This window comes from Paenarthrobacter aromaticivorans, from assembly GCF_019038615.1.
In the GTDB taxonomy this organism is placed as follows: domain Bacteria; phylum Actinomycetota; class Actinomycetes; order Actinomycetales; family Micrococcaceae; genus Arthrobacter; species Arthrobacter aromaticivorans.
This window is the reverse complement of record NZ_JAHOPC010000014.1, coordinates 57,672-142,299: the sequence shown is the minus strand read 5'-3', so window position 1 is coordinate 142,299 and position 84,628 is coordinate 57,672. Positions and strand designations below refer to the sequence as shown.

Annotated in this window: 90 protein-coding genes (1 of these 90 running past the window's edge); 52 read left to right on the top strand and 38 right to left on the bottom strand. The window is 61.1% G+C overall.

Features of this window, described 5'->3' with window-relative positions:
* Positions 1-469 precede the first annotated feature (469 nt).
* Complete coding sequence (locus tag KSW38_RS19505) at positions 470-919, top strand: SRPBCC family protein (protein ID WP_216926601.1); 450 nt, start codon at positions 470-472, stop codon at positions 917-919.
* An 87-nt stretch (positions 920-1,006) separates the two neighbouring features.
* Entirely contained in the window at positions 1,007-1,408 is a 402-nt protein-coding gene (locus tag KSW38_RS19500; protein ID WP_216926600.1) for a YccF domain-containing protein, read from the top strand.
* A gap of 71 nt (positions 1,409-1,479) precedes the next feature.
* Here the strand turns inward: KSW38_RS19500 and KSW38_RS19495 are convergent, their stop codons facing one another.
* From KSW38_RS19495 to KSW38_RS19475, 5 genes are all read right to left on the bottom strand, one after another.
* Entirely contained in the window at positions 1,480-2,238 is a 759-nt protein-coding gene (locus tag KSW38_RS19495) for a 2-phosphosulfolactate phosphatase (protein WP_216926599.1), read from the bottom strand.
* On the bottom strand, positions 2,235-3,104 hold the full coding sequence (locus KSW38_RS19490) for a DUF4031 domain-containing protein (protein ID WP_216926598.1): 870 nt from the start codon (positions 3,102-3,104) through the stop codon (positions 2,235-2,237). Before KSW38_RS19490 ends, KSW38_RS19495 begins: the two co-directional genes overlap by 4 nt.
* A 224-nt stretch (positions 3,105-3,328) precedes the next feature.
* Complete coding sequence (locus KSW38_RS19485; RefSeq protein WP_216926597.1) at positions 3,329-4,210, bottom strand: hypothetical protein; 882 nt, start codon at positions 4,208-4,210, stop codon at positions 3,329-3,331.
* 86 nt (positions 4,211-4,296) lie between these two features.
* On the bottom strand, positions 4,297-4,947 hold the full coding sequence (locus KSW38_RS19480; protein ID WP_216926596.1) for a response regulator: 651 nt from the start codon (positions 4,945-4,947) through the stop codon (positions 4,297-4,299).
* Positions 4,944-6,119 (bottom strand): sensor histidine kinase, encoded by a 1,176-nt coding sequence (locus KSW38_RS19475; protein ID WP_216926595.1) that lies wholly within the window; start codon positions 6,117-6,119, stop codon positions 4,944-4,946. Before KSW38_RS19475 ends, KSW38_RS19480 begins: the two co-directional genes overlap by 4 nt.
* Positions 6,120-6,349: 230 nt before the next feature.
* Between KSW38_RS19475 and KSW38_RS19470 the strand changes: the two genes are divergently transcribed.
* The 4 genes from KSW38_RS19470 to KSW38_RS19455 are packed head-to-tail and all read left to right on the top strand — an operon-like array spanning position 6,350 to position 9,460.
* Complete coding sequence (locus tag KSW38_RS19470) at positions 6,350-6,760, top strand: TOBE domain-containing protein (protein ID WP_216926594.1); 411 nt, start codon at positions 6,350-6,352, stop codon at positions 6,758-6,760.
* Positions 6,757-7,551 (top strand): molybdate ABC transporter substrate-binding protein, encoded by a 795-nt coding sequence (modA, locus tag KSW38_RS19465; protein WP_216926593.1) that lies wholly within the window; start codon positions 6,757-6,759, stop codon positions 7,549-7,551. The genes KSW38_RS19470 and modA overlap by 4 nt, the downstream gene beginning before the upstream one ends.
* Positions 7,552-7,559: 8 nt before the next feature.
* Positions 7,560-8,384 (top strand): ABC transporter permease, encoded by an 825-nt coding sequence (locus tag KSW38_RS19460; protein ID WP_216926592.1) that lies wholly within the window; start codon positions 7,560-7,562, stop codon positions 8,382-8,384.
* Entirely contained in the window at positions 8,381-9,460 is a 1,080-nt protein-coding gene (locus KSW38_RS19455) for a sulfate/molybdate ABC transporter ATP-binding protein (RefSeq protein ID WP_216926591.1), read from the top strand. Before KSW38_RS19460 ends, KSW38_RS19455 begins: the two co-directional genes overlap by 4 nt.
* 3 nt (positions 9,461-9,463) lie before the next feature.
* Here the strand turns inward: KSW38_RS19455 and KSW38_RS19450 are convergent, their stop codons facing one another.
* Positions 9,464-10,081 carry an MSMEG_1061 family FMN-dependent PPOX-type flavoprotein gene (locus KSW38_RS19450; protein WP_216926590.1) on the bottom strand — a complete coding sequence of 206 codons (618 nt, stop codon included), beginning with the start codon at positions 10,079-10,081 and terminating at the stop codon, positions 9,464-9,466.
* Between the two features lie 175 nt (positions 10,082-10,256).
* Here KSW38_RS19450 and clpB point away from each other — a divergent pair, with 175 nt between their 5' ends.
* Positions 10,257-12,914, top strand: coding sequence for an ATP-dependent chaperone ClpB (gene clpB / locus KSW38_RS19445; RefSeq protein WP_216926589.1), 2,658 nt, complete (start codon positions 10,257-10,259; stop codon positions 12,912-12,914).
* 8 nt (positions 12,915-12,922) lie between these two features.
* On the opposite strand, the gene KSW38_RS19440 is transcribed toward clpB, so the two are convergent.
* Positions 12,923-13,834 (bottom strand): hypothetical protein, encoded by a 912-nt coding sequence (locus tag KSW38_RS19440; RefSeq protein WP_254186713.1) that lies wholly within the window; start codon positions 13,832-13,834, stop codon positions 12,923-12,925.
* 243 nt (positions 13,835-14,077) lie between these two features.
* Here KSW38_RS19440 and KSW38_RS19435 point away from each other — a divergent pair, with 243 nt between their 5' ends.
* From KSW38_RS19435 to KSW38_RS19415, 5 genes are all read left to right on the top strand, one after another.
* Complete coding sequence (locus KSW38_RS19435) at positions 14,078-14,302, top strand: DUF3073 domain-containing protein (protein WP_024818182.1); 225 nt, start codon at positions 14,078-14,080, stop codon at positions 14,300-14,302.
* Between the two features lie 284 nt (positions 14,303-14,586).
* Positions 14,587-16,239: an amidohydrolase gene (locus tag KSW38_RS19430; RefSeq protein ID WP_216926587.1), complete on the top strand. Its 1,653-nt coding sequence runs from the start codon at positions 14,587-14,589 to the stop codon at positions 16,237-16,239.
* Positions 16,240-16,315: 76 nt separating this feature from the next.
* Positions 16,316-17,587 carry an MFS transporter gene (locus tag KSW38_RS19425; RefSeq protein WP_216926586.1) on the top strand — a complete coding sequence of 424 codons (1,272 nt, stop codon included), beginning with the start codon at positions 16,316-16,318 and terminating at the stop codon, positions 17,585-17,587.
* A 137-nt stretch (positions 17,588-17,724) separates the two neighbouring features.
* Positions 17,725-18,507, top strand: coding sequence for a VOC family protein (locus KSW38_RS19420; RefSeq protein ID WP_216926585.1), 783 nt, complete (start codon positions 17,725-17,727; stop codon positions 18,505-18,507).
* Entirely contained in the window at positions 18,504-19,274 is a 771-nt protein-coding gene (locus tag KSW38_RS19415; RefSeq protein WP_216926584.1) for a VOC family protein, read from the top strand. Before KSW38_RS19420 ends, KSW38_RS19415 begins: the two co-directional genes overlap by 4 nt.
* 233 nt (positions 19,275-19,507) lie before the next feature.
* Here the strand turns inward: KSW38_RS19415 and purM are convergent, their stop codons facing one another.
* The 6 genes from purM to KSW38_RS19385 all read right to left on the bottom strand — a co-directional run bounded on the left by purM (position 19,508) and on the right by KSW38_RS19385 (position 24,690).
* Entirely contained in the window at positions 19,508-20,665 is a 1,158-nt protein-coding gene (gene purM, locus KSW38_RS19410) for a phosphoribosylformylglycinamidine cyclo-ligase (protein ID WP_216926583.1), read from the bottom strand.
* Positions 20,662-22,287, bottom strand: a complete 1,626-nt coding sequence (gene purF, locus KSW38_RS19405) for an amidophosphoribosyltransferase (protein WP_216926582.1) — start codon at positions 22,285-22,287, stop codon at positions 20,662-20,664. Before purF ends, purM begins: the two co-directional genes overlap by 4 nt.
* Before the next feature lie 134 nt (positions 22,288-22,421).
* A complete protein-coding gene (locus KSW38_RS19400) occupies positions 22,422-22,766 on the bottom strand; it encodes a hypothetical protein (RefSeq protein ID WP_216926581.1) in 345 nt (114 codons plus the stop codon).
* A gap of 90 nt (positions 22,767-22,856) precedes the next feature.
* Complete coding sequence (gene uraH / locus KSW38_RS19395; RefSeq protein WP_216926580.1) at positions 22,857-23,198, bottom strand: hydroxyisourate hydrolase; 342 nt, start codon at positions 23,196-23,198, stop codon at positions 22,857-22,859.
* Positions 23,195-23,704, bottom strand: coding sequence for a 2-oxo-4-hydroxy-4-carboxy-5-ureidoimidazoline decarboxylase (gene uraD, locus KSW38_RS19390; protein WP_216926579.1), 510 nt, complete (start codon positions 23,702-23,704; stop codon positions 23,195-23,197). Before uraD ends, uraH begins: the two co-directional genes overlap by 4 nt.
* Before the next feature lie 155 nt (positions 23,705-23,859).
* The gene (locus KSW38_RS19385) at positions 23,860-24,690 is read right to left on the bottom strand and encodes a phosphatase PAP2 family protein (RefSeq protein WP_216926578.1); all 831 of its coding nucleotides are present in this window, start codon (positions 24,688-24,690) and stop codon (positions 23,860-23,862) included.
* Positions 24,691-24,858: 168 nt separating this feature from the next.
* Between KSW38_RS19385 and KSW38_RS19380 the strand changes: the two genes are divergently transcribed.
* Positions 24,859-25,953: a pyridoxal-phosphate-dependent aminotransferase family protein gene (locus tag KSW38_RS19380; protein WP_216926577.1), complete on the top strand. Its 1,095-nt coding sequence runs from the start codon at positions 24,859-24,861 to the stop codon at positions 25,951-25,953.
* A 110-nt stretch (positions 25,954-26,063) separates the two neighbouring features.
* On the opposite strand, the gene KSW38_RS19375 is transcribed toward KSW38_RS19380, so the two are convergent.
* The 14 genes from KSW38_RS19375 to KSW38_RS19310 form a co-directional block, all read right to left on the bottom strand.
* The gene (locus KSW38_RS19375; RefSeq protein WP_216926576.1) at positions 26,064-26,336 is read right to left on the bottom strand and encodes a hypothetical protein; all 273 of its coding nucleotides are present in this window, start codon (positions 26,334-26,336) and stop codon (positions 26,064-26,066) included.
* 8 nt (positions 26,337-26,344) lie between these two features.
* Entirely contained in the window at positions 26,345-27,424 is a 1,080-nt protein-coding gene (locus KSW38_RS19370) for a C2 family cysteine protease (RefSeq protein ID WP_216926575.1), read from the bottom strand.
* Positions 27,425-27,508: 84 nt separating this feature from the next.
* Positions 27,509-28,063: a hypothetical protein gene (locus KSW38_RS19365; RefSeq protein WP_216926574.1), complete on the bottom strand. Its 555-nt coding sequence runs from the start codon at positions 28,061-28,063 to the stop codon at positions 27,509-27,511.
* Between the two features lie 226 nt (positions 28,064-28,289).
* A complete protein-coding gene (locus tag KSW38_RS19360) occupies positions 28,290-28,709 on the bottom strand; it encodes an ATP-binding protein (protein ID WP_216926573.1) in 420 nt (139 codons plus the stop codon).
* Entirely contained in the window at positions 28,702-29,034 is a 333-nt protein-coding gene (locus tag KSW38_RS19355; protein ID WP_216926572.1) for an STAS domain-containing protein, read from the bottom strand. The genes KSW38_RS19360 and KSW38_RS19355 overlap by 8 nt, the downstream gene beginning before the upstream one ends.
* Complete coding sequence (locus KSW38_RS19350) at positions 29,024-31,030, bottom strand: glycosyltransferase family 2 protein (RefSeq protein ID WP_216926571.1); 2,007 nt, start codon at positions 31,028-31,030, stop codon at positions 29,024-29,026. Before KSW38_RS19350 ends, KSW38_RS19355 begins: the two co-directional genes overlap by 11 nt.
* Before the next feature lie 17 nt (positions 31,031-31,047).
* Positions 31,048-32,214: a PP2C family protein-serine/threonine phosphatase gene (locus KSW38_RS19345; protein WP_216926570.1), complete on the bottom strand. Its 1,167-nt coding sequence runs from the start codon at positions 32,212-32,214 to the stop codon at positions 31,048-31,050.
* A gap of 178 nt (positions 32,215-32,392) precedes the next feature.
* Positions 32,393-32,860: a thioredoxin-dependent thiol peroxidase gene (bcp, locus tag KSW38_RS19340; protein WP_216926569.1), complete on the bottom strand. Its 468-nt coding sequence runs from the start codon at positions 32,858-32,860 to the stop codon at positions 32,393-32,395.
* A gap of 99 nt (positions 32,861-32,959) precedes the next feature.
* Positions 32,960-33,694: a winged helix-turn-helix domain-containing protein gene (locus KSW38_RS19335; RefSeq protein ID WP_216926568.1), complete on the bottom strand. Its 735-nt coding sequence runs from the start codon at positions 33,692-33,694 to the stop codon at positions 32,960-32,962.
* Between the two features lie 11 nt (positions 33,695-33,705).
* Positions 33,706-35,055 carry an allantoinase AllB gene (gene allB, locus KSW38_RS19330; protein ID WP_216926567.1) on the bottom strand — a complete coding sequence of 450 codons (1,350 nt, stop codon included), beginning with the start codon at positions 35,053-35,055 and terminating at the stop codon, positions 33,706-33,708.
* Positions 35,048-36,223 carry a glycerate kinase gene (locus KSW38_RS19325; protein WP_216926566.1) on the bottom strand — a complete coding sequence of 392 codons (1,176 nt, stop codon included), beginning with the start codon at positions 36,221-36,223 and terminating at the stop codon, positions 35,048-35,050. Before KSW38_RS19325 ends, allB begins: the two co-directional genes overlap by 8 nt.
* A 37-nt stretch (positions 36,224-36,260) precedes the next feature.
* On the bottom strand, positions 36,261-38,036 hold the full coding sequence (gcl, locus tag KSW38_RS19320) for a glyoxylate carboligase (RefSeq protein ID WP_216926565.1): 1,776 nt from the start codon (positions 38,034-38,036) through the stop codon (positions 36,261-36,263).
* Positions 38,037-38,164: 128 nt separating this feature from the next.
* Entirely contained in the window at positions 38,165-39,133 is a 969-nt protein-coding gene (locus KSW38_RS19315; protein ID WP_256449756.1) for a 2-hydroxy-3-oxopropionate reductase, read from the bottom strand.
* Positions 39,134-39,204: 71 nt separating this feature from the next.
* Positions 39,205-40,008 carry a hydroxypyruvate isomerase family protein gene (locus KSW38_RS19310; RefSeq protein ID WP_216926563.1) on the bottom strand — a complete coding sequence of 268 codons (804 nt, stop codon included), beginning with the start codon at positions 40,006-40,008 and terminating at the stop codon, positions 39,205-39,207.
* A gap of 374 nt (positions 40,009-40,382) precedes the next feature.
* Here KSW38_RS19310 and KSW38_RS19305 point away from each other — a divergent pair, with 374 nt between their 5' ends.
* The 3 genes from KSW38_RS19305 to KSW38_RS19295 are packed head-to-tail and all read left to right on the top strand — an operon-like array spanning position 40,383 to position 41,910.
* Positions 40,383-41,042, top strand: a complete 660-nt coding sequence (locus tag KSW38_RS19305; protein WP_216926562.1) for a hypothetical protein — start codon at positions 40,383-40,385, stop codon at positions 41,040-41,042.
* Positions 41,043-41,083: 41 nt separating this feature from the next.
* Complete coding sequence (locus tag KSW38_RS19300; RefSeq protein WP_216926561.1) at positions 41,084-41,359, top strand: hypothetical protein; 276 nt, start codon at positions 41,084-41,086, stop codon at positions 41,357-41,359.
* Positions 41,356-41,910, top strand: a complete 555-nt coding sequence (locus tag KSW38_RS19295) for a hypothetical protein (protein WP_216926560.1) — start codon at positions 41,356-41,358, stop codon at positions 41,908-41,910. The genes KSW38_RS19300 and KSW38_RS19295 overlap by 4 nt, the downstream gene beginning before the upstream one ends.
* Before the next feature lie 171 nt (positions 41,911-42,081).
* Here the strand turns inward: KSW38_RS19295 and KSW38_RS19290 are convergent, their stop codons facing one another.
* From KSW38_RS19290 to KSW38_RS19275, 4 genes are read right to left on the bottom strand one after another with little or no spacing between them, the layout of a single operon-like run.
* Positions 42,082-43,236, bottom strand: coding sequence for an N-6 DNA methylase (locus KSW38_RS19290; RefSeq protein WP_216926559.1), 1,155 nt, complete (start codon positions 43,234-43,236; stop codon positions 42,082-42,084).
* Complete coding sequence (locus KSW38_RS19285) at positions 43,237-44,211, bottom strand: hypothetical protein (protein ID WP_216926558.1); 975 nt, start codon at positions 44,209-44,211, stop codon at positions 43,237-43,239.
* Positions 44,204-46,084, bottom strand: coding sequence for an ORC-CDC6 family AAA ATPase (locus KSW38_RS19280; RefSeq protein WP_216926557.1), 1,881 nt, complete (start codon positions 46,082-46,084; stop codon positions 44,204-44,206). The genes KSW38_RS19285 and KSW38_RS19280 overlap by 8 nt, the downstream gene beginning before the upstream one ends.
* Before the next feature lie 2 nt (positions 46,085-46,086).
* On the bottom strand, positions 46,087-47,010 hold the full coding sequence (locus tag KSW38_RS19275) for a phosphoribosyltransferase-like protein (protein ID WP_216926556.1): 924 nt from the start codon (positions 47,008-47,010) through the stop codon (positions 46,087-46,089).
* A gap of 482 nt (positions 47,011-47,492) precedes the next feature.
* Between KSW38_RS19275 and KSW38_RS19270 the strand changes: the two genes are divergently transcribed.
* The 7 genes from KSW38_RS19270 to KSW38_RS19240 all read left to right on the top strand — a co-directional run bounded on the left by KSW38_RS19270 (position 47,493) and on the right by KSW38_RS19240 (position 55,066).
* Positions 47,493-48,488 carry a LacI family DNA-binding transcriptional regulator gene (locus tag KSW38_RS19270; RefSeq protein WP_216926555.1) on the top strand — a complete coding sequence of 332 codons (996 nt, stop codon included), beginning with the start codon at positions 47,493-47,495 and terminating at the stop codon, positions 48,486-48,488.
* Between the two features lie 200 nt (positions 48,489-48,688).
* Positions 48,689-50,002 (top strand): ABC transporter substrate-binding protein, encoded by a 1,314-nt coding sequence (locus KSW38_RS19265; protein ID WP_216926554.1) that lies wholly within the window; start codon positions 48,689-48,691, stop codon positions 50,000-50,002.
* 2 nt (positions 50,003-50,004) lie between these two features.
* Positions 50,005-50,946 carry a carbohydrate ABC transporter permease gene (locus tag KSW38_RS19260; protein WP_216926553.1) on the top strand — a complete coding sequence of 314 codons (942 nt, stop codon included), beginning with the start codon at positions 50,005-50,007 and terminating at the stop codon, positions 50,944-50,946.
* Positions 50,943-51,842 (top strand): carbohydrate ABC transporter permease, encoded by a 900-nt coding sequence (locus tag KSW38_RS19255; RefSeq protein ID WP_216926552.1) that lies wholly within the window; start codon positions 50,943-50,945, stop codon positions 51,840-51,842. Before KSW38_RS19260 ends, KSW38_RS19255 begins: the two co-directional genes overlap by 4 nt.
* A gap of 64 nt (positions 51,843-51,906) precedes the next feature.
* A complete protein-coding gene (locus tag KSW38_RS19250; protein WP_216926551.1) occupies positions 51,907-53,010 on the top strand; it encodes a Gfo/Idh/MocA family protein in 1,104 nt (367 codons plus the stop codon).
* Position 53,011: 1 nt separating this feature from the next.
* Positions 53,012-53,758, top strand: coding sequence for a ThuA domain-containing protein (locus KSW38_RS19245; protein ID WP_216926550.1), 747 nt, complete (start codon positions 53,012-53,014; stop codon positions 53,756-53,758).
* A 33-nt stretch (positions 53,759-53,791) separates the two neighbouring features.
* Positions 53,792-55,066 (top strand): Gfo/Idh/MocA family protein, encoded by a 1,275-nt coding sequence (locus KSW38_RS19240; protein ID WP_216926549.1) that lies wholly within the window; start codon positions 53,792-53,794, stop codon positions 55,064-55,066.
* Between the two features lie 206 nt (positions 55,067-55,272).
* Here the strand turns inward: KSW38_RS19240 and KSW38_RS19235 are convergent, their stop codons facing one another.
* The 3 genes from KSW38_RS19235 to KSW38_RS19225 form a co-directional block, all read right to left on the bottom strand.
* Positions 55,273-56,184, bottom strand: a complete 912-nt coding sequence (locus KSW38_RS19235; RefSeq protein ID WP_216926548.1) for a nucleotidyl transferase AbiEii/AbiGii toxin family protein — start codon at positions 56,182-56,184, stop codon at positions 55,273-55,275.
* Positions 56,181-56,717, bottom strand: coding sequence for a type IV toxin-antitoxin system AbiEi family antitoxin domain-containing protein (locus tag KSW38_RS19230; protein ID WP_216926547.1), 537 nt, complete (start codon positions 56,715-56,717; stop codon positions 56,181-56,183). The genes KSW38_RS19235 and KSW38_RS19230 overlap by 4 nt, the downstream gene beginning before the upstream one ends.
* Positions 56,718-57,067: 350 nt before the next feature.
* Positions 57,068-57,445, bottom strand: a complete 378-nt coding sequence (locus KSW38_RS19225; protein WP_216926546.1) for a hypothetical protein — start codon at positions 57,443-57,445, stop codon at positions 57,068-57,070.
* Between the two features lie 102 nt (positions 57,446-57,547).
* Here KSW38_RS19225 and KSW38_RS19220 point away from each other — a divergent pair, with 102 nt between their 5' ends.
* The 14 genes from KSW38_RS19220 to KSW38_RS19160 all read left to right on the top strand — a co-directional run bounded on the left by KSW38_RS19220 (position 57,548) and on the right by KSW38_RS19160 (position 67,514).
* Complete coding sequence (locus tag KSW38_RS19220; protein WP_216926545.1) at positions 57,548-57,727, top strand: hypothetical protein; 180 nt, start codon at positions 57,548-57,550, stop codon at positions 57,725-57,727.
* 28 nt (positions 57,728-57,755) lie between these two features.
* Entirely contained in the window at positions 57,756-58,076 is a 321-nt protein-coding gene (locus tag KSW38_RS19215; RefSeq protein WP_216926544.1) for a hypothetical protein, read from the top strand.
* A 145-nt stretch (positions 58,077-58,221) separates the two neighbouring features.
* Positions 58,222-58,572, top strand: coding sequence for a DUF5655 domain-containing protein (locus tag KSW38_RS19210; RefSeq protein ID WP_216926543.1), 351 nt, complete (start codon positions 58,222-58,224; stop codon positions 58,570-58,572).
* A gap of 219 nt (positions 58,573-58,791) precedes the next feature.
* Positions 58,792-59,811, top strand: coding sequence for a daptide biosynthesis RiPP recognition protein (mpaB, locus tag KSW38_RS19205; RefSeq protein WP_216926542.1), 1,020 nt, complete (start codon positions 58,792-58,794; stop codon positions 59,809-59,811).
* Complete coding sequence (gene mpaD / locus KSW38_RS19200; RefSeq protein ID WP_216926541.1) at positions 59,808-61,088, top strand: daptide-type RiPP biosynthesis aminotransferase; 1,281 nt, start codon at positions 59,808-59,810, stop codon at positions 61,086-61,088. Before mpaB ends, mpaD begins: the two co-directional genes overlap by 4 nt.
* A complete protein-coding gene (gene mpaC / locus KSW38_RS19195) occupies positions 61,085-62,299 on the top strand; it encodes a daptide-type RiPP biosynthesis dehydogenase (protein WP_254186712.1) in 1,215 nt (404 codons plus the stop codon). Before mpaD ends, mpaC begins: the two co-directional genes overlap by 4 nt.
* Positions 62,300-62,303: 4 nt before the next feature.
* Positions 62,304-62,447, top strand: coding sequence for a daptide-type RiPP (locus KSW38_RS19190; RefSeq protein ID WP_216926540.1), 144 nt, complete (start codon positions 62,304-62,306; stop codon positions 62,445-62,447).
* A 49-nt stretch (positions 62,448-62,496) separates the two neighbouring features.
* Positions 62,497-62,622: a daptide-type RiPP gene (locus tag KSW38_RS23655; protein WP_256449754.1), complete on the top strand. Its 126-nt coding sequence runs from the start codon at positions 62,497-62,499 to the stop codon at positions 62,620-62,622.
* Between the two features lie 63 nt (positions 62,623-62,685).
* The gene (locus KSW38_RS19185) at positions 62,686-62,823 is read left to right on the top strand and encodes a daptide-type RiPP (RefSeq protein ID WP_216926539.1); all 138 of its coding nucleotides are present in this window, start codon (positions 62,686-62,688) and stop codon (positions 62,821-62,823) included.
* An 82-nt stretch (positions 62,824-62,905) separates the two neighbouring features.
* A complete protein-coding gene (gene mpaM / locus KSW38_RS19180) occupies positions 62,906-63,724 on the top strand; it encodes a daptide-type RiPP biosynthesis methyltransferase (protein ID WP_216926538.1) in 819 nt (272 codons plus the stop codon).
* Positions 63,721-64,938: a YcaO-like family protein gene (locus KSW38_RS19175; RefSeq protein ID WP_216926537.1), complete on the top strand. Its 1,218-nt coding sequence runs from the start codon at positions 63,721-63,723 to the stop codon at positions 64,936-64,938. The genes mpaM and KSW38_RS19175 overlap by 4 nt, the downstream gene beginning before the upstream one ends.
* A gap of 11 nt (positions 64,939-64,949) precedes the next feature.
* Entirely contained in the window at positions 64,950-66,647 is a 1,698-nt protein-coding gene (mpaP, locus tag KSW38_RS19170) for a daptide biosynthesis intramembrane metalloprotease (RefSeq protein WP_216926536.1), read from the top strand.
* 55 nt (positions 66,648-66,702) lie between these two features.
* Positions 66,703-66,888, top strand: coding sequence for a hypothetical protein (locus KSW38_RS23755; protein ID WP_216926535.1), 186 nt, complete (start codon positions 66,703-66,705; stop codon positions 66,886-66,888).
* On the top strand, positions 66,885-67,514 hold the full coding sequence (locus KSW38_RS19160) for an NUDIX hydrolase (protein WP_216926534.1): 630 nt from the start codon (positions 66,885-66,887) through the stop codon (positions 67,512-67,514). The genes KSW38_RS23755 and KSW38_RS19160 overlap by 4 nt, the downstream gene beginning before the upstream one ends.
* A gap of 8 nt (positions 67,515-67,522) precedes the next feature.
* On the opposite strand, the gene ggt is transcribed toward KSW38_RS19160, so the two are convergent.
* Positions 67,523-69,364, bottom strand: a complete 1,842-nt coding sequence (gene ggt / locus KSW38_RS19155; protein WP_216926533.1) for a gamma-glutamyltransferase — start codon at positions 69,362-69,364, stop codon at positions 67,523-67,525.
* Positions 69,365-69,462: 98 nt separating this feature from the next.
* On the bottom strand, positions 69,463-70,257 hold the full coding sequence (locus tag KSW38_RS19150) for a GntR family transcriptional regulator (RefSeq protein ID WP_216926532.1): 795 nt from the start codon (positions 70,255-70,257) through the stop codon (positions 69,463-69,465).
* A gap of 219 nt (positions 70,258-70,476) precedes the next feature.
* Between KSW38_RS19150 and KSW38_RS19145 the strand changes: the two genes are divergently transcribed.
* From KSW38_RS19145 to KSW38_RS19135, 3 genes are read left to right on the top strand one after another with little or no spacing between them, the layout of a single operon-like run.
* Positions 70,477-71,514 carry a succinylglutamate desuccinylase/aspartoacylase family protein gene (locus KSW38_RS19145; protein ID WP_216926531.1) on the top strand — a complete coding sequence of 346 codons (1,038 nt, stop codon included), beginning with the start codon at positions 70,477-70,479 and terminating at the stop codon, positions 71,512-71,514.
* The gene (locus KSW38_RS19140; protein WP_216926530.1) at positions 71,511-72,698 is read left to right on the top strand and encodes a M24 family metallopeptidase; all 1,188 of its coding nucleotides are present in this window, start codon (positions 71,511-71,513) and stop codon (positions 72,696-72,698) included. Before KSW38_RS19145 ends, KSW38_RS19140 begins: the two co-directional genes overlap by 4 nt.
* A gap of 31 nt (positions 72,699-72,729) precedes the next feature.
* Positions 72,730-74,046, top strand: a complete 1,317-nt coding sequence (locus KSW38_RS19135; protein WP_216926529.1) for an MFS transporter — start codon at positions 72,730-72,732, stop codon at positions 74,044-74,046.
* 135 nt (positions 74,047-74,181) lie between these two features.
* On the opposite strand, the gene KSW38_RS19130 is transcribed toward KSW38_RS19135, so the two are convergent.
* On the bottom strand, positions 74,182-74,763 hold the full coding sequence (locus KSW38_RS19130; protein ID WP_216926528.1) for a dTMP kinase: 582 nt from the start codon (positions 74,761-74,763) through the stop codon (positions 74,182-74,184).
* Between the two features lie 331 nt (positions 74,764-75,094).
* Between KSW38_RS19130 and KSW38_RS19125 the strand changes: the two genes are divergently transcribed.
* From KSW38_RS19125 to KSW38_RS19090, 8 genes are all read left to right on the top strand, one after another.
* On the top strand, positions 75,095-75,253 hold the full coding sequence (locus tag KSW38_RS19125; RefSeq protein ID WP_216926527.1) for a hypothetical protein: 159 nt from the start codon (positions 75,095-75,097) through the stop codon (positions 75,251-75,253).
* A 572-nt stretch (positions 75,254-75,825) separates the two neighbouring features.
* A complete protein-coding gene (locus tag KSW38_RS19120) occupies positions 75,826-76,317 on the top strand; it encodes a hypothetical protein (RefSeq protein WP_216926526.1) in 492 nt (163 codons plus the stop codon).
* Positions 76,314-77,543, top strand: a complete 1,230-nt coding sequence (locus KSW38_RS19115) for an Nramp family divalent metal transporter (protein WP_216926525.1) — start codon at positions 76,314-76,316, stop codon at positions 77,541-77,543. Before KSW38_RS19120 ends, KSW38_RS19115 begins: the two co-directional genes overlap by 4 nt.
* On the top strand, positions 77,540-77,968 hold the full coding sequence (locus KSW38_RS19110) for a hypothetical protein (RefSeq protein WP_216926524.1): 429 nt from the start codon (positions 77,540-77,542) through the stop codon (positions 77,966-77,968). Before KSW38_RS19115 ends, KSW38_RS19110 begins: the two co-directional genes overlap by 4 nt.
* Positions 77,955-78,290, top strand: coding sequence for a PRC-barrel domain-containing protein (locus KSW38_RS19105; RefSeq protein ID WP_216926523.1), 336 nt, complete (start codon positions 77,955-77,957; stop codon positions 78,288-78,290). The genes KSW38_RS19110 and KSW38_RS19105 overlap by 14 nt, the downstream gene beginning before the upstream one ends.
* 126 nt (positions 78,291-78,416) lie before the next feature.
* Positions 78,417-78,788 carry a hypothetical protein gene (locus KSW38_RS19100; RefSeq protein ID WP_223946910.1) on the top strand — a complete coding sequence of 124 codons (372 nt, stop codon included), beginning with the start codon at positions 78,417-78,419 and terminating at the stop codon, positions 78,786-78,788.
* A gap of 148 nt (positions 78,789-78,936) precedes the next feature.
* The gene (locus tag KSW38_RS19095; protein ID WP_216926521.1) at positions 78,937-79,422 is read left to right on the top strand and encodes an SRPBCC family protein; all 486 of its coding nucleotides are present in this window, start codon (positions 78,937-78,939) and stop codon (positions 79,420-79,422) included.
* A gap of 99 nt (positions 79,423-79,521) precedes the next feature.
* A complete protein-coding gene (locus KSW38_RS19090; protein ID WP_216926520.1) occupies positions 79,522-81,051 on the top strand; it encodes a CYTH and CHAD domain-containing protein in 1,530 nt (509 codons plus the stop codon).
* Positions 81,052-81,057: 6 nt separating this feature from the next.
* Here the strand turns inward: KSW38_RS19090 and KSW38_RS19085 are convergent, their stop codons facing one another.
* Entirely contained in the window at positions 81,058-81,894 is an 837-nt protein-coding gene (locus KSW38_RS19085; protein WP_216926519.1) for an alpha/beta fold hydrolase, read from the bottom strand.
* A gap of 173 nt (positions 81,895-82,067) precedes the next feature.
* Between KSW38_RS19085 and KSW38_RS19080 the strand changes: the two genes are divergently transcribed.
* The 4 genes from KSW38_RS19080 to KSW38_RS19065 form a co-directional block, all read left to right on the top strand.
* Positions 82,068-83,105 (top strand): AvrD family protein, encoded by a 1,038-nt coding sequence (locus tag KSW38_RS19080; protein ID WP_216926518.1) that lies wholly within the window; start codon positions 82,068-82,070, stop codon positions 83,103-83,105.
* Complete coding sequence (locus tag KSW38_RS19075) at positions 83,102-84,076, top strand: beta-ketoacyl-ACP synthase III (protein ID WP_216926517.1); 975 nt, start codon at positions 83,102-83,104, stop codon at positions 84,074-84,076. Before KSW38_RS19080 ends, KSW38_RS19075 begins: the two co-directional genes overlap by 4 nt.
* A gap of 90 nt (positions 84,077-84,166) precedes the next feature.
* Positions 84,167-84,412 carry an acyl carrier protein gene (locus KSW38_RS19070; protein ID WP_216926516.1) on the top strand — a complete coding sequence of 82 codons (246 nt, stop codon included), beginning with the start codon at positions 84,167-84,169 and terminating at the stop codon, positions 84,410-84,412.
* A gap of 45 nt (positions 84,413-84,457) precedes the next feature.
* On the top strand, positions 84,458-84,628 hold the beginning of the coding sequence (locus KSW38_RS19065; protein WP_216926515.1) for a flavodoxin family protein. Its footprint extends 441 nt past the window's final position; the window shows 171 of its 612 coding nt (coding positions 1-171); it begins with the start codon at positions 84,458-84,460; its stop codon lies beyond the right edge, outside the window.

Below are 84,628 nucleotides of genomic sequence, written 5' to 3'. Positions count from 1 at the left end.
ACCCACACCGATTCCGACAACGCCCCACAACACCAGCACCGCAAACCTACGTAGGAATCAACCTCCCCGAACCAAACAAACAACCAACCCACTGACTCCACACAGCTTGACAGCCTGCGCTTTTGGCGCGTTCCTCTCTCACGTCCTGCAGGTTTTGGCGCGTTCCTCTCTCACGTCCAACGGCTTTTGGCGCGTTCCTCTCTCACGTCCTGCCGCTTTTGGCGCGTTCCTCTCTCACGTCCTACAGCCGAAAACCCTGGATGGGGTTCATGATGTGAGAGAAGGTTGGGCAATTCGGGTGATGATGTGAGAGAGCATCCGACTTGGCACTGGCAGCCTGGACTCGCTGACGGCAACACGATTCACTGGAACACGCCACTGGACTTTACACACGTAACCAAACACGGAACCAAAACGGAACCAAAAACGGAACCCAGCCAACGGACCACACGGAACCAGGAGCCACGCAATGAGCACGGAACAGCACACCCTGACCATGATCCGCGAGTTCGACGCCCCGCGTGAGCGGATCTTCGACGCCTGGATGGACCCCGATCAGCTGACCAAGTGGTTCGGGCCCGTGGAAGTGGACGCGCCACGCGACAAGATCATCGTGGAGCCCCGCGTAGGCGGAATCTGGCAAGTGGTCATGGCATGGACGGACGACGAGGGGGAGCAGGAAGCTCCCATCGAAGCTGTCATCACGGAGCTGGACGCTCCTGCCCTGTTGGTGGCAAGAGCAAAGGCTGCTCCCGACGCAGATCATGAGTACGAGGAAATGCACCTCGAATTCGAAGACCTCAATGGACGCACCCGGATGCATCTCACCCAAGGCCCCTTCGCATCGGAAGAATGGGTGGAAATGACACGGGACGGCTGGGGAACCTCGTTCGACAAGCTGGACGCGTTGTTGGACTAAATCGCTCTTGATACGTCATCAAAGTCAGGGCCGATTCAGGGCAGACCCTTAGGCTTAATGTCGGTCCGGCAAGGGAGAATTGAGACTATGAAAACGCTGCTCAACATCATTTGGCTGGTCTTCGGTGGTTTCTGGTTGGCATTGGGCTATTTCGCAGCAGGCATTATCTGTTGCGTGCTCATTGTGACCATTCCTTGGGGCATCGCTTCGTTCCGGATCGGCGCCTATTGCTTGTGGCCGTTTGGCCGGATGGTGGTGGAGAAGCCCGGCGGAACGGGTGTCTTCGCACTTCTGGGCAACGTGATTTGGTTGCTCGTGGCGGGTATCTGGATAGCGATCGGCCACGTGGTCACTGCTTTCGCCATGGCCATCACCATCATCGGTATTCCGCTGGCAATCGCCAACCTGAAGCTGATCCCGGTGTCGCTGATGCCTCTCGGCAAGCAGATCGTGCCGACCAACCAGCCGTTCGTCAGCACCTATCGCTGAGGTGATCCGCTCCATTTAGACGACTCGCAGCCCGGCAGACGATTCCTACCGTCTGGCCTGCAGCGAGTCGTCTAACCGGTGGCACGAACGCCCTGAAAAGCCCCATCCGTCAGCAAGGCGACCATCGTGCTGCCATCCAACTCGGCGGCGATTGCCACGTCCTCAACGAAGCCCCCATCGATCAGTTCCCGCCCGCTGGAGCAGCCGCGCAGCACCGAGGCCAGCTTGGGCTCGGCGGCGTCGAAGGCCGCGGCCGCAGATCCGGCTTCCGGCGAGAAATTGCCGCGCCCCGATCCTGCTAGTCCGGCGATGAAGGCTCCGAGCTCGTCCTCCAAAGCTGGCCGCAACGAACCGTTGGTCCACTTCTCACCTGCGGCGATGACAGCAATTACGGCGTCATCCGGCAGGTTCGCATGGACCCAGTCGGCGGTCGCCGCGGCGTTGCGTAGGCACACAGCCACTACTTGCCGGGCCGAGTCGGCGAGCTCATGGCTGAGCGTCGAGCCGTTGGGCGAGGGCAGGACCACCCGCTCAAGATGCGGCGCATGACGCAAACTCGCTGGAGACAAACTCAACCCCTCCCCGCCACGCGGCCCGGCCAAGGCAGCGTGATGATGAGCGGCGAACTCACTCGCGGCAGCATCCCTCATCGGGTAGGGAAAAACGGCAGCCCCACGATCCACGGCGACGCTCACGCACGTCGTGAACGATAGAACGTCAACCACCACCGCAAGGTCCGCCCGAGGCACTATGGCGCGGGCGCCGTCGAGACCCCATTCAAACCGGACCGAGTACGGCAACTGCCGCTGGGGCGCTCCGGCTTCGCTCATGCGAGTTCGGCCGTGAGGTTGCGGCGGGCCGCATCGAGCCAAAGCGCCCTGGCCCGTTCGCCATGGAAGAGCGGGTCAAGTGACAGCAGATGACGCACGACGGCGGCACGCCCCTTGGCGAAGTCGTCGTCACTGACGTGAACGTAGTCTTCCCGGACGGCGGCCAGGTAACGGGCGTAAGACTGTTCGTCGCCCCCGAGGACGGAGAGATCAGCGTCGCAGAGGAGGGCTCCGGCATGGTCGTCGGGTTTGGGATTATGTTCGGATGTGAGCCGAACCAGTCGGGCTACCTCGGCGACGTCTTCCGGGGCAAGCCGCGCAGCAGTCAGCCGGTCCTCGGCAAGGAGTGCGGACTCTTCCTCGTCCTGCCCTGCGACGCCTTCATAGACGGCGTCGTGGAACCAGGCCGCGAGTGTGACTGTGCGGGCAGGGAGGGCCGGCTCCGTCAAAATGTCCAGGGCTTCGAGGACGGCGAGCAAATGGGTCCGGCTGTGGTACTTACGGCTGGCGTCCCCCCACCTTTCCAGGAGCTCCAGGCCGAGTTCCTCGTGTCCCGGGTAGGTACTGTTCCAGCGCTCCATCAAGGGAACGGTGAGGGCTTTGCTGCGTTCGCGCGCTGGTATGCGAAGGCCGCTTGCGATGAGTTTCCGCACCAGCACCCTTGCCTCCACGGGAATGGCGCCAGCCGCGACGAGGTCATTGTAGCGACGTTCAGGAACGTCGTAGTGGTCGCCGTCGAACGCCCTTTCGGGAACTCCGGCCGCCGCGGCGAAAGCGTGGAGCTCGTCCAAGGACTTGTCCGATACCAGATGCGAAAACACTGTGCCGTGGGCGGGCCAAAGGGGCGGATCGACATATACGGCCATGGCCAAAGTGTAAGCCAAACGATCCTTCCCAGTTACCGGTCATCGGAGCGGCTACCGCCGAGCGTCCGCCCCGGAAACACAGGCTTCACTGCCGGTGTGGTTCACAGCAACTGGGAAGGAGCGTAGGAGTTCCTTGGCAACAGGGTACGGCTATGGCTCCGTCCCGGATAGACCACGACGGCGGCAGGTACCGCGCGCACGCCGCGAGCTTGCAAGTTGGCCAGCTATCCCATCATGGCTGCAGCCCTGGCCGAGGCCTCACGACGGATCTGTTGAACCGCGGCCACCTCGCTATCCAGCTCTTGCATCCGGGTGGTCAAGTATTTGTCCAACACCGTGTTCAGCTTGGCATCGAAGCCTGTGCTCTCCCGGCATGTCGCGTCGGTAACGGCAATCTTGAGTTCTTTCTGTCCACCTGCCGCGAGCCCGGCCGAAACTGCTTCACCCGGTGTGCTGTATGGAAATGCGGTAGTGGACATGCAGTCCTTCCAGCCGTTCACGGCAGCTTGGATGCCCGGGTCCTCCACGGCGGCCTGGGTTGCTACCAGGACAGAGTTGTAGGCCAGGCCTGTTGCCCGCATGTAGTCGTTGGCATTGGCGTAGATGGCCGTGATGCCCTCCCCTGTGCACCCCCCGGCAAGCATGCCCGTTCCACTTGAGGACTGAACCATGTTTTCTTCCTGGGGTTCGCCGCCATGCAGTGCCTTCTGGAAGCCAGGATCCGCGAATAGCTTGCCCAAATCGGAATCCGGGGCAGGCTCACCCGGTCCCCTCGGCTTCGTCACCGAGTATCCGGAGGCCCTGGCGTCCTCAACTGTGAGGGTGTTGAAGCCAATGGCGTTTTTCAGATCGACCTTTTCCTGCCCTGCAGAGGCAGGCGTGTAGTCGTAGCCCGCCTTTGCCATGCACCGCCGGACGGCTTCCGCCAGCCCCTTCTCGGCCATGGCGTCGGCTGAGGCAAACTGCTCCGCAGTCCAAGTGATCCCTGAGACCGGACGCTCTGCAGCCTTGGTAAGTATGGACGAGACTCCCGGAGTTGCGGCGGCTGCGAGCGTTGCCGCTGCACCGGCTGCAAGAATCAGTGCCCCCACGGTTTTCTTTTTCACTGTTTCTCCTTGGTACGGGGAATGATCGATTTTTGGCAAAGCTGTAGCAGGACTCTGGCGGATGCCAGGACGTGAGCCCGGTTGAATTAACCGAGCAAGCTGTTTTCGTAGGCGAACGCGACGAGCTGGATCCGGTTTTTGAGCTTGAGCTTGGAGAGGATGCTGCCGACGTGGGACTTCACGGTGGCGTCACTGAGCACCAGTGATGTGGCAATTTCTCCGTTGGCGAGTCCTTTCGCCGCCAACATGAAGACGTCGCGTTCCCGCACGGACAGGGGCTCAAGGACTGTTAAGTTGGCCCGCGACGGCGTGGTGTAGTCGCGCAGGAGTTCGTTGGTTGCAGCTGGCGCCATCACAGCGTGGCCCGCATGCACTGTCCGGATTGTTGCCAGCAGGAACTCGGGCGTCGCGTCTTTGGTGAGGAATCCGCCAGCTCCTGCCTGGATGGCTCGAACCACGGCTTCATCGTGCTGAATGGTGGTGAGCACTATGACTTTCGTTCGCCCGGTCTCTTCTGTGATGCTTCGGGTCGCACTGATCCCGTCCATGACCGGCATGCGGATGTCCATGAGCATCACGTCGGGCTCCACCTGCGCCGCTAGTTTAACGGCCTGCTTACCGTCCGTGGCTTCTCCCACCACTTCGAGGTCGGGCTGGCTGCGGAGGATCATCTTCAGCCCTGCACTGAACAACGGCTGATCGTCCACCAAGGCCACACGGATCTTGTTCCCATTCACGGTAGGATCGCCTCCACTTCGAAGAGTTGGCCTTCGGTGACCGTTGTCAGTTTGCCGCCGGCCGCCGTCGCGCGTTCCCGCATCCCGGGCAGGCCCCTGCCGGTTCCCGACGCCGGAACTGAAGTGCCGCCGACTACCAGCCTTGAGCGGATCCTTAGACGCAATCCACTTGCCTCGCGCTCGGCCGTGACGGTAGCGCCCGCTGAGCGGTCACCGTGTTTGAACGCATTCGTCAGGCTCTCCTGGACGATTCTGTAAACAGTGAGGTTCTCCACGGGTGAGAGTCCTTCCAACCCGGCAGTCTGGATTTCCACCGGCATCCCGCTGTCTTTGAGCCGTTCCACGAGTGCGTGGAGATCCGCGGCACCCGGAGCTGGTTCCTCAAGTTCGGAACCGTAGCTTTGGACCAGTCGCCGGGTTTCCTGCAGCGCGGTCCTGGCCGCCGACGCGATGATTCCGGCAGCTTCTTCCACCGATTCCGGTTCCGTCCTGTGCGCGTACCGGATGCCTTCGGCCTGTGCGGTGATGACGGCCAGCGAGTGGGCCAGGACATCGTGTAATTCCCGGGCGATCCTGTTGCGCTCCTGTTCGATGGCAAGGGCCACGGCGGTTGACTCCAGACGCAATTCGGCGCGTTCCTTGGCCTGCCGATTGGTGGCTGCCTGCCGTGCCGCCGCCGCCGCTGCCCACCCGGCCAGGTTGAGCGCGGAGAAGGAGGCGAAGACGAGGAAAGCGTAGACCGCGATGCGCAGCGTGCCTGCCTCCGCCAGTTGCTTCCCGAACACGAAGTTGATCCATGTGGTGTCTGCGAACCAGTTCACTGTAATCAAAGCCGATGCGGCCAAGGCGGCAAGCGGCACGGGCCACCGCTGCGGCTCCCGCCAGGCGAGTGTTGCGAAGAAGAAGAGGAGAGGTAGGGCGACGTAGGGCGTGGCCCCCGAGAACATGACCGAGGGGAAGGCTCCCATCGCCTGAAGCCCCAAGGCCCCGAAAGCGAAGATGATTGCCGGCACCGGAATGAGTTCGGCTGCTGCTACTGCCGCCGTCAGGGCGATCAACATGGCACTGGCAGGGTTGAAGCCGCGCTCCTCAAGAATCATCAGCGCAACCAGCATGGCAACGGCCGCACCTGGAGCCGCTGCGGGGCGGAGTGACTGACTTCTCGTGAGCATGTCTCCAACCCTAGGGTGCCGGCTGCATGCGCTGGCGCAGTTTTGGCCAGGTTCAACCGCGCGGGGGAGCAAGTTCGTCCGATGTGCTGACATGAGCATTTACGAGGGCGACCCTCACCGGGAGCTGCTCAGTGAATCCATGGCGGTCCAGCCTGCGACCCAACTGTCATATTGCGTTTTACGGAGGAATCACCCACCAAGATCCGCATCTGCGGAACTAGACTCATTCCATGCCGCAAATACGGATTTCCGAAGCAGCCCGTTTTCTCGGTGTCAGCGACGACACTGTGAGGCGCTGGACCGAGAACGGAACACTCACGGCCCGGAAGGATGCCGCGGGCCGGCTCGCCGTGGACGGGCTGGAACTTGCCAAGGTTGCCCGCGATCAGTCCCACCTTCCGGATGACCCCGCCCGCACAGGCAGTTCGGCCCGGAACCGCTTCGTCGGACTGGTCACGGGCATCACAGCAGACAAGGTCATGGCCCAGGTCGAACTCCAATGCGGGCCCTTCCGGGTGGTGTCGCTCATGAGCAGCGAAGCCGTGCGCGAGCTGGGCCTGGAACTTGGGTCAGTGGCTACGGCGGTTGTGAAGGCCACTACTGTCATCATCGAAACGCCGCAGGGAAAGAGCATCGTATGAAGCTCACACGCACCACAAGCGCCCTCTTTGCCGCGGTAGCCGCAGTAGCCCTGGCGGCAGGCCTTGCCGGCTGTGCTTCCAACACCACAGGCCCAGCGGCAACCGGGAATCAACCCGGTGGCACGATCACAATCTTCGCTGCGGCGTCCCTCAAAGCAACGTTCACCCAACTGGCCCAGGACTTCGAAGCCAAAAACCCTGGCACAACAGTGAACCTCAGCTTCGCCGGTTCCTCAGACTTGGCCACGCAGATCACCCAGGGCGCCCCGGCTGATGTGTTTGCCTCCGCTGACAACAAGAACATGACGAAACTGGCCGACGCGAAGCTCCTGGATGGCACAGCCCAAAACTTCGCCACGAACGTACTGGAGATCGCCGTCCCGCCCAGCAACCCGGCGTCGATCTCTTCCTTCGCGGACCTGTCCAAACCAGGCGTCAAAGTTGTGGTCTGCGCCAGCCAGGTTCCTTGCGGTGCGGCCACGGAGACCATAGAGAAGGCCTCGGGGACCACCCTGGCCCCCGTCAGCGAAGAGTCGTCAGTCAGCGACGTGCTCGGCAAGGTGGTCTCGCAGGAAGCGGACGCCGGACTGGTTTATGTCACGGACATCAAGGGTGCCGGGAGCAAGGTCAAGGGCATCCCATTCCCGGAGTCCGCCAAGGCCGTCAACACCTACCCGATAGCCACAGTGGGCAGTAGCAAGAACAAGGAGCTCGCCCGCGCCTTCATTGCCATGGTCGCCGGAAGCGAAGGCCAGAAGGTCCTCAGCGACGCTGGCTTCGGCCCCTCATAGGGATGTCAATGAGAAATCCCGCCTCCGGCTACCAGGGCATCCCACGGTGGATCTACGTGATCGCCACTGTGGGCGGATTGTTGGTGGTACTTCCCCTGCTCGCGATGCTGGTGCGCGTGAACTGGTCCCAGTTCCTTCCGCTCATCACCTCCCAGTCGTCCCTCGATGCGTTGGGCCTGAGCCTTAGGACGTCAGCAGCAAGCACTCTGTTGTGCATAGTGCTAGGTGTGCCGTTGGCCCTCGTCCTGGCCCGCGGGGAGTTTCCCGGGCAGAGGCTGTTGCGCTCCTTGGTGCTGTTGCCGCTCGTGCTGCCGCCCGTCGTCGGAGGTATTGCGTTGCTCTACACATTCGGGCGGCAAGGCTTGCTGGGGAAGTCGCTCGAAATGGCCGGAATTCAGATCGCGTTTTCCACTACCGCCGTGGTGCTTGCACAAGCATTCGTGGCGTTGCCCTTCCTGGTAGTGAGCCTCGAAGGCGCCCTGCGGACCGCCGGAAGCAAGTACGAGGCCGTGGCGGCGACCCTGGGCGCCCGGCCAACCACGGTGCTGCGCCGCGTCACACTACCCTTGGTGCTGCCAGGGCTCGCGTCGGGCGCCGTTTTGTCCTTCGCGCGCAGCCTCGGCGAGTTTGGCGCTACCCTGACCTTCGCCGGCAGCTTGCAAGGCGTCACGCGCACCCTCCCCTTGGAGATTTACCTTCAGCGCGAAACTGACGCCAACGCCGCCGTCGCCCTGTCTCTGGTTTTGGTGGCGGTGGCCGCGGCAGTAGTCGGCCTCAGTTATGGTCGGCGCCCCAGCGCTGGTGGAAGCGCCCGTCCGGACGTCCAGCCATGACGTTTGAACTGGAAGCGAGCCTTCGATCCCGCAACTTCGACATGTCGATCAAACTTTCCGACGGCGAAACGCTAGCCATTCTCGGTCCCAACGGCGCCGGAAAATCAACGCTTCTTGGCGTGATTTCGGGTCTGCTGCGGCCGGATTCGGGACGTGCACAAATTGGCGGCAGGCAGCTTTTTGACCTCGACGGCGGCAACCACCGGTGGAGTGCCCCGCACCTGCGCGGTACTGCGCTGCTCGCCCAGGAGGCGTTGCTGTTTCCGCACCTGAGCGTGCTGGAAAATGTCGCCTTTGGGCCGCGCAGCAAGGGCGCATCGAAGGCTGCGGCCGGCGAAACCGCGCGGCTGTGGCTGACAGAGGTGGAAGCCATTCACCTCGAATCCCGTAAGCCGGCAGAGCTGTCTGGTGGTCAAGCGCAACGCGTGGCCGTAGCCCGCGCGCTCGCCGCCGAGCCCGAGTTGCTGCTCCTCGATGAGCCAATGTCAGCCTTGGATATCCACGCGGCGCCGCTGCTGCGCCGCGTCCTCAAACGGGTCCTGGCCGGACGCAACGCCATCATCGTCACGCACGACGTCCTGGACGCCTACATGCTCGCCGATCGCGTCGTCGTCGTAGAGAACGGGCGCATTTCCGAGGAGGGCCCAACCCGCCAAGTTCTCGAACGCCCTCGAAGCCACTTTGCAGCCGGACTTGCGGGGCTCAACCTCGTCAGCGGAATGATCACAGAGCAGGGAATCACGACGCCGGATGGCCGGCTTTTCGCCGGACAACACGATCCCGAGTGGTCACCTGCTCCCGGCCAGGAAGGCGTGGCGGCCTTTCCGCCGTCGGCCGTTTCCGTTTTCCTTGGCGACGTCCACGGAAGCCCGCGCAACTCGTTTCCCGTAACGATCAGGGATCTGGAGCCGCACGGCGACCAGATCCGCGTCAGGGCGGCCGGTTCGGGTACGGGGGAGCGCGGCACGTTGTCAGCCGATATCACTCCTGCGGCCTCTGCCGATCTCGGTCTGGTGCCCGGCATGAACGTGCGGTTCGTCGTGAAGTCCGCGCTGGTTTCGATCTATCCCGCCTGAGGCCTACTCCCGGTACAGACGCTCCGCGTAACCGGGCCCGTAGTAGGTTTCAAGGTCCTCCAGGGGAGCCTCGGGCTGGACATAGGTTTTGGAGAGCATCGCGATGCTCGGCAGGCCCTCGGAGTCCCAGGTTGCCGGTTCCCACAAGCCGCTGCGCATGAACGCTTTGCCGCAGTGCGTGAATACTTCTTCCACGGAGACCACGACGGCGGCGCGCGGCCGGTGGCCTTTGACCGTCATCTTCTCGAAGAAGTCGGCGTCGCTGACGACGCGTGCCGTTCCGTTGATTCGCAGCGTGTCCGTGCGTCCAGGAACCACGGACAAAATCCCGACGTTCGGGTTTTCCAGGATGTTGCGAAAGCCGAAGGCGAGCTTGTTTCCTGGGCGCTCCGGGATGGCAATAGTGGAGTCATCCAGGACCTCGATGAATCCTGCAGGGTCGCCCTTTGGTGACGCGTCCACCCGGCCTTGGGCATCCGCCGTCGAGATGACGCAGAAGGGACTGGCGGCCAGCCACTGCCGGTCGAAATCACTCAGTGAAGTGCGCACTTTTCGGCGCACGCGATCCAGGGGTAGACCGATCAATTGTTCCAGTTGTTCCACGGTGGAGATTGATTCCATGGCCTCAGCCTACGGGTGAGGGCTTCTGGCCCCCTGTTATTCACATAGCTCTGGTTTTGTCTGGACAGGGGTTTCGCCGTGGGCAAACATGGAAGGCAGTGGACCACAAAGCAAAGTTGAGCGTAGTAGACTCAACTTTAAAAGTATTGGTCTCACTCCAGAAAGGGAGCTCTCTTTGGACGTCAAATTCACTACCAAAAGCCAGGAGGCCCTTTCTGCGGCCGCCATGAACGCTTCCACTGCGGGGAACCCGCAATTGGAGCCGGCGCACCTGCTGAAGGCCCTCATGGACCAACGCGAGGGCGTTGCTGTTGCTCTCCTGCGCGCCACAGGTGCTGATCCGGATGCTGTCAGTGTTCAGGCCAGTTCGGCCATCAAGGCGCTGCCGTCCTCGTCGGGAAGCTCGGTCCAGCAAGCCCAGCTCTCCCGGCAGTCCATGCAGGCCATCCAGGCTGCCCAAAACGAAGCCGACAAACTCGGTGACTCCTTCGTCTCCACCGAGCACCTGTTGCTGGGGCTCTCCGCCGGTAGTGACGCCGTCGGAAAGTTAATGCGCGACGCCGGCGCCTCCCATGAAGCGTTACTCGCCGCCCTGCCGGGTGTCCGCGGCGACCGAAAGGTCAACTCGCCGGATCCCGAGAATACGTTCCAGGCCTTGGAGAAGTTCGGCACGGACCTTACTGCCATCGCCCGTTCCGGGAAGCTGGATCCGGTGATCGGGCGCGACAGCGAGATCCGACGCGTGGTTCAGGTCCTGAGCCGGCGCACCAAGAACAATCCTGTGCTCATTGGTGAGCCTGGCGTTGGCAAAACCGCAGTCGTTGAAGGCCTCGCCCAACGCATGGTTGCGGGCGACGTCCCGGAGAGCCTCCGTGGCAAGACCCTCATTGCCTTGGATATGGCCTCCATGGTTGCTGGTGCCAAATACCGAGGCGAGTTCGAGGAGCGGCTCAAGGCGGTTCTTGAGGAGATCAAGAACTCCAATGGCCAGATCGTCACGTTCATTGATGAAATCCACACGGTTGTTGGCGCTGGTGCAACGGGTGACAGTGCAATGGATGCGGGCAACATGCTTAAGCCGATGTTGGCCCGTGGCGAGCTGCGCCTCATTGGTGCCACCACGCTGGACGAGTACCGCGAAAACATCGAGAAGGACCCTGCCTTGGAGCGCCGTTTCCAGCAGGTCTACGTGGGCGAGCCCAGCGTCGAGGACACCATCGGCATTCTGCGTGGGCTGAAGGAACGGTACGAAGCTCACCACAAGGTGGCTATCGCCGACTCCGCCTTGGTCGCAGCAGCAACCCTGTCCAACCGCTACATCTCTGGCCGTCAGCTTCCGGACAAAGCGATCGACCTCGTGGATGAGGCCGCATCCCGGCTTCGCATGGAGATTGACTCAGCGCCGGAGGAGATCGATCAGCTCCGCCGTTCCGTCGACCGCTTGACCATGGAAGAACTGGCCCTTCAGGGCGAGACCGATCCTGCTTCCGTTGAGCGGCTGGCCGCCCTCCGCGCGGACATGGCGGACAAGAAGGAAGCACTCCGGGCCCTCAACGCCCGTTGGGAAGCCGAGAAGGCCGGACTCAACCGGGTCGGTGACCTCAAAGCGAAGATCGACGAGCTGCGATCTGCCGCCGAAAAGTACCAGCGCGAAGGCGACCTTGAGTCGGCCTCGCGGATACTTTATGGCGAGCTGCCTGCCCTTGAACGTGAGCTCAATGCGGCTGCCGAGGAGGAGTCCGCCCGGGGCGATGCAAAACCGGACCTCATGGTTGCGGAAGATGTGACCGCAGACGATATTGCCGAGGTCATCTCCGCGTGGACTGGCATCCCCGCCGGGCGCATGCTGCAGGGTGAATCCCAAAAGCTGCTGCACATGGAAGAAGAACTCGGCAAGCGCCTGATCGGCCAAACCAAGGCCGTGCAGGCAGTTTCGGACGCCGTCCGCCGTGCGCGAGCGGGCATTAGCGACCCCAACCGGCCCACGGGCTCCTTCCTGTTCCTGGGTCCAACCGGCGTCGGCAAGACCGAGCTGGCAAAGGCCTTGGCCGACTTCCTCTTTGACGATGAACGCGCCATGATCCGGATCGACATGTCCGAGTATGGAGAGAAGCACTCTGTAGCGCGCCTGGTCGGTGCCCCTCCGGGATATGTCGGCTACGAGGAAGGCGGCCAGCTGACGGAAGCCGTTCGTCGTCGCCCGTACTCTGTTGTGCTTCTCGACGAGGTGGAAAAGGCCCATCCAGAGGTGTTCGACATCCTCCTGCAGGTTCTGGATGATGGCCGCCTCACAGACGGTCAAGGGCGGACTGTGGACTTCCGCAATACGATCCTGGTGCTGACGTCCAACTCCGGAAGCCAGTTCCTGGTGGACCCGTCCCTGGATGACAAAGCCAAGCGTGATGCCGTCATGGCGGTGGTGCAGGCCTCGTTCAAGCCGGAGTTCCTGAACCGTTTGGATGAGATCGTTCTGTTCGACCCCCTGTCCGTGGACGAGCTTGCCCGGATCGTGGAGCTGCACGTTGCCGAACTCACCAAGCGACTGCGGGACCGCCGCCTGACCCTCGAGGTAACCGACGGAGCCCGCGCCTGGCTCGCGATGTCCGGCTATGACTCCGCGTACGGTGCACGACCCCTGCGGCGCCTTGTCCAGCGCGAGATCGGCGATCGCTTGGCCAAGGAAATCCTTGCCGGAACGATCACCGATGGCGACACCGTTTTGGTCGATACTGCGGCCGACCTTGATGAACTCACCATTGATGGACTCGAGTCACTGACAGGTCCCGACGGCGGTCCGTCCGTGGGCACAGGCCTACTGGTTCGGAAGAAGTAACTCGGGAGCTACCTACTGAGGAGGTCTTCCTTGATGGTGTTGCCCGAATCCACAACGATGAAGCAATCAACGCGGCGGTCGCCCCGATCCCAACTGGTGGTGCTCGGGTAGACGTTCTGCTGAAGCAGTACGTACTTATCGGCCGCCTCGTGATTCAGCTTTACGTTGCCGCAGACTTCACGGCCCTTGTCCTTCAGCGCGTTCGTGCCGGGAAAGGAATCATCCGCAGGGTATATGTGGACGGCGCCCAGTTGGGCTGAATGCTCCGTGTCACAGGGAACGGCCCTGGCCTTGGGAGCATTGGGGTCGAAGTCTGCAAAGCAATCGCCTACCTGGAAGTCCTTGGCTTCTGTATCCCGTGGTAACGGGCCAAGGCTCACGGTGGGGCTCGGGGTAGTGACCACAGCCTGCGGCCGGGTACCCAACAGGTTCAACAGCACCCAGATCACGACACCGATGAGCACCAGGACACCCACCACGATTCCGCCGATGACAAGCCGCTGGCGTTTCACAGGGTCCCCGTGCGGAGGGTTTTGAGGATCCTGGGCGGGATCCCCTGGCTGGTAGGGACCGGGTGGCTGGTAGGGGCCTGCTGGCTGGGCCGGATGCTTTGGCTGGTCAGGATATTCTGGCTGGCCTGTGGGCTCTGGCTGGCCGGAATAAGCGGGCAGCGCAGGATCAGGCTGGTCGCTGGGATTGGGCACGAAGTCCGGGTCAAGGTCGGGCGCAGGATCGGGCTGGAGGCCTGAAGCCTCGGGCTGTGTTCCCGAAGGTTGCTTCGGCTGCTCTCCGGGGGCCTGCGGCGGCTGCTCTCCGGGGGCCTGCGGCGGCGTGGGCGGTACCTTGGGCGCAGGCGGCACTCCGGCCTCGCCTTTATCCCGCGGTGAATCATCACGTGGTGGGGTGTTGTCCTCGCTCATATCCCGGAGTCTGCCTTCCTGCTTTGGAGCCGCATTGAGGCAGACTCTACCCAATTTTTGGGTGTATTGGAGGTGGTGGGGAGCGGTTTGGGGTGCAGTTGTACTCGACGTAGGCTCAAGGTGGCACACAGGCACCCCCGAAAGCATGTAATCTAGACATACGACAAATTGACCAAACATTCCGGGGCCTCACCGATAGCCAAGGTGACCACCTCCGGTCCAAGTACAAAAGGGGGTCACGCCATGGGGCGCGGCCGTCAAAAGGCAAAAGCTACCAAGCAGGCTCGGGACATCAAGTACTACTCCCCGAACACTGACTACTCGGCACTTGAGCGTGAGCTCACGGGCCCATCCAGTCGTGTAAAGAGCCACTTCCCCGAAGATCCCCCGGAGCCGGACTACTCGGCTTATGAGGACAAGTACGCGGAAGACGATGACGACGAGGTAGACACCCGCCGTATCGGCTAGCTGTCGCAAACAATCGGTGCCTCTGGCGCTGACATGCGTACCGCCGTCGTACATTAAGGTCGTCGCGCATCTCCGGATGCCGAATATCTCTGAAAGAGGCCCGTAGGGCACGCCAGTCGTTGGTGTACCCGCGGGCCTCTTTTTTGTCTGGAAATTTGGTATACCAATTTGTAAAAACCATTGCACGCAACCCCTGTCGGGTCTACAGTCTCTCTCAGGTATCGACTCTTTATGACGGTCATGAGGATTTCGAAATACCAGGCTGCGGCCGGTAGGAGGCATAAATGGGACGGACGATACACATTGAGGACAAGTTTCCCGATGTCATCTTTCATAACGGAAACGTTCTGGCGGGGCCGTCGAGCACAAAGGGGCCAGTATCGGCCATTGCCATAGCCGACCAATGGATTGTCTATGCAGGCAATGACATTGAAGCGCTGGGCATGGCAGGACCTGACACCAGGAAAGTGGATCTACGCGGTCGGTTTGTCTGTCCGGGTTTCCACGACTCCCACAACCACATGTTGTCCACAGGTATGGGGATGCTGCTGCCTTCCTTGGCCCGCGCCAGTACAGTCGCGGAACTCTTGGATGTCGTTCAGCGGCAAGTAGAAACCGTCGAATCCGGGGCGTGGGTAGCAACCGCAAGTGACTGGCATGAAAGCGGATTGGCTGAGGGCAGAATGCCAACGCGGATCGAGCTTGATGCCGTGGCCCCCAAGAATCCGGTGATCCTCCGCCGGGGAGGACACAACGTTGTGCTGAACTCCCTGGCCATGTCGTTGTTCGGTATAGGGGACGACAGCCTTGCGCCCGAGGGCGCCAGCTACATTCGCGACAACGGGAAGCTCACCGGCCAGATCGTAGGGAGCGCGCACGTTGCAGGTTTGCTGAACCAGTTGCCTAAACCGAGCATGGATGACTATCGTGCAGCGCTGGAGGAAGTCCAGAAACGGTATGCCGCGGCGGGCATTACTTCAGTCATCGATCCCGGGCTGACCTTGGATGAAATGGCTGCCTATAAAGCTATCTACGGGGAGGGAGCGCAGAAGGTCCGGGTATCCATGATGTGGAAGCTTCCGACGCCGGCTGGCACAGCTGACGAGGCAGTCGACCTCCTCGATTCCGGTGCGGTAACAGCACAGCTCGATGACGTCTGGCTTCGTACCTTGGGCGTGAAGGTTTGTGTGGATGGCGGTGTAGAAACGGGCTTCTACCGCGATCCTTATGAACGGCAGGACGACCCCGAATTCCCGCGTGGCAAATCGTTCCAATCGGCAGCTGAGCTGGAAGCCATTTGCGTGGCGGCCAATCGTGCGAACCTTCCAGTAGGTGCGCACTGCGTTGGCGACGCTGGTATTGATATGGCCCTTGATGCCTTTGAGGCAGCCCATGCGTTGAGCCCCATCTCTGATGCCCGATGGACCCTCATTCACATGCTGTACCCCAACGATGATCACTGGAACAGGTTGAATGCCTTGGGTGTGGGGGTGGCCGCACAGGAACCGCTCCACTTTGCCCTGGGTGGCGGATTCGTCGAGTATCTGGGACGGGAAAGAGCGGCAAATATCGCGCCCCTGTCGCAGTATCTTTCCCGCGTCAACGTGCCCGTTGGTGGAGGTTCGGATAGCCCCGTGGCGCCCTTCGAGCCTCTTCGCGGCATGTCGAGTTCCGTCACCCGGCGTAGCCGCTCGGCGGGAGTGCTGGGCCTCGAATGGGCCATCAGCACATCGGAAGCCTTAGCAATGTATACCCACGGCAGCGCTTGGTGCGCAGCCGAGGAGCACAGAACGGGAACTCTCCGCGCGGGAATGCTCGCGGACCTCGTCGTCCTCTCCGACGATCCGCGGGCCGTGGAACCCGAGGAAATTCCAAGTATTGAAGTGGAACTGACCATGGCGGCCGGCACCATCACCCACGGTTCGCTGGGTTACTAGTCCACAACCACTCTTCCCCAACGCTGCCGGACATCCGCACGGCGGCTGATCTTCCGCGCCCTCGAAAGGAATCATCATGCTTGAATCCAGTACGCCCACTGGGACGCCCTTTCCGCCAGTGGCGACAGGCAAGGGTCTGTCACGCTGGCTGGTCATTATTCTCGCTTTTCTTGCCGTGCTGCTCGACGGTTTCGATACAGCCTCCTTGGGCCTTGCGGTGCCGGGCTTGGCCAAGAACTGGTCTCTGTCGCCCGCAGCCTTCGCTGCCCCACTGATCGCCACAAACGCCGGAGTGGTGGCGGGCTATATGCTCTCCGGACGGCTATCCCTTCGGTTTGGGTTGCGTCGCATGTTGCTTGCGGGTGTGGTGGTATTTGCCCTGGGGTCCGCTCTGACTGCCGTGTCTTCAGGGATTCCCTTCATGACGATTGCCCGTTTCTTGACAGGGGTCGGATTGGGAGCTGTCCTACCGTCAGCTATCTCGCTCGCGACAACAGGCAGGGACGGAGGTCAGCGCGAAAGGATTGCCGTTTTCGTGACCATGGGCCTGTCTGCGGGGTCTTTGGCGGCCGGTTTGAGCGGAGGAAAGCTGATCAGTGAGCTGGGATGGCAGTCCATCTTCTGGCTCGGGGCGGTGCTTCCCATCATCCTGGTGCCTGTCATGTGGTTTGGGATCAGCGAGGCGGATGCGCCCAGACCGTCGCCGAAGGCAGGCCAAGAGACTGTCCAGAGCCTGTTCCGGCGTGGTTTCGCGTTGCCCACTGTGCTTCTCTGGCTCTTTGCTTTTCTGATCTTCGCCACGTTCTACGCGTTCTCGTCGTGGCTCCCAACTCTGCTCACAAACTTCGGGCTGGATCTTGCCATGGCTCCCCTCGGGGCAGCCTCGCTGGGTATTGGCGGAATCTTGGGAGCGCTCTTACTCATGATCTTTTCGGTGCGATTCAAGACCAGTTGGATGCTGGTCGTGGCGGCGTCTGTGGCCATTGGCTTCCTGCTCATGATTGCCTTGGGGCAACCCGGCCAATGGCAGCTCCTACTCCTGTTCGCGGGAGTCGGCATGGGGCTGGCCAGCAGCATGGTGGGGCAAGCTGCGGTGGCCGTGTCCGTTTATCCCGCCACGTCACGTACTTCCGGCGTCGCATGGGCCGCTGCGCTGGGCCGTTTGGGATCGATTGCCGGGCCCGCATTGGGCGGCATCCTGCTGTCGGCAGGCCAATCACCGCAGAATATCGTCCTTGCGGTCTGCGTTCCAGTTTTTCTGGCCGTAGTCGTCATGACGGCGTTGTCCAGGCGCCTGTCGCGCCAGACCACGGAAGACGCCGTCGAACCTGTTCGGCTGCCCGGGTAATCAGGCGCACGTCTGGCGCAAGCAGTGGAAGCGCCATAGCGTAGTCCCCATGGACTCCGACGCGGGGTCACTTAGGGCCCATTCCAGGCCTCAACATGGGCCGTATGTGACCCCGCGTTGCTAGGAAAGGGAACGGCATGCCGGTGGTCGAGAGTTACAAGCAGGGGACTCCGTGTTGGGTGGACCTGTCCTCCACCGACGTCGAGGTCTCCAAGAAGTTTTACACTGAGCTCTTTGGCTGGGAATTGGATCCCATGGACGCCGGTAACGGCATGACATACTACATGGCGAAGCTCCACGGACGGAAGGTTGCCGGCATGATGCAGCAAATGCCGGATGCTCCGGAGGGAATGCCGTCCTATTGGGCCAACTACATAGCCGTCGACTCCGCGGATGACGCGGCGGAACGGGCTGTGGCCGCTGGAGGGTCCATCTTGTTCGAGCCCGACGACGTGCCGAACGGCAGCGGTCGGATGTTCTTCGCCATAGATCCTACGGGGGCACAGATCGGCTTCTGGGAAGCTGGAACCCATCCCGGATCCGGCCTGGTCAATGAGCCCGGCACCATGATTTGGAATGAACTACAGACTGACGACGTCCCCAAAGCCGTGAAGTTCTACGAGGCCGTGACGGGGTGCAGCAGCGAAACCGCACCAGCAGGAGATCTTCAGGAATACACCAGCCTGCTGGTGGATGAAAAGCGGATTGCCGGTGCCCTGAAGTTGCCGATTGAAGGACTCTCGCCTTTCTGGATGACGTATTTCGGCGTCGAGGACGTGGATGCCGGAGTGGCACGGGCTGTTGAGCTTGGAGCACACGTCATCGCTCCGGCTTTCGATGTTCCAGGCATCGGGCGAATGGCTGTGCTCATGGACCCGGCCGGCGCCGCATTCAGCATCATGACAGGACTTGCCGTATGACTTCCCGGACCCATTATTCAAGCGGAGAACCCTGCTGGGCCGATCTGCAGACCCCCGATGTTTCCGCGGCCAAGGAGTTCTACGGCAAGCTGTTCGACTGGACCTTCACTGACCTGCCCACCCCTGACGGCCGAAGTTACGCGCAGGCGTTTGTCGGCAAGGATCTGGTGGCGGTCATCGCTCCGCAGAATCCCATGCAGGAGGCTGCCGGCAAAATTGGCCAATGGAACATCTATCTCGCTGCAACGGACGCTGAGGAGATAGCGGAAGACGCCGTCCATGCTGGTGGGAAGCTCGCATTCGGCCCGGAGCAAGTGGCCGATACAGGCGTCCTGGCATTCATCGAGCCACCCGGCGGCGGGACCACGGGGATCTGGCAAGCGGGTACCCACATTGGAAGCCATCTGTTCAATGAGGCCGGCGCCCTGGCTTGGGCTGAGCTGCTGACTCCAGAACCTCAAGCAGCCATCGCGTTTTTCCAGGAGCTTTTCGGACATGAAGTCACCGAATATCCCCAGGACGACGGCGGCAGCTACAGCACGCTGATGGTCAAAGGCGGGGAAGTGGCGGGGGTTGTCCCTGCCGAAGAGGGCGAAGAAGCCGGTTGGCAGATCTATTTCGGCGTGGCGGATGTTCGTAAAGCCGCCGAAGCAGCGCTAGCCGCAGGTGGAGTGGTGCTCGTGGAGCCGGAAGACAAGCCTGAACCAGGATCTCTGGCTACCATCCAGGATCCCCAGGGCGGCGTTCTCAGCTTGATCCAGGTCTGAACGTCCAGGCGCCGGAGGGAAATCCCGGCAGCTTTGGGATGTCGGCTCGGGGGAGGATGTGGCGTTCTGACCGTGTTTGAGCCAGGACATCCCAGGACTCGCCGGGGGGTGCGGCGTGTCGGCAGGCCTGAACGATCAAAAAGGGTCAGGACCATACAAGCAGCAAAAACAAAAGAGCGGCCGTGCAGTTGAGTTCAACTGTCCGGCCGCTCTTTCACTAAGAGGAAACGCGCCTAGGCGTAGGCGTTCACCAAACGTACGGCACCGCCGTCGACACCCTTGGCGCCCTGGACGTAGTCCGGTCCGGTCTTGTCGATGGAGCCTGAATCCGCAGTAACCGTACCCATGATCCAGGACGGCAGGCCGCGCTCGTTGAGGCGTGCCACGGCAGCGTCAGCGGCTTCCGGGGACACGATGGCTACCATGCCGACGCCGAGGTTCAGCGTGCGCTCAAGGTCGGCGAGGGGCACGTTGCCAAGCTCGGAAACCAGCTTGAAGATCGCCGGCAGTTCCCACGTGTTGCGGTCAACTGTGGCCACCAGACCCTGTGGGAGGACACGCGCCAGGTTGGCAGCGAGGCCACCACCGGTGACGTGGCTGAAGCCGTGGACAGCCGCTCCGGCCGAAACCGGGAAGGTGCGGGCCAAGTCCAGGCAGTCGGCCGCATAGACGCGGGTCGGCTCAAGGAGCTCTTCGCCAAGTGTGCGGCCGAGCTCGGAAACCTGGCGGTCCAAGGCCCAACCGGCGTGGTTGATAACGCGGCGGACCAGGGAGTAGCCGTTGGAGTGCAGACCCGAGGAAGCCATGCCGATCACCACATCGCCGGCACGGACGCGGTCCGGACCGAGCAAGGCGTCAGCTTCGACAACACCCGTAGCGGCACCGGCGACGTCGTATTCGTGCTCACCCAGCAGGCCCGGGTGCTCAGCGGTCTCGCCGCCAACCAGGGCGGTGCCGGCAACGGAGCAAGCAGCTGCGATACCGCGGACGATGTCCGCAATGCGTTCCGGGACAACCTTGCCGCAAGCGATGTAGTCCGTCATGTAGAGGGGCTCAGCACCAACCACAACGATGTCGTCCACAACCATGCCCACGAGGTCGAAACCGATGGTGTCGTGGATGTCCATGGCCTGCGCAATGGCAACCTTGGTTCCCACGCCGTCAGTGGACGTGGCCAGCAACGGCTTCTTGTAGGTGAGCAGCTTCGAGACGTCGTACAGGCCAGCGAAACCGCCGACGCCGCCAATCACCGAGGCGTTGTGGGTCGCCTTGACGGCGTCCTTCATGAGCTCGACTGCGCGGTCTCCCGCTTCGACGTCGACACCCGCGGAGGCGTAGGTGATGCCTGTTGAATTCGGTGTGCTTCCAGCGGCGGGGTTTGCGGAGGTCATACAGACTCTTTCTTGTCGGCGTCGGTCAAACGATCAGCGTCGGTCAGCAGGTTCTCGAATTCAGCGTCCGGGCCCGGATCGCAGCCCGTAGCTCCGGGCTTCTCGGCCGGATCCTCGATGTCATCGGTGGACTCAGCAGCGGGGGGCAAACCGCCGAGGTCCGTGCGCTCCAGCAGGTTCTTGCCCAGCTTGTCAGCATGCGGCAGCTCAATCGGGTACTTGCCGGTGAAGCAAGCCGTGCAGAGGCGCTCGCGCGGCTGCTGGGTTGCGCCGATCATGCCGTCTTCGGAAATGTAAGCCAGCGAGTCGGCACCGATTGCCTGGGAGATTTCCTCGATGGTGGCGCCGTTGGCGATCAGCTCTGCACGCGAGGCGAAGTCGATGCCGTAGAAGCAGGGCCACTGGACCGGGGGAGAAGAAATCTTCACGTGGACAGCCGCGGCACCTGCTTCGCGGAGCATCCTTACGATGGCGCGTTGCGTGTTGCCACGGACAATCGAGTCATCCACCACAACAACGCGCTTGCCCCGGATGACTGATTCCAAGGCGTTGAGCTTCAGGCGGATGCCCAACTGGCGCAGGGTCTGCGATGGCTGGATGAAGGTGCGCCCCACGTAGGCGTTCTTGACGAAGCCATGTGCGAAGGGGATGCCGGACTGCTCGGCATAACCAACTGCGGCTGGCGTGCCCGATTCCGGGACCGGAATGACGATGTCGGCCTCGTGGGTGTTCTCGCGGGCCAGCTGGCGGCCCATTTCAACACGGGCTTCGTACACGGAGCGGCCGGCAATAGCAGCATCCGGCCGGGCAAGGTAAACGTATTCGAAGACACAGCCAGCGGGGGTTGCCTCGGCAAAACGCTGGGAGCGGACTCCGTCCTCGTCGATGGCAATGAACTCGCCGGGCTCGATCTCACGGATGAAGCTCGCACCAACCGTGGCAAGGCCAGCTTGCTCGGAAGCTACAACCCAACCGCGCTCCAGGCGGCCCAGGCACAGCGGCCGGATGCCGTACGTATCGCGGGCGGCGTAGAGGGTTCCTTCATCCATGAAGACGAAGCAGAAGCCACCCTTGATCTTCGGCAGCAGCTCCAGAGCGGTCTGCTCCAGGGTTTTGCCCTCCTCGCCCTCAAGGAGTGCGGTCACCAAGGCGGTGTCCGAGGTGTTGCCCTGCTTCATTTCACCGGTCAACTGGCCATCGTTGCGCTCGAGGATCATTTCCCGGAGTTCAGCAGTGTTGGTCAGGTTGCCGTTGTGGGCCAAGGCAACCGTGCCGGTCGCGGTTGCGCCCAAGGTGGGCTGCGCATTGGCCCAATGGCTTGCACCAGTGGTGGAGTACCGGCAGTGGCCAACGGCCAGGTGTCCGGTAAGGGTGTTCAGGGTTGTCTCATCGAAGACCTGGGATACAAGGCCCATGTCCTTATAGACATTGATGCGCTTGCCGTCACTGGTAGCAATACCAGCCGACTCTTGTCCGCGGTGCTGCAGCGCATACAGCCCGTAATAGGTGAGTTTTGCTACTTCTTCACCGGGAGCCCAGACCCCAAAGACGCCACAAGCGTCCTGAGGGCCTTTTTCGCCGGGGAGAAGATCATGAGAAAGTTTTCCGTCGCCACGTGCCACTGGTCGATTGTCTCATGTTGTGGCCGTGGTAAGTTCCCGCTCCGGCTTTGTGACCCCATGAACACGCCCGATTCGGCCAAAATGCGGTGTGTCTCACAGTGGTACCCCCGAAAGCGGTGCGCTGGGCTGGGTGCCTAGCGACCGCCGTCGTGCTCTGGACCCTCATCCGGGACCGAATCCGGAACGGCCTCCACTACTGCCCGCTTGGACCGCTTGACGCTGATCCGGTCCAGGACCAGGGCGAGGATGGAGAACAGGATGACGCCGCCGGAAACGCAGGCCACCAGGAAGAAACCGAAGACGGTGTTGGCGTCGAAAGCGGGGTCCGCGGGACGGCCGTACGCGATGAAGGCGGCGGCGATTGCACCCACAATGGCACCGAGAATCATGAACGGAACGAACCTGGGTGCGCGGCGAACTGTAATTTCGCGGCGGGCAGTGCCATTTCCGGATTGGGCGTTGGTGTCCTCAGAAGCCATGCCTTCCAGCCTACCGTTCCGGGTTTGTGTACAGATAATGCCCCTCAGATTGCTCTGGCGGGGCATTAGCTGCAAACAAATTGGGCAGAGTCAGCTGCCGCGGTACGTCGAAAACGCGAAGGGGCTCAGCAGCAGCGGCACGTGATAGTGCTCGCCGGCATCCGAAACCGTGAAGTTCAAGTCGACTTCAGGGAAGAATGTTTCCGTGCCAAGGCCCTCGTAGTAGGCGCCAGTGGCGAAGTTCAGACGGTAGGCGCCGCCGGGAATCCGCTCCGGACCGAGATCCTTGATACGGCCGTCGGCGTCGGTCTCGCCCTTTGCGATCAGAGTCCAGTTGTCACCTTCGCGGACGTAAAGTACGACGGCGACCCCCGCCGCCGGGCGGCCGGAACCGGTATCCAGGATGTGCGTGGTTACCTGTGAAACAGTCATGCATTTTCTCCTTCGCTGATCACGCCTGCGAGTCGCAGCAATGCGATCTCCCGCAGCTGGCCAGCCACGATTGCGTCTTCTTCTTCGGGGGTGTGGGTGAGCCGCTCCTGAAGGGAACCGAGGATCTCCTGGGCGCTGCGTCCTGCCGCGCGGATCAGAAAGACCCTGCCGAACTTCTCTTCGTAAGCGCGGTTTCCCTCAGCGAGGGCGGCGGCTGTGCCGTCGTCGCTGGGGTCCACTCCGGCCTGTTCCGAACGGGACATGGCCGCTTCGGTGGTTTGGGCCTTGGGCCTTTCGCCGATCCGGGGGTGGTGGGCGAGCGCGGACTCCACCTCTTCCGGCGTGAACGGCTCGGCTGCTTGGCGGGCCTGCCCCAGCAGTTCGTCGACGCTCGTGAAGGGGCGGGCGTCTGCGACGTCCTCAACCCAGCGGCTGATGTCCAGGCAAGGGGTCAGGGTCCTGATGGCCTCGTCCCGGTCAACACTGTTGAATACTGCAAGCTCCATGCTTGTGTCATCCTCGTGCAAATGCTGGCATCCATGGTGTGGGCTATGCGGAACTCCTGCTTTCCAGCAGGAGGAAGCTTGCTTCTAGTGCTTCCGCATCATGGAACTGTTATTTCAGCATACGTAAATAGTTAAGCCGAGCACTTGGGCTGGTGTCAAGAGAGTACCGCGTTGGAGCGCCGCGTTCTCACGGTGAGATAGAGGCGGTGCGCCGTGATGACCAAAGCAAGCCAGGCTATCCCGAGAATCCAGGCGGCCAGGACATCAGTGAGCCAGTGGTGCCCGAGGTAGACGCGACTCAAGCCCATAGTGGCGGCAAATGTTGATGCAAGCACTACCGTGATGATTCTGGCCTTGGCCGTTTTGAGGCGAAGAATGATCAAGTAAGCCACGATCCCTGCGATCACTATTGAATTCAGGGAGTGGCCGCTGGGGAACGACGCCGAGTGCTCGTACGGCGGAATGGCATCCGCGAGGTCAGGGCGGGTGCGGCCAAACAGGGGCTTGCCCAGGACAGTCATGAGGAGTGAGCCCAGCCCCGCTGTCAGCATCAGGATGACAGGAGTCCAAGAGCGGCGCTTGGTGGCCAGGGCGATCATGATCCCCACCGCGATGATGGGCATGCCAACCGTGCCACCGACGTTGGTGTAGGCCGTCACTGCGAGGTCCAGGCCAGGGGATCGAACGGACTTGGCGGCGTCAAGGACCGGGTGGTCAAGACCCGCAACCCCGTCGGCTTCTGTCACCGACTCGTAGACCTCACCGAAAGCCACCGCAAGGGACACGGCAATGACAAGCCCCACGGCCAACGTGATGATCAGCGCTGCATACGGGCCCAGCAGTGTGGTGATGCGCTGTGCAGCTCCCGCGATGACGCGGCCTACAGGGGATTTCCACCGTGTGAGGTCCTTCCCTGCGACGAACCGGTCCTGGCTTACCTCGCCGCGGACGCCCTGCTCCGGCTGCTCTTTTCCTTCAGTCGTCACCTTGTCCCCTCACCGGAGGCTTCCCCTCACCGTGGTGGCTGCCCCCACAGCTGCTGCCTCCGTATTGGTGAGCAACCTTAGCAGTCTGGGCTGGAGGATTGGCGGCCACGGGCTCGCCCCGGACAACAGGCTGGGGCAGAATGACGAGAACCAGCTGAAGGAGTGCACATGCCAGACATACTGACGTCCAGGTTCCTGTTCGGTCCCGGCCCGAGCAATTGCTACCCCGAGGCCATGGCCGCGCTGGCCTACCCGGTGCTCGGGCATTTGGATCCGGTCTTTATCGAACGCTTGGACCGGACGTGCGAGGGCTTGCGGGCCGTCTGGGGTACTTCGAATGCGCGCACGCTCCCGCTGAGTGCCACAGGTTCAGGCGGCATGGAGGCCGCTTTCGTGAACACCGTGTCCGACGGCGACGTAGCAGTGATCGCTGTCAACGGACTATTCGGGGCGCGCATGTGTGAGGTGGCGCGGCGTTGCGGGGCAACTGTCGTCCGGGTTGACCACGAGTGGGGTCAACCGGTGGATGCAGATCGGGTGCTGTCGGCCCATCCGAATCCGAAGGTGATCGCGGCCGTCCATGCTGAAACGTCCGTCGGCGTTCTCTCGGACATCGCTGCGCTCGGGGCAGGGAAGGGCGACGCCTTGCTGATCACCGACGCCGTGACGTCTATCGGCGGACTGGAACTCCTGGCAGACGACTGGGGGATCGACGTCGGATATGCCGGGACTCAAAAGTGCCTGGGCGTTCCGCCGGGCCTCTCGCCGTTCACTGTCTCGGACCGAGCGTTCGAACAGCGCGTTACGGATCCCCGCTCGTGGTACCTGGATATCGGCCTGCTTGGCGGATACGTCGGGGCTGCCAGCGGCGCCCGCACGTATCACCACACGGCGCCGGTCACCATGATCGCGGGCCTCGAAGCCGCCCTCGACCGCATCCTCGCCGAGGGGCTCGACGTCGTCCAAGCCCGCCACCGCGCTGCCGGCGCCGCCTTGCAGAGCGGACTGCAGGAGATGGGACTTGAGCTGTTTGCCGCTGAAGGCGCCCGGCTGCCCAGCCTCACCACGGTGAAAGTGCCCGACGGCGTCAACTCGTCCGCCGTCCGCTCTTACCTTCTGGAGAACTTCAGTATGGAGATCGGTTCCGGCGTGGGTGAGTTCGCGGATACGGTCTGGCGCATCGGAATGATGGGGCCGAACGCGAACAGCGCCTCGGTGACCCTGGTGCTGGGCGCCCTCAAAGAGGCCATCGACAAGGCGTAAGTGAGCGAGCGTTCCGGGAAATCGGCAATTATTTGAGAGAACATCGGTCCTCGCTCACATCCCGACGGTTTTCTGGCGGATGCTCGCTCACATCCGCACGGCGCCGACGATCAGTCGGTGACTTGACCGGCGTCGTACGCCAGAGTCGCGGAAGCCGGGGTGGTGCCATCGGCGGGCTGGATCGAAGCGACCGTCAGGAGGCCAGCCCCCGGAAGGGCGACCGACTGACCTGCGCGGAAGGCCTGCTTTCGTTCCTGTTCGGCGGTCCGGATCCAGAACTGGATGGCGGGAGCACCGTCGGCAATACCGATCTTCACAACCCCAACCCTGACACCGTCAAAAGTGGGCTGCATGCCTTGCTTGACTGTAACTAGCTGTTCCACGGTCATCCTTACTTCACGCCCACGGAGTACACGGAGTCAAAGTTTTCCTTGTACTCATCCTCGGTCAGTTCCAGGGTTCCGGCCTTCTGCTCACCATTAAGCTCCCCACCTGCAGGACCCCAAGGGTTGGCCAGAACAACGACTTTCTCGCCGTCGTCGTTGGTCTTTACGTCCACCACGATGTAGGCGTGGTTGGGGACGACATCGGTGCGGCTGACCTCGTCCGGCTCCCAGAACCAGTCAAAGTCGTCGTCCTTGACGTCTTGGGTGCCAACCGAGACCGCCTGACCGTCAGCTAGTTTGTCTTCGATCTCCTCAAGGTCCAGTTCGCCGTCCTTGTCCGCCGACTGTCCCGTCATGAGCTCCATTGCATCGTTGCTGAACCCGCCATCAATGTCATCGTATGAACCGCCACGGTGCTCGGCCGCAGCACGTTCATAAATGGAAAGCCAGTTCGGCTGGCCGTCGGCGCCTCGGACTCCGCCCTCAGTGGACTTGGCCTCCACCGTCACTTCGACGGGTTTGCCGTCTTCGTAGAGAGTCACAACCCAGTGAGTTGGGGGATCTCCTACGGGACGCATATGGGAGGCAAGGAATTCATCGAGTTTGCCTTCGCGCTCCAACGTCTGCGCCACAGAGCCAATGCCTGCCAAGAGCCAGCAGTCGCCGATTTGCCCTTGGTGGATATCGGCCGGATCACCTGCATCGGGGTCTTTACGGACGTCGCCTGGAACATCCACATCCGAAGTATTCGGATCCAACGGCCCCGGATCGCCGGGAGGATTTGAATCCTGTTTGCCTGCGTCGCCGGAACGGGTGCCTTCGGAACTGGTCTTGTCCTGCTCGTCCGCATTGCGGCTCAGCTCGTTGGCCTGGCTTTGCAACTCGCCGGAAATCAGCTTCAGCATCGGGCGGTGCTCCGACTCCCAAGTCGTCCGGAACATCACTGCGTCACGGCCGTCCCATGGCGCGCTGGATATGAGCTGGCCCAATTCCAGCGAAAGCGTGCTCATTTTTTCCGAGTGCCGGGACATTGTCTTGGCGAGCGCCCGAAGTTGATCAATGTCAGCACCGTAGAATCCCGGCATCTTTCTGTCCCCCTATGTTTGAACCTGAAGCCTTAGTCAAGTTACCCGTGGGAGCTTGCGCATGGCGATGGGTAGAACTTCCCCTTAGCTCGCGGGAATCTCCGTAGGCTCGCAGGTCTTGGAATCCACGGGAACGTTCATGCGCAGATATGCCGGGCTTTTGGACTCAAGGATTACTGTGGCCCCGGTTGCGTCCGTGCTTCGGGTTACTGTCCAGCCGCCGGGAACCGGATCAATTCCACCGAAGGCGGGGAATTCGTGCTGCTTGAGGATGGGATCGGCCGTAGCGAAAACGGCTTCATAATTCTTGGACGGCTCCACAATATCTGCACTGCTCTTCATGCTCGCGGGGTGGAAAATGCACCGGCCGTCGTTGGTCAGGGTCATGGTGGCGGGCTTGTCCACAGCCCAGGTGATTGCCGGCATCGTCTTCTCCAACGCCGCGATCAGCTCCCTGCGCAGGGCGTCGTACTTTGCGAAGCTCTCTGCAACAGGGGCAGGCTCGGCAGTCACGGGAGGGGGACTGCTGGGTTCCGTATGGGGGCCGTCGGGAGCGGAGCAGCCCACCATGATTGCCGCCCCAAGTATCAGAACTGCTGCCAGTACTTTCCCTGAAGTGTGGCCCTTTCGGCGGTCCATGTCATCCCCCAGTTTCATCAAGCCCTCGACGGCGGGCGCTCACGGAATGCTTTCACAGTTGCGTCATGTCTGGCGATGGGCAGAACACCCCACCCTGCGTCCGGGACGTGGCGCGGGAGGTGAGAGAGGATTGCTTGAAAGCCTGTGGGATGTGAGCGAGGATCGCCCGAAAGCCTGTGGGATGTGAGAGAAGATCGCCCGAAAGCCTGTGGGAAGTGAGCGAGGATCAGGTTTCGCGGGTCAGGATCCACGTGTTGGTGCCGTCCTGGCGCTCGAAGGTCACTGTTGTCACCAGCATCTCGATGAGCGCCAGCCCACGGCCGGACTCGGCTTCTTCGTCCGGCAAGTCTGCCTGCATGTCCTCGGCGAAGGGCTCCCGGGCATTGTGGGCACTGACCCTTGCCACGAGACGGGTGGGCTGCACGGTGATGTCGACGTCGATCTCCACCGGCTTCTCGCCCACGGGCTGCGCGTGCTGGACGATGTTGGCGGCGGACTCGATGACGGCGGTTGTGAACGTCATCCGGTCCATCTCCGGCACGAATGAGGCGTCATCCCACAGAGCGTCCAGCTCGGTGTGGATGGCCTCGATCGCGTCGTCGTCGGAGGGTCCCCTGTAGCCCCTGCGGGCGATTACTTCAGTCATTTCCGAACGCCTCCTCCGCTGAGGAGTACGCGGTCAATACCCGGTCCATGCTGGTCAGCTCCAGGACCATTTTGACCTGCGGCTGCACACCCGATATCCGCAAGTCGCCGCCCGCCTGGCGGGCGGCCTTGAGGCAGCCGATGAGTGCGCCAAGTCCCGATGAGTCCATGAAGTCGGTTTCTGCAAGGTTGACCACTACACGGCTGGATCCGCCGGCCACCACCTCGGCCACCACCTCACGCAGCTTCGGGGCTGCCACCATGTTTAACCGGCCAACGCCCTTCACCTCCGCGTAAGTGTCTTTGACTTCGTAGCTAAACTGCATCAGCATTCCTCTCTTCGGGGCGTTCGGGACGTTCGGGGCTTTCAGGACCTTCTGGAGCCGCCAATTCCTCAGGCACAAAGCCCTTGTACAAAACTGCCTTGACCAGGACGCTCAGGACCACCAGGTCGAAGGATACCCACGCTACGTTCACCAGCGTTCCCAGCGGCTCCGACATACCGGAGAGGAGGCGAAGGACTCCAACCACCATGGCCAAGGCCAGCAACGCAGCGACGATGATCTGCGGACGAATCAGGCTCCAGCTGGGTCCGCCACTTTGCCGTGCCTTGGGGGTGACAGCGAATCCGAGGGGACGGCCAAACCAGACGTTACGCGCCGCCGTCGTGCAGGCCTTGATCCAAGTGGGGAACAGCGCGAGGCTGTACTGTTGCCCGCGCCAGGTGGGTATCCCGTGCCCGGCGATGACGAACAGCATCTGGTTCACCACCATGAACGGTATGAAACGGATGAAGAAGTCGAAGCTCAGGCTGGTCACAGGAAGGATGCCGAGCGTCAGGTAGATGATGGGCGCCGCGAAGTACACCACGGCCGCGAAGCCGCTCAGGTAGCTCCACATGGTGGAGAAGTACATGAGCCGCTGGCCCCAGGTAAGGCGGCGTTGGACCAGAGGGTTTTCGCGCAGGAGGACCTGCATGGTGCCTTGGGCCCAGCGGAGGCGCTGGGTCAGCATGGTCTTGATGTCCTCGGGAGCCAGCCCGTTGGCGAGGATTTCGTGGTGGTACACGCTCTTCCAACCAAGTGCATGCAGGCGCATCGCTGTTGCCATATCTTCGGTGACCGAGATGGTGGCCAAGGGCATGATCGGCTGGGCTTCGTCGGTGCGTTCCACGGAGATGGCGTCCAGGACTGCGTGGACGGACTCGAGGGCACCGAGCGGTGACCAGTCGCGTCCGGACATACGGTCGACGGCGTCACTCGCCACAGTCGTGACGCCAGACTCGCCGACGTGGGCCAGTTCCATTGCCGCGATTTCTTCGAGGTCCGATTGGAGCGCCGAGAAGTCGGCAGCCACCAGCGTGCGAACGGCGTCGTCCACTTTGCGGCGTACGCGGTACGTGATCTCGCTCAAGGATGCCCCGGCTTCGAGCTCCTGCTGTGCACTTTCAGTCGCGGCTTCCACCTCGTTGAGCATTTGCTCCACCAGCGGGTTCTCCGCCTCCGCCGAGCGCCGGGCCTTCTTGATGGCAGAGCGCGATGCAGCCAGAGCACGGCGCACACTCTTCTCCGTGGCCTTCACGTAGCCCACCAAGCCGAGCTGCATCAGGGCTTCCCTGCGCAGGATTGCGTTGGAGCCGCAGAAGAACGCCGCGTTCCAGCCGTCCTTGCCCTGCTGGATGGGGCCGTAGAAGAGGGGTGCCTGGCTACCAAGGGGATCGTCGGCAGGAACGTTGATGAAGTACTGGGGCGTCTGGACCAACGCCACGCGGTCATCGTTGAAGTAGCCCAGCGTCTTGTCCAGGATGTCCGGCTCGGGGATCTGGTCGGCGTCGAGAATCAACAAGTATTCGCCCGAGGTGACCATGAGCGCGTTGTTCAGGTTGCCGGCCTTGGCGTGCCGCGGCATGTCCGGCGTCCAATCGGCACCGCGGGTCACGTAGCCGGTCCCGTTCGACTCGGCGAGCTCGCGCATCTCAGGCCGGTTGCCGTCGTCCAGGATCCAGGTACTGTGCGGCCAGCGGATGTCCTTGGCGGCGAGGGCCGTGGTCATCACCAGGTCCAAGGGTTCGTTGTACGTGGTGATGAAAACGTCGACCGTAGCGGTGTCTGGCGCCGCGGGCGGTGGCTTGCGAATCTTCAGGTTCCACACAGTCAGGCCGAAAAGCATGACGTCAATGAGGCTGTAAGTCTCGGCAATCACCAGCGGAACAGCGATCCACCACGCCTCCCAGTTCAGCGAAGCCAGCCAGCGCCATGCCACGTAGTTCACGCCCAGAATGACCGTTAGGACAACACAAAGCCGAGTCCAGAATCGCGTCACGTTCCCCCCTTTTGTGGCTAGTACTCAGCAACTCCGCTGTGGTTGCGTTCCAACCCTGCATCGAGTGTTGGGTGAACCTTACGCCGTCGGTGAACCACGACGGCGGTCACGTCATCTTCCGCTGTGTCCGCCGGTGCCAGCTCGAGCAGGGCAGCGCAGACATCGTCCGAGGTGCCCCCGCTCCGCGCCGCCTTCTCTACATTCCTTACGAACTCTTCAAGGGAATCGTGCGCGTCGAGCACGCCGTCGCTGACGATCACCAGCGAATCGCCGGGCTCCAGCTGCAGTTCCGCGGCCGGCCATTGCTGTCCGTCCATGATCCCGACAGGTGGCCCGGCGGAAACCAACCTCCGTGCCGCCCCCTCGGCCGGGACGTGCAGGCCAAGTCCGTGACCGGCGTCGATATAGCTGAGCTTGCCGGAAGCGCTGACCAGTCGCCCGTGGAACATGGTCACGAAAGATCCGGACTGGTTCAGATCGGCGGTGAGGGTGGCGCTGGCGGACTCAAAAGCGTCAGCAATAGCCGGGGTGTCAGCCACGGACCGCATCACGGCGCGGACTGTGGCAGCTATCAAGGCTGCGCCCATGCCCTTGCCCATGGCGTCCGCGAACGTCAGGTGCATGCCGTCGCTGGTTTGGTACCAGTCGTAGAAGTCCCCACCCACGCTGCGCGACGGGCGGAAGGCGCCAGCGACGTCGTAATCGTTCAGCCGGACTGTTTCCTGCGGGAGGAGGCTCTTCTGCACCACCGCAGCGCGCGCGAGTTCGTCAGTCTGCCGCGTGTCCTCGGCGGGTGCAGCGGGCGTCCGGGCGCGGCGGAACAGCGCCCGGATGCGGGCCTGCAGTTCCTTGGGGCTGAACGGCTTGTTGATGTAATCGTCCGCCCCGGTGTCCAAGCCGTTGAGCCGGTCAATCTCGTCGGCACGGGCCGTGAGCATCATGATGTAGGCGTCCGAGAACTCACGCATGCGCCGGCAGACTTCCATGCCGTCGATGTCCGGAAGGTTGATGTCCAGCGTCACCAGTTCGGCATTGGTGTTACGGACAGCCTCGACGCCGGAAAGACCGTCGGGCGCTTCTGTCACCACAAAATCCAGCTGCTCAAGAATCAAAACGAGGAGGCCACGGATGTCGGCGTCATCTTCGACGACTACAGCATGGCGCGGGGACACGGTTGAGACCATGGCTCCATTAACTACTGCCGCGGGGCTTTTGTCACGTTTAGTAAAGAGACGTGTAACGCCCGCTCATAATAGTGAGCGGGCGTTACAAAAATTGTGCAGTTATGTGCGACAGGGATTCCCTGAAAACCGCAGGATCTGAGAGAAGGATTCCCGGAAAACCGCAGGATGTGAGAGAGGGTTAGACGCCCAGCTCTTCCTTCAGGGCCTGGACGTGGCCCTGCGCAGAAACCTGGTACTGGGTTAACTTGACGGTGCCTTCGCCGTCGAGCACGACAGTGGAGCGGACCAGGCCTTCGACGATCTCGCCGTCAACCAGCTTCTCGCCCCAGGCACCGTAAGCGAGGGCCACGGAGTGGTCCTCATCGGAGAGCAGCGGGAAGGTCAGCGCAAATTCACCAGTGAACTTGGCGAGGGCCTCGGGGGCATCCGGGGAGATCCCGATGACGTCGTAGCCGTTGCCCTGCAGGCTGGCGAGGTTGTCGCGGAAATCGCAGGCTTCGGTGGTGCAGCCGGGGGTGGCTGCTTTGGGGTAGAAGTACACAATGACGTTGCGTCCGCGGTAATCGGACAGCGAGACCTTGGTGCCGTCGGCGTCGAGCAGCGCGAAGTCAGGTGCTTGCGTTCCGACGAGGAGTTTCTGGGTCATGGCGATCCTTTGCGTTTCACCGGCGCGCAGCCGGCAGTCATTTAAAACAACAGCGGTCATTCTAGAATTGCGGAGCATTGATGCTTTACAACAGCCAAACTAGATGCTGTATTCCGCAGGTCCGCGCACGGTGGCATAAGGCCCTGGCACGAACTGGTAGCCACCACCACGGACGGTGGCGACAGTGTGGCGGGCGCTTCCGAGCTTCCGCCGCACCCTTCCAACATAAACGTCAATGGAGCGAAATGCAGCGCCGGGGAGGTCAAATGACTCCAGGAAACGTTGCAATTCTTCACGACTGATCGCGCGCGAGCAGTTCACCACGAGGTAGCGCAACAGCTTGTATTCCATGCCAGTAAAGGCAACCGGCTCGCCGTCGAGCAGCACTACTTCAGCCGCGAGGTCGATTGCAAGTTGGCTACGGCGCCCGGCCAACATGACGGGCTCGACGGCGGTGCTGCCGCCACTCCCGGCGTCGCGGTCCTGTCCGTCCGCGAGAGCTTCGGCGAGGGACAGGGAAGGGTGGGTACCGGCGTCGGCGGCTTCCTGCGGAGTGCCGCCCCAGGAAGTATCGCCGACGCCGGAGTGTTCTGCCCCGATGGCGGGCCAGATGCGGACTTCCGCCTCCGGGGCAAGTTTCATGGCACGGGCCAGCACAAGGCGTGCTGCCCGTTCCCAGACTGCTGGATCCATCTCGTCGCCCTCGGCCGGGTTGACCCAGAGCGCGAGGCCCCTTGCACTAAGGCCGGGCTGTGCCTTGAGGCCCGGCCGCCGCCCCCTGGCTCGCGCTGCGGGGTCACGGAAAGGCGGCGGCCCGTAGGCATTGACTGCCATGGCGGAGGACCCTAAACGTTGCCGCGGCGGAGCAGCTTGCCGCCGGGGTTCTGGCCGTCGATCGGAGTGCCGCGCAGGTAGGTCTTGCGGACGACGCCGGCCAGCGGACGGCCGTCGTACGGCGTGATCGGGTTCTTGTGCTTGAGCTTGGTGACGTCCACAACGAAGGCTTCGTCCGGGGCGAAGATGGAGAAATCGGCGTCGTAACCCAGGGCGAGCTGGCCCTTGTTGTGCAGGCGGGCCAGGGCGGCAGGCTTCTCGGCCATCCAGGAGACCACCTGTTCCAGCGGGATGCCGCGGTGGCGGGCTTCGGTCCAGATCAGGGACAGGCCCAGCTGCAGCGAGGAAACGCCGCCCCAGGCCACTGCGAAGTCGCCGTTTTCCAGGTCCTTGAGGTCCAAGGTGCTGGGGGAGTGGTCCGAAACGATGCAGTCGATGGTGCCGTCCTGCAGGCCCTTCCACAGGAGCTCGCGGTTGGACGCTTCACGGATGGGTGGGCAGCACTTGTACGCCGTGGCGCCGTCGGGGATTTCCTCGGCCATGAGCGTCAGGTAGTGCGGGCACGTCTCAACGGTGAGGTTGACGCCGTCGCGCTTTGCCGAAGCGATCATGGGGAGCGCGTCCGAGGAGGAGAGGTGCAGGATGTGGGCGCGGGCGCCGGTCCAGCGGGCGCGTTCGATGACCTCGGCGATTGCCTTGTTCTCGGCGCCGCGGGGGCGGGAGGCGAGGAACGTTTCGTAGTGGTCGCCGCCGGGATGCGGGGCGCGGTCGATCGCGTGGGAGTCCTCGGCGTGCACGATCATGAGGGAGTCGAAGGACTTGAGCTCAGCCATGTCGTCTTCCATCTCGTCCGCATCCAGGTGCGGGAACTCGTCCACGCCGGAGTGCAGGAGGAAGCACTTGAAGCCGAACACGCCTTCGTCGTGGAGCGGGCGGAGGTCCTTCTTGTTGCCGGGGATGGCACCGCCCCAGAATCCGACGTCCACGAACGCTTGGTCCTTGGCGACGACGCGCTTCTGCTCCAGGCCGTCCACGCTGGTGGTGGGTGGGATGCTGTTCAGCGGCATGTCGATGATGGTGGTCACGCCACCGGCAGCAGCGGCACGGGTCGCGGAGGCGAAGCCTTCCCACTCGGTGCGGCCGGGCTCGTTGACGTGGACGTGGGTGTCCACCAGGCCGGGGATGAGGGTTTCGTCGTCTGCGAGTTCGATGACCTCGTTGCCCGTCAGGCCGTTGCCCAGGGGCTCGATGGCGACGATGATGCCGTCGCGGATGCCAACTTCGCGCGCTGCGAGGCCGGCGGTGGTCAGGATGCGCTGGCCCCGGATAACGAGGTCATAGGCGCCGATTGCTTCAGACATTGAGGTACTCCTTATTGTCGGTGGTGCCGGTCCGTTCCGCCAGGTACACGCCTATGTGCTTCCCTAATTGTTCAAGCAACGGCCCTGCTTCAGCGATACATTTTTGGACATCTTTTTCCAGGTCGGTCAGGGCATGGACCGTGTGGAAGCCGGCATCCGCGAGTTGTTCCCGGCTCAGGGTACTCCGGCCGCAGACTGCGATCACGGGAACCCCGTTCCTCTGTGCTGCGCGCGAGACACCCATGGGCGTCTTGCCGAGCAGGCTTTGTTCGTCCAGACTGCCTTCGCCGGTGATCACCAGGTCGGCGCCCTTGAGCCTCTGCTCCAGTTCAGTGAATTCAAGCACGACGTCGATGCCCGGCCGCCGCTCTGCCTTCAGTGCCGCTATGGCTATGTAGCCAACGCCGCCCGCTGCTCCTGCGCCTTCTGCCTTGGCTGCGTACTTGGCGTGTTGGCCTGTTGTTGCTGCGAGGACGTCGACGAAGTGTTCCAGCGCCTTGTCCAGTTCGGTGACGTCGTCCGGCGTCGCGCCTTTTTGCGGGCCGAAGATGGCTGGGGCTCCGCTGGCCCCCAGGAGGGGATTGTCGACGTCGGACGCCAACACGAACTCTGTGGCTTCGATGCGGACGTCGAAGTTGGAGAAGTCGATGCTGTCTATTTCCGCGAGGGCTGCGCCGCCGCCGGGGAGTTCGTTGCCGTGCTCGTCCAGGAAGACAGCGCCGAGGCCCTGGAGGACGCCTGCGCCGGCGTCGGTGTTGGCGCTGCCGCCCACACCCAGGATGATCTTGCGGCAGCCGAGGTCCAGCGCGGCGCGGATCAGTTCGCCCGTTCCGATGCTGGTGGCCTTCTTGGCTGTTTCGCTCCTGGGGCCATCAGGGAGAAGGGCAAGGCCCGAAGCGGCCGCCATTTCGATGACTGCCTCCGTGCCCTTGACTGCGAAGTCAGCCTTCACCGGTTCGCCCAGCGGGCCCGTGACGGTGGTGGTCCGGCGGGTGAAGCCGGAACCGATGGCGGCGTCGATGGTGCCTTCGCCGCCGTCGGCCACCGGAATGCGTGTTGCCTGTATGCCCTGACCGAACCCCGCCAGCAGTCCTGTTGCGAGATGCTTGGCGACGTCGGGCGCGGACAGCGAGCCCTTGAATTTGTCCGGGGCGATGACAACACGCATTCCGGTGCCTCCTTACTGTTGTTGTGCCGGCAGGCGCTTAGGCCTTGGTGAGGATCGCGGTGGGTGCATCCTCCGCGGTTTCTGCCAGCTCTTCGAACTCGTTCACGCCATTGATCTCAACGCCCATGGAGATGTTGGTGATCTTTTCCAGGATCACTTCAACCACCACGGGAACCTTGAACTCGCCCATCAGTGCCTTGGCCTTGTCGAAAGCGGCAGGCAGGTCGTTCGGGTTCTCAACGCGGATGGCCTTGCAGCCCAAGCCCTCGGCAACCTTGATGTGGTCAACGCCGTAGCCGTTGGTCTCCGGGGAGTTGATGTTCTCGAAGGCCAGGGAAACGTTCTGCTCCATGTTGAAGCCGCGCTGGCTCTGACGGATCAGGCCCAAGTAGCTGTTGTTCACCACAACGTGGATGTACGGCAGGTTGAACTGTGCGCCCACGGCCAGTTCCTCGATCATGAACTGGAAGTCGTAGTCACCGGACAGGGCAACAACGGTGGCGTCCGGGGTTCCACGAACAACGCCGAGTGCTGCCGGAGCAGTCCAACCCAGCGGGCCGGCCTGGCCTGCATTGATCCACTTGCGTGCACCGAACACGTGCAGCATCTGTGCGCCGGCGATCTGCGACAGGCCAATGGTTGACACGTAGGTGGTGTCGCGGCCGAAAGCCTTGTTCATCTCCTGGTACACGCGCTGCGGCTTGATCGGCACGTTGTCGAAGTTGGTCTTGCGGTGCAGGGAGCCCTTGCGCTCCTGGCACTCGGCAACCCATCCCGAGTAGTCCGGCAGGGACTTTGCTGCCTGGCGCTCGCGTGCCAGCTCGATCAGGCCAGTCAGCGCCGCACCGGCGTCGGACGCAATGCCCAAGTCCGGGGAGAAAACGCGACCGATCTGCGTGGGCTCGATGTCGATGTGTACGAACTTACGGCCAGCCGTGTAGGTGTCCAGGCCGCCGGTGTGGCGGTTGGCCCAACGGTTGCCGATGCCGATCACGAAGTCGCTCTGCAGGAACGTCTCGTTGCCGTAGCGGTGCGAGGTCTGCAGGCCAACCATGCCGGCCATCAGCTGGTGGTCGTCCGGGATGGCGCCCCAGCCCATGAGGGTGGGGATCACGGGAACGTTCAGGATCTCGGCCAGTTCAACCAGCTGGGCCGAAGCGCCGGCGTTGATGATGCCGCCACCGGCAACGATCAGCGGGTGCTGGGCTGCGGTCAGCATGTCCAGGGCCTTTTCCAGCTGCTTGCGGGAAGCCTTGGGCTTCTCCACGGGCAGGGGCTCGTAGGCGTCGATGTCGAACTCGATCTCGGCCATCTGAACATCGATGGGCAGGTCCAGCAGAACCGGTCCCGGGCGACCCGAACGCATGATCTGGAAGGCCTTCTGGAACGCACCCGGAACCTGGCCCGGCTCAAGGATGGTCATGGCGAACTTGGTGACCGGCTTGGCGATGGACTCGATGTCCACAGCCTGGAAGTCTTCCTTGTGCAGCTTGGCGACGGGTGCCTGGCCGGTGATGCAGAGCATGGGGATCGAGTCAGCCTGGGCTGCGTACAGGCCTGTGATCATGTCCGTGCCTGCAGGGCCCGACGTTCCTATGCAGATACCGATGTTGCCATCAGCCGCGCGGCTGTAACCGTCTGCCATGTGGCTGGCGCCCTCAACGTGGCGGGCCAGCGTGTGGCGGATGCCGCCGTGGGCACGCATTGCTGAATAGAAGGGGTTGATCGCTGCGCCTGGCAGGCCGAAAGCTTCGGTGGCGCCTTCCTTTTCCAGGATGGCGACTGCCGCGTCAACGGTGCGCATCTTAGCCATGGTGTACTCCTAGTTTGGTGCCCTTTACGGGCGAAGTCTGGGGTGTTTTGGGGTGTGGTGAGGGAGCCGCCGTCGTTATTTATGTACGACGGCGGGTTCCCTGCTGTGTTGCTTAGGCGCCTTTTGGCTTATTTCCGGCCGCTGAGTTGGAGGACCTGCTTGAAGAGCCCCGAGTGGTCGAGGCCGCCGTCGCCCTGGTTGACGGTTGCGGCGACGAGCTGTGCAACGACTGCGCCGAGCGGGACAGCGACGTTGGCTTCGCGGGCTGCGGAGGTCACGATGCCGAGGTCCTTGTGGTGGAGGGCCAGGCGGAAGCCGGGGTCGAAGTTGCGGTCGAGCATCTTCTGACCCTTCTGCTCGAGGACCTTGGAGCCGGCCAAGCCGCCTCCGAGGACCTTCAGTGCTGCGTCGGTGTCTACGCCGTAGGCCTCAAGGAAGGCGATGGCCTCGCCGAGGACCTGGATGTTGACGGCCACGATCAGCTGGTTGGCTGCTTTGACGGTCTGGCCGGAGCCGGACGGGCCGACGTGGACGATGGTCTTGCCCACTGCGTTGAGGACATCCTGTGCTGCGTCGAAGTCTGCCTTCTCGCCGCCGACCATGATGGACAGGACGGCGTCGATTGCGCCCTGTTCGCCGCCACTCACCGGGGCGTCGAGCGGGCGGATGCCGGCTTCCTTGGCGTCTGCTGCGAGTCGGGCTGCGACGTCAGGACGGATGCTGGATGCGTCGATCCAGAGGGCGCCCTTCTTCGCGTTGGCGAAGACGCCGTCCTTGCCGCTGACTACACCCTCAACATCGGGGGAATCCGGGACCATGGTGATGACGACGTCGGCGTCCTTGACGGCGTCCGCGATGCTCGTGGCACCCTGGCCGCCCTCGGAGACGAGTTTGTCGATCTTGTCCTGGCTGCGGTTGAAACCGGTGACCGAGTGGCCGGCCTTGACGAGGTTGATGGCCATGGGGAGGCCCATGATTCCGAGTCCGATGACTGCAACGTTGCTCATTGTGATTCTCTTTCTGGGGAAGTCTGTGTGTGTCTGAAGTCTGTGTGTGTCTTTTAACTCGAGTGCGCTAACTCGGGTGTGCTTACCCAACTAGGTCGCATTAGTGCGCGTTTTGAGCGTCCAAAACGCGCTCTGCTGCTACTTAGTTGGGCGCCTGGTGCCTAGTTGGCGTTGGCGCGCTGGCGGATGGCCCAGTTGAAAGCCGATTCCTGCGGTTCCTTGTACTCGAGGCCGATGTAGCCGCCGTAGCCGAGTTCGCGGCTGCGGGCGATCCACTCGCCGAGGGGGAGTGTGCCGGTTCCGGGAGCACCGCGGCCGGGGTTGTCGGCGATCTGGATGTGGCCGAAGTCCTTGGCGTGGTTCTCGATGACGGATTCGACGTCGTCCCCGTTGACTGCCAGGTGGTAGAAGTCGGCGAGGAGCTTGATGTTCTGTGCGCCGGATTCTGCCTTGACGCGGGCGATGACCTTGAGTGCGTCTTCGGCCGTGAGGAGCGGGTACTTGGGTGCGCCGCTCACCGGCTCGAGGAGGACAGTTCCGCCAATACGTGCGACGCCGGCAGCTGCGGTTGCGAGGTTCTCGGCACCAATGGCGTCCTGCTTCTCAGGCGATTCGCCGTCGATGCGGTTGCCGTATAGGGCGTTGAAGGCCTTGCAACCGAGGCGCTCACCGATCCCCGCGACAACGTCGATGTTGTCCTGGAATTCGGTGGAACGCGCGGGCCACGAAACCAGGCCGCGATCGCCGCCGGGCATGTTGCCGGCGTTGAAGTTCAGGCCCGTGAGCTGAACGCCGGCGTCCTTGATGGCGGTTTCGAACTCGGTTACTTGTGCGTCGGTGGGGACGGAGGTTTCGAAGGGCCACCAGAACTCGACGGCGTCAAAACCGGCTGCCTTCGCGGCGGCGGGGCGCTCGAGCAAGGGCAGCTCCGTCAGGAGGATGGAGCAGTTCACTGTGTACGTCATCGTAGGTCCTTCCGAGGAGGGGCTTTGATCTATCTTCCCGTGTGCTTGGACGTTGGCTTGGTGCTTGGCTTCAGTTTCCGCTTTGTGGAATTTAGATTCTGCTTTATGAAAAGTTTAGGGAAGGTGGGGGTGGGAGTCAAGGGGGGAGGGTTTGGGATACCAAGGTGTGTGAGTGGCGGCAGAGCTGATGGTGCGTGATCCGCATTGTCACTAAGCGTGCCGACCCGTTGGTGACCAGAGGTGCCCGCGTCAGAAGAGGTGATTTGCTTGCAGGGCATGCGCTACAGGGCCGGCACACGATTTAGTGGCATCCTTGAGTCAAGGTGGGGGATCTTGAGCCCCAGTTGAAGCCAAGGCGACGAAGGAAAACCGATATGACTGCACTCAGGGATCTGCTTGAGCTCCCGTCGTTTGCGACAGCGCTTAGGGCTGCTGCAGATCTAGCCGAGCCCCATCGTGGCGCGTTAGTTCAGAGTCTGGGCGACCCCACAACAGGAGCGCCAGAAGGTTTAGACCTGCGTACTGACACGAGCTGGAGGCGTATGGTCAGTGCCCTCACTCTTGCCTACGACACGAAGGAGAAAGAGGGGTTAGAGGAAGTACTTCAGGACATCGAGTCGAGTGACAGCGGGTTTACGGAGAAGGACGTGCAGAGCATCCGCAACCTCCTTCATGATGATCCGGTTGTTAGGGAGCAACTTGAGGGTGTTCGTCAGCGTGATCGGTTTCTTCCAATTTTCCAAGGTATCTCATTAGCACTCGACCTGAGGGTCCTTGACTTGGAATCGGGCGCCATACTCGCGCCGGTAGTCACGGCTCGCATGCATTTTGACGAGCCAATAGCTGGCACAGAGAATGTCGTCTTTCAGATTCCGGGAAAATCGCTGAACGAGCTCATTGCACGTCTCGATGAAGTCAGGCATCAGCTGCGGGGTGTTCGAGGACTTCTAGAAGAGGCGATCGTTCCCGAGTGGGCGACTACAGGTCTGGGTGATGCTTTGGATGCCACACCTGTGGATGATGATGCGCAGTGATCTTAGACATTGAACATTTCACGGCTTCTGATTGGTCGGCCGTGTCTGCCGCAGCCTTGGCTCTCATCACCTCCCTGCTGAACGTTTTGGCGGGGAGGGCCCAGACTCAGACAGTCAAGGAGTCGACCAAGACTGCCAACGCGAGTATCGAGCTTGCAAAGACGACGTCGAAGGACGTTGCGGGTAGCTTGAAGATAGCTACTAAGGCCTTGGCAGACAATCTTGTCGAGATTAGGAGTAATACGACCGCGATGAGCGTTAAGCTAGATCAGATTACGAGAGAGCTTGAGCGAAAGACAGGAGGGTCTCGAATATGAGCGTTGTCATCGTGTCTCTGATTGCTATTGTGTCGTGCGTTGCCCTCGGGCTCAGCATTGGCAACTATGTTCGAGCTCGAAAGCAACTGACCAGAGTTACCGACGCTGCCCGCGGTGCGAGTGAGGAGCTGATTGACCTCAAACGCTCAGTGGAAGAGTTTGAGGCTTGGGCGATAGGTTATCTTGGCGAGGACTACCCGAAGGCTGATGCCCCTGCTAGTAACAGGCGCCACGCGCCTTCCCGTGTCTATTCTCCATCCGCTGACTGGACGGCTGCTTTCTTGGCCATGCCGCATGCGCTTAGGGCCGAAGGAGAAGAAGGAAGTTTGCTGACCCACTATCGTTGGGCTTTGGTTATGGACAACACTGAAATGGCCAAGTGGTACCGATCTGAATTATGTGCTTTTCCAGGGGCAGATGTGTCGGCGAAGTGGTGGCAAATCCAAGCAGGAGATTGGTCGTCGAATGTGAGAAACACGCTTAACGCGCGGGCGGCGGTATCTCCGAAAGTAACTCGAGATTCTGATTCGCGAATTTCGGCTGCATTCTAATGCGGCGTTAGTGCGGTTCTAGTTCAGATAATCTCGTAAGGAGCGCCGTCAGGCCGGCGCTATGACACGCACCTCAGGGACTCATTGCCCAAGAAGGATGAAGAGCCTTTGGGCTGTAATTAGATAAAGTCTGACTGGGGCAGTGCCTGGTGATGGTGTGCGCGGCTGACTTCAAGAAGCAGTTGAAACAGACTGAGAAAATAGGCAATCACAGGTGAATGGTGTCCCGCTTGCTGGTACGTGGCGCGGGACGAAACCTATAGAAGTGAGTTTTTCCATAATTCTGCGGACCGTCGTGTATGGCGCGCCTGTGCCGCCGTAGGTGCGGTCCAAGCCAGTCGCAGGGTGCGTCAAAATCGACTTTAACGCCCCAAGTTGCGATGGGTGCGCCGTTCTAAGGGCGATAACGCAATCACTTAGAACGACGGGTTGGGCGTCGGCCACGACGAGTTTCTCGAAGTAGAATTTGCCTACACGCGGTAGTAATAGCATTGGCCCCTCGGTGGCCAGCACCGATGATGAGCGACGTTCATCGCTCAAATGCAGTCTTCCGCCACGAAGGTTAGTCGTATGCACGAAGGGCGAAGAGCTGATGCCCGATTCTAACCTTCTCATTGTCGGAACCCGCCCGCGAACTACTTCTACGCATTTACAGACAGCGGGCGCTGGAAAGTGACTTGTGATATTGATCGACGACGGTAAGCCTTCAAGATCTGCAGCGGTTGCGGTCCGCTTTCTGATTGTCAGGAGCAACGATGAGGCGTGCGCATCGGGAAATGAACCACGCGGCAATTCTTGAGCGACATCGACCTTATATGATCGGCCAATTGCCTCCCAAAATGACACATTCGTCTCTGTTTCGATGCTACCCGCAGGCAAAATAATGCCAATCCCCTGCTTAATCTCTACGTTCTCGAGAACAATAGCCAGGGAGGCTACAGCCGGTGTCAGAAGAAAAGACTCACCAAAGGCGGCCACCGTCTTTCGGCGATTGCCTCGGAAGGAGAAGGGCGGATTCATGACGACGACGTCGACACCAGAACGAGCAGCGGTGCTCCAAACAGGGCTCTGCTTCCTCGAGTTAGCGGAAAAGATGTCTGCGCGACCCACCAGCCACGCGGGGTGCTCGGATTGCACCGCCCTGACCGTCCTGCGGTCGATGTCACAGCCCAACAGTTCAATTTCGTTGGGCGAGGCGGAGTCCGCTGCAGCGTGCAAAAGCGCGCCGGCGCCCATGGTGGGGTCAAACACGCGTGCCCCAGGAGATAGAGAAAAGAGCTCGCAAAGTGAACGGGCCAGCCACGTCGGAGAATAGAACTTGTCCATCTAGACTGTCGCTACATCGGGGAGCAGGGGGTAGAACTTAGAAAACTTGTCGATATCGTACAGGCAGAGGCGGCCCGCTCCGCTGGTCCGTCCTTTCGATCGAACAGGGTGATCGTACAGCAGGGTGGCTCGGGTTGGGCGCGCAATTGCGAATAGGGCGGCACCAAGCGCATGGGGTTTCGTACCCAGAACAGCAACCTGGATCAGTTGTTTCGGGAAGAACTCAGAAAGTTGAGTGAGTAACGAATAAATACCAAATGGACAGTTAGCCCGCGAATACCTCAAGTTCGAGGTGGAACCCCACTCATCCAAGTATCTGATGTTGCTCTCCAGTGAGTGAAAAGTGTACTCGGGCCGGAAACCCGGAAGACCTACAACTGGATAGGTAGATTCAACATCTGGCTCAATCTCCGTAAGAATTCTAGCTAAGCGATCACCTTCAAATCCCAGAAGCGGAACGAGAACTTGTTGGCTTCCGGCACGCCTGCTAGTTAGACGAGCAAAGCCCGGCAGTGGGGCGATGCCCTCAGTGCGATCAGAAAGGTCATATTTAAGGTTCCCAAAGGGAGATGTACTCTTGATGTAATCTGAAGGTTCAACATAAAGCACTTTGAGATCTATTCTTGATATCAGCGCGGCCCGTAGAATAGCTGCCCAAGACCCAAAGGCTATTGCCGTTATGTCGATATAGAGCGGCTGAGGCAGGAGCTGCAACGCAGCCTGGATTGCCGCTTGGTCAAAGAGTGAGAAGGTCTCAGATTTCCCAGTGACGTTGGTCAGTGTGATAGTTTCACGAGTTTCTGCTACCAGTGGCAGCAAGACCGCTCCGCGTTTCGTCTGGGTTTGAATCCAATCTTCTCCTAGGATACCGCGGTCTTCGGTGCTTGAAGCACCGTAAATGTACGCAGAACTAGCAGGCAACTGAAAAATAGCACGGCTTAATTCTTGTGTTAGGCCGGGGTAGATCCTACTCATTTCGAAACCAATCAGCAAAAAGCGAAAGCTGTTGAGGCGGATCGTTATCAACCTGACGGTCTTTCCGCACAATGAGAGAGCGTATGTAGGTGGATGACTCAGCGCTGGCCAGTCCTACGAGTTCGCTGGCTCGAAGATTCATCCGGCGCTTTCTTCGAGGACTGTACACGAAGAATGGTGCAAATATTGGATGCATTTGATAGTCAAAATCTTTTGTCTCGGAGGAACTGGCCGCCATCTTGTCGGCAGTAAACTGTACGAGCGCATTATGCATTACGCCTGCACCCACGAGCGCATTTGCTTCACTGTTGACTTTGTCGGAGATTCGAAATTGTGTTACCTCGGGTGCATGGCCATACGGCTGTTTTGCCATAATTCCGAATACACGGCCGAGGCCGAGCACGAGGCGAGTCAACTGGGTTCCGCGGGCATGAAGCCCTGCGAGTTCGAACACTATGCGTTCACCTACTGCTTGAGCCGCTAGTGTCTGTGTTTCTGCTGAGACAGGTCCTGAGAGTGTTCCTCCCTGGCTGCTGTGTTGTGTAAGGGCTTCCGTTACCAAATAAAGCAGATACCTGATATTTCCCTCGGCTAGCAGAACATAGGTGGACCAGCCACTATAGTATTTGGATATTCCCACGCGCCCCTTGCGCAGAGTGAAGAGAACTGTGTAGCCATAATTGTTTACACGATTCTTCCACTCGGCGGGTTTTGAGATTGCCTCTGAAAGGACGCTGGACGCTGATGTTCCCTGTGATTCAGCCCAAAAACCCACGACGCACGCTTCCACGTTATCCATCTTCTCAAACGCGTCTAACTCGGCATTTGATACATCAGAGGCGATTAATTCTCTGCGAATAGCGGCGACACGTTGATCACTACCAAGCAGGGAAGCTTCAGAATTCATAGAAAGATCTGGCAGGAGCTCCTGCACTCCCAGACGCGGGCGTCCGGCATTGGCGCGGATTCTCGACAATCGTTCGTTGCAGACGGCGGCAGCAAATGCGCCGAAGTCATTTTTCTTAATCGAATCCTCAATATCAATGCCGACGTAATCTGCGGGCTCGATAAGAAATTCTGATGTCGTAAGAGTTGCGCGTTCATGAAGACCGTTACGTCGCATACCTATCTTGAAGGTGTATCCTGAGTCGCCGACGTGTTTGATGAGAGTGTTCATGACGCGCTGTTGGTAAGGGGCAAGATTTTCGTATTCGTCCAGGCAGAAGGTGAGAGCCTTGCTCTCTAGCGCGGCATCGTGGCGGACCGCTGCCACAACAGCCGAGACCGGCCGGCCCAGTGTAGAAAGGTTTAGCGATTTAATGGGCTGGCCCAACCCATTTACGGCTGCTTCGAATTTAATAAGTTCATCAGATATGTATTCGGCGAATGTCTCCAGATCTTGGGTCTCATCAATTGATAGAGCAAGGCACGCACGACGTAGATATCGCTTGTCAATTGTTGTCTTGTTGCCGGTCTTTGAAGAACGCCAAGCAACGAACTCTAGGATCATGTCAATGAATTGTAAGTTTATATAATGGGAAAATAGACGAATCCATTCTGATTCGCTGAATCTTTCGCCCTGGAAGGTTGCAGTCACGCTCGACTCAATGCGCCAGTACATGCCTATTGTGCTCCATTGGCCAACGTTGGCACCAACGTCTCGGTATTGCCCTTCATAGGCGAGCTGTCTCAGGGTAGTAGTTTTTCCTGTTCCTCGACCTCCTATTATGAAGCAAGGGCGTTCATCAGAAAGGCGGTCCCAGTACACAGGCTTTGCAAAAAGTTCAAATATCTTGTCATTCAGATACTCTGCGCGATACTGCCCTAAGTGATTTTGTATCTCTGAAGAAAGATTAGAAGTTGCTGAATCCATAGTTAACTGCGTTTCCTTAGAGGCTTCCAGTCTGAAGATTCTGACCATAACAAAGGTAGAGAAAGGTCGGGAAAAGAGTGCTCAAATGCGATGTTCAAGGCGAGCTCATTGTGTCCGAATGCATCTTTACCAGAGAAGCCACACTTAGGCGAGTACTTCGTGATTACTCGTGTGAGATCGGTTCGGAGTTCTTCCGGTACCAAAACTGTACGCGAGTTTTTGGCCGAGTATTCTGGTCCAAGAATATGTGCTTTACCTATCCCGAAATACGGGTAGTCTTCGGCAAGCCTCTGATTTGCTGCCCACGTAACAATGGGCGCCACTACGTGCACGGACTCGATCTCACCTCCTTCCCACTGGTCGTTGAGTGAGGTGAAGCCCCCTTCGCGAAGCGGGTAGTCTCTACACCAAGTTTCGATGAGTTGATCGCCGCTACCCACGATGTCATCTACAAAAATAACGGGTACAGGCTCTTGGGAGGCATCGACCTTTACAACGGCCCCTTGTGGATCAACTATTTGAGATTCAGGGAATCCGAACTGCTGCCGGGCTATTCGTACGAACATGTAACCGGAGTCCGTAGGGCTTGGTGTCTCACCAGTCGGGAACGTGATTAGAGCCCGTCGAAGGAACGACTCCCATTTGTGGGGGCTGTCAGAGTATTCAGGTTGGGCTGCCAGCGAGGCCAATGCTGACTCAAGGAGGGTTTTTGTCATCTCGCCATTGAAAAACATGAAGGTATCAAGGAGTGCAACGGCTACGTGTCGGTCTTCAGGAGCGAAGTTCTCCAACCATCCGGAAGGGTCGATCTCCATGGGCTGCATGGGCCAAATGCGGGCCTTGGAGAACTCTGTCCTGGCCGTCAATAGCGAGGTCTTCACGGGATCCTCGGTCGTTGTCATGGAGACTAGAATATCCTTAGACATGCAGTGATTATGGGCCATCTAGGCCGAGCCGTAGCCTGCACCCGAACTTTGTCCTAGGCTACCGCTGTCCATCTGGATTCCCTCGGCCTCATTCATAGAGTGGCCCAGGCATCAAGCCCACTCCGCGACCCTGCCAAACAGCACCTTCGGTGCGGCGGTGCTCGGAGCTAGCTTTGATATCGCAGACGCTGGCGGCAATAGGCGAGGTCAAAGCCGTGGAAGTTGTGGAAGCTTCGTGTCCCGAGGAGAAGCCTCGGAAGGGGTTCCGCGGGTCATCCGACCCGAGCTGAGTCAAACGGTCCCGACTTGTGTAGGTCACGGAGCCCATGTGAATCACAATGCGGACGACTAAGCCGCAACCAAAACCATGCGAACGCAGGGGGCCGTTGGCTCCTTCCGGCTATGCTGAGAAACGCCGATAAGGCACGGCAGCGATGTGGCGGTAAGGACCATCGTCACTGTTCGCGGAAGGACGATTCGAAATGGCTCGAGCGACTGTTCAGGACGTCGCCAGGACCGCCGGTGTGTCCGTGGGGACGGTGTCGCGCGTCTTGAACGGGAGCCCTGCTGTAAGCGAGGCGGCCAAGGAGAAGGTCAACGCTGCCGTAAAGGAGCTCAGCTATCGTCCTCTCGCTTCAGCAAGAGATCTCCGCAGGGATCGAACGATGCGCGTCCTTGCCCTCGCCAAGAACCTGGACTCCCTGGTGATCAGCGAAGTTTTCCGCGGTGTCGGCGACGCGGCGGCGGACAACGGCTACGTCAGCCTCATCGCCGCAACCGACGGGGACCGTGACCGCGAACGGCAACTCGTAGACATGCTGCGGAACGGCTCAGTCGATGGCCTGGTCATCTTTTCGCCAACCATGCCGGACGACGACGTCAACACTGTCGCCGAGCAACTCAGCGTTGTCCAGGTCTGTGAAATCGTCGACGCCGAAGCAGCATTTGGGGTGTCCATCGATGACCGCCAGGCCGCCTACGACATCACAAAACACCTGATCGACACTGGCGCCAAGAAGCTCGCGATGCTCGCCCACGGGGGTGCTCGCTCGGGTCGGCTCAGGGAAGAGGGCTTCCGCCAAGCGCTCAAAGAGGAAGGCTTGGAGCCGGACAGGGTCCTGCTCGGCGAAGGCAACTTCGGTTTCCATGCCGGCCGGAATCTCACCAAGAAACTGCTGGAAACCAAGGATCTCCCGGACGCCGTCTTTTGCGGCACCGACGTCGTCGCCGCCGGGTGCGTTCGCGAGCTCACTGACGCCGGGCTGAGAGTTCCACAAGACGTCGCCGTGGCCGGTTTTGACGACTCTGCCCAGGCAGAAATGTGCGTCCCGGAACTGACAACGGTGAGGCAGCCGGCCTACGAAATGGGCCGCGTGGCTTTCGCCGAGCTCCTGGAGCGGATGACCGTCGAGGGCTCACATCGGAAGGGAAGAACCTTCCTCCCCCACGAACTCGTCATACGAGACTCCACTAAATAAAGAGGGTTGACAGCCTGGCGTGCCCCCTGTCACACTTCTTTGGAATCGATTCCACGGCCGCAAGACCGTTTCTCAAGAGCACTCTTGGAATCGATTCCACAACGCAACAAAGCACCCGGCAATGAAGCCAGGTTCAGGACGCGGGACAGCCGAAACGCACTCCTGAACCACCATCCCCACAGCCACCAAAGGAGCCACTCGTGGACTTGAACCGACCTGCCTCTCCGCTCCAGAACAGCACCAAACCCCGCACAAAAACAGCACTGGCAGCCACCGCAGTAGCCGCAGCCATCCTCCTCAGCGCTTGCGGCGGGGGAGCAGCACCCCAAGGTGCGGAAAAGGCGGCAGCTGCCGATCCGGCGTCGGGCGCTAATGCCAGCGGCAACGTCAACATCTGCGGCGTCAAGGACGCGAGCGGGATCTACAAGGGCACGGCGGAAGCGTTCACGAAGGCGAACGGCAAGGTCACGGCCAAGTACACCGAGATCGGAGCCACCACTGATGAAGCCCGCACGCAGATTGTGCAGCGGCTCGAAGGCAAGTCCACCGAGTGCGACATCTTCCTCTCGGACGTCATCTGGACCTCCGAATTCGCCTCTCAGGGCTGGCTGCTGGACCAGACCGAGTTGGTGGAGGCCAACAAGGACCGCCTCATTCCCTCCACGGTGGAAACCACCAAGTACCAGGACAAGTACTGGGCCTCGCCGTTCTTCACCAACGCTGGCCTGATCTACTACCAGAAGGACAAGGTGGCCAAGCCCGAGACCTGGCAGCAGCTCTACGCTGAGGCGGCCAAGGCTCCGGGCAACGGCTTCGTCTACCAGGGCAAGCAGTACGAGGGCCTCACGGTGAACTTCCTCGAAATGCTCTATAGCGCAGGCGGCGAAGTCCTCGACGACCAAGGTGACGTAAAAATCGACTCCAAGGAAACCCGCGAAGTCCTCGACTTCATGAGCAAGGGCCTCAAAGATGGCTCGGCCGACCGCGCCGTCCTCACCTACAACGAAGACCCCGCCCGCCTCGCCTACGAGTCCGGCGACTTCGGATACCAGCGCAACTGGCCGCACGTGTACCGTCTGCTCAACGCCACCCCTCTGGCTGGCAGCTTCGGCGTTGCGCCGCTGCCGGCGTGGGAAGGCGGCAAGGCCTCGGGCGTGCTCGGCGGCTGGAACCTGGCGATCTCGGCCCACTCCACCAACCAAGCCGGGGCTGTCGCGTTCATCGACTTTGCCACCAGCCCGGACTGGCAGAAGCACGTGGCCATGGACTACTCACAGGCGCCCGTGAATGAAGCGGCCTACGCGGACGCGGGAGTGCTGCAGAAGATGCCGTTCGCCACGGAACTCCTCGCCTCGGTGAAGGGTGCCAAGCCGCGTCCGATCTCCCCGGTCTACCCGCAGATCTCGCAGGCGATCTACAAGAACGTCTACGCCGTCCTCTCCGGCACCGCCTCAACTGAGGACGCCGTGAAGAAGATGGCCGACGAAATCACCACCGCCAAGGCGAGCTTCTGATCATGACCACCAGAACAATCTCGCCAAGCCGCGGCCCAGCGAAGACAAGCGGCCGTGACCGCGCCGAGCGGAAGCTCGCATTCCGCATGACCGCCCCGTCGCTGGTCATCATGGCGCTGGTTGCGGCGGTCCCGATCGGCTACGCGATCTGGCTCTCCCTGAACCAGTACAGCGTCCGCACCGCCGGCCTGTCCCGCTTTGTCGGCCTGGAAAACTACATCAACGCCCTGGCAAGCCAAGAGTGGTGGGCGGCTTTCGGACAGACGTTCCTCTTTGCAGGCCTCTCGGTCAGCCTGGAACTCGTCCTCGGAACAGCCATGGCATTGCTGCTGAACCTCGCGTTCAAGGGCCGCGCGGTCCTGCGCACAGTGGTTCTGCTGCCGTACGCGATCATCACCGTGGTCAGCGCCATCACCTGGCAGACGATGTTCCAGCCCAACATGGGCCTGGTCACCAACGTCCTCTCCACGTTGGGACTGCCGGGCGGCGATGTCGTCTGGCTCGGGGAGCACGGCTACGCGATGGCCGTGATCGTGATGGCCGATGTCCGGAAAACCACCCCGTTCGCCGCGCTCATCATCCTGGCCGGCCTTCAGGTCATCTCCGCTGAAACCTACGAGGCCGCCGAACTCGACGGCGCCAGCAAATGGCAGACCTTCCTCCACATCACCCTGCCGCTCCTGCGCCCGGCGATCGTCCTCGCGGCAATCTTCCGCACCATGGACGCCCTCCGCGTCTTCGACCTGCCGTTCGTCCTCACCCGCGGCGCCAACGGCACGGAATCGATGTCCATGCTGGCCTACGGCGAACTCCGCGAAAACCGGCTGGTGGGCGAAGGTTCGGCGCTGTCCATCCTGACCTTCTTCACCGTCATGGTGGTCTCGGTCATCTACATCCGCTTCGGCGGCGGCAACATCCGCGACGTCGCGAAGGAGGAACAATGAGCACGCTGACAGCAGAACGCACGACGGCGGCACCCGCCACCGGGACCAAGTCGCCGAAGCGCCGGCTCAGGGGCGAAGCGAAACTCCACCCCTTGGTGTGGGTATTCGTCATTGCCGTTATGGGCTTCTCGCTCATCCCGTTCTACTGGCTGGTCAACACCTCCCTTAAAAAGGGTGCGAGCCTGTCCCAAGGCGAGCTCTTCCCGAGCCAGCCGACCCTGGAGAACTACCTGGCGGTCTTTCAGAACCCCGAGTTCCTCTTGGCCTTGCGCAACTCGGTGATCATCGCCGTCGTAACTACAACAGTGGCGCTGGTGTTCGCCTCCTTCGCCGCGTATGCGCTGGCGCGGCTCAAGATGCGCCGTAAGGCGATGATCCTGACGCTCATCCTCTCCGTGACTACGTTCCCGGCCATCGCCATCGCGGCTCCGATGTTCTCCATCTGGCGCGAAATTGGCCTGTACGACACATTGCTTGGCCTCATCATCCCGAAACTGACGTTCGCGTTGCCGCTGGCGATCTACACGCTGACGTCGTTCTTCAAGGAGATCCCGCGTGAGCTCGAAGAATCCGCGTACATGGATGGCGCCACGCCGTTCACCGCGTTCCGCAAGGTCATCCTGCCCCTGGCAGTCCCTGGCCTTGCGACCACGGCGATCCTCGTCTTCATTTCGGTCTGGAACGAATTCCTCCTGGCCGTCACGCTGACCACGTCGCCGGAAGCCCGCCCGGTGCCGGTCGCGATCGCGTTCTTCAGCGGCACCAGCGAGTTCGATCAGCCACTGGGCACCATCAGCGCCGCGTCAGTGATCATCACGGTCCCGTTGGTCATCCTCGTACTGCTGTGCCAGAAGCGCATCGTGTCCGGGATGACCGCGGGCGCCGTCAAAGGCTAACCCCGTCACGAAGTCCAAGAACCACTCACAGATTCATCAGAACCCCACAAAGAACAGGAACAAAGTGAGCATTCAGCAGCAGGCCCCGTCCGCAACCCTCAAGGTGGGAGTTGTGGGCATCGGTTGGGCCGGGCAGCAGCACCTCAAGGCATACAGCAACATCGACGGCGTCGAGATTGTCGCCGTTGCCGGTATGGAAGCGGACCTCCTCGCCCAGATGAAGGACGAGTACAGCATCCCGCACGCGTTCGCGCGCTGGGAGGACATGATCGAGCTCGAAGATCTCGACGCCGTCAGCGTCGCCGTGCCCACCTTCCTCCATGCACCCATCGCGATTGCTTCGCTTGAACGAGGGCTGCATGTGCTGAGCGAGAAGCCGATCGCACGCAACGCCGTCGAGGGTCAAGCGATGGTGGATGCCGCCCGCAAAGCGGGGCGGGTCCTCGACGTCGCGTTCAACCACCGCCGCCGCGGCGACATCCAGGCGCTCAAGGAAGTGATCGACGCCGGTACGCTGGGCCGTCCGTACTACGCCAAGGCGTCGTGGCTCCGCCGCCAGGGCATTCCGATGCTGGGTAGTTGGTTCACTAATCCTGAACTCGCCGGTGGTGGTCCGCTGGCAGATATCGGCGTGCACGTCCTGGACTACTCGCTGCACCTCCTGGGCGAACCCAAGGTCCTGGCCGTCTCGGCGTCGACGCATTCCGAACTCGGCCCGCGCGGCCTCGGCGGCAACGCACGCTACACAGCCTCGAACTCCAGCCATAAATTTGAAGTGGAAGACTTCGCATCAGCGTTCATCCGGCTGGAAGGGGGTGGAACCCTGATCCTGGAAGCGGGATGGGCCACGTACCGCGACGAGCGGGACCTCATGGACTTCACCGTTTACGGCACCGACGGCGGAGCGGACTTGCGCTCTGTCGGCGCCTCCGAGAACCCTGTGGCTGACGTCCACGTCTTCACGGAGAAGGACGGCGAAAACGCCGACTTCGAAGTGGTGGCCGAACCCGGGCGAGCCCACCAGGCCGTCGTCGACGACTTTGTCGCTGCTATACGCGGCGGTGAGACCGTGTGGGGAAGCCACGACGGGTCCCTCGCCCTCAGCCGTGCACTGGTCCTTGATGCTTGCTACAAGTCCGCCCTCGAACAACGTGAAGTGGTGCTCTGAAATGTCTGATTCAAAACTCAAGATTGTTGTCTGGAATGAGGCCGTCCACGAGGCCCGCAACGAGCCCGCGACGATCGGCGACATGTACCCGGAGGGGATCCACGGCGCTATTGCTGCGGGGCTCCGTGGGTTCTACCCGGACTCGGAGATCTCGACAGCCACCTTGGCCGATCCCGAGCACGGGCTCTCCGAGGAAGTCCTTGCACAGACTGACGTTTTGCTGTGGTGGGGGCACATTGCGCATGAGGAAGTCTCTGATGAAGTGGTGGAGCGCGTGCAGCGCCACGTGCTGGGAGGCATGGGCTTGGTGGTGCTGCACTCCGGGCACTTCGCCAAGATCTTCATTCGCTTGTTGGGGACCACCTGCTCCCTGAAGTGGCGCAACGAGGGCGAACGTGAGCTCGTGTGGACGGTCAAGCCTTCCCACCCGATCGCAGCTGGCATCGAGAGCCCCATCGTCATTCCCAAGCAGGAAATGTACGGCGAACTGTTCGATATTCCGGAACCCGATGACCTGATCTTCATCAGCTCGTTTGAAGGTGGCGAGGTGTTCCGCTCAGGCGTGACGTTCTCCCGCGGTAAGGGCCGGATCTTCTACTTCAGCCCCGGCGATCAGGAGTACCCGGTGTACCACCAGCCGCAGATCCAGAAGGTCATAGCCAACGGCGTCGGTTGGGTTGCCCAGCCGGGTGTCTTCCGTGAGACGCCCGAGGTCTCCAACCCTGCCCGGGGCTGGTTCGAGGCTTAAGCCCTTCTTCCGCATTCACTTCAAGGAGCACGCATGACCACTTCCACTCTTCCCTCTGGCCGTCCTTTGGGTGTTGCCGCGATCGGTTATGCCTTTATGGGGAAGGCCCATTCGAATGCGTGGCGGAATGTGGCCAGCTTCTTCGACGTCCCGGCCTTCGAGCAGAAAGTGCTCGTGGGCCGGGACGATGAAGCCGTGGCAGAAGCGGCAGCCAAGTACGGCTGGGCCGAATCCGCTGCCGACTGGCGATCCGTGATTGAGCGAGACGACATCGATGTGGTGGACATTTGCGCCCCGGGCTGGATGCACGCGGAAATCGCCATCGCAGCTTTGGAAGCAGGAAAACATGTGCTCGTGGAGAAGCCGCTCGCTAACACTTTGGGTGAGGCTGAGTTGATGGCATCCGCGGCCGCCTCGGCTCGGGCTCGCGGAGTGCGGTCCATGATCGGGTTCAACTACCGTCGCGTTCCGGCGCTCGCACTGGCCCGGCAGTTGATTGCCGAAGGTCGTCTCGGAACCGTCCGGCACGTGCGTGCCGCCTACCTCCAGGACTGGCTTTCCGACGTCGAAGCCCCCATGAGTTGGCGGCTGCGGAAGGAAACCGCGGGCTCCGGAGCGTTGGGCGATATTGCCTCACACGCCATCGACCAGGTCCAGCATCTCACCGGGCAAACCGTCACTGAGGTGACCGGAACGCTGAGGACTTTTGTTGCCGAGCGTCCCGGTCCCAGCGGTCTTGAGAAAGTGACAGTCGACGACGCCGCCTGGGCCACGCTTGGAATGACAGGGAACATCAGCGCGTCGGTGGAAGCGTCGCGGGTTGCCACGGGCCAGAAGAACTCGCTCAAGCTCGAAATCTACGGCTCACTCGGCTCCCTGACGTTTGACCTTGAGAGCCTGAATGAGCTGAACTTCCTGGACGCCAGCCTCCCGGTGCGGGAACAGGGGTTCCGGCGGATACTCGTGAATGAGCCGGAGCACCCTTACCTTGAAGTGTGGTGGCCACAGGGTCACATCATCGGCTGGGAACACACGTTCACGCACCAGATCCGCGATTTCCTGTGTGCCATCCGCGTAGGTGAGGCGCCGTCGCCATCGTTCGACGACGGGCTGCAGATCCAGCGGGTGCTGGCCGCCGTCGAGGAGTCGGCGCGGAACAGGAGTGTGGTGACGGAGGTTCCGGCGTTGGATTTGGGGGCGAAATCAACTCCCGAGATGCCTCTGCAGCCGGAGTTATCTAGAGAGGCCGGGGTTGACGCCGGCCCCAGACGAGAGACGGGCGCCCCTAACTGGGAGCGTTTGCACTGAGACAGCAGCGAGCTCCTAAGCTGTCCACTCATCGGGTATGTGCGTCCCACATGTGCACGCACAACGACACAGATTGCTTGGCCAGATGACCTGCTTAAAATCAGTCTAAACAAGCCTTAGACATGTTTTATTAAGCCCACTGTCCTTGTCCTTGGCCGATGGCTGACCCGTGGCTGAGCTGCAGTTCAGGCTGCCCGGTGGATTGGTTAGGCGTGCCCGCCCGCCTCCAAATCCGCCCCCACGGCCGCACCAAATGCGTCCGTCTCAGAGAGTGACGACGGATCGTTTGGCGAGGCCTGATCAATCCGGGCGATGAACTTGCTCAGCCACTCGATGGCGGGAGCGACATCAGGTACTACGTCGTCAAGGCCCTCGGCGGCCTCCGCGTAGAGGGTTGCCCAGTCCGCGCCCTCGACAACTGATGGAGGCCAGGCATGAGCCCTTCGGTAGTCAAACAGACGCACACAAGTGGCCCGGACCAACGCAAGGTCAAGCTGCTCGCGGGCGCCTAGGAGTTGCAGGTCTACGAGGTCGCGGGCGCGGTCGCTGCCGGACACAGTGGATGCGTGTATTTTTTGAGCGATCTGGTGGTCTGCGGGCATTAGTGCCACCGGGGCTGGAGCGGGGAGACCCACGGAGGTGAACATTGCGCTGATGCTGGGTGCCAGGGCGAACTCGGGAGCGTCAGCATCACCGATCTCGTTGTGACCGAGTTCGAAGGGCACTGTGCACCACGGCTTCCCCTCGTAGTCGATCTTCACATCGAATGGCTTCATCACGTATGGGGCGGGAATTCCCTTGGGTTTCGGGGCCGTTCGTTCGACCAAACGTCCAGTAAAGCCACTCCACCCTTTCCGAAGACGCTCTTCGAAGTCGGCGCGGAATGTCGCTAGGCCTCCTGAACGGGCGGCATCAAGATCGCGGGTGAACCTTGTGCTGGAGCCGTATCGCAGCGCCATCGCGCTACCCCCTTTCACCGCACCCTCGGGAAGCATTTGTCCGATCACGACCAGAGCCATCGTCGTCCGCCGGCGAAGGGCGGGGGCTTCGTCTACCTCTAAATTCTTCATTCTTTGGTTAAGGGCGGCGAGGTTACGCGGAGGGTTGTCATAACTCATGCGGCGAGCTCCTTGCGCACACGGTTCCACTCCGCCGTAGTCAGCAGTCCCTCACCGCGAGCCTTGACTGCTGCGTCTCGCAGTCGCGTGTTGGGGACCCGGCCAAGGCATTCGATGAGGGCTTCGCTGAGCTGTTGGGCGCGGATCCCGCGGTAGCGTGTAACATTCGTGCCGGCCTGCCCCTGGGTGACCTTCACATATGCGGGCATTGCGCGGCGGACACGACGGCCAGTTCCCACGGAGATCTTCGTAGGATTCACGTCCCCCAGGCCGAGTAGGGCGAGGACGGATTCTCCGCGAAGGTAGGCGTCGTCTCCTGCGCGCAAGGTCGCTTCGGCGAACTGATCATCGTCGGTCGGCGGGATGTCAGTCATTCGGTAGAGACCGTATCCGACGTGCTCGAGGCCGCCCCGGGCTGTGAGCTTTGGCAATTCTACGGCGGGCACGCCAGCGCCCACTGCATCCGCGGTGGTGACATAGCCATGGTTGTCGTAGGCGATCCCGCGCAGTACGTCTCGGTAGGTTGTCCTCATGTCAAAATTCTACCGCGAGGGGTATTGTTTTGCCATCTCTTGGGGTGACTGGTGCGGTCAAAACTATACCGAAACCAGTATTGTCTTGACATCGCGCACTGGGGTCCGTGGTCACCTGCAGAGACAGGCCATGACTATGCGCCCTGCCTTCAGTCCGCGCCGACAGCCGCCACAAACGCACCGTCCCCGCGTAAGAAATTGGGGCTGTCACTGGTTAGTGGCAGCGACGATCAATTTCTGACAGGAGCGAGCACCGGATTCATGTCGGGCTAACAAGTCGCTGGGTACTGGAGGTGACTCGGTGGATCATGACTGCCGAGCCACGAGCCGGCGCTTCACGTGGATTGCCCCTACCTCAGTTCGGGGTTGCCGGAAGCATGCTGATGAATCCTGCCCCGCCTGGCAAGCCAGAAGTGCAAGGTAACAAAAGTGATCAGTCCCAAAAGGGGCCCCGCCCGGACCGCGATATCGGATCCGTGGATGAGGATGGCAGCCGCGCCGAAGGTAGAGCTCAGCAGTCCCAGTGTGGCGCTATCCGTTCCGGGTTCAGCCTGGGCCTTGTGCTCTGCGCGCCCATGGAATCGCTGCAGAATGAGTAGCAGGACAAAGGCGGCACCGGCGATGAGCGGCCAGGGCCATTCGGTGATCACCACAACCGCCAGCGTTCCGCCATACGCGGCGGGCACCGCCATCCAGTAGTTCGCCTTTTTGCTGGACTTCGCTGTCATTGATTTCCCCCAAAATCGTTCGACGACGAGGAGTCCAAAGTAACATATTCAAATCGTTGGACAAATTAACTACCCGGCGCACAACTCTTCCCGTAAGGTCCCTTGGATGGGGAAAACAAGATCATGGCCGGTGCCAGCGGGACTTACGATCACCGCCGTCGTGCTTTCCGCCACGGTCGGGTGCGCAGTGCCGGGGACGGTGGCGTCAACGTCAACCAGCCCCTCTCAGAAGCCAACCGCCGCTTGCCCGAGCGCAGGCACAGAACCACGGACGGACAGTAATTGTGCGCAGTACGACGGCGAAGCGGCCATGGCAGGGAACGAAACCTACCGTCAACGCAGGAAGTTGACCCCGGAAATGCTCGCACAGCTTGACGCGCACGTCGGTCCCGCGCGCAAAGCGCTGGATGCGCTCACGAGGCCCGCAAACGCGGACGACGTCGAGACCGCGTTCACAGCCCTAAGCCTCAACGAAGTACAGACGGACGACGGCGGCAACGGCGTCAGGTTCGGGGTCACAGTACCAAGCGGAGGCTGTCTGTACGGGTATGTTCCGCTCACGGGCCCCGTCACAGTGGAGACCGGTGGGAGCATCATGGACGGCGGTTGCCTGGAGATGTTCGGGCACTAACTAGGGACCCGCACTTCTAGAGCGCGAAGGATAGACTCACGCCACCCTCTCCGACGGCTCGGCACCCCGGGCTTCCCGCCGAAGTGTGGCGCGCCTGGCATAACGTCCCATGCGTCATGTGTTCGGTTGCGCGTAGGCTTTCTCCATGGCTCGGACAGCTCGTGAACGCATTGATGGCGATACCGGTTCTTCTGAAGTTCTTGCAGCCTTGGTGGAAGCCTTGACGTTGGTGGGGCCGTTTGAGGTTGAGGAAAAGCAGACGTCGTTCCACGTCGTGAACGGCCGCGCATTTCTTGGTATCCATCCGCGTAAGGGCGGTCTTCTGGTCAACGTGGTTCTGGACCATGCCCTGGAAACGGATCGTTTGCATCGGTCGGAGCAGGTCTCTGCTTCCCGATGGCATCACGAGTTCTTGCTGGGCTCACCGCGAGATCTCGATGCCGAGTTCCTGGGCTGGGTCAAAGCGGCCTATGGGCTGACCGTGACAGTGAAGTAGCGTCCAGACGGCGTACAGCCCAGCTACCACCTAGACCCCCTTGAACCAGCACCTAGGTGGTCCCTAACACCACCTAATTTTGGCCCTTTCGCCACCTAGTTCCAGTTTTTCGCGGCAGGTCCGTTCAGCGCGCCCATAGTGTCCTTCTCAAGGACGAGCCCTCGAGCAAGCATCGAGGGCCGCCCACAGGAACGTGCACAACTATTGGGGGTTGGGTAATTGACGCTGAACGAACAACAGACCACTGCCGCGGCGGTAGATCAGTGGATCACCGGGATCCCCGGGCGAATTCCCGGATGCACAATTTTTGTTGAGAATTCCGAGCATGTGCCGTACGCGAAGGAGCTTGCAGGTGAGCAATGCGTTGTTCTTGTCCTGAACGGTGATGCGGACGATGAACGCCTTATTCCGGTGTCCGGGACTTTCGATGTTTCCGGGGAAGAGCTCCTGGTGGACGGCACGCTCAGCCTGGAGATCCAGGACTACGTAGCCATTCCCTTCGTGAATCTTGTGGGGGTCACGCTTGTCCGCATCACCTCCGATGATGACTGGCTGGCATTCTTCGACGACGCCGACGAAGCCCGCCGTTCGGGCCACTTTATTCGGCAGCTCATCGAGGTCAACGCAGTCTTGGCAGAACGCGGATTGTTGGCCGGACAAAGCTCCCAACATCTTGCGAGGCTGCACATAGCGGCCGACGGAACAGTCCTCAGCGGTCCGTACGGCGCGAAGATCGGTCGAATCGGCGATCCCTTTACCGATCTCCAAAGAAAATCGCTCGCGCTCCAGCCCGAGGCTGCGGTTGCTTCGATACGCGACCCCCGGAGCGTTCGCGAATCGCTGGCAACCAGGCCATGGATTCCGCGCTACCTTGCAGCATTGGATGCCTGGAAGTTCATACCCCGGGAGGACCGTGCCAGCACTCAACTTATTGGGTTCGGGCTAAGCCTTTACGGAGCATCCGCAAATGGCGAGCTGCCATCGCCAGGTGCACCGTTCATCATTCGGCACGGTGGTGAGCACAGTCTGTTGGACACCACTTCCGGCCGCATCTTCAGAATCGGGATTGACGCGGCCACTATCATCGAGGCCGTCTCCAACTTCCAAGACGTCAGTGCGGCTGCTGGAGTCATAGGGTCAGCCCTTAACGTCTCAGAATCCGTGGCAGTTGGTGCCGTTGCGGCGGTCTTGAACCAGTTCGAACAGCTGGGCATCGACCTCATCGGCGCAACCCGATGAGCGTATCCTCAACGCCCAAGACACAGCTCCCGCTCTGGGTCCCACTCATCAGTCAGAACGGTTTCGAAGCAACAAGTTACACAGCGGTCAGCGCCCAAGGGGTCCATGTAACTTTCGAGGACGGGCAACGACGTCTCTGCGCGAAGAGCGGCCTGTGGAACGCGAACCTCGGCTACGGCAATGCACAGATTGTCGGGGCCATAACCAAGGAACTGGAAACAGCGTCCTACCTCCCGCTCTTCCGGACGGCGCACAGCAAAGCAATCGAGGCATCTAAAGCACTCCTTGAACTGCCCACCCACAAGTTCCAGCGAGTTCTCTTCTCCACGTCAGGCAGCGCCGCCAACGACGCCGTCATGAAGCTGGCCCGCCACTACTTTGTCCTGGACAAGCAACCCGAACGCAAACTTATCGTCGGGCTGAGTGGCAGCTACCACGGGCTCACCTATGGCAGTCAGGCACTCAGCGGCGACGACCTCGGCCAAGCGGTGTATGGAGTGGACAGGCGGAACGTCCGGCATATCCGGTTCGACGACGACGGCGCGGAGCTGGCCCGACTCCTGACAAGGGAGGGACACCGTGTCGCGGCGATCGTCATTGAGCCGGTCCTTGGTTCAGGGGCGGAAGTTGTGCCGGACGCTTTCGTGGCCGCAGTCCTCAAGCACAGGGAGGAGCATGGGTTCCTTGTTGTTGCTGACGAAGTCGCCACGGGGTTTGGCAGGGTCGGAGGGTGGTTCGCTTCGGATGCGTGGCGGCACGCTCCGGACGTCGTTGTCACTTCCAAGGGACTGACCAATGGCACCAGCGCATGTGCCGCGCTGCTCATCGGCCAGCGCGTAAACCAGCTCTTCGATGTGAACGAGGCCATCTTTGTCCACGGCGAAACCCAAGCCGGAACTCCAGCTGCCTGCGCCGCTATTCTCAGCACGATTTCCGAGATGAAAAGGCTGGATCACCTCGTTCTGACTCAGCGGGTGTCAGCAGCCCTGGACGAGCTCATTACCAATCTCCGGAACAATTCATGGGTGAGCGGGTCCTCAGGCCGGGGCTGCATGCGGGGCATCCAGCTCCAGTCGCACAAGGGGCTGCCGCTGTCACCGAACCAGGTCATGGCCGTCGTCAGACGAATTCATCAAGCAGGTGCCATTGTGCAGCCCGGGCCTGGACGGATCCAGCTCCTTCCTGCACTGATCTACACCACGGAGAACTTCGAGGAACTCCACACAGCCATTCAAGCCGGGATTGCAAAAGCTGAGCGCGACGGAGTGTTCGCATGATCGCCGACCGTGCCTGGCGGACGCGTTGCGTCGTTCTGGAGGAAGGAATCGCGCCCAAGTACGTTGGCGGACTCACCCGGGGCCGGACCGGGCTGGTGGTGGACAAAGCGCTTGCGGGACAAAGAGACGCCCTTTTGGCCGGCGACCTGAGTGGAGCGCCAACCCTAGACTTGAACGCCGCCCCCGTCACCGTAGAGACACTGCGGCATGTAGGCAGGTTCATTCGCCAGCATCGAATTCAGACCGTTGTGGGACTTGGCGGCGGTTCCGTGATGGACGCAGTGAAACTCGCGGCGTTGTTCACCGCAGACCCAAGCCTGACGATCTTCGTCGAACGCCATGCAAAGCGCTCGGGCCTTATCGTCCTGCCTCCGGTTTCATATCCAAATGAGCGTCCCCGGACCGTCCTCATGCCGTCAACCGTGGGGACCGGTGCCGAAGTCAGCGCTGTAGCGTGCCTGGACACCGCCGTCGGGCGCCGTTTGATCGCCTCACGTCACCTGTCGGGTGACGTGGCAGTGCTCGACGCCGGCAATCTCGCCACCCTGCCCACGCACCTGCTCTTGGAAGGATTGCTCGAGGCATTCCTCCGGGTGGCAGGGACCTTGATTGGCAGCAGCTCCAGCATTTTCGACGACGACGGTCACTCACTTTTGGTGCGGATTGTCCGGCTCGGGAATCGGCTGATGCGTGAGGATGTGCCCGAGCTGAGGCTCACGGCTGCCCACGTCAGTATGGAGACGCATACCGGTTGGGCGCTGGTGGGCCGTGACCCATACGGAGCGAAGCACTGGTACGTCGCCAACGAACTTGCCTATGTCGCGGGAGTCCGAAAGATGACCGCCACGGCCTCCGTCGTCGGCCCTATCTGGGCGGAGGTGGCCAACGGAAGCGCAGCCTGGGGTGACCGTGGCCGGCTCCTGAAGCTCTGGTCCGTGGTAACCGATGCGGATCCTTCGCTGGACCCCGACCCCGCCAAGGGCATCAGGCAAATGATGTTGCGGTGGGGCATCGCTGGACTGGGCGTCATCAGTCAGGACGCATTGGTGAAAACTACCGACGCTGCCCTCCGGAACTGGGGCGGCGGCCTGCCGATGCTGCGGGGCCTTGATGCCATGCAGGTCCAGCATGTGCTCTCCGAGGCAGCACTGGACCATCAAAACTTGCCACGCCCAGTGGGCGAGCTACCAGCGGTAAGGGAAAGGGGGTGAGCACATGAGCAGCACGCTTGCACCCAGGACTTTGGATCTCAACGTCCAGGAACTGGAAAGCCTCGATGTCCCTGACGACTGGAGCGAACGCATCCACGGGGTCACCGTTGGCCTCGCGTTGATCGGGATCGCCGTCACCATCACCTGATGAACCCGCGCCGTCCAGTCAACCCCGCAATGAAGGGAGGTGAACGCAAATGCAGAAACAGCTCAACATCTCCATCCAGGAAATCGAATCGCTGGATACCCCGGACTTCAACAACTGGTTCATCGGAGTGTCCCAGGGAGTTGCCATCGGCGTTATCGCCGTCAGCATCACCTGACCCGTCCTGGAGACCGAATAGTCCAACAACAGGACGATCCACAACAGAAGAAAGGAGAACGCAATGATCGCAACCTCGAACCTTCAGCTGAGCATCGAAGAACTGGAGAACCTCGACACCCCGGACGATACACCGTGGTATGTCCGCGTTGGTGACGTCATCATCATCGCCGGCATCGTCGTCGGAATCGCCGCCACCTAGGTTGTGCACGCGGGTGGCGCGGCCTTTCGCCGCCGCCCGCGTGCATCGCGGACACCTACCAACTCTCGGAGAACACGAGCTGATGAATACCCCGCCTGACAAGTCTGCCGATGCCATCCTGCGCGTCCTTGGCCACCTGGATCCTCCCGAGGATTTGTACAGCGTTTCAGGGGCCCGTCTTTACGACCAGATCACCGCCGGGGACCTGACCGAACTTCCCGAGATCCTGGCCGCAGCCCGCCAAACCACCGGACCCATTCTCGAGTTGGCTGCAGGATCCGGCCGGATCACCCGCCCGCTCCTGGCTCTCGGAAGACCCCTGACCGCCGTCGATTCCTCTCCGGAAATGCTCGCAATGCTCGCAGAAAGGATCGCAACCAAAGCCTTTAACCCCCGCGGAGTGCCAACGGTATTGGTCGAAGCGGACATGTCACGGTTTGAGGTCGACGGCGGCTTCGGCTGCGTCGTTCTCGGTGCCAGTTCCATTACGCTGCTGGACACTCTGGGCAGGAAGGAGTTGTTCCGCCGCGTCCGCAACGCCTTGGCGCCGGACGGCCGCTTCCTGTTGACGGTACTAAACGCCGACAGTCACCAGCCATCAGAAGGACACGACGGCGGCACCACAGTTTCAGCGTTGGGCGACGACGCATTCCTCATCACCGTGGAAAGCCGTGATCCGGTCAACGGTGCCCGGCACGTAACCATGATTCACGTTGGCTTCAATGAAGGGGGCACGTACCGCTCGTCCGCGTATTCGAGCGATATCGCTTTTGTCAGTAACGCGCTCATCGAGGAAGAGGTACTGGCGGAGGGCCTCACCATCCTGGGGCGTCGTCCGGTTCGAATGGCAACGCAGGTACCCGGCTTGAATGACATCGAGTTGTGGGTGTGTGGCAGATGACCGTTGATCCCATACTTACCCTTGATCCGTCACTGGGACTCGTGTCCGCGGCCACGGTCTACTTGCCCAACGAGGTGGGACTCTGGAGAACCGTAGCGTCGCTTGCAAATGGGCGGCCACGTGGGGAGGGCTTTGCAGCCGCCGTCGGAGCTTTTGACGTGAAGAAGCGGGCCTCCATAACGCGGGGCGCAGGGGAGGCCGTAGAACGTTTCGCGTTAATGCCCGCCGCAGCCGACGTCGAACACCTTGTTGCTCCGAGGGATGGAACGGAAGGGCGGATCGACTTTGTCAGCGCAGGGTTGGGACGTGCCTCTGCCCTCGCTTTTGAGTTCCCCTGGTACCGGGCCACCAACTTGCTGACTGGCCAGGAATCATACGTACCGGCGCCAACGGTGGACTACACCGCCGGTGGATCTACGGACGTGGATCCATGGAGCGGGTTCTTTGATCCTTCACCGAACGGGGCCGCTTCCGGTCCGTCAGAACGCTTTGCACAAGTGTCCGGCATCGGAGAAGTCATTGAGCGCGATGCCTTCCTTTCTGCATGGCGTCGAAGGGCTCCGCTCAATGAGTTTGTGGCCGAGGACATGCCCGCAGACGTACGTGACGCGCCGGAGACCCGGAGTTTGTTCCTGCTCGTGGACGCTGCACGTGCTGCCGGCGTTGACTTCACCCTTGCCTTCATCCCGCACGATGACAGCCCCTTGCACGTAGCGGTCTGCATCATCACCGGCCATGCCGGGAATGGGCAGTTTGGCGCTGTTGGACTCAAAGCGGCAGCCGATCCCATCGTCGCCCTGAGGGGAGCACTCCAGGAAGGCCTGCAAATTCGCGAACTCTTCCTGTCCCGGACGCCGTCTGCGGCTGCATCTCCAGAGGTAACGGACGACGAATCCCGTGCGGACTTCTGGACCACCGAGCAAGCCTTGGCTGAATTGTCTTCCTGGCTCCGATCGTTCAAGCCAGCCCGATTTCCGGCGTTCAAGGCCACACCGGAAGTGAAGGACTTGGTGAAGTATCTGGCCCGGCGCGACATCCAATCCCAATGGGTCAGCCTTACTCACCGCCTCCCACCGGCAATTCGGGAGCTTGGTTGGATAGCCGGTAAAGCAATCTGTCCGGGAGCGGTTCCTTTGACCATGGACGAAACCAAAGCGGTCCTTATGCCGCAGGGTCCTGCTGGCTTGTCCTTAACACCGCACCCGCTGATATGAGGAAGCTCGCTATGTCCGGATCGCGCAGGGTTCCGGCCGCTGCCCAGTGGCCGGTTCAGCTGAGCCCATCGGCATCTATTGATGAGCCGTTGCACGACGGAGGGCCGTGGATTATTGCCCTGAACAATGTGCCAAAGGCCCGGATCTCAGCAGATGTAGCTGCTGTGCTTAGGGCGGTTGACGGTGAGAAGGATCCGGCCCAGGTTGCCCAATTTTTGGGGTTGCCGTGGACGGCTGCCGACGTCATGGGGATCGTTCGCCAGTTGGCACACATAGGTATTTTCGATGACGGTGCGCACGAATTGAGGGCGCAAGGATCGGGCACGCAGGGACGGATGGACCGGCGCGTTCAGTTCCGGGCACCGCTGACGGTGCAGTTCACCTTGTTCAACCCGGCGCCGCTCCTGCTGTTATTGCGCCCTGCGGTTGCTGCCATGGCGAGGCCGATAGCTATGGTGCCCCTTGCCTTGCTTTTCCTGGGCGGCATACTGGGCGCCTTGGCTGCTGGCTCAAGCATTTGGCGAGTCCTGGCGACGCCGCTGGCACTTGAGGTATATCTCGCCGTGGCCGGTGCGATGTTTGCCTCCACCTTCCTGCATGAACTCGGCCACGGAATGGCCCTCACCTACTTTGGTGGCATGCCTCGGCGTATTGGCATCATGCTGTTCTACCTATCTCCGGCCTTTTTCTGCGACGTAACCGACGGGTGGCGGTTGAGCTCCCGAAGGCAGCGGGTAGTGATTGCTTTGGCCGGGCCCTTGGTGCATCTGGGCCTGGGGAGCAGTGCGCTGGCGGTCCAGACCTTGTTCCCGGCATCCTGGGCGAAAGACGCGGCCCTTCTCTATGGGGTGATTTGTTGGGCAGTCGCCATTTTGAATCTTTTCCCGTTCATTAAGCTGGACGGCTATGTTGCCTTGATGTCAGCTCTGGACATTCCCCACCTTCGCCAGAAATCCGTCAAGGCGCTGGCCGACGTGGTTGGTTCCCGGCTTCTCGGTGCCCAAGCAACTTTTCCCGGCAATGGTTTGCTTCCATGGTTCGGATTGGCGAGCTCCGTTGCCGGCGTCGGGTTTATGCTCGTGGGCTTCCAACGCATCGTGCCCGTCTTCCTTGCGCTCGGCTATGCAGGGCACATCGTGGTCTTTGCCCTCCTCTGCCTGCTCGTAGTGATGGCGTGCAGGAGCATCATCCAGTTTTTCCGGGTGGCCGCGGAAAACGGCAGCCCATGGTGGCGGCGTGCCCTCGCCACGCTTCTGGGCTCTCTTGCGATCGGGGCGCTTCTCGCCGTGATCCCTGTGAACCAGGTGACCATAGCGGGGTACACCTATGCGGACGGTCAGCTGTTGATCGTGATGCCCAACGACGCTGACGATCACTCGCTGGAAACGGGCGACAACGTCGCCTTGCAGTCGCAGGGGATGATCATCCACGAAAACTTGGGCCGGGCCAGCATCGGCGACCACCCGCCGTCGTCATCCATGGCACCAGTGGACACCCTTGTCCCCGTAGCGCTCGCCGACACCACGCTGCCTGTGCTGGCCTACGCCAGTCAGGTGCAAGAAAACACTTCCCTTCCCGCGTCCGGGCGGGCGGAAGTAACCAGCCAGCGCCAGACAAATCTGGGGGAGTGGCTCGGGCAGGCCGTTTCACGTTCCCCGTTATGGCCCGGACAACCCGAACGCGGCAACTCCACGGGAGGGCACTCATGAGAATCGAAGCCAGCTTCGCCGGATTCAGTTCTACCAACAGATCAAGGAACTCATTGTGAACGTAAAACCGATGACATGGCTTCTTCTCGCCCTCACCATGGCCTCCTACGCTGTCTACATTTTCCTTTCAAGCGGCAGCGAGTCTGTTTGGTCCCTTATTTCCGGAATCATCATTGCTGTCGCTTCGTTGGTGATGGTGTGGAGATTCTGCCGGGAACTCAAGACCAACCGCCAAGAGTGAACGATTCGAACGAATTGTGGCGGAAGCTCTGGACTACGCGTGCGTATAAGGGTTTTGTCACCATCAACCAGGACACGTACCTGGAAGCGGATGGCACGGTTTCAACATGGGACATCATTGCGGGACCGGACTCCGCCGCGGTCCTCGCCTTCACCGAGGGCGGAACCGATGTGGTGCTGTTTGAACAGTTCCGCGTCGGGCCCGGGAAGACATTGCTGGAGCTGCCCGGGGGCTACCTGAACGATGACGAATCGCCGGTGGAGGCAGCCCAACGCGAACTGGCCGAGGAAACAGGCTATGAATCGTCGGCCGTGTACTACGCAGGATCCGAGTGGTGGTCCGCCAACTCGTCCAGGAGAAAGCACATCGTCATCGCAGCAGAAGCCCGCCCCGGCGGCGACCCTTCGTGGGACGCGTCCGAGGCGGGCTTTGTGCGCCTACTTCCAAGCGACGAACTGATTGAATTTCTGCTGAGCGGTGAGCTGACTGACGCCGGACTCGCATGTCGCGGACTCATGAAATTCGCTGCCAGCACCAGAGTCGCCGGCACCCAAGCTGCCAGCACCCAAGCGAACCCGGCCTTGGACAAGCTGCAGGCAACAGTCCGAGGCCTGTTTCCAGGCTAGGACATCAGTCACGGCCCGTCGGTTGGTTTCAGTACCATCGCGGATCCTCCTCCACGACGCTTCGGCTCGGCTGCGGCGGTGAGCTTTCCATCTTCGCCAAACTCAATTGCCGTGGCGGCACCAATTTCGGCCGCCGAGGTGAATGCATCGCCGGCAGGATCCAGATCATGCCCTAACGACTCCAACGCGGAACCGTAAGCATCAATGAATGCCGGCTCGGAACTCACTGTGAGTCCGTTTCGCGGAGCAGCACGCGGGGCAGCAATGGCCTCGGAGATGTCCATCCCCAAATCCACGCGGTTCAGGATGGTCTGCAACACCGTGGTGATGATGGTGGATCCGCCGGGGGAGCCGAGCGCCAGGAAGGGGTCGCCGTCCTGAAGGATGATGGTCGGCGACATCGAAGAACGCGGACGCTTGCCTGGCTGGATCCTATTGGGGTCAGTGGCGTTGTACACGGCGCTGAAGTCGGTGAGTTCGTTGTTCAGCAGGAATCCGCGGCCTGGGACGACGATTCCGGAGCCGCCTGTCTGCTCAATGGTCAGCGTGTACTCCACCACGTTGCCCCATTTGTCGGCGACCGTCAGGTTGGTGGTCGAAATGTTCTCAGTATCTGTCTCGTCGGCGAGCGGTGCCGCCTGGGCCGGGCACACGCCGTCGTACGTTGTTATGTCTCCCGGGCTAACCGGCTTGGGGGCTGCCGCGGTCGGATCAATCTTGCAGGCGCGTTCCTTACCGAAAATCGGGTCTGTGAGGACATCAGTGGGTACGTCAACGAACGCCGGATCGCCCACGTAAGCGCCGCGGTCGGCGAACGCCAAGGAGCTGGCCTCGAAATAGTGGTGCAGCGCGTCTACGCGCTGCATGTCCTTGAGCTCGAAGTTCTCCAGGATGTTCAGCGACTCGCCAACAGTGGTGCCGCCGCTGCTGGATGGCGCCATGCCGTAGACGTCATAGCCGCGGTACTTCACGTGAGTCGGATCCTGGTCCACTGCCTTGTAGGCAGCCAGATCGTCAGTGGTCATGAACCCCGGTGGCACGGGAAGATCAGTGTCACCCGACGTCGGGGGCTTCTTTACTGCAGACACGATCTCTTCTGCGAGTGGACCGGTGTAGAAGGCACTGGTGCCTTCCTTCGCCAGCAGGCGGTAGGTCTCCGCCAGTTGGGGGTTCTTGAAGATACTCCCGACGGCGGGAGCGTCACCGCCGGGGAGGAAGAGGTCCTGCGTGGAGGTGAAGGTGTTGAAGCGGAACTTGTTGTCCAGGGTCTGGTTTCGGAACGTATCGTCCACCACGAAGCCGCGGTTGGCTACCTTGATGGCGGGTTTGAGTGCCTCGCCCAGGTTCAGGGTGCCCCATCGCTCAAGTGCTCGTTCCCAGGTGGCGGGAGTGCCGGGGACGCCTACGGAGACGCCGCTGGTTGGCAGTTCGGGCCTCTTGGTAGTGAAGAGGTACGGCTTGCCGGTGGCGGGATCGATGAATGCATCGTTTGGCATGGTTGCCGGCGCGGTTTCGCGGCCATCAATGGTGCTGACTTGCTTGGTCTTGGCGTCATAGAAAACGAAGTAGCCGCCGCCTCCAATACCGGCGCTGTATGGCTCGGTGACGCCGAGGGTGGCGGCCGCAGCGACAGCGGCGTCGGCTGCGTTCCCACCCTTGCGGAGGACCTCGATGGCGGCCGCCGAAGCTTCCGGATCCACCGTGCTTACTGCACCGCCGTATCCGGTGGCTGTGGGGTTTTTCTCGGTTTCGCGAGGATCGGCGAAGGCCGGACTGGCTACTGCTCCGCTTGTCACGCTTAGGGCCAGGGCTGCGGTGACCGCAGCCAATTGGCGTCTCACATGTGTCATGGTTCTCCCAGATTTTTCCCAGACGATGATGTGGTTGGACGGTCCGGCAACCCTATCCGGGGCTTTGGGGAGTTTCAACGGTGAAGTAGGTCAAGCTCCTATGAGAGCCGCTGCCAGTGGGACCTGTACGAGTAGGATTCCGGGAGGAAATAGCTGGACTGTAGTTCCACCATGGCGTGCTGATCGTCGTAATACGCGAGGTCGATGCGCAGCGAAGTTTCTCCTTCTTCGCGTTGAAGGTTCATGGCTGCCTCTGGCGACAAGCCCGATGCGGTGATGCTCTGCTCTGCGCTCGCAATGCCTCCAGGGATGCGCTCATCCAGGATTTCGGCCACAGTTCTGTACGAAGCGAATCCGGGTTCCTTTAGTTCGCTTACATCCTGGAGCAGTTCGCCGATGTGAGGGGGCATGAACACCGAGGTGTAGCAAAAGGCGCCCTGATCGCTAAGGCGCCGGAAGGATGCGCAGGCAACGTCGTCGGTTGGCAGACGGAGCCTGCCTGCCGCGGCCAGTTCGATGCGCTTGTGAAGGGGAATGACGAGTTCGTAGCGCGAATCATGAACCGATGAGAGCAAGTCCCTCGCCGAGCTGAACTGCCGTCCAGTCTCCCCTGACGGTGCCAGGAACGTACCTTTGCCGGCGATTCGTACGATTAGTCGTTCCCTGGCGAGTTCCTCCAAGGCCTTACGTACGGTTTGGCGGCTTAGCCCGAACTGTTTCACTAGCTGGGCTTCAGTGGGCAGCATGGCGGTCTCAGGCAGAACGTTCATCTTGATGGCTTCACGCAAAGCCCTGCTAAGCCATTCATGTCGCTTTTCTCCTGGCAGCGGCCCGGCATCGCGGATGTCGGCAAGGAGTGATTCGGCGTCGAGGGTTTCGATCGGTGATGTCACACTGCAGCCTTCGCTCGGTTGTACGTACAAATACAACCATAGCCAATACCAATGACTTCAGCCACCCCGGCGCAGGGGTTTTTCATGGCCCCTCCTTCGCGTTCTTCCTTGGCAAAACAGAACCTTTTAGACCTCTAGACAACTCCTCAAGAATACATGTACCGTAATTGAACGTACAAATAAGCGTGTTGTCAGGACTGCGCGAGGAGGCATTGTCAGATGACTGAAAACCGGAACTTGACCGTAGGTGGGCTTGAAGTGGAGGCAGGAGAGAAAAAGACTGGCTGGCTCAAGCTGGGCACCAGGCCGGATGGGACGCCCTTGGGCATCCCACTGGTAGTGATTAACGGTGCCAAGCCAGGCCCGAGACTGGCTCTGATTGCCGGGGTGCACGGAGACGAGTACGACTGCTGCGAAGGACTTCGACGGTTTCTGTCCGATGTTGATCCATCCACGCTTTCCGGGGCTATTGTCGCCACCACCCAGGCCAACCCCGCGGCATTTGAAAGCTTCTCCCGGCACAGCCCGGTAGACCACTTGGACCTAAACCGGTGTTTTCCTGGTAACCCTGATGGCTTCCTGACTGAACGCGTTGCCGATGCGCTGGTCACGCACATCGTGGCCGGAGCGGACTACCTGCTTGACATGCACAGCGGCGGAATGACTCTTGGCCTCATGCCGTTTGTCGGTTTCGATGACAGCCCGGGGGAATTCGGTGAGAAGTCCTTCAAGCTGGCTCAATCAACCGGTATTGAAACCTTGTATGCGGCCGTGCCGTTCAAGAACGTCCTGCGATTGGTCGCTGCCGAGAGCGGAGTCCCGTCCATTCTGGTCGAAATCGGGTCCGAAGGGCGCATGCGGGAGGACCTGGCGGAACAGGCCAGAATGACGCTTGCCGGTGTTGCCCAGCGGCTTGGCATGGTTCCCGAATCGGAAAAATGGACAGTCCCTTACACGGAGAATCACACCATCGTCCGCGCAGCGAAGACAGGGGAATTCCTCCAGGCACCAACCGGCGGGTTCCTTCTGCACCGTGTGGCCCTGGGGCAGACCGTAGAAGCGGGAGAGATCCTGGGCGAGATTGTGGATCCCTTTGGCGAGCAACTTCACGAAATCCGCGCCCCGCATGGCGGTCTTATCGGTGAAATGCGAACGGTTCCCGCCACAAGGATCGGTGATTGGACGTACGCCGTGCTGCCGGTTGCTGGAAGCGTGCCCACCGGATCCGATCTGCAGACCCTTAGGAACTTGCCATGAACATGAAAACAGTTGAGACATCCGTGGAGTCACCCCTCTTTTACGGCGGTGATGGCTTACAGGAAACCAAAGTCCGGCGCATGCGAACCCTTATGGACGAGAGGGGGCTGGATGCAATCCTGTTCATTAAGCACGACGCCGTGCGGTGGATAACCGGGTTCTATGCGAAGGGGTACCGCCCCTTTATCGAGATCGAGTACCTGGCTCTACTCATCAACAAAGGCCCGGTAATCCTCGGAACAGCACTCAGCGGCGAACGCGCCCGGGCAATATCACGCTCAAGGGCTGACGAGGTAGTACAGCTTGGAAGCCGGAGCACATGGGCGGGAACCGTCGAAGACATTCTCACCCTGCACGGCCTGACGAAGGGCAGGATTGGCTTCGACTTCCTCACCCATGACCTGGACCGAGAACTCCAAAACCGACTCCCCAAGGCCGAGTTCGTCGACGCATCGGCGCTGTGGACCGATGCAACCAAAATCAAGGAGCCCGAAGAAATCGCCCTCATAAGGCAGGCGCTGGCCATCACCCAGGACGGAATGAGGGTCGCCTTGGAGACAATTCGTCGGCCGGACGCGCCACGTGAAATTGATGTTGCTGCCGCGGCGGAGTACGAAATGCGCCTCGCGGGATCGGAAATGACGCCATTCATTACCAACGTGGCGTCCGGACCAAACGCCGCCATCTTCGAACGCCTCGCAACCGAACGACGGATCAACGACGGGGATATGGTCATCGTGGATCTTGGGTGCGTCTACCGCGGTTACACAGGAGATTTCGCACGCGGAACTGTTCGCGGAAAAGCTTCCCGAGCCCAGAAGCGGCTTTACCGGGCCGCCTGGCTCGCCCAGCAGGAAGCCATCCACGCCATCCGGCCCGGAGTCACCTGTGCCTCCATCGACAAGATTGCACGCGATGTCCTCATCCAGGAAGGATACGGCAACTACACCATGCCCTGGGCCTCCGGCCACCAGCTCGGCTACGGCCTTCACGGGGCTCCGGTCATCGCTCCCGGAGTGCAGGACGTGTTGATGCCCGGAATGGTCATCAACATTGAGCCTGCCGCCTGCACACCTGACCAGCCGGAAGTAGGCGGCGTCGAGATAGAAGACACCGTACTTGTCACGGAAAACGGCTACGAAATGCTTACAAGCTTCCCCTACGACGAGGACCTCTTGTCCTAACCCTGGCTGCCCAGAAAGGTAGGAAAATAAAATGAATGAAACAACGAAACCAACTCCCGTGATGAGCGAAACGGTTACCAACTCCATCAGGCGACGGGCTGTGCTCGCCGGTGCCATTGGCAACATGGTGGAATGGTATGACTTCGCTGTCTACGGACTGTTCGCCGTAATCATCGCAGCGAACTTCTTCCCAAACCAGGACCCAACGGCGGGCCTCCTGTCGACCTTTGCCGTCTTCGCGGCCTCGTTCTTTATCCGCCCCCTCGGCGCCGTTTTCTTCGGCCATTTTGGAGACAAGCACGGGCGAAAGAACGTCCTCCTGGCCACTGTTGCACTCATGGGCGCAGCCACCGTCGCCATTGGCCTAACACCCAGCTATGCGTCAATTGGCCTGGCAGCGCCCGCTTTGCTCGTCCTGTTTCGTTTTGTCCAGGCCTTCTCGGCCGGCGGGGAGTGGAGCGGATCCTCCGTCTACACAGTCGAATATGCGCCGCGCAACCGTCGTTACCTTTACGGCAGCTGGGTTCAAGTCAGCGCGTCCGCAGGAACCCTGGTGGGCTCGCTGACTGCAGCACTCTGCGGCCTGTTGTCTTCGGAGGCGGCCCTCCGTGACTGGGTTTGGAGGATTCCTTTCATCCTCGGCGGCATCATCGGTGTGCTGGGGCTTATCCTGCGGGCAAAACTGGAAGATACTCCGGAATTCAGGAAAGCCCAGTCAGAACCGAAACCCCACAAGACGCCACTTGGTTCGGTGTTCAGGAACTACCGCTCCGAAGGGCTCATCGCCATCGGAGTTACCATCGGCTACTCGGTAAGCATCTATATGTTCTCTACTTACCTGCCGACCTATATCAAGACCACAACCCAGGTACGCCTGACGGACGCCCTGCTTGGGAACTCCTTGCAGCTGGTGGTCCTGATGATCTTGATTCCGTTCGCCGCGATTCTTGCCGACAAGGTCGGCAGCAGGAAGTTGCTCATCGCCTTTGCCGCACTCATGATCGTCTGCGTCGTACCCCTGTTCCAGCTCATCGCGGTCGGGACGCTGGGCTCCGTGATACTTGGACAGGTCCTGTTTGCCGCTATTGTCTCGCTCATTGGAGGAACCGCGGTCACGACCACCACCCGGCTTTTCCCCATAGACGTCCGATACACAGGACTTGGCGTCAGCTACAACATCGCTGTGGCCGGCTTCGGAGGAACCGCCCCATTCATCTCCACCTGGCTGATCGGATCCACCGGCAGCCCCCTCTCACCGGCGTACTACGTCATCTTTGCCGCGCTGATTGTCGGACTGGTCGCCGTATTTGCCCTGAAAGGCAGGGACGCGGCCGCAGCATCAAATTAGCCGCAAAGCAAAATAGCGTCATGCTTGAGGGGAGGGAACGGAAGTGTCCCTCCCCTCAAGTTGCATCTGAAGGGGAGGGATAACTCAAATTATCCCGTTGCTCTGCTCGTCACGTCATCTGCGACCCAGTTGGGTTCAAACCCGCACGGGTTCCTTTCGGTCGATCACCATGTTCAGCTGGGCGAGCGTGTCCTCGGGCGTTCCGTTGGCGTCAACGACCATGAAGTCATTGAACTCTGGCAGCGAGCAGTAGGCAGTCCGGAACGCTTCCAGGTCTGCCACCTCTTCGTGATCGGTGCCGCGCGCCATAACCCGTTGGTATGCATGCTGCGGATCGGCATCTAAGTGGACCACGAGGTCCGGAGCAGGGAGCTTTTCCAGCAACCACGGAAGCAGCCTGCCCCGGCCCAATCCAACCGCGCGGCGCAGGGCAAGTTGGCAGTAGAGATGCCTGTCCATGACCACCAAGCCGTCGAACCGCAGGGCTCGCGCATGCGAAACAAGCACGTTGACCACGCGGATGCACGTCTCTACAAAATCGGCACCCCGAGGCGGCAAGCTCCACCCAAACCGCTCAGAAAAGAGCGACATCCGTCGGCGTGCAGCATGGTTACTAAGCAGCAGCGCATCGTGCCCCTCGGCGCGAGCCGAATCCACCAAGGCGCGGGCCGCCGTCGTCTTTCCTGAACCGTCTATTCCTGTCAGAACAATGAGCATGGGCCTCCCGTCGTCTCTCTTTCAACGGAGGGGAGGCCGGCCTTGTCCCTGATTGAGGCATAGATCACGCTTCAGCAGTGCTTTTCCGCCAAGACATACTAAGTTTCCTGTTGAACTACTTCGCCGAAACACAATGCGCGCCTATCATGATGCTGTGCACGTGCTTCGGAGGGCAGTGGTTCTGTTTGAACTGTTGTCATTTGGGGTAAGTACGGAATAAGGAGAACATTTCTCCGTTCGGTGCCCGTTGCTTTGGGGTGGAGCTCCAATTGGAGTCCCAGCGGACGCCTTCCTAACTGGACAAATTTGTTTGAAGGGATGCGTAGCTTAGATGAACACACTATTGGTGATTGCTGGCGTCATTGCGATCGTGCTGCTGCTTGTTGGCGGTTTTAACCAGGCCTTGAGTTTCTTGCTTTGGGTAGGAATTATCCTGCTGGTCCTGGCCCTCATTGGCTGGGTTCTTGGCCGGGGCCGGTCGCGCGTATGACAACTGATCCAAGCGAAGTTGCCGGCTTCAGTCAGGTGCACGATGGGATAACGACGCCCGGTCATCCGATCCCACGGGATCTTGGTGCGTCCACCTCCGATGATCAAGTACCTGTTGGCGACGCATCCGGAACAGGTTCGGAAGATGCCGCCGATGCCGGAGGTAATGAGTCCGCGAATCCACCTGGACCGGCAGAAGAGAAGGATGAGCGGACTGCGGATGATCGCGGTTTAACTACCGAAACTAATCCGTCGGATTGACATGGGGTTTTGCGGTCGGGGGCCAGGGAAGGTATCCCGGCCCCGACCGCGCCCTTTGGCCTCCCAGTAAGAAGCAAAAGCTGGGTTTTCCCGTTTATGGATGGGGGAAGAAATGCGAGTCGGTTCAATTATCGGGCTGATCGTAGTTGTATGGCTCGTCATTGGGGCAATAGCAGCGGGCCAACGCGGCTATTACAACGCCCCGCCCGCCCAGTGTTCGCAGTTCGCGACGATCGCTTTGAATATCGTCGCCGGACCGCTTAATTACACAGGGATGGATCCACAGGCAGGCTGCGAGGTTCCGCAGCCATCGTGACTCGGCAAGGCGGACGCCTCGGGGCGATATTCCTGGCTCTGGCGGTACTCGCCGGAGCCTTGGCCGCATGCTCCCCGCGCCCTTCCGCCGAGACGCTTGAGAAGCCAGCAAAAGATGTGTATGCAGCTGTCCAGGCAGCCACCCTTGCTGTGGACCTCCGGATAAAAGACAGCACGACGGCGGCTGCCGGGTCCACTGCCGCCGACGACATGTTGGGCGAGGTGGAGTCGGCCACCGATGAGATTGAGGGTTTCACCGCCCCCACCGAGAAGGAGAAGTCGCTTCGTGATGACATGCTGGCCACCTTCGCCACTATCTCGCGTGCGTTGCTGCATGCCCGTGATGCGTTGACGGCGCCCGGTAACGCAGAACAACAAGAGCAAGGGCAATCCGGTTCAGGCGCGGACGGCCTGCCGGAGGTCCTGGGCGAGTTGCGTAGCGCAACGGACCAGCTCAAAGCCCTCATGACCATGGCCGGCATCCAGTGAAGCGGCTCCTCGGTGTTGCGCTTGGCATCCTGACGGCTATCGGGGGCTTCGTTGACATCGGGGATTTGGTGACCAACGCCGTGGTGGGTTCCCGCTTCGGGCTATCCCTGGCTTGGGTGGTGGTGGTGGGCGTCGTCGGAATCTGCCTCTTTGCCAACATGTCAGGACGGGTGGCGGCCGTATCGGGACGGGCGACTTTCGAGGTTATCCGCGAGCGCATGGGGCCACGCGCCGGGCTGGCCAACCTTGGCGCTTCCTTCCTGATCAACCTGATGACGGTCACCGCTGAGATCGGCGGCATCGCCTTGGCTTTGCAGTTGGCCAGCGGTGTGGCTTACCTGCTCTGGGTCCCTGTTGCGTTGCTGGCCGTTTGGCTGGTGATTTGGCGTGTGAAGTTCAAGATCATGGAGAACGTTACCGGGCTCCTGGGACTCTCCTTGGTGGTCTTTGCGGTGGCACTCTTTCTCCTTAAGCCCGATTGGGGTGTCCTGGCCAGCCAGGCGTTCACGCCCTCGGTGCCGAAGGAGGAGGGCGCGGGCGTGTACTGGTACTTTGCCATTGCTCTGTTCGGGGCTGCCATGACGCCGTACGAGGTCTTCTTCTTCTCCTCCGGAGCTGTGGAGGAGCGGTGGAAGGTCAAGGATCTTCTTCAGGCCCGGATAAACGTCCTTCTTGGGTTCCCGCTGGGCGGGTTCCTTTCCGTGGCGATCGCCGCGTGCGCCGCCGTCGTTCTTTTGCCTGCCGGGATCAGCGTCACCACGCTCTCGCAGGTTGCTTTGCCCGTTGCCCAGGCCGGAGGCCAACTGGCCTTGGCCGTGCTGATTCTGGGCGTTGTGGCGGCCACGTTCGGCGCGGCGCTGGAAACCACCCTTTCAAGCGGTTACACGTTGGCACAGTTCTTTGGATGGTCATGGGGGAAGTTCCGGCGCCCGGCCCAGGCCGCCAGGTTCCACATGTCCATGATCGTGGTCCTGCTGGCCGGTGCTGCTGTTCTCGTCACTGGGGTGGACCCCATCCTGGTGACGGAGTACTCGGTGGTGTTCTCCGCGATCGCGCTGCCGCTGACCTATTTGCCCATTCTGATCGTGTCAAATGATCCCCAATACATGGGCGAGCACGTCAACAACAGGGCAGTGAATATTGCGGGGCTGGTGTATTTGGTGATCATCCTGGCCGCGTCCTTGGCTGCAATCCCGCTCATGATCGCAACAGGAGCAGGCGCATGAGTGCCGCCAAGCGGAGGACGATCCAGCCACATGAGGTCAAGCCCGCGCCGCGTCCGGCAGGGTTGGTCCTCGATGCCCAGCTGCACTTGCTGGACCGGCAGGTGTTGGACGTCGACGGCGTACCCGTCACCACGGTGGACGACCTTGAGTTGAGCGGTCCCGTGCCTGATGAGCCCATTCCGGAGGGTGCTGCACCGCCGAGCATTACGGCCTTGCTGACAGGTCCGGTACTTGGCACGCGGATCTTCGGCGGCAGGCCGCCGTCGGACAGGTTGATCCGTATCCCGTGGGACGTCGTAGCCAGTGTGGACACCGTTATTACTGTGGGGGTGCGTTCGGACTCCCTTGATGCTTCGTGGGTGGAGCGCTGGCTTCGGAACCACGTCATTGGCCGGATTCCCGGAGGTAGCCATGATCCTGGCTGACATGCTCGGCCGTGAGGTGGTGGATAGCAATGGTGACCGGCTGGGCGAGGTTTCAGATTTCCGCTTCGCCTTGGACTCGGCACCGACCCAACTCCTGAGCCAGGCCCGCTTGGTGGGCATCATTGTGAGTCCGCGGACGGCGTCGTCTTTCCTTGGGTTTGAACGGCAAGGGATGACGCAGCCTTGGCCGGTGGCGCAGTTGTTGCGTTGGTGGCACAGGGGATCGTTCCTGGTGTTGTGGGAGGACATCGCGGTGATGGGTGCGAGTGAGGTGGTGTTGCGTCCGGACTTCGTGCCCTACGAATCGGGGCTGCCACGATAGCGCCTCCAGCACGAAATTGCTAAGTTTGCTGACTAATTTCTTCAAAGCATGGACACGTCGCCAACCGTCCTTATAGGTTCGAAGTGTTCCATTAACACGTTCCACCGCATGGAAAGGACAGGTCACATGGACAAGCAGAACGCAACACCTGAAGAGGAAGTCGGAGGGTACGGTACCCCTACCGCAGAGCAGGAAGCGGGCGGATCACAGGCGCAGCCCCGTGTGGAAGAGGACCTCAGCGAAGCCGGCCTGAGCGAGGACAGCCCCGACGGCGAAACATATGCAACCGGCGCACCAAATCTCAGCCACCTGGATCCCGAGGACTCGGACAGCGCAGGCGAACCTGGCGCAGGCCGCTTCGGTGGCATCGACGAACAGTCCCAGGCCGAGCAGAATCTGGACCAGCCAGCTGACTCCCTGGCCGATGGCAGCGGCAATGATCTGCCCCGGGACCAGTCACCCAAGGACGACGACGAAGAGAATTTCGACGCAGGTTAGGCCGTAACCACGGCGCGCCCATAAGACAGGCGCGCCACCGGTTATGCAGCCAGCCGGCTGGCGCGCCGCCGGCAATACCCGACCCAAAAGTGTCCGGTCCAAGAAAAGTGTCCAGTCCAAGAAGAGAACATTGAAGGAGCAACACCTTATGGCTACCGTCAATAAAGCAATCGAAGTAGATGTACCCGTCTCAGTCGCCTACAACCAGTGGACGCAGTTCGAGACCTTTCCGGAGTTCATGAACGGAGTGGAGTCCGTAGAACAGATCGATGATACAGCTCTCCACTTCTCGACAAATGTGGGTGGCGTAAAGCGCGAATACAATGCCCAGATCATTGAGCAGGTGCCCGATTCCCTGGTCAGCTGGGCGAGCGTGGACGGCCCGCGCAATGCGGGAACGGTGACGTTTGAACCGCTGGACGCGGGGCGGACCCGCGTCAATGTGGAGATCGAATGGGAGCCTGACACCCTCGCTGAAAAAGCCGGCTCGGCGGTCGGAGCGGACAGCTTGCGGGTGGGCGCCGACATGGACAAATTCAAGAAGTTCATCGAGGCGCAAGGGCATGAAACCGGAGCTTGGCGTGGCACCGTATCCGGTGGCGATGTGGACGAGGGCGGAGGAGCACTGGTTTAGCGGCTTCCCGGCCTAAGCCTTTCTACCGGTGGAGGTCGGCCAGCGAACGGGCCGGCCTCCACGGGTGCCACGAAGAACAAGCTCCTGTGAGGAGAAGTGATGGCAACCTCCAGCAACGTCGAGGCCGAGCGGAAGTTCGACGTCGATCCTTCCACGCCGCTTCCCACGCTTGAGAAGATCGACGGCGTGGCCCGCGTGGGAGAGCCAGCCACCCACAGCCTCGAAGCGGTCTATTTCGACACCAATGACCTCGCGCTTGCGGCCCGCGGAATCACGCTGCGGCGGCGGACAGGAGGTCCCGACGCCGGCTGGCACCTCAAGCTTCCCCACAGTCCGGGACGTCGCACCGAAATCCACGCGCCCCTGGGCCAGGCGGATACAGTCCCGGTGGAATTGATGGATCGGGTGCTTGCCTACACGCGCGGACACACAGTGGTGGCAGTCGCCACACTCAACACCGAGCGCACCACCTACCCCCTCTACCAGGACGACGGCGAACGCGTGGCCGAGTTTGTGGACGACCAAGTGCGGGCACGCGTGTCCCTCGGGAATCCCAGCGAACAGCAATGGCGCGAATGGGAAGTGGAGCTCAACGGCAGCCGGCTGGCGGACGACGCCGAGCACATTCTGGACGCCGCCGAAGCCCGGCTCACTGATGCAGGAGCGAGCCCGAGCGAGCGCACTTCCAAACTGGCAACAGCCTTGGGGGATTCATGGCCGCGCGCAAAGGGGACCGGCCGCGAGATCCCCAGCCGCAAGGGGCCGGCCGTTGTACCCGTACTGAATTACCTCGACGCCCAGGTGGCCAAGCTGCTCCTACAGGATGCCCATGTACGAATGAACCGGGATGATGCCGTCCACCAGATGCGCTCCCTGACCCGGCGGATCCGTTCCGTGCTCCACAGCTACCGCAAACTTTTCAAGGGTTCCCCGGTTCAGGAACTTGAGCTTGAACTGAAATCGTTGGCCAAGACCCTTGGCCGCTACCGGGATGTAGAGGTCCTTCATGAGCGGCTCCGAAAGGATGTGGAGGAGCTGCCAATGAAGCTGGTTTTGGGTCCTTTTCACGCCGAGCTGGATGAGCGGATGAAGATTCGGACGGACACGGCCATGGCAGCAATCAGGACCCGGCTCAACAGCCCGCGCTATTTCCGGCTTCTGGATGGGCTCGAAGCCTTCCTGGACTCTCCCGCCATCGCGCCGCAGGGAACCGGGCCCGCACGCAAGACCACAGCCAAGCTCGTTAACAAAGCCGCCAAGCGCCTCGCCAAACGCCACGACGCAGCGGTGGGTGCCGCCGTCGGGCCTTTCCGTGACTCGGCTTTTCACGATGTCCGCAAGACCGCCAAGAAGCTGCGCTTTGCCGCGGCCACCGCTGAAAGTGTCCACGGGAAGCGCGCCGCGAAGCTCGCGGACGCTGCCCATGATGTCCAGACCATTTTGGGTGAGCATCAGGACAGCGCCATGGCCCGTGCCGAGCTTTTGAAACTGGGGTCTGCGTCCGGTGCTGGTAACAGCGCCTTCACGTATGGATTGCTCCATGCCGCTGAACGCGCCAAGGCCGACGCCGCGCAGCAGGAGTATCTGCGTAGCGGCAAGAAAGCCCGGAAGCTCCGCCTCAAAAAGTAAGAGGTGCTACTTCCTGAGGAAGGCCAGTAACGCTTCGTTGACCTCAGGACCGTGCGTCCACAACAGACCGTGGGGAGCGCCCTCGATCTCCTGGTAGTCGGCGCTGGGCAGTGCCTTCTTGAAGCGCCGCCCCGTGACGTCGATGGGGAGGATGTTGTCCGCGGTGCCGTGAACGATCAAAGCCGGAACATCGATCTTGGGGATGTCCGCGCGGAAGTCCGTCAGCCAGGTGGGCTGTGCAGCCACGGACGCGAAGGCGCCCGCCTGGCTTGCGAGATTCCAGCTGGCGTCCACGGATTCCTGGCTGAGGCGTTCTGTTCCAAGGAAGGTGTCGCTGTTGTAGAAGTTCTTGAAGAAGTCGGTAAAGAAGGCGTAGCGGTCTGCCTTGGCAGCCTCATACAGCCCATCGTAGACATCTTGCGGAACGCCGTCCGGGTTGTCATCGGTCTTCAGCATGAATGGCTCCAAGGAACCAAGGAAGACGGCCTTCGCCACCCGGGCGGAACCGTACGTGCTGATGTAGCGTGCAACCTCGCCGGTGCCCATTGAGAAGCCAACCAGCACGGCATCGTTCAGGTCCAGGGTTTCCAGGAGGACCTTCAGATCAGCGGCAAAGGTGTCGTAGTCGTAGCCGACCGTGGGCTTGCTGGACTTGCCAAAACCACGGCGGTCATAGGTAATGACGCGATAGCCGGCGTCGAGCAAGGCTGCTGTCTGCTTCTCCCACGATGAACCATCCAGCGGGTAGCCGTGGATGAGGACCACCGCCTGCCCCGTGCCATGGTCCTCGTAGTAAAGCTCGATCTCGGTGCTGTTTTCGTTTCCTACAGTGACGTAAGCCAAAACTTCGGTCCCTTCATAGCGGTTCTGGGGTGGAACGGTTCCAGCCTAGTGGCCGGTGCGGGCCGGGTCATCCGCAGACTGGTGTTCCCACCACCACCATCCACGGACACTGGTTGCCGCCGGCTGGACGATGGATTCTTGGATCACCGCCGATGACGATCCTAGGAACATCCATGCCACTTGCCCTACGCTCCAGCACCGAGAATTACCCGTCCATCGACGATCTCCTGGGCGACGGTCGGGGTCGGTTCTTCAGCCACGGCTACAAGACCACCAACCCGAATCTCCGGGACCTCCGCGTGAACCATACTGTCTCCGAATCCACGCTCACTGCCCGCGCCGCTCTTGGCGTTGAAGGTACGTGGTCCATCAAGGGGAACTCGGAGCAAACCCCACACCTTGGCACCACGGATGTCCTTGTTTTGGCTGCCAGGATGGCAGAGGCTTTGTTGGCCAGCCGGTATTCTCCCGAACTGCTGCCTGCCGCCTATCTGGCGTCGGTGACCATCTCGGGTGGCAGTGAGCCTGTGGAAGGTACGCTGGGCGATCTCGAATGCCGGGCGACGCTGCAGGACCTGGGACACGCTTCGGTCCTTCGCTGCTCTGTTGCGTCCATGACCGCGGTCCTGGAAGTGGCCCATGAGCACGCCGAGCTCGGACTCGCGTCAGTGCAATCGCCGTCCGAGGAAGCTCTGGTGGGTGACGCCAGCACCCGTCTCTACGGTGGCCTGTGGGCAGAACGGCAGGTTTCGCTGCTGGACGTCGTTCTGGATCCCGGTGAAGGAACGGCCCGCGCGCAGCTCTCGTTCCACCAGCAGACCCCACTATCCCGAGGCCTCGATGACCGCCGCGGGCTGGAGGCCGCCTACCCGCAGGCACTATCCGCCGTCGAGTACTTTGTTGCCTCGCTGCAGCTGGGGCAGGTTCTCCTGTACCGGCTCGATTCCATGAACCGCGCGGACAGCAACACCTTGTGGATGCGCAAAACCCGCATCACACTCAACGGCTCCTGCCCGAAGAATGGGGGCGGGCAGGAGACCGGCCTTGCAGTGGAGCTGCAGAAGAGCCGGTTGATCCCAAAGGACGGCGGATGGTGGCGCCTCGCTGATGTGGTAGGAACGTTCGACGGCGGCGAAGTAGTTTGCAGCGTTGCCCACCAACTGCCGTCCCATGGTGCGGCAGCAAGTGCTTCCGTGGGGGATAAGAAATGAGTGCGGCATCCGCCGTTGTCCGGGGACTGGGCGGAGCACTACCTAGGAAAGTGGTCACCAACGAGCACCTGTCTGCTGTCATGGACACCTCGGACGAATGGATCAGGCGCAGGACAGGCATCGCCGAACGCCGCCACTCCGACGAAACGGAAAGCACCAGCGTCCTGGCCACCATGGCGGGCCGGCGCGCCTTGGCCAGTGCCGGCGTCGATTCGGCTGGGCTCTTGATTGTGGCCACCTCGACGCCGGACAAGGTCTGCCCGGCCACGGCACCCAAGGTGGCGGCGAATCTGGGGTTGAAGGGCATCGCTGCTTTCGATGTTTCCGCGGTCTGCTCCGGATTTGTCTATGCCCTGACCACGGCGACCTGGGCTATCCGTTCGGGATCCGTGGACTCGGCCCTGGTAATCGGCGCGGACACCTTTACCCGCCTGCTCGATCCGACGGACCGGACCACCTCGGTGATCTTCGGGGACGGAGCGGGCGCAGCCTACCTGTCTGCTGGAACAGCAGAGGAACCCGGAGCCATCAAGGCCTCAACGCTGCACTCCGATGGCGAAGGCGAAACGCTCATCCAAGTGCCGGAAGGTCCCGGTTCATTTTTTGAGATGCAGGGCAAAGAGGTGTTCACGCAGGCAGTCGCAGCGATGTCCGATTCTGTGGAAACAGTGCTCGCAAGCGCTGGTTGGGCTGCCGGCGATGTGGACTCCTTGATTGCCCACCAGGCGAACCTCCGGATCCTGAACACCGTTGCTTCGGTGACCGGCATTCCGGCATCCAAGGCGGAGGTCCACTTGGACAGGGTGGGCAATACCTCAGCCGCATCCATCCCGTTGGCCATGACCGACGCTGGAACCAAAGGCCACAGGAGTCCTGGCGACAAGGTGGTCCTGACTGCCTTTGGCGGAGGGACTACCTGGGGAGCCGTTGCCATGACATGGCCATCGATCTCGGTTGTCGACCCGCACTAGGGCCGGACACCGATTCCTGCAGGCCGGGGGTGCCGTGCAGGACCACCGTGGCGCCGGCTAACCCGGGCCACTTGTAAAAGGGGGAAGCAAATGGAAATTACAGCTATGGACGTCGTAGGGGCGATTGGGTCCACCATGGACGAGCTCGGCCACATGGGACCGGACGACTCGTTCGCCGACCTTGACATCGATTCACTGTCGCTTGTTGAAGCCGCCGTGATCCTTAGCAACAAATTCGGTGTTCGCGTGGACGAATTCGAGCTCATCGAGGCAGGCAGCGCCCGCGCCGCAGCCAGCATGGTCACGGAAAAGCTGGCCCTGCAGCCCGCCATCTAGTCACACCATTACAAGAAGACGCAGAGACCACAAAGTAAGGACACCATGGCCAATCCGGCGATTGCAGTTGTTTATTATTCAGGCTCGGGCCACACCAAGGTCCTGGCAGACGCAGTGGTTTCCGCTGCCGCCGCCACCGGAGCCACAACGGCTCTCCTGCGCGTGGATGAGCTGACCCAGGAATCCTGGGATTTCATCGACCAGGCAGACGCCATC

Coding starts and splice junctions, on each gene's coding strand:
- KSW38_RS19505 (WP_216926601.1), top strand. CDS start 470: ATGAGCACGGAACAGCACACCCTGACCATGATCCGCGAGTTCGACGCC.
- KSW38_RS19500 (WP_216926600.1), top strand. CDS start 1,007: ATGAAAACGCTGCTCAACATCATTTGGCTGGTCTTCGGTGGTTTCTGG.
- KSW38_RS19495 (WP_216926599.1), bottom strand. CDS start 2,238: ATGAGCGAAGCCGGAGCGCCCCAGCGGCAGTTGCCGTACTCGGTCCGG.
- KSW38_RS19490 (WP_216926598.1), bottom strand. CDS start 3,104: ATGGCCGTATATGTCGATCCGCCCCTTTGGCCCGCCCACGGCACAGTG.
- KSW38_RS19475 (WP_216926595.1), bottom strand. CDS start 6,119: ATGCTCACGAGAAGTCAGTCACTCCGCCCCGCAGCGGCTCCAGGTGCG.
- KSW38_RS19470 (WP_216926594.1), top strand. CDS start 6,350: ATGCCGCAAATACGGATTTCCGAAGCAGCCCGTTTTCTCGGTGTCAGC.
- modA (WP_216926593.1), top strand. CDS start 6,757: ATGAAGCTCACACGCACCACAAGCGCCCTCTTTGCCGCGGTAGCCGCA.
- KSW38_RS19460 (WP_216926592.1), top strand. CDS start 7,560: ATGAGAAATCCCGCCTCCGGCTACCAGGGCATCCCACGGTGGATCTAC.
- KSW38_RS19455 (WP_216926591.1), top strand. CDS start 8,381: ATGACGTTTGAACTGGAAGCGAGCCTTCGATCCCGCAACTTCGACATG.
- KSW38_RS19450 (WP_216926590.1), bottom strand. CDS start 10,081: ATGGAATCAATCTCCACCGTGGAACAACTGGAACAATTGATCGGTCTA.
- KSW38_RS19440 (WP_254186713.1), bottom strand. CDS start 13,834: ATGAGCGAGGACAACACCCCACCACGTGATGATTCACCGCGGGATAAA.
- KSW38_RS19435 (WP_024818182.1), top strand. CDS start 14,078: ATGGGGCGCGGCCGTCAAAAGGCAAAAGCTACCAAGCAGGCTCGGGAC.
- KSW38_RS19430 (WP_216926587.1), top strand. CDS start 14,587: ATGGGACGGACGATACACATTGAGGACAAGTTTCCCGATGTCATCTTT.
- KSW38_RS19425 (WP_216926586.1), top strand. CDS start 16,316: ATGCTTGAATCCAGTACGCCCACTGGGACGCCCTTTCCGCCAGTGGCG.
- KSW38_RS19420 (WP_216926585.1), top strand. CDS start 17,725: ATGCCGGTGGTCGAGAGTTACAAGCAGGGGACTCCGTGTTGGGTGGAC.
- KSW38_RS19415 (WP_216926584.1), top strand. CDS start 18,504: ATGACTTCCCGGACCCATTATTCAAGCGGAGAACCCTGCTGGGCCGAT.
- purM (WP_216926583.1), bottom strand. CDS start 20,665: ATGACCTCCGCAAACCCCGCCGCTGGAAGCACACCGAATTCAACAGGC.
- KSW38_RS19400 (WP_216926581.1), bottom strand. CDS start 22,766: ATGGCTTCTGAGGACACCAACGCCCAATCCGGAAATGGCACTGCCCGC.
- uraH (WP_216926580.1), bottom strand. CDS start 23,198: ATGACTGTTTCACAGGTAACCACGCACATCCTGGATACCGGTTCCGGC.
- uraD (WP_216926579.1), bottom strand. CDS start 23,704: ATGGAGCTTGCAGTATTCAACAGTGTTGACCGGGACGAGGCCATCAGG.
- KSW38_RS19380 (WP_216926577.1), top strand. CDS start 24,859: ATGCCAGACATACTGACGTCCAGGTTCCTGTTCGGTCCCGGCCCGAGC.
- KSW38_RS19370 (WP_216926575.1), bottom strand. CDS start 27,424: ATGCCGGGATTCTACGGTGCTGACATTGATCAACTTCGGGCGCTCGCC.
- KSW38_RS19365 (WP_216926574.1), bottom strand. CDS start 28,063: ATGGACCGCCGAAAGGGCCACACTTCAGGGAAAGTACTGGCAGCAGTT.
- KSW38_RS19360 (WP_216926573.1), bottom strand. CDS start 28,709: ATGACTGAAGTAATCGCCCGCAGGGGCTACAGGGGACCCTCCGACGAC.
- KSW38_RS19355 (WP_216926572.1), bottom strand. CDS start 29,034: ATGCAGTTTAGCTACGAAGTCAAAGACACTTACGCGGAGGTGAAGGGC.
- KSW38_RS19345 (WP_216926570.1), bottom strand. CDS start 32,214: ATGGTCTCAACCGTGTCCCCGCGCCATGCTGTAGTCGTCGAAGATGAC.
- bcp (WP_216926569.1), bottom strand. CDS start 32,860: ATGACCCAGAAACTCCTCGTCGGAACGCAAGCACCTGACTTCGCGCTG.
- KSW38_RS19335 (WP_216926568.1), bottom strand. CDS start 33,694: ATGGCAGTCAATGCCTACGGGCCGCCGCCTTTCCGTGACCCCGCAGCG.
- allB (WP_216926567.1), bottom strand. CDS start 35,055: ATGTCTGAAGCAATCGGCGCCTATGACCTCGTTATCCGGGGCCAGCGC.
- KSW38_RS19325 (WP_216926566.1), bottom strand. CDS start 36,223: ATGCGTGTTGTCATCGCCCCGGACAAATTCAAGGGCTCGCTGTCCGCG.
- gcl (WP_216926565.1), bottom strand. CDS start 38,036: ATGGCTAAGATGCGCACCGTTGACGCGGCAGTCGCCATCCTGGAAAAG.
- KSW38_RS19310 (WP_216926563.1), bottom strand. CDS start 40,008: ATGACGTACACAGTGAACTGCTCCATCCTCCTGACGGAGCTGCCCTTG.
- KSW38_RS19305 (WP_216926562.1), top strand. CDS start 40,383: ATGACTGCACTCAGGGATCTGCTTGAGCTCCCGTCGTTTGCGACAGCG.
- KSW38_RS19295 (WP_216926560.1), top strand. CDS start 41,356: ATGAGCGTTGTCATCGTGTCTCTGATTGCTATTGTGTCGTGCGTTGCC.
- KSW38_RS19290 (WP_216926559.1), bottom strand. CDS start 43,236: ATGGACAAGTTCTATTCTCCGACGTGGCTGGCCCGTTCACTTTGCGAG.
- KSW38_RS19285 (WP_216926558.1), bottom strand. CDS start 44,211: ATGAGTAGGATCTACCCCGGCCTAACACAAGAATTAAGCCGTGCTATT.
- KSW38_RS19280 (WP_216926557.1), bottom strand. CDS start 46,084: ATGGATTCAGCAACTTCTAATCTTTCTTCAGAGATACAAAATCACTTA.
- KSW38_RS19275 (WP_216926556.1), bottom strand. CDS start 47,010: ATGTCTAAGGATATTCTAGTCTCCATGACAACGACCGAGGATCCCGTG.
- KSW38_RS19270 (WP_216926555.1), top strand. CDS start 47,493: ATGGCTCGAGCGACTGTTCAGGACGTCGCCAGGACCGCCGGTGTGTCC.
- KSW38_RS19260 (WP_216926553.1), top strand. CDS start 50,005: ATGACCACCAGAACAATCTCGCCAAGCCGCGGCCCAGCGAAGACAAGC.
- KSW38_RS19255 (WP_216926552.1), top strand. CDS start 50,943: ATGAGCACGCTGACAGCAGAACGCACGACGGCGGCACCCGCCACCGGG.
- KSW38_RS19245 (WP_216926550.1), top strand. CDS start 53,012: ATGTCTGATTCAAAACTCAAGATTGTTGTCTGGAATGAGGCCGTCCAC.
- KSW38_RS19240 (WP_216926549.1), top strand. CDS start 53,792: ATGACCACTTCCACTCTTCCCTCTGGCCGTCCTTTGGGTGTTGCCGCG.
- KSW38_RS19235 (WP_216926548.1), bottom strand. CDS start 56,184: ATGAGTTATGACAACCCTCCGCGTAACCTCGCCGCCCTTAACCAAAGA.
- KSW38_RS19230 (WP_216926547.1), bottom strand. CDS start 56,717: ATGAGGACAACCTACCGAGACGTACTGCGCGGGATCGCCTACGACAAC.
- KSW38_RS19225 (WP_216926546.1), bottom strand. CDS start 57,445: ATGACAGCGAAGTCCAGCAAAAAGGCGAACTACTGGATGGCGGTGCCC.
- KSW38_RS19215 (WP_216926544.1), top strand. CDS start 57,756: ATGGCAGGGAACGAAACCTACCGTCAACGCAGGAAGTTGACCCCGGAA.
- KSW38_RS19210 (WP_216926543.1), top strand. CDS start 58,222: ATGGCTCGGACAGCTCGTGAACGCATTGATGGCGATACCGGTTCTTCT.
- mpaD (WP_216926541.1), top strand. CDS start 59,808: ATGAGCGTATCCTCAACGCCCAAGACACAGCTCCCGCTCTGGGTCCCA.
- mpaC (WP_254186712.1), top strand. CDS start 61,085: ATGATCGCCGACCGTGCCTGGCGGACGCGTTGCGTCGTTCTGGAGGAA.
- KSW38_RS19190 (WP_216926540.1), top strand. CDS start 62,304: ATGAGCAGCACGCTTGCACCCAGGACTTTGGATCTCAACGTCCAGGAA.
- KSW38_RS23655 (WP_256449754.1), top strand. CDS start 62,497: ATGCAGAAACAGCTCAACATCTCCATCCAGGAAATCGAATCGCTGGAT.
- KSW38_RS19185 (WP_216926539.1), top strand. CDS start 62,686: ATGATCGCAACCTCGAACCTTCAGCTGAGCATCGAAGAACTGGAGAAC.
- mpaM (WP_216926538.1), top strand. CDS start 62,906: ATGAATACCCCGCCTGACAAGTCTGCCGATGCCATCCTGCGCGTCCTT.
- KSW38_RS19175 (WP_216926537.1), top strand. CDS start 63,721: ATGACCGTTGATCCCATACTTACCCTTGATCCGTCACTGGGACTCGTG.
- mpaP (WP_216926536.1), top strand. CDS start 64,950: ATGTCCGGATCGCGCAGGGTTCCGGCCGCTGCCCAGTGGCCGGTTCAG.
- ggt (WP_216926533.1), bottom strand. CDS start 69,364: ATGACACATGTGAGACGCCAATTGGCTGCGGTCACCGCAGCCCTGGCC.
- KSW38_RS19145 (WP_216926531.1), top strand. CDS start 70,477: ATGACTGAAAACCGGAACTTGACCGTAGGTGGGCTTGAAGTGGAGGCA.
- KSW38_RS19140 (WP_216926530.1), top strand. CDS start 71,511: ATGAACATGAAAACAGTTGAGACATCCGTGGAGTCACCCCTCTTTTAC.
- KSW38_RS19135 (WP_216926529.1), top strand. CDS start 72,730: ATGAATGAAACAACGAAACCAACTCCCGTGATGAGCGAAACGGTTACC.
- KSW38_RS19130 (WP_216926528.1), bottom strand. CDS start 74,763: ATGCTCATTGTTCTGACAGGAATAGACGGTTCAGGAAAGACGACGGCG.
- KSW38_RS19125 (WP_216926527.1), top strand. CDS start 75,095: ATGAACACACTATTGGTGATTGCTGGCGTCATTGCGATCGTGCTGCTG.
- KSW38_RS19110 (WP_216926524.1), top strand. CDS start 77,540: ATGAGTGCCGCCAAGCGGAGGACGATCCAGCCACATGAGGTCAAGCCC.
- KSW38_RS19105 (WP_216926523.1), top strand. CDS start 77,955: ATGATCCTGGCTGACATGCTCGGCCGTGAGGTGGTGGATAGCAATGGT.
- KSW38_RS19100 (WP_223946910.1), top strand. CDS start 78,417: ATGGACAAGCAGAACGCAACACCTGAAGAGGAAGTCGGAGGGTACGGT.
- KSW38_RS19095 (WP_216926521.1), top strand. CDS start 78,937: ATGGCTACCGTCAATAAAGCAATCGAAGTAGATGTACCCGTCTCAGTC.
- KSW38_RS19090 (WP_216926520.1), top strand. CDS start 79,522: ATGGCAACCTCCAGCAACGTCGAGGCCGAGCGGAAGTTCGACGTCGAT.
- KSW38_RS19080 (WP_216926518.1), top strand. CDS start 82,068: ATGCCACTTGCCCTACGCTCCAGCACCGAGAATTACCCGTCCATCGAC.
- KSW38_RS19075 (WP_216926517.1), top strand. CDS start 83,102: ATGAGTGCGGCATCCGCCGTTGTCCGGGGACTGGGCGGAGCACTACCT.
- KSW38_RS19070 (WP_216926516.1), top strand. CDS start 84,167: ATGGAAATTACAGCTATGGACGTCGTAGGGGCGATTGGGTCCACCATG.